114 protein-coding genes and 1 other annotated feature (2 of these 115 running past the window's edge) are annotated in these 109,530 nt (G+C 61.3%); of the genes, 63 read left to right on the forward strand and 51 right to left on the reverse strand.

Annotated features, from left to right (window positions below):
- Together C3Y91_RS29985 and C3Y91_RS29990 are read left to right on the forward strand one after the other, a co-directional pair.
- A protein-coding gene (locus tag C3Y91_RS29985) for a carbon-nitrogen hydrolase family protein (protein WP_024322422.1) crosses the window boundary here: on the forward strand, positions 1 to 426 show its 3' end. 579 nt of this gene lie to the left of the window's left edge; the window shows 426 of its 1,005 coding nt (coding positions 580-1,005); its start codon lies off the left edge, out of view; the stop codon is at positions 424 to 426.
- 264 nt (positions 427 to 690) lie between these two features.
- The gene (locus tag C3Y91_RS29990) at positions 691 to 1,164 is read left to right on the forward strand and encodes a VOC family protein (RefSeq protein WP_024322421.1); all 474 of its coding nucleotides are present in this window, start codon (positions 691 to 693) and stop codon (positions 1,162 to 1,164) included.
- Between the two features lie 80 nt (positions 1,165 to 1,244).
- Here the strand turns inward: C3Y91_RS29990 and C3Y91_RS29995 are convergent, their stop codons facing one another.
- Positions 1,245 to 1,646 carry a GFA family protein gene (locus C3Y91_RS29995; protein ID WP_024322420.1) on the reverse strand — a complete coding sequence of 134 codons (402 nt, stop codon included), beginning with the start codon at positions 1,644 to 1,646 and terminating at the stop codon, positions 1,245 to 1,247.
- Positions 1,647 to 1,886: 240 nt separating this feature from the next.
- On the opposite strand from C3Y91_RS29995, the gene C3Y91_RS30000 reads away from it, so the two are divergent.
- Complete coding sequence (locus C3Y91_RS30000; RefSeq protein WP_024322419.1) at positions 1,887 to 3,767, forward strand: ABC transporter ATP-binding protein; 1,881 nt, start codon at positions 1,887 to 1,889, stop codon at positions 3,765 to 3,767.
- A gap of 35 nt (positions 3,768 to 3,802) precedes the next feature.
- On the opposite strand, the gene C3Y91_RS30005 is transcribed toward C3Y91_RS30000, so the two are convergent.
- From C3Y91_RS30005 to ubiA, 3 genes are all read right to left on the reverse strand, one after another.
- Complete coding sequence (locus C3Y91_RS30005) at positions 3,803 to 4,417, reverse strand: LysE family translocator (RefSeq protein ID WP_024322418.1); 615 nt, start codon at positions 4,415 to 4,417, stop codon at positions 3,803 to 3,805.
- Between the two features lie 194 nt (positions 4,418 to 4,611).
- Positions 4,612 to 5,388, reverse strand: a complete 777-nt coding sequence (locus C3Y91_RS30010) for a phosphodiester glycosidase family protein (RefSeq protein WP_168576139.1) — start codon at positions 5,386 to 5,388, stop codon at positions 4,612 to 4,614.
- A gap of 37 nt (positions 5,389 to 5,425) precedes the next feature.
- Positions 5,426 to 6,340: a 4-hydroxybenzoate octaprenyltransferase gene (gene ubiA / locus C3Y91_RS30015; RefSeq protein WP_024322416.1), complete on the reverse strand. Its 915-nt coding sequence runs from the start codon at positions 6,338 to 6,340 to the stop codon at positions 5,426 to 5,428.
- A 214-nt stretch (positions 6,341 to 6,554) separates the two neighbouring features.
- On the opposite strand from ubiA, the gene C3Y91_RS30020 reads away from it, so the two are divergent.
- The gene (locus C3Y91_RS30020; RefSeq protein WP_246780239.1) at positions 6,555 to 6,878 is read left to right on the forward strand and encodes a VOC family protein; all 324 of its coding nucleotides are present in this window, start codon (positions 6,555 to 6,557) and stop codon (positions 6,876 to 6,878) included.
- A 41-nt stretch (positions 6,879 to 6,919) separates the two neighbouring features.
- On the opposite strand, the gene C3Y91_RS30025 is transcribed toward C3Y91_RS30020, so the two are convergent.
- Positions 6,920 to 7,750: a class I SAM-dependent methyltransferase gene (locus C3Y91_RS30025; protein WP_024322414.1), complete on the reverse strand. Its 831-nt coding sequence runs from the start codon at positions 7,748 to 7,750 to the stop codon at positions 6,920 to 6,922.
- A gap of 327 nt (positions 7,751 to 8,077) precedes the next feature.
- Here C3Y91_RS30025 and C3Y91_RS30030 point away from each other — a divergent pair, with 327 nt between their 5' ends.
- On the forward strand, positions 8,078 to 8,668 hold the full coding sequence (locus C3Y91_RS30030) for a TetR/AcrR family transcriptional regulator (RefSeq protein WP_018074430.1): 591 nt from the start codon (positions 8,078 to 8,080) through the stop codon (positions 8,666 to 8,668).
- Between the two features lie 95 nt (positions 8,669 to 8,763).
- Here the strand turns inward: C3Y91_RS30030 and C3Y91_RS30035 are convergent, their stop codons facing one another.
- Both C3Y91_RS30035 and C3Y91_RS30040 read right to left on the reverse strand, forming a co-directional pair.
- Positions 8,764 to 8,937 (reverse strand): hypothetical protein, encoded by a 174-nt coding sequence (locus C3Y91_RS30035; protein ID WP_164902023.1) that lies wholly within the window; start codon positions 8,935 to 8,937, stop codon positions 8,764 to 8,766.
- A 246-nt stretch (positions 8,938 to 9,183) separates the two neighbouring features.
- Positions 9,184 to 10,395, reverse strand: a complete 1,212-nt coding sequence (locus C3Y91_RS30040) for an argininosuccinate synthase (protein WP_168576140.1) — start codon at positions 10,393 to 10,395, stop codon at positions 9,184 to 9,186.
- Between the two features lie 124 nt (positions 10,396 to 10,519).
- Here C3Y91_RS30040 and C3Y91_RS30045 point away from each other — a divergent pair, with 124 nt between their 5' ends.
- A complete protein-coding gene (locus C3Y91_RS30045) occupies positions 10,520 to 10,987 on the forward strand; it encodes an Lrp/AsnC family transcriptional regulator (RefSeq protein ID WP_024322411.1) in 468 nt (155 codons plus the stop codon).
- A gap of 17 nt (positions 10,988 to 11,004) precedes the next feature.
- Here the strand turns inward: C3Y91_RS30045 and C3Y91_RS30050 are convergent, their stop codons facing one another.
- A complete protein-coding gene (locus C3Y91_RS30050) occupies positions 11,005 to 11,373 on the reverse strand; it encodes a hypothetical protein (RefSeq protein ID WP_075226071.1) in 369 nt (122 codons plus the stop codon).
- Positions 11,374 to 11,497: 124 nt separating this feature from the next.
- Here C3Y91_RS30050 and C3Y91_RS30055 point away from each other — a divergent pair, with 124 nt between their 5' ends.
- Positions 11,498 to 11,932, forward strand: coding sequence for a MarR family winged helix-turn-helix transcriptional regulator (locus C3Y91_RS30055; protein WP_024322409.1), 435 nt, complete (start codon positions 11,498 to 11,500; stop codon positions 11,930 to 11,932).
- Positions 11,933 to 12,019: 87 nt separating this feature from the next.
- On the opposite strand, the gene C3Y91_RS30060 is transcribed toward C3Y91_RS30055, so the two are convergent.
- A complete protein-coding gene (locus tag C3Y91_RS30060) occupies positions 12,020 to 12,832 on the reverse strand; it encodes a hypothetical protein (RefSeq protein ID WP_226306653.1) in 813 nt (270 codons plus the stop codon).
- Positions 12,833 to 12,977: 145 nt separating this feature from the next.
- Here C3Y91_RS30060 and C3Y91_RS30065 point away from each other — a divergent pair, with 145 nt between their 5' ends.
- Positions 12,978 to 13,853, forward strand: a complete 876-nt coding sequence (locus C3Y91_RS30065; RefSeq protein WP_024322407.1) for a bifunctional helix-turn-helix transcriptional regulator/GNAT family N-acetyltransferase — start codon at positions 12,978 to 12,980, stop codon at positions 13,851 to 13,853.
- Positions 13,854 to 14,033: 180 nt separating this feature from the next.
- On the opposite strand, the gene C3Y91_RS30070 is transcribed toward C3Y91_RS30065, so the two are convergent.
- Positions 14,034 to 15,065 (reverse strand): aldo/keto reductase, encoded by a 1,032-nt coding sequence (locus C3Y91_RS30070; protein ID WP_024322406.1) that lies wholly within the window; start codon positions 15,063 to 15,065, stop codon positions 14,034 to 14,036.
- A 138-nt stretch (positions 15,066 to 15,203) separates the two neighbouring features.
- Between C3Y91_RS30070 and C3Y91_RS30075 the strand changes: the two genes are divergently transcribed.
- Positions 15,204 to 15,821: a TetR/AcrR family transcriptional regulator gene (locus C3Y91_RS30075; RefSeq protein WP_130664765.1), complete on the forward strand. Its 618-nt coding sequence runs from the start codon at positions 15,204 to 15,206 to the stop codon at positions 15,819 to 15,821.
- Positions 15,822 to 15,890: 69 nt separating this feature from the next.
- Here C3Y91_RS30075 and C3Y91_RS30080 read toward each other — a convergent pair whose 3' ends face one another.
- Complete coding sequence (locus C3Y91_RS30080) at positions 15,891 to 16,544, reverse strand: O-methyltransferase (protein WP_024322404.1); 654 nt, start codon at positions 16,542 to 16,544, stop codon at positions 15,891 to 15,893.
- 88 nt (positions 16,545 to 16,632) lie between these two features.
- Between C3Y91_RS30080 and C3Y91_RS30085 the strand changes: the two genes are divergently transcribed.
- A complete protein-coding gene (locus tag C3Y91_RS30085; protein WP_018074440.1) occupies positions 16,633 to 17,277 on the forward strand; it encodes a TetR/AcrR family transcriptional regulator in 645 nt (214 codons plus the stop codon).
- A gap of 157 nt (positions 17,278 to 17,434) precedes the next feature.
- Here C3Y91_RS30085 and C3Y91_RS30090 read toward each other — a convergent pair whose 3' ends face one another.
- On the reverse strand, positions 17,435 to 17,638 hold the full coding sequence (locus C3Y91_RS30090; RefSeq protein WP_020397675.1) for a hypothetical protein: 204 nt from the start codon (positions 17,636 to 17,638) through the stop codon (positions 17,435 to 17,437).
- A 286-nt stretch (positions 17,639 to 17,924) separates the two neighbouring features.
- Positions 17,925 to 18,566, reverse strand: a complete 642-nt coding sequence (locus C3Y91_RS30100) for a dihydrofolate reductase family protein (RefSeq protein ID WP_168576141.1) — start codon at positions 18,564 to 18,566, stop codon at positions 17,925 to 17,927.
- An 88-nt stretch (positions 18,567 to 18,654) separates the two neighbouring features.
- Here C3Y91_RS30100 and C3Y91_RS30105 point away from each other — a divergent pair, with 88 nt between their 5' ends.
- On the forward strand, positions 18,655 to 19,176 hold the full coding sequence (locus C3Y91_RS30105) for a winged helix-turn-helix transcriptional regulator (protein ID WP_075226065.1): 522 nt from the start codon (positions 18,655 to 18,657) through the stop codon (positions 19,174 to 19,176).
- Between the two features lie 25 nt (positions 19,177 to 19,201).
- On the opposite strand, the gene C3Y91_RS30110 is transcribed toward C3Y91_RS30105, so the two are convergent.
- From C3Y91_RS30110 to C3Y91_RS30120, 3 genes are read right to left on the reverse strand one after another with little or no spacing between them, the layout of a single operon-like run.
- The gene (locus C3Y91_RS30110; RefSeq protein ID WP_024322402.1) at positions 19,202 to 20,005 is read right to left on the reverse strand and encodes an ABC transporter permease; all 804 of its coding nucleotides are present in this window, start codon (positions 20,003 to 20,005) and stop codon (positions 19,202 to 19,204) included.
- A 2-nt stretch (positions 20,006 to 20,007) separates the two neighbouring features.
- Positions 20,008 to 20,808, reverse strand: a complete 801-nt coding sequence (locus C3Y91_RS30115; protein ID WP_018074446.1) for an ABC transporter permease — start codon at positions 20,806 to 20,808, stop codon at positions 20,008 to 20,010.
- On the reverse strand, positions 20,805 to 21,824 hold the full coding sequence (locus C3Y91_RS30120; protein ID WP_018074447.1) for an ABC transporter ATP-binding protein: 1,020 nt from the start codon (positions 21,822 to 21,824) through the stop codon (positions 20,805 to 20,807). The genes C3Y91_RS30115 and C3Y91_RS30120 overlap by 4 nt, the downstream gene beginning before the upstream one ends.
- 157 nt (positions 21,825 to 21,981) lie before the next feature.
- On the opposite strand from C3Y91_RS30120, the gene C3Y91_RS30125 reads away from it, so the two are divergent.
- Positions 21,982 to 22,524: an NADPH-dependent FMN reductase gene (locus C3Y91_RS30125; protein WP_018074448.1), complete on the forward strand. Its 543-nt coding sequence runs from the start codon at positions 21,982 to 21,984 to the stop codon at positions 22,522 to 22,524.
- Between the two features lie 15 nt (positions 22,525 to 22,539).
- On the opposite strand, the gene C3Y91_RS30130 is transcribed toward C3Y91_RS30125, so the two are convergent.
- Entirely contained in the window at positions 22,540 to 22,686 is a 147-nt protein-coding gene (locus C3Y91_RS30130; RefSeq protein WP_018493128.1) for a hypothetical protein, read from the reverse strand.
- Positions 22,687 to 22,825: 139 nt separating this feature from the next.
- Between C3Y91_RS30130 and C3Y91_RS30135 the strand changes: the two genes are divergently transcribed.
- The 3 genes from C3Y91_RS30135 (at position 22,826) to C3Y91_RS30145 (ending at position 25,933) form a co-directional block, all read left to right on the forward strand.
- Positions 22,826 to 23,497 (forward strand): response regulator transcription factor, encoded by a 672-nt coding sequence (locus C3Y91_RS30135; protein ID WP_075226063.1) that lies wholly within the window; start codon positions 22,826 to 22,828, stop codon positions 23,495 to 23,497.
- Positions 23,494 to 24,849 (forward strand): sensor histidine kinase, encoded by a 1,356-nt coding sequence (locus C3Y91_RS30140; RefSeq protein WP_085994746.1) that lies wholly within the window; start codon positions 23,494 to 23,496, stop codon positions 24,847 to 24,849. The genes C3Y91_RS30135 and C3Y91_RS30140 overlap by 4 nt, the downstream gene beginning before the upstream one ends.
- 184 nt (positions 24,850 to 25,033) lie before the next feature.
- A complete protein-coding gene (locus tag C3Y91_RS30145) occupies positions 25,034 to 25,933 on the forward strand; it encodes a DUF3313 domain-containing protein (RefSeq protein WP_024322400.1) in 900 nt (299 codons plus the stop codon).
- Positions 25,934 to 26,063: 130 nt separating this feature from the next.
- Here the strand turns inward: C3Y91_RS30145 and C3Y91_RS30150 are convergent, their stop codons facing one another.
- The 5 genes from C3Y91_RS30150 to C3Y91_RS30170 all read right to left on the reverse strand — a co-directional run bounded on the left by C3Y91_RS30150 (position 26,064) and on the right by C3Y91_RS30170 (position 29,156).
- Complete coding sequence (locus C3Y91_RS30150) at positions 26,064 to 26,654, reverse strand: GNAT family N-acetyltransferase (RefSeq protein WP_018074453.1); 591 nt, start codon at positions 26,652 to 26,654, stop codon at positions 26,064 to 26,066.
- Positions 26,655 to 26,803: 149 nt separating this feature from the next.
- Entirely contained in the window at positions 26,804 to 27,280 is a 477-nt protein-coding gene (locus C3Y91_RS30155; RefSeq protein WP_018074454.1) for a BA14K family protein, read from the reverse strand.
- Between the two features lie 307 nt (positions 27,281 to 27,587).
- Positions 27,588 to 27,797: a hypothetical protein gene (locus C3Y91_RS30160; RefSeq protein WP_018074455.1), complete on the reverse strand. Its 210-nt coding sequence runs from the start codon at positions 27,795 to 27,797 to the stop codon at positions 27,588 to 27,590.
- 197 nt (positions 27,798 to 27,994) lie between these two features.
- On the reverse strand, positions 27,995 to 28,276 hold the full coding sequence (locus C3Y91_RS30165) for a hypothetical protein (RefSeq protein ID WP_075226062.1): 282 nt from the start codon (positions 28,274 to 28,276) through the stop codon (positions 27,995 to 27,997).
- Between the two features lie 43 nt (positions 28,277 to 28,319).
- Positions 28,320 to 29,156 carry an alpha/beta fold hydrolase gene (locus C3Y91_RS30170; RefSeq protein WP_027689170.1) on the reverse strand — a complete coding sequence of 279 codons (837 nt, stop codon included), beginning with the start codon at positions 29,154 to 29,156 and terminating at the stop codon, positions 28,320 to 28,322.
- 629 nt (positions 29,157 to 29,785) lie between these two features.
- Here C3Y91_RS30170 and C3Y91_RS30175 point away from each other — a divergent pair.
- Positions 29,786 to 30,742, forward strand: a complete 957-nt coding sequence (locus tag C3Y91_RS30175) for a S1C family serine protease (RefSeq protein ID WP_024322398.1) — start codon at positions 29,786 to 29,788, stop codon at positions 30,740 to 30,742.
- Positions 30,743 to 30,779: 37 nt separating this feature from the next.
- Here the strand turns inward: C3Y91_RS30175 and dusA are convergent, their stop codons facing one another.
- From dusA to C3Y91_RS30200, 5 genes are all read right to left on the reverse strand, one after another.
- Positions 30,780 to 31,781: a tRNA dihydrouridine(20/20a) synthase DusA gene (dusA, locus tag C3Y91_RS30180; protein WP_168576142.1), complete on the reverse strand. Its 1,002-nt coding sequence runs from the start codon at positions 31,779 to 31,781 to the stop codon at positions 30,780 to 30,782.
- A 186-nt stretch (positions 31,782 to 31,967) separates the two neighbouring features.
- Positions 31,968 to 32,180, reverse strand: a complete 213-nt coding sequence (locus C3Y91_RS30185) for a cold-shock protein (RefSeq protein ID WP_003540801.1) — start codon at positions 32,178 to 32,180, stop codon at positions 31,968 to 31,970.
- Between the two features lie 754 nt (positions 32,181 to 32,934).
- Positions 32,935 to 33,402: a DUF3828 domain-containing protein gene (locus C3Y91_RS30190; protein WP_130697735.1), complete on the reverse strand. Its 468-nt coding sequence runs from the start codon at positions 33,400 to 33,402 to the stop codon at positions 32,935 to 32,937.
- A 316-nt stretch (positions 33,403 to 33,718) separates the two neighbouring features.
- The gene (locus C3Y91_RS30195; RefSeq protein WP_130692072.1) at positions 33,719 to 37,003 is read right to left on the reverse strand and encodes a metal-binding protein; all 3,285 of its coding nucleotides are present in this window, start codon (positions 37,001 to 37,003) and stop codon (positions 33,719 to 33,721) included.
- A 380-nt stretch (positions 37,004 to 37,383) separates the two neighbouring features.
- Positions 37,384 to 37,770 (reverse strand): GNAT family N-acetyltransferase, encoded by a 387-nt coding sequence (locus C3Y91_RS30200; RefSeq protein ID WP_130692070.1) that lies wholly within the window; start codon positions 37,768 to 37,770, stop codon positions 37,384 to 37,386.
- Positions 37,771 to 38,031: 261 nt separating this feature from the next.
- On the opposite strand from C3Y91_RS30200, the gene C3Y91_RS30205 reads away from it, so the two are divergent.
- The gene (locus tag C3Y91_RS30205; RefSeq protein ID WP_165447869.1) at positions 38,032 to 39,012 is read left to right on the forward strand and encodes an HNH endonuclease; all 981 of its coding nucleotides are present in this window, start codon (positions 38,032 to 38,034) and stop codon (positions 39,010 to 39,012) included.
- A 228-nt stretch (positions 39,013 to 39,240) separates the two neighbouring features.
- On the opposite strand, the gene uvrB is transcribed toward C3Y91_RS30205, so the two are convergent.
- On the reverse strand, positions 39,241 to 42,237 hold the full coding sequence (uvrB, locus tag C3Y91_RS30210; protein ID WP_168576143.1) for an excinuclease ABC subunit UvrB: 2,997 nt from the start codon (positions 42,235 to 42,237) through the stop codon (positions 39,241 to 39,243).
- A gap of 425 nt (positions 42,238 to 42,662) precedes the next feature.
- On the opposite strand from uvrB, the gene C3Y91_RS30215 reads away from it, so the two are divergent.
- Together C3Y91_RS30215 and C3Y91_RS30220 are read left to right on the forward strand one after the other, a co-directional pair.
- Entirely contained in the window at positions 42,663 to 43,331 is a 669-nt protein-coding gene (locus C3Y91_RS30215; RefSeq protein WP_168576144.1) for a hypothetical protein, read from the forward strand.
- Positions 43,332 to 43,351: 20 nt separating this feature from the next.
- Positions 43,352 to 44,848: a transglycosylase SLT domain-containing protein gene (locus tag C3Y91_RS30220; protein ID WP_168576145.1), complete on the forward strand. Its 1,497-nt coding sequence runs from the start codon at positions 43,352 to 43,354 to the stop codon at positions 44,846 to 44,848.
- An 88-nt stretch (positions 44,849 to 44,936) separates the two neighbouring features.
- On the opposite strand, the gene C3Y91_RS30225 is transcribed toward C3Y91_RS30220, so the two are convergent.
- Positions 44,937 to 46,727 carry a glycoside hydrolase family 15 protein gene (locus tag C3Y91_RS30225; RefSeq protein WP_130791693.1) on the reverse strand — a complete coding sequence of 597 codons (1,791 nt, stop codon included), beginning with the start codon at positions 46,725 to 46,727 and terminating at the stop codon, positions 44,937 to 44,939.
- A gap of 247 nt (positions 46,728 to 46,974) precedes the next feature.
- Between C3Y91_RS30225 and C3Y91_RS30230 the strand changes: the two genes are divergently transcribed.
- The 4 genes from C3Y91_RS30230 to C3Y91_RS30245 all read left to right on the forward strand — a co-directional run bounded on the left by C3Y91_RS30230 (position 46,975) and on the right by C3Y91_RS30245 (position 48,964).
- On the forward strand, positions 46,975 to 47,316 hold the full coding sequence (locus C3Y91_RS30230) for a hypothetical protein (protein WP_018074466.1): 342 nt from the start codon (positions 46,975 to 46,977) through the stop codon (positions 47,314 to 47,316).
- Between the two features lie 281 nt (positions 47,317 to 47,597).
- Positions 47,598 to 47,828 (forward strand): DUF982 domain-containing protein, encoded by a 231-nt coding sequence (locus C3Y91_RS30235; protein WP_032989381.1) that lies wholly within the window; start codon positions 47,598 to 47,600, stop codon positions 47,826 to 47,828.
- 152 nt (positions 47,829 to 47,980) lie between these two features.
- Complete coding sequence (locus C3Y91_RS30240) at positions 47,981 to 48,370, forward strand: hypothetical protein (RefSeq protein ID WP_024322393.1); 390 nt, start codon at positions 47,981 to 47,983, stop codon at positions 48,368 to 48,370.
- A 216-nt stretch (positions 48,371 to 48,586) separates the two neighbouring features.
- A complete protein-coding gene (locus tag C3Y91_RS30245) occupies positions 48,587 to 48,964 on the forward strand; it encodes a hypothetical protein (protein ID WP_024322392.1) in 378 nt (125 codons plus the stop codon).
- Positions 48,965 to 49,061: 97 nt separating this feature from the next.
- On the opposite strand, the gene C3Y91_RS30250 is transcribed toward C3Y91_RS30245, so the two are convergent.
- Both C3Y91_RS30250 and C3Y91_RS30255 read right to left on the reverse strand, forming a co-directional pair.
- Positions 49,062 to 49,541, reverse strand: a complete 480-nt coding sequence (locus C3Y91_RS30250; protein WP_018074470.1) for a DUF805 domain-containing protein — start codon at positions 49,539 to 49,541, stop codon at positions 49,062 to 49,064.
- Between the two features lie 138 nt (positions 49,542 to 49,679).
- Positions 49,680 to 50,447, reverse strand: coding sequence for an adenylate/guanylate cyclase domain-containing protein (locus C3Y91_RS30255; protein WP_020397676.1), 768 nt, complete (start codon positions 50,445 to 50,447; stop codon positions 49,680 to 49,682).
- A gap of 231 nt (positions 50,448 to 50,678) precedes the next feature.
- Between C3Y91_RS30255 and C3Y91_RS30260 the strand changes: the two genes are divergently transcribed.
- Positions 50,679 to 52,895 carry an adenylate/guanylate cyclase domain-containing protein gene (locus C3Y91_RS30260; protein WP_018074472.1) on the forward strand — a complete coding sequence of 739 codons (2,217 nt, stop codon included), beginning with the start codon at positions 50,679 to 50,681 and terminating at the stop codon, positions 52,893 to 52,895.
- A 19-nt stretch (positions 52,896 to 52,914) separates the two neighbouring features.
- On the opposite strand, the gene C3Y91_RS30265 is transcribed toward C3Y91_RS30260, so the two are convergent.
- A complete protein-coding gene (locus tag C3Y91_RS30265; RefSeq protein WP_018074473.1) occupies positions 52,915 to 53,439 on the reverse strand; it encodes a YHS domain-containing (seleno)protein in 525 nt (174 codons plus the stop codon).
- Positions 53,440 to 53,484: 45 nt separating this feature from the next.
- A complete protein-coding gene (locus C3Y91_RS30270; protein WP_130791692.1) occupies positions 53,485 to 54,132 on the reverse strand; it encodes an ankyrin repeat domain-containing protein in 648 nt (215 codons plus the stop codon).
- Positions 54,133 to 54,341: 209 nt separating this feature from the next.
- Between C3Y91_RS30270 and C3Y91_RS30275 the strand changes: the two genes are divergently transcribed.
- From C3Y91_RS30275 to C3Y91_RS30295, 5 genes are all read left to right on the forward strand, one after another.
- Entirely contained in the window at positions 54,342 to 55,130 is a 789-nt protein-coding gene (locus tag C3Y91_RS30275; protein WP_024322388.1) for a DUF899 domain-containing protein, read from the forward strand.
- Between the two features lie 315 nt (positions 55,131 to 55,445).
- The gene (locus tag C3Y91_RS30280) at positions 55,446 to 57,203 is read left to right on the forward strand and encodes a phospholipase D-like domain-containing protein (RefSeq protein ID WP_018074477.1); all 1,758 of its coding nucleotides are present in this window, start codon (positions 55,446 to 55,448) and stop codon (positions 57,201 to 57,203) included.
- A gap of 310 nt (positions 57,204 to 57,513) precedes the next feature.
- Positions 57,514 to 57,891 carry a response regulator gene (locus tag C3Y91_RS30285; protein WP_018074478.1) on the forward strand — a complete coding sequence of 126 codons (378 nt, stop codon included), beginning with the start codon at positions 57,514 to 57,516 and terminating at the stop codon, positions 57,889 to 57,891.
- Between the two features lie 81 nt (positions 57,892 to 57,972).
- Positions 57,973 to 58,224, forward strand: coding sequence for a hypothetical protein (locus C3Y91_RS30290; RefSeq protein WP_018074479.1), 252 nt, complete (start codon positions 57,973 to 57,975; stop codon positions 58,222 to 58,224).
- A 174-nt stretch (positions 58,225 to 58,398) separates the two neighbouring features.
- Positions 58,399 to 58,454: a sequence feature (sul1 is cis-regulatory element that is thought to sense ions involved in sulfur or methionine metabolism; They are found in Alphaproteobacteria), on the forward strand.
- A gap of 70 nt (positions 58,455 to 58,524) precedes the next feature.
- Positions 58,525 to 59,991 carry a SulP family inorganic anion transporter gene (locus C3Y91_RS30295; protein WP_018074480.1) on the forward strand — a complete coding sequence of 489 codons (1,467 nt, stop codon included), beginning with the start codon at positions 58,525 to 58,527 and terminating at the stop codon, positions 59,989 to 59,991.
- 131 nt (positions 59,992 to 60,122) lie between these two features.
- Here the strand turns inward: C3Y91_RS30295 and C3Y91_RS30300 are convergent, their stop codons facing one another.
- A complete protein-coding gene (locus tag C3Y91_RS30300) occupies positions 60,123 to 61,043 on the reverse strand; it encodes a LysR family transcriptional regulator (RefSeq protein ID WP_018074481.1) in 921 nt (306 codons plus the stop codon).
- Positions 61,044 to 61,143: 100 nt separating this feature from the next.
- On the opposite strand from C3Y91_RS30300, the gene C3Y91_RS30305 reads away from it, so the two are divergent.
- Positions 61,144 to 62,025, forward strand: coding sequence for an NmrA/HSCARG family protein (locus C3Y91_RS30305; protein WP_075224871.1), 882 nt, complete (start codon positions 61,144 to 61,146; stop codon positions 62,023 to 62,025).
- A gap of 92 nt (positions 62,026 to 62,117) precedes the next feature.
- On the opposite strand, the gene C3Y91_RS30310 is transcribed toward C3Y91_RS30305, so the two are convergent.
- The gene (locus C3Y91_RS30310) at positions 62,118 to 62,855 is read right to left on the reverse strand and encodes an SDR family oxidoreductase (protein WP_018074482.1); all 738 of its coding nucleotides are present in this window, start codon (positions 62,853 to 62,855) and stop codon (positions 62,118 to 62,120) included.
- Between the two features lie 93 nt (positions 62,856 to 62,948).
- On the opposite strand from C3Y91_RS30310, the gene C3Y91_RS30315 reads away from it, so the two are divergent.
- The 6 genes from C3Y91_RS30315 (at position 62,949) to C3Y91_RS30340 (ending at position 70,110) form a co-directional block, all read left to right on the forward strand.
- The gene (locus tag C3Y91_RS30315) at positions 62,949 to 63,860 is read left to right on the forward strand and encodes an AraC family transcriptional regulator (protein WP_018074483.1); all 912 of its coding nucleotides are present in this window, start codon (positions 62,949 to 62,951) and stop codon (positions 63,858 to 63,860) included.
- A gap of 82 nt (positions 63,861 to 63,942) precedes the next feature.
- Positions 63,943 to 64,746, forward strand: a complete 804-nt coding sequence (locus C3Y91_RS30320; RefSeq protein ID WP_024322382.1) for a class I SAM-dependent methyltransferase — start codon at positions 63,943 to 63,945, stop codon at positions 64,744 to 64,746.
- 465 nt (positions 64,747 to 65,211) lie between these two features.
- On the forward strand, positions 65,212 to 66,462 hold the full coding sequence (locus tag C3Y91_RS30325) for an MFS transporter (RefSeq protein WP_024322172.1): 1,251 nt from the start codon (positions 65,212 to 65,214) through the stop codon (positions 66,460 to 66,462).
- A 269-nt stretch (positions 66,463 to 66,731) separates the two neighbouring features.
- On the forward strand, positions 66,732 to 67,079 hold the full coding sequence (locus C3Y91_RS30330) for a DMT family protein (RefSeq protein WP_018074486.1): 348 nt from the start codon (positions 66,732 to 66,734) through the stop codon (positions 67,077 to 67,079).
- A 219-nt stretch (positions 67,080 to 67,298) separates the two neighbouring features.
- Positions 67,299 to 68,810: a DUF1800 domain-containing protein gene (locus tag C3Y91_RS30335; protein WP_024322171.1), complete on the forward strand. Its 1,512-nt coding sequence runs from the start codon at positions 67,299 to 67,301 to the stop codon at positions 68,808 to 68,810.
- Between the two features lie 115 nt (positions 68,811 to 68,925).
- A complete protein-coding gene (locus C3Y91_RS30340) occupies positions 68,926 to 70,110 on the forward strand; it encodes a DUF1501 domain-containing protein (protein ID WP_018074489.1) in 1,185 nt (394 codons plus the stop codon).
- A gap of 101 nt (positions 70,111 to 70,211) precedes the next feature.
- Here the strand turns inward: C3Y91_RS30340 and C3Y91_RS30345 are convergent, their stop codons facing one another.
- Positions 70,212 to 71,201, reverse strand: a complete 990-nt coding sequence (locus C3Y91_RS30345; RefSeq protein WP_018074490.1) for an aldo/keto reductase — start codon at positions 71,199 to 71,201, stop codon at positions 70,212 to 70,214.
- 153 nt (positions 71,202 to 71,354) lie between these two features.
- On the opposite strand from C3Y91_RS30345, the gene C3Y91_RS30350 reads away from it, so the two are divergent.
- The 4 genes from C3Y91_RS30350 (at position 71,355) to C3Y91_RS30365 (ending at position 74,814) form a co-directional block, all read left to right on the forward strand.
- Positions 71,355 to 72,254: a LysR family transcriptional regulator gene (locus tag C3Y91_RS30350; RefSeq protein WP_018074491.1), complete on the forward strand. Its 900-nt coding sequence runs from the start codon at positions 71,355 to 71,357 to the stop codon at positions 72,252 to 72,254.
- Between the two features lie 141 nt (positions 72,255 to 72,395).
- Entirely contained in the window at positions 72,396 to 73,484 is a 1,089-nt protein-coding gene (locus C3Y91_RS30355; RefSeq protein ID WP_024322169.1) for an alpha/beta hydrolase, read from the forward strand.
- Positions 73,485 to 73,599: 115 nt separating this feature from the next.
- Positions 73,600 to 74,082, forward strand: a complete 483-nt coding sequence (locus C3Y91_RS30360; RefSeq protein WP_018493096.1) for a cytochrome P460 family protein — start codon at positions 73,600 to 73,602, stop codon at positions 74,080 to 74,082.
- 33 nt (positions 74,083 to 74,115) lie between these two features.
- On the forward strand, positions 74,116 to 74,814 hold the full coding sequence (locus C3Y91_RS30365) for a DUF4405 domain-containing protein (protein WP_168576146.1): 699 nt from the start codon (positions 74,116 to 74,118) through the stop codon (positions 74,812 to 74,814).
- A 126-nt stretch (positions 74,815 to 74,940) separates the two neighbouring features.
- Here C3Y91_RS30365 and C3Y91_RS30370 read toward each other — a convergent pair whose 3' ends face one another.
- Complete coding sequence (locus C3Y91_RS30370) at positions 74,941 to 75,528, reverse strand: hypothetical protein (RefSeq protein ID WP_168576147.1); 588 nt, start codon at positions 75,526 to 75,528, stop codon at positions 74,941 to 74,943.
- A 19-nt stretch (positions 75,529 to 75,547) separates the two neighbouring features.
- Positions 75,548 to 75,934 carry an acyl-CoA thioesterase gene (locus C3Y91_RS30375; RefSeq protein ID WP_012757923.1) on the reverse strand — a complete coding sequence of 129 codons (387 nt, stop codon included), beginning with the start codon at positions 75,932 to 75,934 and terminating at the stop codon, positions 75,548 to 75,550.
- Between the two features lie 290 nt (positions 75,935 to 76,224).
- Between C3Y91_RS30375 and C3Y91_RS30380 the strand changes: the two genes are divergently transcribed.
- From C3Y91_RS30380 to C3Y91_RS30405, 6 genes are all read left to right on the forward strand, one after another.
- A complete protein-coding gene (locus tag C3Y91_RS30380) occupies positions 76,225 to 78,045 on the forward strand; it encodes a methyl-accepting chemotaxis protein (protein ID WP_168576148.1) in 1,821 nt (606 codons plus the stop codon).
- A 667-nt stretch (positions 78,046 to 78,712) separates the two neighbouring features.
- Entirely contained in the window at positions 78,713 to 80,281 is a 1,569-nt protein-coding gene (locus C3Y91_RS30385; RefSeq protein WP_246780240.1) for a peroxidase family protein, read from the forward strand.
- Positions 80,282 to 80,467: 186 nt separating this feature from the next.
- Complete coding sequence (locus C3Y91_RS30390) at positions 80,468 to 81,775, forward strand: extensin-like domain-containing protein (RefSeq protein ID WP_018074499.1); 1,308 nt, start codon at positions 80,468 to 80,470, stop codon at positions 81,773 to 81,775.
- Between the two features lie 137 nt (positions 81,776 to 81,912).
- Positions 81,913 to 82,260: a CAP-Gly domain-containing protein gene (locus C3Y91_RS30395; RefSeq protein ID WP_012757920.1), complete on the forward strand. Its 348-nt coding sequence runs from the start codon at positions 81,913 to 81,915 to the stop codon at positions 82,258 to 82,260.
- 150 nt (positions 82,261 to 82,410) lie between these two features.
- The gene (locus C3Y91_RS30400; RefSeq protein ID WP_168576149.1) at positions 82,411 to 83,091 is read left to right on the forward strand and encodes a TetR/AcrR family transcriptional regulator; all 681 of its coding nucleotides are present in this window, start codon (positions 82,411 to 82,413) and stop codon (positions 83,089 to 83,091) included.
- Positions 83,088 to 84,218, forward strand: a complete 1,131-nt coding sequence (locus tag C3Y91_RS30405) for an FAD-dependent oxidoreductase (RefSeq protein ID WP_130692034.1) — start codon at positions 83,088 to 83,090, stop codon at positions 84,216 to 84,218. Before C3Y91_RS30400 ends, C3Y91_RS30405 begins: the two co-directional genes overlap by 4 nt.
- Before the next feature lie 14 nt (positions 84,219 to 84,232).
- Here C3Y91_RS30405 and C3Y91_RS30410 read toward each other — a convergent pair whose 3' ends face one another.
- Complete coding sequence (locus tag C3Y91_RS30410; protein WP_024322160.1) at positions 84,233 to 85,627, reverse strand: M20 family metallopeptidase; 1,395 nt, start codon at positions 85,625 to 85,627, stop codon at positions 84,233 to 84,235.
- Positions 85,628 to 85,796: 169 nt separating this feature from the next.
- Between C3Y91_RS30410 and C3Y91_RS30415 the strand changes: the two genes are divergently transcribed.
- Positions 85,797 to 86,414, forward strand: coding sequence for a hypothetical protein (locus C3Y91_RS30415; protein WP_168576150.1), 618 nt, complete (start codon positions 85,797 to 85,799; stop codon positions 86,412 to 86,414).
- Between the two features lie 26 nt (positions 86,415 to 86,440).
- Here C3Y91_RS30415 and C3Y91_RS30420 read toward each other — a convergent pair whose 3' ends face one another.
- Entirely contained in the window at positions 86,441 to 87,238 is a 798-nt protein-coding gene (locus C3Y91_RS30420) for a class I SAM-dependent methyltransferase (RefSeq protein WP_130760812.1), read from the reverse strand.
- Between the two features lie 272 nt (positions 87,239 to 87,510).
- Here C3Y91_RS30420 and C3Y91_RS30425 point away from each other — a divergent pair, with 272 nt between their 5' ends.
- Together C3Y91_RS30425 and C3Y91_RS30430 are read left to right on the forward strand one after the other, a co-directional pair.
- On the forward strand, positions 87,511 to 87,906 hold the full coding sequence (locus C3Y91_RS30425) for an Ohr family peroxiredoxin (protein ID WP_024322159.1): 396 nt from the start codon (positions 87,511 to 87,513) through the stop codon (positions 87,904 to 87,906).
- 116 nt (positions 87,907 to 88,022) lie between these two features.
- Positions 88,023 to 89,084 (forward strand): DUF3095 family protein, encoded by a 1,062-nt coding sequence (locus C3Y91_RS30430; protein ID WP_130692028.1) that lies wholly within the window; start codon positions 88,023 to 88,025, stop codon positions 89,082 to 89,084.
- 42 nt (positions 89,085 to 89,126) lie between these two features.
- Here the strand turns inward: C3Y91_RS30430 and C3Y91_RS30435 are convergent, their stop codons facing one another.
- Positions 89,127 to 89,543, reverse strand: a complete 417-nt coding sequence (locus tag C3Y91_RS30435; protein ID WP_168576151.1) for an NUDIX hydrolase — start codon at positions 89,541 to 89,543, stop codon at positions 89,127 to 89,129.
- A gap of 233 nt (positions 89,544 to 89,776) precedes the next feature.
- Here C3Y91_RS30435 and C3Y91_RS30440 point away from each other — a divergent pair, with 233 nt between their 5' ends.
- Positions 89,777 to 91,078 (forward strand): epoxide hydrolase family protein, encoded by a 1,302-nt coding sequence (locus tag C3Y91_RS30440; protein ID WP_018074509.1) that lies wholly within the window; start codon positions 89,777 to 89,779, stop codon positions 91,076 to 91,078.
- A 32-nt stretch (positions 91,079 to 91,110) separates the two neighbouring features.
- Here C3Y91_RS30440 and C3Y91_RS30445 read toward each other — a convergent pair whose 3' ends face one another.
- Positions 91,111 to 91,584: a MarR family winged helix-turn-helix transcriptional regulator gene (locus C3Y91_RS30445; RefSeq protein ID WP_018074510.1), complete on the reverse strand. Its 474-nt coding sequence runs from the start codon at positions 91,582 to 91,584 to the stop codon at positions 91,111 to 91,113.
- Positions 91,585 to 91,733: 149 nt separating this feature from the next.
- Positions 91,734 to 92,789, reverse strand: coding sequence for a GlxA family transcriptional regulator (locus C3Y91_RS30450; protein ID WP_130760811.1), 1,056 nt, complete (start codon positions 92,787 to 92,789; stop codon positions 91,734 to 91,736).
- A gap of 162 nt (positions 92,790 to 92,951) precedes the next feature.
- Here C3Y91_RS30450 and C3Y91_RS30455 point away from each other — a divergent pair, with 162 nt between their 5' ends.
- The 6 genes from C3Y91_RS30455 (at position 92,952) to C3Y91_RS30480 (ending at position 98,455) form a co-directional block, all read left to right on the forward strand.
- Complete coding sequence (locus C3Y91_RS30455) at positions 92,952 to 93,830, forward strand: ABC transporter substrate-binding protein (RefSeq protein WP_018074512.1); 879 nt, start codon at positions 92,952 to 92,954, stop codon at positions 93,828 to 93,830.
- Positions 93,831 to 93,910: 80 nt separating this feature from the next.
- Entirely contained in the window at positions 93,911 to 94,663 is a 753-nt protein-coding gene (locus C3Y91_RS30460) for an amino acid ABC transporter ATP-binding protein (RefSeq protein ID WP_168576152.1), read from the forward strand.
- 7 nt (positions 94,664 to 94,670) lie between these two features.
- A complete protein-coding gene (locus C3Y91_RS30465; protein WP_018074514.1) occupies positions 94,671 to 95,330 on the forward strand; it encodes an amino acid ABC transporter permease in 660 nt (219 codons plus the stop codon).
- Positions 95,327 to 95,989, forward strand: coding sequence for an amino acid ABC transporter permease (locus C3Y91_RS30470; protein ID WP_018074515.1), 663 nt, complete (start codon positions 95,327 to 95,329; stop codon positions 95,987 to 95,989). Before C3Y91_RS30465 ends, C3Y91_RS30470 begins: the two co-directional genes overlap by 4 nt.
- A gap of 23 nt (positions 95,990 to 96,012) precedes the next feature.
- Positions 96,013 to 97,242, forward strand: coding sequence for an Atu1372/SO_1960 family protein (locus tag C3Y91_RS30475; protein WP_130664744.1), 1,230 nt, complete (start codon positions 96,013 to 96,015; stop codon positions 97,240 to 97,242).
- A gap of 1 nt (position 97,243) precedes the next feature.
- Complete coding sequence (locus tag C3Y91_RS30480; protein WP_130655760.1) at positions 97,244 to 98,455, forward strand: FAD-dependent oxidoreductase; 1,212 nt, start codon at positions 97,244 to 97,246, stop codon at positions 98,453 to 98,455.
- A gap of 185 nt (positions 98,456 to 98,640) precedes the next feature.
- On the opposite strand, the gene C3Y91_RS30485 is transcribed toward C3Y91_RS30480, so the two are convergent.
- The gene (locus C3Y91_RS30485; RefSeq protein ID WP_168576153.1) at positions 98,641 to 99,411 is read right to left on the reverse strand and encodes a siderophore-interacting protein; all 771 of its coding nucleotides are present in this window, start codon (positions 99,409 to 99,411) and stop codon (positions 98,641 to 98,643) included.
- 270 nt (positions 99,412 to 99,681) lie between these two features.
- On the opposite strand from C3Y91_RS30485, the gene C3Y91_RS30490 reads away from it, so the two are divergent.
- On the forward strand, positions 99,682 to 100,293 hold the full coding sequence (locus C3Y91_RS30490; protein WP_130681939.1) for an O-methyltransferase: 612 nt from the start codon (positions 99,682 to 99,684) through the stop codon (positions 100,291 to 100,293).
- Positions 100,294 to 100,415: 122 nt separating this feature from the next.
- Complete coding sequence (locus tag C3Y91_RS30495; RefSeq protein ID WP_075224886.1) at positions 100,416 to 100,811, forward strand: hypothetical protein; 396 nt, start codon at positions 100,416 to 100,418, stop codon at positions 100,809 to 100,811.
- Positions 100,812 to 100,816: 5 nt separating this feature from the next.
- Here the strand turns inward: C3Y91_RS30495 and C3Y91_RS30500 are convergent, their stop codons facing one another.
- The gene (locus C3Y91_RS30500; protein WP_075224887.1) at positions 100,817 to 101,509 is read right to left on the reverse strand and encodes a GntR family transcriptional regulator; all 693 of its coding nucleotides are present in this window, start codon (positions 101,507 to 101,509) and stop codon (positions 100,817 to 100,819) included.
- Between the two features lie 370 nt (positions 101,510 to 101,879).
- On the opposite strand from C3Y91_RS30500, the gene C3Y91_RS30505 reads away from it, so the two are divergent.
- Together C3Y91_RS30505 and C3Y91_RS30510 are read left to right on the forward strand one after the other, a co-directional pair.
- Entirely contained in the window at positions 101,880 to 102,662 is a 783-nt protein-coding gene (locus C3Y91_RS30505; RefSeq protein ID WP_168576154.1) for an alpha/beta fold hydrolase, read from the forward strand.
- A gap of 185 nt (positions 102,663 to 102,847) precedes the next feature.
- On the forward strand, positions 102,848 to 103,240 hold the full coding sequence (locus C3Y91_RS30510; RefSeq protein ID WP_024322149.1) for a VOC family protein: 393 nt from the start codon (positions 102,848 to 102,850) through the stop codon (positions 103,238 to 103,240).
- Positions 103,241 to 103,326: 86 nt separating this feature from the next.
- Here the strand turns inward: C3Y91_RS30510 and C3Y91_RS30515 are convergent, their stop codons facing one another.
- From C3Y91_RS30515 to C3Y91_RS30525, 3 genes are all read right to left on the reverse strand, one after another.
- Complete coding sequence (locus C3Y91_RS30515; protein WP_024322148.1) at positions 103,327 to 104,673, reverse strand: epoxide hydrolase family protein; 1,347 nt, start codon at positions 104,671 to 104,673, stop codon at positions 103,327 to 103,329.
- 89 nt (positions 104,674 to 104,762) lie between these two features.
- Positions 104,763 to 104,831, reverse strand: coding sequence for a hypothetical protein (locus C3Y91_RS38790; RefSeq protein ID WP_075224926.1), 69 nt, complete (start codon positions 104,829 to 104,831; stop codon positions 104,763 to 104,765).
- 42 nt (positions 104,832 to 104,873) lie between these two features.
- Positions 104,874 to 105,545 (reverse strand): TetR/AcrR family transcriptional regulator, encoded by a 672-nt coding sequence (locus C3Y91_RS30525; RefSeq protein ID WP_024322147.1) that lies wholly within the window; start codon positions 105,543 to 105,545, stop codon positions 104,874 to 104,876.
- Between the two features lie 93 nt (positions 105,546 to 105,638).
- Between C3Y91_RS30525 and C3Y91_RS30530 the strand changes: the two genes are divergently transcribed.
- The 3 genes from C3Y91_RS30530 (at position 105,639) to C3Y91_RS30540 (ending at position 108,026) form a co-directional block, all read left to right on the forward strand.
- Positions 105,639 to 106,259 (forward strand): NAD(P)H-dependent oxidoreductase, encoded by a 621-nt coding sequence (locus C3Y91_RS30530; RefSeq protein ID WP_024322146.1) that lies wholly within the window; start codon positions 105,639 to 105,641, stop codon positions 106,257 to 106,259.
- Positions 106,260 to 106,341: 82 nt separating this feature from the next.
- A complete protein-coding gene (locus C3Y91_RS30535) occupies positions 106,342 to 107,301 on the forward strand; it encodes an acetylxylan esterase (RefSeq protein WP_024322145.1) in 960 nt (319 codons plus the stop codon).
- Positions 107,298 to 108,026 carry an esterase family protein gene (locus tag C3Y91_RS30540; protein ID WP_024322144.1) on the forward strand — a complete coding sequence of 243 codons (729 nt, stop codon included), beginning with the start codon at positions 107,298 to 107,300 and terminating at the stop codon, positions 108,024 to 108,026. The genes C3Y91_RS30535 and C3Y91_RS30540 overlap by 4 nt, the downstream gene beginning before the upstream one ends.
- Before the next feature lie 10 nt (positions 108,027 to 108,036).
- Here the strand turns inward: C3Y91_RS30540 and dhaK are convergent, their stop codons facing one another.
- The 3 genes in view from dhaK to C3Y91_RS30555 are tightly spaced (at most 51 nt apart) and all read right to left on the reverse strand, a layout consistent with a single transcriptional unit that may run on beyond the window.
- Complete coding sequence (dhaK, locus tag C3Y91_RS30545) at positions 108,037 to 109,029, reverse strand: dihydroxyacetone kinase subunit DhaK (RefSeq protein WP_024322143.1); 993 nt, start codon at positions 109,027 to 109,029, stop codon at positions 108,037 to 108,039.
- Between the two features lie 51 nt (positions 109,030 to 109,080).
- Complete coding sequence (locus tag C3Y91_RS30550) at positions 109,081 to 109,488, reverse strand: hypothetical protein (RefSeq protein ID WP_003540656.1); 408 nt, start codon at positions 109,486 to 109,488, stop codon at positions 109,081 to 109,083.
- Between the two features lies 1 nt (position 109,489).
- Positions 109,490 to 109,530, reverse strand: the 3' portion of a protein-coding gene (locus C3Y91_RS30555; protein ID WP_024322142.1) for a putative PEP-binding protein. It continues 1,537 nt past the right edge of the window; the window shows 41 of its 1,578 coding nt (coding positions 1,538-1,578); its start codon lies beyond the right edge, outside the window; its stop codon occupies positions 109,490 to 109,492.

A 109,530-nucleotide genomic window follows, 5' to 3' on the forward strand; every position in this document is an offset into this window, starting at 1 on the left:
GAGGTCGACGGCATCCGCTTCGGCTGCTCGCTCGGTATGGAGTGTAACTTTCCCGAAATTTTCTCCGAATACGAGCGACTCGATGTCCACTGCGTGCTGTTTTCGTCCACTGGGGGGACGCCGGCCAACGATACCTCCTTCGCCGCCGAGGTGCAGGGGTATGCGGCGAGCAACAGGTACTGGGTGAGTTTTTCCATACTCGCACATCCCGGATTAGCTGATCCGGTGTCTTCCGGGATCGTCGCTCCCGGTGGCCGGTGGGCGGCGCAATGCCCTGCGGATGGAACGGCGGCGATATCGCTCGCCGATATCGACGACAATCCCGGCGATATTGCTCGGCCGTGGCGACGCAAAGCGCGGAGCGGCCTCTACGAGCCGCACCGCGTGGCCGGCGATCCGCGTAGCGACGGGCGAGATAGGTTTTAGAGCTGCGTCGCGTTCGCGGTATGCCCTGCAAAGTGAATGCAGGTGGCGCTGAGAGCACTTGCGGAGCTGTAAGCCACGGTTCCGCAATTTCCTCATAGCTGATTGTCCGGAAGTCCAATGGTGTCAGCGGTCATCCCAGTGGCATCAACCATTTAGCAGCGCTCGGCAATCGTCCGCGTGAAATCGCTCGGACTGGGCTGGAGAAAGACAGTTTGCTTCTTATTTCACCGGGGAATGCGAAACGAAGTGCGAAAGGACCGCGCAATGGCAAAGAACACGATCTGCGTATGGTACGACAAAGACGCTGAGGCCGCCGCCCGCTTCTATGCCGCGACTTTTCCCGACAGCGCCGTCGGCGCCGTCGTTCGTGCACCGGGAGATTATCCTGACGGCAAGCAGGGAGACGTCCTGGTCGTGGAATTCACCGTTGCGAGCATTCCTTGCATCGGCCTGAACGGCGGTCCTGCGTTCAAACACAATGAAGCCTTCTCCTTTCAGATCGCAACCGACACTCAGGAAGAAACCGATCGCTATTGGAACGCGATCGTCGGCAATGGCGGCCAGGAAAGTGAGTGCGGCTGGTGCAAGGACAAGTGGGGCGTGTCCTGGCAGATTACGCCGCGCGTTCTCTCTGAAGCCCTTTCGGCAGGCGGTGGCCAGGCAAAGCGTGCTTTTGACGCGATGATGACCATGAGGAAGATCGACATTGCGGCGATCGAGGCGGCCCGGCGTGGCTGAGGTGGCCTTTGCGCAAGACGATCTTTTGCCAGGGCTCGCATCTGGGCCGGTCCGGTCGCGTGTCGATCCTCGCAGTCGGCTCAGAACCAGAGATCGCGCACGCAGCGCTCCTTGGATGGAAGGTCTTCAAACGTGTCCAGGCCGTCGAAATGATCGATAGGCAGATCCTGAACGAGATCCGGCGGCGCAAGCCGGATGTTGACGGCCATGCGCCGGCGGCCATCCTTTCCAAGCCGCAGGCCGCGCCAGCTCAAGACACAGGCGCAGGATGGGCAGAACAAGATTTCGAGAGACGGCTCGTCCCTGTCGGCGCGGGTGTAGGAGGCGGTCTCACCGGTGAGAGCGATGCGCTCTCCTTCGTAATCATAAGCCCACAGCGTGCCGTAGCGTCGGCAGAGCGTGCAGTTGCAGGCGGTGATCGAGCCCGGATCACCTTCAAGTGTCCAGCTCGCCTTGCCGCAATGACATGAGCCCGTCAGCATGAGCGTCGATTCAATCCTGTTCCCCGTTCAAGTCCGGCATCCTGCCCCAGTCGCGCGATGACCGCAATTGGCGTTTTCCGGCGCCGCTTGCTTCTCTGGCTTCCTAACCAGCGTTCGCGATACGTCAGGCTTCGTAAGGCTTTCTGAAATTTCTAATTGAGATTGCAGCATGAAGATGATTTTCTGCGACCCAGCGTAGCTGAGTCCACGCCTCCTCCCGATTTTTGATCCGAGTGGCCCATGTCGATTTCAGATGCGATTTACCGTCCCTTCGAAACCTTGATCCGGCCGCTCGACATCCCCTACCGGCCGATGCCCACCAAGGGACCTGTGGCAGTTCTCGTGCATTTCATCGCGATGTTTCGGGGCGTCATCGTTACCATGGCGCTGACCTCGATGGCCATCGAAGCCATCAACCTTACGATCATCTGGGGTCTTTCGGTCATTGTCGACGGAGTGACGACACACGGCGTGGAACTCTTCGTCGACAGCAATTTCCGGCTGCTGGCGGTCCTCGCCTTTCTGCTTTTTCCCGTAATGCCCGTTCTTTTCTACGTCACCAATATTCTCAACTCGCATACGATCGGCATCAGCCTGCCCGTTGCGATTCAATGGCAGGGGCACAAGGCCGTCGAGCGGCAGGACCTCGCCTTCTTCCATGATCTTTTCGCCGGCCAGGTCGCATCCCGGCTCGGTCAGGTCGCCAATGCCGTTCAGCAACAGATCCTGATCGCGTTCCAGACGGCACCGCGCTTTCTGCTTCAGATCATCGGCTCCGTTGTTCTTCTGCTCACGCTCTCCTGGCAGCTTGCGCTGCCAGTCATCGTCTGGGTTGCCTTCAACGTGCTCTTTGCGATCAAGGTCGTTCCGGATTTTACGGAGCGCGCCCGCCGCTCGGCAAAGCAGAACAGCCTCATCTCCGGTGCCCTGACCGACATCTACGGCAACATCCAGATGGTCAAGCAGTTCGCAGCAGAAGACAGCGAGGCGGGTGCGCTAAGAACGATCATGTCCAACGGGGTCGATACGCTTCACCACGAACAGCGCATCTACCGGACAACCGAACTCGTCGTCATCAGCCTCAACATGGTGCTCTGGCTCGTCATGCTCGGCATTGGTTTCTGGGGGCTGTTTGACCGATTCCTGACTGTGGGCGATTTCGCCGCAACGGTTTACATCCTCCAACGCCTCTCGGCAGGGTCCTTCACCTTCCTGCAGATGGGACAGCAGATCTTCCGCGCACTCGGGACGATCAAGGATGCCATGCCGGTCATGACAACGCCGCCCACCATCACCGACCGGCCGGATGCGACCGAACTGACGGTCAGCCGTGGGGGGATCCGTTTCGAAAATGTCCGCTTCGCCTACAAGTCCGGCAAGCCTGTTATCGATGACCTGTCGCTGACGGTTCGGCCCGGCGAAAAGGTAGGGCTCGTTGGCCTCTCCGGTGCCGGCAAGACGACGCTAGTGAGCCTGCTGCTGCGTTTTTACGACATAGAGGATGGTGCGATCTTCATCGACGGGCAGGAGATCCGCGCCGTCACCCAGGCGAGCCTGCGCCGCTCCATCGGGGTCATCGCGCAGGACGTCGCGCTGCTGCACCGTTCGGTCGGCGACAATATCCGTTATGGCCGGCCGGAGGCGACGAAGGACGAGATCGAAGCGGTGGCGAAGATGGCGAGTGCCGATGTCTTCATCGCCGATCTTTCCGACGGCGAAGGCCGCAGGGGCTACGACGCCTTCGTCGGCGACCGCGGCATCAAACTGTCAGGCGGCCAGCGCCAGCGCGTAGCCATCGCCCGCGTTCTCCTGAAGGACGCGCCGATCCTGGTGCTCGACGAGGCGACCTCCGCCCTCGACAGCGAATCCGAAGCCGCCATCCAGGAAAGGCTCAACCTCGTCATGGAGGGAAAGACGGTGATCGCCATCGCCCACCGCCTGTCGACCATTGCCAGAATGGACCGGATCGTCGTGCTCGATCACGGGCGCATCGTGGAAGAGGGCAGGCCGGATGAGCTGGTCGAACAAGACGGCCTATTTGCCCGCTTGTGGAAACGCCAGACCGGCGGCTTCATTCCCGAAGACATCGACGAACCCTTGCCGGCCTCGCCTGCGACCTGACCGAGTGGCTGGCCCTCCCGTAAACCGGGATAACATCAGCGAGCCCAGAGCAGGCGACCGCCGATGAGGATCAGGGCGGCGCCCATCACGCGCTCGATACCGGCCTTGAACCGCAGGAAGCTGGCGGAAACGCGCGGGTTCGAAAAGAAAAAGGCCAGGCCGCAATACCAGAGGGCCGAAAGAAGGAAGCAGGTCAGGGCGATGACGCAATAGAGCCCGACCGGCGCATGTGCCGGGATGACAAGCGCAAAGATACTTCCGAAGAAAGCCACTGATTTCGGATTGGTCATGCTGACGACGTAGGCGCGACGCATCGCGGAGCGCCACGTGACTTCGGTCGGCCCCGTCGTCTTCAACGGCTTGGCCGCGCCGCGGATCATCTTCAGGCCCAGCCAGATCAGATACAGTGCGCCGACCACCTGCAATGTTATATGCAGCCAATCGAAATGCGTCAGCAGAAAGCCAAGCCCCGCCATCGCCATGATGGCCCAGGTCAGGGATGCGATGGCAAGTCCGAGACCCGCAAAGAGCCCGGCTGCGCGTGATACCGTCATGCTTGTGTTGGTGACGATGATGAAATTCGGGCCGGGGCTGACGAGGGAGACGATGTAGACGCTGACGAGCAATGCGAGTGAATCGATATATTCCATCCGGCCTTCCTACTTTGCAGTCCGGGAGCCTATGCGAAGCAGGCGGTTTTTGAAAGGCTCGTTCTCCCAGGCGTGATGCATCCGCGTACGGGATCGGCACCTTATCCGTCGCCGCACCTCTTGACGATCGGCGGCGACCGTCCTGCCTATGCCGGCAAGGGAACCGGGGCAGGGTGCCTTTAAATGCGAGTGCGCTATTCGACGAGCCCGAAGATAGGGCCGTAGCCGCCGTGCCAAGACCGGTCGTTGCGGCCCATTTCGGGATTGTAAAGTCCGACACCCCGTCCGCCATCGAGAAACAAGGCGTCGGGGCATTTCAGATGGTCGCGGAAGAGCCCTGCGAAATCGTGGAAATTCACTCCGTCTTCGCTGATCGCGAAACGAACCGCGCCACCCTCGCAGACGCCGACACCGTTGCGGCGGGTTCGGTCTGTCGAGCCAACGATGAAGATCGGGTTCAGCTTGTTGGCGATGACAAGCATCGGGCCGGATTGCGTGGCGAACAGCACCTTGGGCCGGCGCTTCAGAAATTCATCGGTCGGGAGTATCCCGGCGCCTGCTTCACCCAGAAAGAACACGCCGTTCGGCTTCTTATAAAAATTCGGCACCTGACCCGAGGAGCTTTCGGCCTCCGTCGTATTGGCGGGCTGCAATTCCCTGGCGTTCTCGACGTAAAGTCCCATCGGCGAAAAATCAGCCCGGTACATCCCGGCGTTGACGGCGAAAGCCAGCGTTCGCCCTTCGGCGCGAACGGCTTCGGTCAGGCTTGAAAAAGCGCGGTATGGCGCGCCATTAGCGTTCTTCCAGAACAATCGCAGGTCGGCTTTGCCCGGTTCCAGTGTGCAGACGACGTATTTCGCCTCTTCGAAGCTCTCCTGCTCGCATGGTTGCGCATGCGCCGGATGCAGGGATGTCATCGTTGCTGCCAGCACGATGGCCGCGGCGAGCACACTGTGTTTGGGATAGCTCATCGGTGCCGCGTCCAATCTTTCAAATCCATCAAGCCGCTTACCATGTTCCAGCGAATGCCGTGCAGGCGAGCAGCACCCCCGTCAGGATATTCGCCGGGAACAGGCGATAATTTATGTCCGGGCGGGCAAGATCGATCCGCCGGGTCTGCCAGGCAAGATGGACGGCGATCACCAGTATTCCGATCGCATAAGGCGGCGACATTTCCAATAGCCAGCCCCCGAGTGACCACGCGCCGACCGCCAGAGCATAGAACAGGCCGATCAAGGTCTTGCCGTGCCGGCCGAACAGAATTGCCGTCGATTTCAGGCCAAGACGGGTGTCGTCCTTCAGATCGACATAGGCATAGACCGTATCATAGCCGATCTGCCAGGTGATGGCCCCGGCCCACATCAGCACGGCGCCAACCGGGATATGTCCTGCAGCCTCGGCCCATGCCATCAGCATCCCCCAGTTGAACGCCGCGCCCAGGACGGCCTGGGGCCAGTGGGTGAAACGCTTGCAGAGCGGATAGACGAAGACAAGCGGCAGGACACATATCGCGATGAGGCGCGTGTAGGGCGTCAGGAAAAACAGAAGCGAAGCCGCCAGTGCGAGTTCAACGGTCAGGAAGATAAAGGCCTGTAGCGTGACGATCTCTCCACTTGCCAGAGGTCGAAAGCGGGTCCGCTCGACATGGCCATCAAACTTCCGATCGACGATGTCGTTGACCGTGGAGCCGGCACTTCTCATCAGAAGAGCGCCGAGAGAGAAGATCGCCAATCGCCTGAGGTCCGGGAGACCGTGTGATGCCTGGATAAGGGCGGCCCAGCACGGGAAGAGCGTCAGCCATATTCCGACCGGGCGATCCAGCCGCGCCAACCGCGTATATGGCCGCCATGCGGCCGGCAACCGGCGATCCACCCAGTCGCCACGGTGGATGTCGCTGAGATCAGGGCGGCTCAGAGTCGTCATGATGTGATCCAAATTTCCTGTCGCAAATAGCCATGAAGCCTCAGGTTTTGTCGCCATCGGCGCTGCCCAGAATAGGAATTTTTGCAGACACGGCAATAACCGTCCGTTGCGATTGGTCGCTGACCTTCTGCGGAAAATGCGGCCAACTGTTCTTGTTGCGTTCGCATGTTTGCGATATGAATTCTTCCGATCTTGGAGATCGAAAGGGAGGATCATGACTCTGGCAACGATCGGTTGGAGCAAACATCGGGAATTTCCCGGATGGAGCGCTTATTCCGAAGGCGGGAAGGGTGAAGGTTTCGTTCTATGGGTTTGCGAACCGTTCAACGGCGAACCGGCGAGCGCCGGAAATGGCTCGATGGTCGCTTTCATGGCCAAGTCCCGCGCCGAGGTGGATGCTTTTTACGATGCTGCCATGACCAACGGTGGAACGGACGAAGGCACACCTGGTTTACGTCCGCACTACGGGCCGAACTGGTATTCCGCTTACGTGCGTGACCCCGCCGGAAACAAGATTGCTGTCGTCTACGATAGCTGAGGCCAGCTCGATTGCCCCAACTCGACGTCTCGGGGATTTCCCTATTTCCCGGCGAGTATCACGTGGGGACCGGCGCCGCGGTCCGGCGCATCCCGGGGAAGGCCGAAGAAGCGTCTTGCCATTTCGGTCGGGCCGATATCCTCCAGAGATGTGAAGCCCAGGCTCAGCAATCGCTCCGCAATTTCCTTCGGATCGAAGTGCGTCAGCCATGGCTCGCCGGCCGCGGCCGTGCGCGCGCCCATTTCCGCGGCGCGGGCACGGCGTTCGGGCGAATAGTTTTCGAGGGGTTCACTGTAGTCGAAGACGATGGATGCGCTCGGCAGGCCGGCGACGAAGCGCAACAGCGTAAAGACCGACGCCTCCGTGAGATATGGCACGACGCCAAGCCAGATGAAGAAGGACGGTGCCTCGGGCTCGAAGCCGGAATCGACGAGACGCGTTTTCAAATCCTCATGTTCGAAATCGACAGGAACGAATGTCGGCAGGCTTTGTGTCAGTCCGGTCTCGCTGAGCCGCATCTGCTTCCAGCTCTGCGTCGCAGGATGATCGACTTCGAAGACCTTCAGGCCGGCATGGGGATTGCGCAGTGCAAAGGTGTCGAGCCCGGCGCCGAGGATGACGGCTTGCCTGACGCCCCTTGCGACGGAGAGGTCAAGGCATTCTTCGGCATATCGGCTTCGCGCCGCCATGAACAGGCGAAAGGATCGCGTGGCGGGGTCCTGGGCTTTCAGATCGGCCTCGGCGCAGGCCGCCTCGCCGAGGATGCGGCGGGCATAGGGGTCTAAGAAGATGGCGCCGCCATCCGCGCTCTGATGTGCTGCTCGATAGGCTGCCGCGCCCATCGCGGTGCGGCTTGGTTCGGATGCACGCATGAAGGCCTCTTTCTCTGTAAACGTTGGTCTGTAAACCTTGTCAGTGCCGGGAACGCGGCGCTCAAGAGAGCCTCACCTTGAGGTGACCGCAGTGCCTCGAAGAGCGAGGCGGCGTCGGATGCATTCAAGGAGCCGTGTTGAGCGTGTCCTTCGAGGCTTCGCCTTGCGGGCTGCACACCTCAGGATGGGGTGGGTTGGAGGATGCCGCGCCCTCAAAAAAACAGGCGTTGGGGATACAGCCCCCAATCGCGATCTCTTCTCATCATGCCCTTGTCATTGGAGGCAGACTAGAGCATGATTTTAACACTGTAAAGATTAGATCGAGACATGGCCACGCACGACGGATCGCCCCGCTATCATCACGGCAATTTGCGCCCCACACTGCTGTCTATGGCGCGGGCGCTGCTGGAGGAGGGGGGGCCGGCGGCGCTGAGCATGCGGGAGATCGGCCGCCGCGCCGGCGTCTCGGCTCCGGCGGCATACCATTATTTCAACAGCCTGGACGCCATCGCGGCGGCACTTGCCGAACAAGGGTTTGCCGAGTTGAGCGAAGGCATCGATGCGGCGCTAGCCGGTCCTCGGCGTCATCTGCTCGCCGGCGGCATCGCCTATGTCGCCTTTGCCCGTGCGAATCCCGGTCTCTATCGGCTGATGTTCGGGGAGGGATTTCAGGCCTATTCCAAGGGAAACGAGGCGATACGCGGCTTGCGGATAGGGGTCTACCGGCAGATGAAGGACGACCTGGAAAAGCGGCTGACGCCCGGAGACGTGCCGAACGCCGCGCTCTTTCTCTGGTCGCTGACGCATGGCCTTGCCTTGCTGATGATCGACGGCCAGGTCGAACCCGGCGCCGATCCGGACGCAAAGCTCGAGGATATCCTGAAGCTCGCCGGCATGGGGTTGCCTGCCGCGAGATAAGCTGTCGACGCGCTCGGCTTCATCGATCTCCGCGTGGGCGATCCAGCCGAGATTGCTCGATCCTATAGTGGACGGCGATGCCGCGACATTAATCCCTACCAGGCGGTGCGGGCGGTGCCGAGCGCGGTCGTATGAGAGGATGAGACCTGGGCGACGTGCGTCTTGAGCGACACGACGCAGTTTCCCGGAAAGCTGAGATTGTGCAACGTCAAGTGCTTCAGCAATGTCTCCGCATCGCGCTTTTCGGTTAGCGGAAATGTCACAGTCATGCGAGTTCTCCAACGAATAAACTGAGCATCTGCAAAAATTAATGTCTAAATTCTTTTGCGTCGCAACAAGAAAATTTTAACGATAAAATTAAAATCGATTAACTTGTCGAGTTGCGATTTTAAAATCGTTTGAAATTGGATTCGCACTTCTCCGTGGATGCCAGGACTGCTTCGGTTCAGCCACGAAGGAAGGTGCCGTCAATGTGGGCATTAGTCGTGAGCGTTCGTGCGCTGAAGATCGAGCGGTCATCTGCCGTTGCGGGCCGCCCAGCTCCTGAGCCGCAAGCCGTTGAGCCTGATGAAGCCTTCGGCATCATGATGATCGTAGGCGATGGCGCTTTCCTCGAAGGTGACGAGGTCGGCGGAGTAGAGTGAGCAGGGGGAGGTGCGGGAGATAACTGAGGCGCTTCCCTTGTAGAGCCTGAGCGTCACTTCGCCGCTGACGAAGGCTTGGCTTTGGTCGATCAAGGCTTGCAGCATTTCCCGCTCGGGCGCGAACCAGAAGCCGTTATAGATCAGCTCGGCGTAGCGGGGCATGATCTCGTCCTTCAGATGCGCCGCGGCGCGATCGAGCGTGATCGATTCAATGCCGCGGTGTGCCGCGAGCAGGATCGTCCCTCCCGGCGTTTCGTAAATTCCCCGCGACTTCATGCCGATGAAGCGGTTTTCAACCAGATCGAGCCGCCCGACGCCGTGCTGGCCGCCCAGTCCATTGAGCTCGGTCAGCAATGCGGCCGGTGTCATGGACTTGCCGTTCACCGAAACGGGATCGCCCCTCTCGAAACCGATGGTGATGATCTCGGGCGTGTCGGGAGCGTCGACGGGATCGACCGTGCGCTGATAGACATGATCGGGCGCGACCTCCGCCGGATTTTCGAGAATCTTGCCTTCGGTCGAGGTGTGCAGCAGGTTGGCGTCGATCGAGAACGGCGCCTCGCCGCGCTTGTCGCTCGGCACCGGGATATGATGCTTCTCGGCATATTCCAGAAGCTGCATGCGGGAGCGGATGTTCCATTGGCGCCAGGGGGCAATGACCTTAAGCGACGGGTCGAGTGCATTGACGGCCAGCTCGAACCGGACCTGATCATTGCCTTTGCCTGTCGCACCGTGGGCAACGGCATCCGCGCCAACCTCTCGGGCTATGGCGACCAGATGCTTGGCGATCAGCGGCCGTGCGATGGAACTCCCCAGCAGATACTGCCCCTCATAGAGCGCGTTCGCCCGCAGCATTGGAAAGACGAAATCGCGGACGAACTCCTCACGCAGATCGACGATGCGGATGTCCTTGACCCCTGACATCTTCGCCTTTCTTCGTGCCGGCTCGAGCTCCTCGCCCTGGCCGAGATCGGCGGTGAAAGTCACCACCTCGCATCCGTAGGTTTCCTGCAACCATTTGATGATGATCGAGGTATCCAGCCCGCCCGAATAAGAAAGCACAATTTTCTCTATCTTCGTCATTAGCCCATCTCCATCTCGATGCTGGAACGATAGGCCAAGTCCTGCGCAATGAGCTTGCAAAGCTTCTTCAAAATTACAAAAATTTGGCATATTCTGCCATTCAAAGAATGCTTGGAGCTATGAAATGCTAATCACGTTGGACCCAATCGATCGCCATATCCTGCGCGTGCTTCAGCGCGATGGGCGTATTTCGAACGTCGATCTGGCGAAGGAGGTAGGCCTGTCGCCGTCACCGTGCCTGCGTCGCGTCCGGCTGCTGGAAGAGGCCGGGATCATCGATCGCTACGTCGCCGTGCTGGACCCTGCAAAGGTCGGCGCGGGGCTGACGGTTTTTGCCCGCGTGTGGTTCAAGACCCAGGACGCCGAGGTCACGCTTCAGTTCGCCGAAGCCGTCAGGCGGTTTCCCGAGGTGATGGAATGCTACCTGACGACAGGGGAATGTGATGCCGTGCTTCGGATCGTGACCGCCGATCTGCATAGCTACTGGCGTTTTCAGGCCGATCACCTGACACGCATTCCGAGCGTCCTCAGCGTCAAGACCGACGTGCCGATGGAAACGCTGAAGCGAAGCTTCGAACTGCCGTTGAGATAGGCGTCGTGGCACGATCCCTATCTTAGGGGAGAGGCGTTCCGGTTCCTTGCCAGCCAGACGAGGCCTGTGACCAGGAGCAGGATCATCACGGCATGGGTGATGTAATCGAGCCTGGTTTGCGGACCGACGCCGACGGCGATGGTGAAGGCACCGACGAGGGTGCCGAGGAGGGCAAAGGACTGGGCGGAGATCGCAGCCGTGCGGCTCCACGGTCGGTCAAGGCCGAGCGAGATCAGTCCAAGAAGGAGGACGGCCGATATCACCGCTTCGGCAATCATCGCCTGCCGGTGTTCATGGCCTTCGAGGACGAGCCCGGCATGGGTGAGCGAGGCAACGGCATAAAGACAGGTTTCGACCAGGAAGAGGATCGCGATAGCTGGACGCATGGCATGGCTCCTTGGCAAGGTGGAAGCGCAACGGGCTTTCCGGGGGAAGTCGCCAATAAGATTTGATTGATACGATAATTTGAGCAATAAAACTATTTTTCAAGTGTGCTTGCGAGGATATTTGATGCCTTCCGCCTCCGACCGTCATGCCAGAGCCGCCGCCTCGGTGTGGCGGACGATGTTCGATCTCTTGATGAAATCGGCGCCGCAGCGGCTGGAAAGCCTTCAGGCGAGGGGGCTGACGCCAAACGATTCCAGGGCTCTGTTCACCTTGCACGACGAGGGGGAGCCGATCAGCATGCTTGCCCGCCAATGGGGGTGCGACGCCTCGACCGCGACATGGCTGGTCGACCGGCTGGAGCGTGCGGGTCTTGCCGAACGCGTAACGCCGGAACGTGACCGCCGCGTCAAGCTGGTACGGCTGACCGGCAAGGGCGCAGCCACCAAGGACGAGCTTTTGACGGAGCATTATCGCCCGCCGGCGGAACTCCGGCACCTTTCGACCGGAGAGCTCGAAGAACTGGCCAGGCTGCTTGCCAAGACCGAAGGAGAGGGGTGACGGGGTTCGGGACCGATTGCCGTTTACCGCGCCCCCTGGACGATCGGGCCGGGCGATGCGGCCTGGCCATTCCTCAGAGGCGGGCCATTAGTCGACCTGGATATGAATATGGTCGTCGTGGCGGGCGGCGCGGCAGCCTTGAAAGCGGATATGGCTGTCGGTGATGCCGAGCGCGTTCTTCAGATGCGGCTCGATGAAGATCTTCTGCAGGCCGAACTTCGCAACGCCTTCGCTCGTCAGCCAGCCGATCGCCGCCGATGTGCGCTGCTCCTCGATCCGATAGGCCGGAAACAGAGACTGCAGCGCATCGAAGTTCCAGCGGGTGGTGAGCCAGTCGTTGCGCCCTTCGCATGGTAGTTCGTCGCCGGGGACGGGTTGCTCGAAGCCGAAATAGCCGATTGGGGAGCGGGTGGCGCCATTCAGGAAGGCACCGTCCACATCCTTGTAATAATAGGCGAAGTCGAGCTTTTTCCCGTCGGCATGCGACAGATGCGGCAGCAGCGGAAAGCCTCTCACGAAGGGGAAATTCGCATCTAGCGCGACCGTGACGGTTCCCGGAAACTCCTTGTCCATGTGGGCGGCAAGCGCCTTTGCGAGATCGCGCACGCCTGGGGTGACGTAGTTGCGGTTCAGCAGACAATAGATCGGGGAGCGGACCACGAGCCGGTCTGCGGCACTGGCGATACAGGAGAGGGGAACCCGTCCGAACATCGGCGCGGCGAGGTTCGCGGCAAAGGTGGCGCCGGCATAGAAAACGAGGAAGATCGCAAGCTTCGCCGGAAATCGCCGCATGCCGAAAATGCGAGATGCGGCGAGGGCGATGAGATAGGCGATGCCGCCGATCTGCGTCAGCAGCGTCAGGATGAGAACGATCAGGGCGTGGAGAGCGTAACGGAACACGGGAGGGGCCTTGGGAGTGCTGCCATTCCCATAGGCGAGGGGATGGTGGCGCGCAAGGCGGATGGCGGGAGTGCGTGGCTCATTCGCGCGCCCCCTGGAATGCTTTGAATTGACAGGATCAATTATCTGACTAAAGTCAGACAATATGACCTACGATCCTGTCTCTCGTGTCCGTCGCTTCAATCGTGCCGTCACCTCCGAAGTCGGCGCTCTCGATACGTCTTTCCTCGGACGGGGCCGTCCGCTGGGTGCTGCCCGCGTCCTCAATTCGATCGGCCGGGGGCAATCGGATGTTGCGGTGATCCGCGATTATCTCGGTCTCGACTCCGGCTTGATGAGCCGCCTGCTGCGCAGTCTGGAAGAGGAAGGTCTCATCGAGACGGTGCCGAACCCTCAGGACGCGCGTCGCCGCGTTGCCAGGCTGACCGAAACCGGCCGTTCCGAGTTTCAATCTTATGAAGCGCTTTCCAATGCGCAGGCGAAATCGTTTCTGGCGCGCCATCGTCGCCCGGACGAACTGCTGCGCGCCATGGATATCGTCGCTTCCTCGCTGAGACGTGAGCAGATCGTGCTTGAGGAGAAAGATCCTCGACACGAGGACGCCGGCTATTGTCTGAACGAATATTACGGCGAACTCGCACGCCGCTTCGAGAAGGGTTTCGATGTAGCGCTTTCTCGCGATCCCGACGCCGAGGATATGATCCGTCCGCACGGTGCGTTCCTGGTGGCCATGTCGGATGGTCTCCCGATCGGCTGTGTCGGGCTGAAGGGCAATGGCGGCGAGGTCGCGGAGATCAAAAGGCTCTGGGTTGCCCCATCCGCGCGTGGCCTTGGGCTCGCAACGCGCCTTATGACAGCCGCCGAGAACATCGCCCGCGAGCTATCCATCAAGCTCCTGCGCCTGGATACGAATAGCGCGCTGCCCGAGGCAACACAGCTTTATCGTGGAACCGGCTGGAGTGAGATCGAGCGTTTCAATGACGACCCATACCCGGACATGTTCTTTGAAAAACGCCTTTAAGTGAAGGTCGCTTTGAGCTGCCACCTCTCCTCCGTCATTCCTGTGACGAGCACAGGAATGAGGGAGGGTGAGGCGCCGCCGCTGCCCGGCCCTTCGCATGGCTCAGGGCGTTCGGCCTTGCGATCGATTCACTGGATCGATCGCTCCTGCTTTGCAGGACGGGGCCTCACCCCCTGCCGGTCAGGCGGCGAAGCGCTCCGTTATCGGGCGGCGGCGCAGGTTCGGCTGCGTTACCGCAGGCGGATTATAGGCCGCCTCCAACGGGCCGGTGTCGGTGCCGGGCGGGACGATCGTGTCGATCCGGTCGAGGATTTCGTCCGTCAAGCTCACCCCGGCGCCGGCAAGCAGATCATCGAAGTGCCCCATCGTGCGCGGGCCGATGATCGCCGAGGTGACGGCGGGATGGGCGATGGTGAAGGCCATCGCCATGTGCGCCAGCGAAAGCCCTGCCTGCTGGGCGAGCGGGATGAGCCGTTCGACCGCGTCCAGCCGGCGCTCGTCGTTCATCTGCCTGGGGAAGCGTTTGGCGCGGGCGCTGTCGGGTTGCGGCGCGCCCTTGCGGTATTTGCCGGTGAGCATGCCCATCGCCAGCGGGCTCCACACCATCGCACCCATTCCGTAACGCTCGCAGGCGGGTAGAACCTCGCGTTCGATACCGCGGTTGAGGATCGAATAGGGCGGCTGCTCGGCGCGGAAACGTGCCAACCCGCGGCGCTCGGAAACCCATTGCGCCTCGATAATTTCCGAGACGGGGAAGGTCGACGATCCCACGGCGCGCACCTTGCCCGCCCGTATCAGGTCGGTGAGGGCCGATAGCGTCTCCTCGATGTCGGTATCGGGTGCCGGCCGGTGGATCAGGTAGAGATCGACATGGTCGGTCTGCAGGCGGCGGAGCGAATCCTCGACCGCCCGCGTCAACCAGCGGCGCGAATTGCCCTGCCGGTTTGGGTCGTCGCCCATCGGCAGATGTGCCTTGGTGGCAAGCACGACGTCGTCGCGCCGGCCCTTGAGTGCCCTGCCGACGATCTCCTCGGATTCGCCGCGGCTGTAGATATCGGCGGTGTCGATGAAGTTGATGCCGGCATCGAGAGCCTTGTGGATGATCCGGATCGAATCCTCGTGGTCGGGATTGCCGGCAGAGCCAAACATCATCGCGCCGAGGCAATAGGGGCTGACCTTGATTCCGGTTCTTCCAAACGTGCGGTATTGCATGGTCTGTTCCTTTTATTGGGGAGGCGGACTTCGTGCGCATCGATGTGGCCAACACCATCGCGCTGTGTTAACTTGCATAAACGGAACCGTATTCCGTTTATATACGGAACAATGTTCCGTTTTGCAAGTGAGTGAGTGATGAGTGACGAGAGAAAAGAGCAGGAGGACGGCCTGAAGCCCGGGGAAAGGGCGGACAGGCGCGTGCGCGCCGACGCCAAGCGCAATCTCGACGGGCTGCTTCAGGCGGCATTGACGGTGTTTGCGACCTCCGGCGTCGATGCCCCGGTGCGTGAGATCGCGGAGAAGGCCGGCGTCGGCATCGGCACCGTTTACCGGCATTTTCCCGAGCGTTCCGACCTCGTCGTCGCCGTCTTCCGCCGCGAAATCGATGCCTGCGCTGACGCCGCGCCGATCCTTGCCGCCGAACACGCGCCGGGCGAGGCGCTGGCCAGATGGATGCAACGTTTCGTGGATTTTATCGCGGCCAAGCGTGGGCTTGCGGCGGCCCTGCACTCCGGCAACCCGGCCTTCGATGCCTTGCCCGCCTACTTCCAGCAGCGGCTGCAGCCGGCCCTTCGCTCGCTTCTCGACGCCGCCGCTGCCGCCGGCGAGGTCCGCACCGATATCGCGGCCGAAGATCTTTTGAATGCGGCCGCAAGCCTCAGCATGCACGCCTACGCCCAAGGGTCCGAACATGCCCGGCGTATGGTTTCCCTGCTGGTCGACGGGCTGCGCTACGGCGCTGTACAGCGGTGAAGATGTGCCGATGAAACAGGCCGTCGCCCGGCCGGCACGCGCGCTCGGCCGGGCAACGGCCTGGCGTCATCAGGTCCGCATCGACAGCTCGATATCCTCTTCGAATGGTGTCGAGAGGTAGCCGGCCGCGGGCGAGCGTACGCGGGCGAGATATTCCGGGCAGAGGTCGGCATTGTCGGCAATGATGAGGGCGCCGGGCCTCAGGCGGTCTTCCACCAGTTCCAGGATATCGCGATAGAGCGCCTTGGCGCCATCGAGGAACAGCAGGTCGATCGTTTCCGGGAGATCCGTGCTCAGGGTCTCAAGGGCATCGCCTTCGCGGATCTCGACGAGATCGATGAGGCCGCCGGCCGTCAGGTTGGCGCGGGCGCGGGCCAGCTTCGACGGCTCGAACTCGCTGGTGATCAGCCGGCCGCCGCCATTGTCGCGCAGCGCGGCCGCGAGATGGAGGGTCGAGATGCCGAAGGATGTGCCGAATTCGACGATCGTTCGTGCGCGGCTGCTTCGCGCCAGCATGTAGAGCAGGGCGCCGGCCTCCCTGGAGACGGGAAGCCAAAGATCCCTGAGGCGCCCGTAAAGGTCGAGATATTCGGTCTTGCTGCCGATCAGGCGCATTCGCTCATCACCTGATAGGCCTGACATTGCCGGGCTCGTCGCCGTGGCGGCTTCTTCGAATAGACCGTTGAGCAGGGGTGCCAGCGGGGCGGTGGTCAGCGTCGTCATGTCAAATCTCCTTGATGACAGGTTCTTGTGTGGGACGAAAAATACGAGTAATTCGTCGCATCTGCTATTCGCATTGCGGAGCGCTGCCATGACCGATCGTCCAAGAGCCCGGATTTCCTCACGAAAACAGCCCAAGCAGGCCCGATCGAGCGAGCTCGTGGCGGCGATCTTGGATGCCGCTGCTCAGGTTTTGGCGCGGGAAGGCGCCCAGCGCTTCACGACGGCACGGGTGGCCGAAAGGGCGGGCGTCAGCATCGGATCGCTCTACCAATATTTCCCCAACAAGGCAGCGATCCTCTTCCGGCTGCAGAGTGACGAATGGCGGCAGACGACGGACATGCTCGGCGGGATCCTCGCCGATGCGCAGAGGCCGCCGCTCGAACGGCTGCGCCGTCTCGTCCATGCCTTTCTCCGCTCGGAGTGCGAGGAGGCGGCGATGCGCGTGGCGCTCCATGACGCCGCGCCCCTTTATCGCGATGCACCGGAGGCGCAGGCGGCGAGGGCATCAGGAGACCACATCGTCGAACTGTTCATGCAGGAAGTGCTGCCTTGCGCGCCGGAGGTGACCAGGGCGCTCGCCGGCGAATTGATCACCACGACGCTCGGCACGGTGGGCAAGCAGTTCTCGGAGGCTCCGCGGAACCTTGCCGAGATCGACGCTTATGCCGACGCCATGGCCGATATGTTCTGTGCCTACCTAGAACAGCTTGGGGCTGGCCGGGACGGGGCATGATGTTCCGGCTGCGCTCCGTTAGGCCCGGTGCTCCCTGCACGCTAGTACTCCGGGGCGCTGGCGCGAGGTGGTGGTGTGAGGGGAGGCAAGCGAAAGCGCTGCATCCCAGCGCCTGTCATCGCAGAATGCTGTGGTGGTTCGGTGGATGGAGTAGGTTCTACTGGTGGTCCAGTTGCTTCGACAGCTCGGCAAAAAGCCTGTCGCAGTCGGTGTTCATCTGGACGAGATCGACGGCGACGGTGATGGCGTGGCGTCCTTCGATGCTGTCGATGTCGAGCTTCCTCTCGCAGCACCATTGCCGAACGGCATCGGTGACGATGGTTATGTCATCATCATTGAGCGAGATGAGCGACAGGAGCACCTTTGTACCCTCCATGAAACGGCAAGAGCACCTATAGTCTCGCAAGCGGTCGCGTCGATGATCCGATGAGCGATGGCGTTTACTCTACGCTCATTCCGCAGCAATACCACGGCCATTTTGACACGGCTTGGTGACAGCCGAACGATCCCGACAGGCGCTCGTCAGAGCGGTATCTGCCAGGATTGCTTGATCTTCTCCATCGGGATTTCCGTCTTGATGTTGCGGACGCCTTCGATGCGGCCGAGGTGTTCCATCTGGAAGCGCCTAGAATACCGACCGGGCTCGTTTATTTCGCCAGCACGATATGCGTGGCGTGTTCGGTTGCGACATGCTCGCCGACGCGGAAGCCGAGGGCCGGCAGGTCGATGCCCGTGAACATCGCTTCGCCCTTGCCGAGGACGACCGGCGAGATGGCGAAATGCAATTCGTCGATCAGGCCAGCCTGCAGATATTGGCGGACGGTGCTGACGCCGCCACCGATTTTCACGTCCTTGTCGCCGGCCGCAGCCACCGCCTTGTCAAGCGCTTCCTCGATGCCGCCGGTGACGAAGTGAAACGTCGTGCCGCCCTCCATGACGATCGGTTCGCGGGGATAATGCGTCAGGATATAGGTCGGCGCGTGATAGGGCGGGTTTGGCCCCCACCAGCCTTTCCATACGTCATCCGGCCACTCGCCGCGGATGGGGCCGAACATGTTGCGCCCGAGAATGAAGGCGCCGAAATTGGCCATGCCGCGAGCCGCATAATCCTCATCAACGCCTTCAGAACCGCCATCCTTTCCGATCATCGCGCGGAAGGTGCGGGTGCGGAAAAACCATTCGAACATCTCCGTTCCCCGCTTGCCCAGCGGATCGGTCATGCTTTGCTCCGGCCCGGCGCCGAAACCATCTACGGAAAGGGAAACTGCTGCGACACGCACCTTGGGCATGCTCTCCTCCATCTGATTGCGTATTGAAACTAGTTGCGTTGTCGCATAAGTGATCCTATATTGCAACCAGTTTTAAGGAGAGAATATCGTGGATATTGAACTGCGGTCGGGCTGCCCGATCAACCTGACGATGGAAGTGCTGGGCGATCGGTGGAGCCTCATCATCATCAGGGACATCATGTTCGGCAACCGCCGCCATTTCCGCGATCTTCTGACCCATTCGGAGGAGGGGATTGCCTCCAACATCCTGGCCGCCAGGCTGAAGCGCCTGCTCTCGCTCGGATTCATCAGCAAGCGGGACGACCCGAGCCACAGCCAGAAAGCGATCTACAGCCTGGCGGAGCCGGCGATCCAGCTCGTGCCCGTCTTTGCCATGATCGGCGCCTGGGGGCGGCGCCATTTGCCTGTGAGCGAGGAGCTGAGCATCCGCGCGCAGCTTCTCGAAGAAGGCGGGCAGCCGCTTTGGGACGAATTCATGGAGGATCTCCGGCAGATCCACATCGCCGATCCGATCGGCGGCGCCAACGGCACATGCACCTCGCCTGTACTGGCGAAGCTGATGGCGGCGTTCCTAGAGGTTCGCGCGAGATCGTTGTCGCAGGCATCCTGATTACGAGGGAGGTCGGTCGGCTCGATCAGCCTCCGGCACCCTGGTATTTGCCGGTGGCATACCGCCAGTGAGCGATTGATATCAACACCCAGATCGGGCCGGCCACGAGAGCCACAGGCCCGGCCCAGTCCCCGAGGATCGGGATGGGTTTGCCGAGCAAGGCGCCGACGGGGACCGAACTGGTGAGGGCCAACGGGACCGCGGTGATGAGGATGGTCTGGATGCCGCCCGGAAAAATATTGAGCGGGTAGCGCGTCAATTCCCAAAAGCCGAAGAAGATCGAGAACAGATGGTTGGACCGCACCCAGATCAATGCCGTGGCGCCGATCATGGTGATGAGCGCACCCGTCAGTAGCGTCGCGCTGATAAGCGCAGCAATGAAGAATGACGCGGACCAGATCGACCAGGTGAAGTCGATGGACAGAACGGCCCAAGCCATCAGCGCCACTGCGAGGATGACGTGGCCGGCATAGCCGATATTAAGGCCGGAAAAGACCAGATAGGTCCAAGGGCTGAAAGGTTTGACCAACAGCGTGTCGTAAGTTCCGAGCCGCACCAGTTCTTCGAGCTCGCGCAACTGCACGAAGCTCATCGCGGCGCCGAGCGAATAAGCCAGCAGTTGGAAGCTGAACAGCAGCGCAAGCTCCGGCCAGGTCCAGCCGCCGAGCGTGTCGAAGCGGGCAAGCAGGATTCCGATGGTGGCGAAGACGCTGCCATAGGAAAGGATCTGCGCAAGACGGTCGAGCCAGAAAGCGCCGCGATATTCCATCTTGGAGCGGACATGCATCCGGACCAGCAGCGGAAGGACGCGCAGGTGATGCATGAGCATGATCAACCTCCCTGCACGGTGATGCGGCCGGAGGCGCAGCGCCATAGCCAAAGGACGCCGGCAAGGAACAACGCGGCCCAGCCGAGACCAAGGCCGAGATGGAGCCAGACATCGGCAGTGGAAAGCCTGCCGAGATAGACGGCATTGGGATAATAGACCACCCAGGCGAAGGGCAGGTGGCGGGCAACCGTGGCGAGAGGTTCGGGGAAGAACCAGAAGGGCACCAGCAGGCCCGAGAACAATTGCAGCAGAGCGCCCAGGATCCAGTCAAGCGAGAAGCTCGTCATCAGCCAGAAGGCGATGAGGCCGAAGAGCGCCGACATCAGGAACAGCAGCGTAAAGGACAGCGCCCAGAAGGCGACGAACATCAAGCCATCGAACAGGCTCGCCGGCGGCAGCATGCCGTAAAACAATGCGGTGAAGGTCACCGTCGGAATGACCTGGGTCATCAGGCGATAACCGAAGCTGCCGCATTCGTTGGCGAAGAGATAGAGCGGATAGGACAAGGGCTTGAGCAGCCAAACGGCGATATCGCCTGTCTTGAGCGACCGGCCTATCTCGCCGATGATCCTTTCAGGGCGGGTCGCTCCCATCACCGCGCCGCCGAGCAGCGCATAGGTCACCATCTGCTGCAGGGAGACGCCGTCGACGACGATGCCACCGATGCCGGCATAGGCCGCCTGCCAGATGGCGACACGCGCGAAAACCTGCACGAGTTTGCCGAAGATATTGGCCCATACTTCGTTGCGGTAGGCGAGCTGCGAATGGAAGGAACTGCGCGCGAAGGCGAAATAGGCGCTCATGATGCCCGGGCCTTGGCATTGCTACGCTGGTCGGCGTTGCGGCGCTGGTAGAAGGTGCGGATGACCTCTTCGATGTCGGGCTCGTGCAGTGCCACGTCCTTGAGGTCGCGCCCGCTGCCGACCTCCGACAGGATCGCGACCAGCGAGATGTCTTCACGCTCGATGAGATAATTCTTACGCAAGCCCTCGTCGCTGACGAGAGCCGCGGTGCGCAATGGCAGCGGTCCGGGGTCACTGGCAAATTCGAGTGTCAGCCGCCGGGCCGAGCCCAATGCCGCGCGCAGGCTCTTCAACTCGCCGTCGAAGATGAGCCTGCTATGATCGACCATGATAAGTCGCGGGCAGATGGTCTCGATGTCCTGCAGGTCATGGGTGGTGAGAATGATGGTGACGCCGCGCTCGCGGTTGATCTCGGCGAGAAAGCGCCGAACCGCATCCTTGGCGACCACATCAAGACCTATGGTCGGTTCGTCCAGAAAGAGGATCTTGGGGTCGTGCAGCAGTGACATCACGATCTCGGCGCGCATGCGCTGACCGAGGCTGAGTTGGCGCACTGCGCGGTCGAGAAAGGGCGTCAAGTCGAGCAGTTCGCTGAAGCGCCGGAGATTATCCGCATAACGGGCGACGGGGATGTCGTAGATGCGCTGGTGAAGGGTGAAACTGTCAACCAGCGGCAGGTCCCACCACAACTGGCTGCGCTGGCCGAAAACGACGCCGATCTCGCGCGCATTGTCCATCCGCTTCAGATGCGGCGTCCGGCCGAGCACCGAGAGCGTGCCGGCACTCGGCACCAGAATGCCGGTCATCATCTTGATCATCGTGGATTTGCCGGCGCCATTGGGGCCGAGATAGCCCACGGCTTCGCCCGCCGCGATATCGAAACCGATGTCGGAAACGGCCAGAACTTCCGTATATTCGTTGGTCACCAGCGTCTTCAAAGCGCCCAGCAGGCCCGGAAATCGCTTGTGCTGCCGGAAGCGTTTGCCGACGCCCCGCGCCTCGATCAAAGCCGACATGTGTATTTCCTCGAGGGTAATTCCAGCCGATTCGGCAGCAGCATCCAGGCTAACGCGGGGCTCGGCCAGTTCAAGCAAAAGTCGCTTCTTTGGCGTTACTCAATCGAACCTAACCTTTTGCGTTGACAGCCATGATCAATCGATTCCTGTTAGAGTCATGAGGATTCTCGCAATATCCGGCAGCGCCCGGCGCAATTCCACCAACACGGCTATGCTGCGGGCGATCCGTGCCATAGCGCCCAGCGATATCGAAGTTTCGATCTTCGACGGCGTCGGACGGTTGCCGGTATTTTCGCCTGACCTCGAGGGAGAATGGCTACCGGAGGTCGTGCGGGATTTCATCGATGTGATCGCTCAGAGCGACGGGGTGATCATTGCCAGCCCGGAATATGTGCGATCCATTCCCGGCGGCCTCAAGAATGCGATCGACTGGCTCGTATCGGGAGATGAGATCGTCCATAAGCCGATCGCCCTGCTGCATGCATCGCATCGAGGCGATGACATGCTGGCGGGCCTTCGCACTGTTCTTGCGACCATCACCGACCGGTTCGCGGGCGATATTTTCCTCAGGCTTCCTCTCATGAAACTGGAGCCGGCCGAGGTATTCAAGGCCGTCGAGGCAGCGGAGAACCATTCCAGGGTGCAGGCTTATCTTCAGGCATTCTCGGCCTATTGCATGGCAGACAGCAAGACCGCCTGAGGTCCGCTCGCTGCATCATCGCACCTCCATCAGCAGGCCGTTCTCGAATGCCGTCTTTTCGTGAAGCGTGTGCAGAATGACGAGCGGGGCTGCGAGCAGTACGGCGAGGATGAAGGCGGAGAGGAAGTGTCTCGTCAGGAGACGGAGGATAGGTCGGATCATCTTGATCTCCAGCTGCTGCGGATATTCTTTGTGCTGGACCTCAACAATTGCGGCAGCATGACCGGCTGCCTTGCAAGCTCCGCAATGCTGCTGCAACCCTTGTGGCGGACAGAGGGGAGAGCGAGACAATGGACGGGCGATGCGAATACTGCTGATAGAGGATGAGAGGGAGCTGGCCGAGGCGCTGTCGGCCGCACTCGGCAAACATGGGATCGTCACCGACCACACAATGCACTTGGCCGATGCCGTCGAACTGACGCGGCAGAACCTCTACGATGCGATCCTGCTCGACCGGCGCCTGCCGGACGGAGAGGGGCTGAGCTTCATTCCGGAGCTCAGGCGGACGGGCAAGGATACGCCGATCATCGTGCTGACGGCGCTGAATGAGCCGAGGCAGCGGGTGGAAGGGCTCGATCTCGGGGCCGACGACTATCTCGGTAAGCCGTTCCTGGTTGAGGAACTGATGGCGCGGCTCAGGGCCGTGCTGCGGCGATCGCCTGAAGTGGCCGAACTCAAGATCACGGCCGGGCGGATGGTGATCGACCCGCTGCATCTCAGCGTCACCGTCGATGGCGTGCCGCTCGATCTGCCGCGGCGCGAACTTCTGGTGCTTGCGGCACTTGCAAGGCGGAAGGAGAAGACCGTGCTGCGTTCGACCCTGGAGGCGGCGGTTTATAACTATGAGGAGGAAATCCAGTCGAATGCGCTCGACGCGCATATTTCGCGGTTGCGCAAGCGGCTGATCGATGCCGGCGCCGGCGTCGCGATCCATAATATCCGCGGCGTCGGCTATCTCATGAAGGAAGAATGATGGCCAAGACGCAATACGCCAATCCATCGCTTTGGTGGCGGCTCAGCTGGCAGCTCAGCATTGTCTTCGTTGCCGTGGTGGCGGCGGTGATCTTCGGCCTTTGCGTTTATGGCGCCACGATCCTCTCTCCTAATGTCGCGCTGGAGGATCATATCACCGCGGTACTGGCCCGGTCCGTCACGCTCGATGCACAGGGCCAGCTTGAAATACGCGATACGCCAGAGCTGGCGTCGCTCAAGGAGCAGTATGACGGGCTTTGGTATGTCGCCGCCACGACGAACGGTTCTTCGGTGTCTTATGGCGCCATCCCTGCAGCCTATAGTGAACTTGCGCATCTCACCCATTTGTTCCAGGGTGCAGACATCAGGGGATCGGTCGGCACCAACGAGATCGCGTCCGTTGAAAACGTGGAGACTGCCATAGGCGAGCTCCGAGTTCTGTTTGGCGGCGTCGCTGACAAGGGTTGGCCCGTTCTTGTCCTGATGGGCGCCGTCTATCCGATCTATGTCTCGCTGCTCACCGTTGCCTTGCCGGCGGTTTTCCTTGCCGTCCCGCGAATTGTCAGGCGCGCACTGGCCCGTGTCAGCGACGTCGCCCGCAAGGCATCGGAGATCGAACCGCGCCGCTACGATGCACGTCTGCCTCTGGACGGCATCCCCAAGGAGGTCGCCCCGCTGGTGATTGCCTTCAACGGCGCTCTCGACCGGCTCGAAAACGAATTCCGCAAACGGCAACACTTCCTGATCGATGCCGCGCATGAACTCAGGACGCCGATCGCCATCATGCAGACGCGGATAGACGGAACACCCGAGGGCCAGGACCGAAGGCGGTTGCTCGATGACGTCGCACGCCTCGCCGAAACTGCCGAACAACTGCTCGATTTCGAGCGTAACAATCAGGCGATCGATCTGCACGAAACGATCGATCTCGTCGAAGTCGCCCGAACGGTCGTTGCCGATCTCGCACCGCTGGCGATTGCCGACGGCTATCAAATCTCGTTTCTAAACGAGGCGGAGAGCCTTGAACGCCGTGGCAGCCCTTCCGCGCTGCCGCGGGCAGTGAGCAACTTGGTGCGCAACGCCATCGACCACGGCGGCAACAGGGGGATGATCACGGTTTCGGTATCGCGCGCACCTTCCGGCGGTGGCCGGATCAGTGTCGCCGACGAAGGGCCGGGTATTCCGGCCGAACATCGGGAGCTGGTTTTCGAGCCCTTTTATCGCGTCACCCCGAAGAGCAGGGGCGCCGGTCTCGGCCTCAGCCTTGTCAAGCAGGTCGCCGCAAACCATGGCGGCGAGGTCAGTATCGAGAGCAGTGCTGCCGGGACGCGGGTGACAATCGAACTCGCATAGGTCCGGCCTGCTTGAGCAGCATCCGCCCCTCCGAAGCGAACTGTAATGTTGCGGCAATTGTCGAGCGCCACTTTCGCCCGACACTAGAGCGCCGCGCGTCCGACAAACACGCCAAGGACGTTCTAGCGCTTTAAACCTGCGCATAATCCTTTCCGAAAATCGATTACGATTTTCGGAAAGGATTATGCGCTATCGGCGACGGAGGCCAGACAGCGTGCGCAGCAATCCAATCCCATTTTCCTTCCCGCAGGCGTCGAGAGGCTTGTCGCTCGCTCTTTTGCTGGGGCTCGCCATTGCCGCGGCCGGTTGCAGCTCGGTGCCGCTGAAGGAGGCCGGCACGCTTTCTTCCTACGGCAATCTCGGTGCGCCGAAGGGCAAGCTGTCGAAATCGCGCGTCTATGTCGATGGGACGCGCCTTGGGCCGGCAAAGACGGTGAGCATCGTGCCGACGACCTTCGCCTTCAGTGCCGCGACCCGCGTCAAATCGGATGCAGACCGCGTGATGGTGGCGAACGCGCTGGACCGGGCGCTCTGCATTTCGCTCAGCGACAAATTTCAGCTGGTCTCTGCCGGCCAGCCGGCGGACCTGACAATCCGCTCGGTCGTCACCGACATCGTGCCGACCAACAAGGCGATGGCGGGTGTTTCGACCGTCGTGACCGTTGGCACCGGTTTCGTGCTGCCCGTCGGCGTGCCGCGGCTGCCGGCCGGCCTTGGCGGATTGGCGGTCGAGGCGGAAGCCGTCGACAGCGGTGGCGTGCAGCGGGCGGCGATCGTCTGGTCGCGCGGGGCAAACTCGCTGCAGAACACCCCCCGCGTTTCCGAAGTCGGCGACGCCTATAGCCTGGCTTCGAAATTCAGCAGCGAGTTTTCCCGCATGCTGATCAAAGGCAAGGAACCGAAAGGACTGGATATCTCGTTGCCCTCAGGGCAGCGGATGAAATCCTGGTTTGGCGGAAAACCGAAATACGCCGCCTGCGACGCCTTCGGCCGGCCGCCCGGACTGATGGGGGCGGTAGCCGCCAAATACGGCGCGCCGCCGCAATGGACCGAGAAGAAGCCGAAACCAGCGGCGACCTATTGAGAGACGATGCGCGGCGGCGCCGACTGCCGCCGCGACCAGCACTCAGCCCGCCCAGGCTGACGGGACGGACGGAGCAAAGGCAGGCAAGGCTTATGCTCCGTCCGCCTGAAAATGCGCCGCGCATTTCACGTCAGTCGGCGGCTCCGGGCTTCAGCCAGAAATACAGTTTGATCTGATCGGGCCTGTCGGAGGGATGCGGGCCGCGCATGAACAATTCGCCGCCATTGCGCTCGATCACGCCCCGCGAGGCGTCATTGTCCTCGTTGCAGAGGATGATGAGGCGGTCGAGGCCTTCCTTCGCCGCGACACCCAGCAGAAGGCTCAGGGCGGCCGTCGCGTGGCCATTGCGTTGTTTCCACGGCACGACGGAATATCCCACATGGCCCGAGACTTCCGGCGGCAACTCTTCAGTGCCAGCTTGAAAACGCAGGCTGATGCTGCCGCAGAATTCGCCGTCCCAGATCCAGAACAGACGGGTGGTCAGAGGTGGCCATCCGGATCCGGCGTGCCGTCTGCCATCAGGAATGAGATCGTCGAGGAACTTCGCCCGGTCCTGGCGCAGCCGCTGAAGCTCACCGCGAACATAGTTTTCGTCGCCCGCGCGGCGTGGATCGGGAGACCAGCCGGCGGCGAGCGCCGCTTCGAAGCCCGACAAGTTTTCCAGATCCGGCGGAAGCAGGACGACACTGCCGGCAGGCTTTGCTGGATCTCCAGATGTCATGTCGCACCCAGTTTCGTGTCGCTTACCGACCAATCTTGGCCGCGCAGACAAGCACGACCAACCGGCGATTGGAAGCCGTGCAACGGGCTTTCGGCCATCAAAAAAGCCCCGCATCTTCATGCGAGGCTTGCTCCGATGGACGGGCCGGATTACTGGCACTGACGGCGCGGGCCGTAATTCGGCTGGTAGGTATTGTCATAGGCGCGGTATGACCGGTAGCGGCTATAGCAATAGTCGGCGTGCGAGCTATAGGCACTCGTGCGCGGCTGCGAAGCGATAATGCCGCCGATGAGCGCGCCGGCCGCCAAACCGCCGATGATAGCGCCGGTGTTGTCGTGGTCGTGATACCGGTGGTTATAGCGCCGATCCCAGCCATAGCGGTCGTCGCGGTAGTAGTCCCGGTCGCGATAGTGGTGGCGGTTGCGATACCACCTGCGATTATTGCCGAACTGACCCGGGCAGTTGGTGAAGTTATTGCAGCCAACGGTCATGATGCGGGCATCGGTGCTTTGAGGCGCCGGCTGCGCCGATTGCACCGGGCTCGGCACGAACGCCGGACCCGCCGAGGCCGGCATTCCGGAGAAGGCCGTCGCTATCGACAGGGCAATAATGGCGAATCTGTTCATTTCACTCACCTTAGGTAAACGGATGTATCGAGGGGATAACGCGGGGGAAGGGAATAGGTTTCATTTTGGGATGGAATGAGGCGGTGTATGTGCGCTTTCGCTAACATAGGAGTGCTGCACACCGCTGCCGGACGGTAGGAACCGACCGGTCCTAAAGCGCTTCAAGAGCGCGATCCGAGCGATCGATTGACGCCGTTTCCATCCGCGCTGACAAGATGTGGCCGATCGAGCACTGTCGTGAAGCCTCAGAATAATACGCCGGATATTTTCGAGGGTTGGTCCGAATCTGGCTCGCGCTCTATCAGGCTCACCTTCCGCCGGCCAGCAATCGGAGTTGGCTTTCGTCATGCACACCCTGGCGGTAAAGCTCGATGATGAGGGCGCCTAAACGGTCGGCCTCCTTGCCTGATCTTTCGATCTTTAGCTCGCTACAGAGAGCTTCGTGGACACGCCTGCACACATCGAGGTCCTCGGAGGCGAGCGGTTCGTCACGCGTGCTGAACAGCTTGTCTGACATCGCAATCTGCCCTTTTTGGATGCCGTGAATCGCTTTCGTAAAAAAAAGATAATTTCGCGGTCTTTGCTCTGCAAGACGGGCGAAGGTCCGAAATTCAAAAACAATTCAGGGGCACGCACGGGAAGATGCGGGCGATGGCTTCAGAGCATGGATATGAGACCGATCCGTGTATCGGCCTGATGGATAGCGTGCACGTGCTACTTGATTGCGGGGTCCTTGGCGCCTTGCTGCGACAGGCGCAGCTCTTTCAGCCGCTTGGTTTTTTCCCGGCGGGCCCGCTGCTCCGCCTCGATGGTTTCCTTGGCGGCTCGCTCGGTGTTTTCGAAACGATCCTGCCGGTAAGCCTTTGATGAGGGTTCACGTTCTCTTTTCATGGCCGCTAAACGCAAATCGGCGAAAACGGTTTCATGGGAAAATGAGTCTCTGGCCGTCAATCGATCGACGTGGCCAGAATGCCGGCGTGTGAGGTGGCAAGCCATCGTGGCAACCGGGCGCCTGAACGGCGCCCGGCAACATCACGGATCAGCCTTTGATGAAGGCGAGGATGTCGGGGTTTATGATGTCGGCATGAGTGGTGCACATGCCATGCGGGAATTTCTCGTAGACCTTCAGCGTGGCGTTCTGCAGGAGCTTGGACGAGAGCAGGGCAGAGTCGGCGATCGGCACGATCTGGTCGTCATCGCCGTGCATGACGAAGGTCGGCACGGTGATGATCTTCAGATCTTCTGTGAAGTCGGTTTCCGAAAAGGCCTTGATGCCGTCGTAATGCGCCTTGGCGCCGCCGATCATGCCTTGGCGCCACCAATTGTTGATGACCGGCTCCAGGACCTTCGCGCCCGGCCGGTTGAAGCTGTAGAACGGACCGGCCGGCAGGTCGTGATAGAACTGTGCGCGATTGTCGGCGAGCTGCTTGCGCAGGCCATCGAAGACTTCGATCGGCAGGCCACCGGGATTGGCTTCCGTCTTCACCATGATCGGCGGCACGGCGCCGATGATGACCAGTTTGGCGACACGGCCCTGCGGCTGGCCATGGCGGGCGACATAATGGGTCGCTTCGCCGCCGCCGGTGGAGTGGCCGACATGGACGGTATTCCTGAGATCGAGATGCTCGACGACGGCTGCGGCATCGGCGGCGTAATGGTCCATATCATGACCGTCACCCACTTGGGTGGAGCGGCCGTGGCCGCGCCGATCATGGGCGACGACGCGGTAGCCCTTCTCAAGGAAGAACAGCATCTGGGCGTCCCAGTCGTCTGAGCATAGCGGCCAGCCGTGATGGAACATGATCGGCTGGGCAGTCTTCGGCCCCCAATCCTTGTAGAAGATCTCGACGCCGTCCTTGGTTGTGACTGTGCTCATCTTTTGGCTCCGTTGGTTTGGATTGGATTCATGCGGTCAGAAGTTTGCGCCGTTGCCGGCAGAATTGGCAAGGCCACGAGCGCCGTTGCGCCGGAGGCTTGGGGCAAGAGGTCGCGCCTGAGGGATAAGTCGGCTCTGAATATGCTGATGTGCTTATTGAATAGCTCTTTCTATTCTATTGATATGACAGACGTTTGCATGTCTCCGCGAGATGGGCGCGCAACGCCCGTCCATCTCGCATGACGGGACGGGAGATTTGGCCATCCTCGCCCGGCTGCTTCGTGCTGCGAACATTCTTTTGATCCCCGCTATATCGGCCTGTTGGTCACCTCAGGCAGGTTCGTCATGGCGTGGCAAAGGCAGCTGGTTTGACGGACGAATGTCTGCAATGAGCCAATTTTTTGCCGTTCGTTCAAGATATCTGTCCGGGTAGTTCAATATATCTGTCCGGGTAGGTGTGTTGGCGTAGTCTGCGTTGCGCGCATTGCAGACCGCCGCCGGGGCTCACTTGAACGCGGGTCTATGCCCAACCATCTAATCCTCACACAACAGCACAATGGCGAACGGTCGCAATCGCGACCGCTTTGCCGGCGGCGGGACGGCCGTTCTTGCCGTCTGAGGATCAAATCATGGGTTATATGGATAAGGACATAGTGCCTCAGAATGACGGGGCGCTGATCGATGCCTATTCGCAATCGATCGCAGCAGCAGTCGACATCGTCGGGCCGGCAGTCAGCCGGATCGAGAGGGTGGGCGGCCGGCAAGGGCACGGGTCGGGCTTCGCCGTCTCGCCTGACGGTCTGATCATCACCAACAATCACGTCGTCGACGACGCCAAGGTCGTTCGCATCACCACGCCCGATGGCTTCGTCACCGAGGGCCGGGTGCTCGGCCGCGATGTGGATACCGATATCGCTGTCATTCGCGCCAATACAAGCACCGGCGCCTGGGCGAAGCTCGGAGATTCCCAGCGCCTGCGCAGGGGCCATATCGCGATCGCGATCGGAAACCCGCTCGGCTTCGAATGGACGGTTACCGCCGGTATCGTCTCGGCGCTCGGCCGGTCGATGCGGGCGGCAAGCGGCCGGCTGATGGAAGATGTGATCCAGACCGATGCGGCGCTCAATCCCGGCAACTCGGGCGGGCCGCTGGTGTCGTCAGGCGGAGAGGTCATCGGCGTCAACACTGCCGTCATCCAGGGCGCGCAGAGCATCGCCTTTGCCGTGGCGTCGAATACGGCCAATTTCGTGGTTTCGGAAATTCTCCGCTATGGCCAGGTCAGGCGTGCCTTCATCGGCATAGCAGGCGATACGATCGTGCTGCCGCGCCGGGTGGCACTCGCCGCTGGCACGGTACAAACGACCTCCGTTCGCATCCGCCGTGTCGAGCCGGAGGGGCCGGCGGCGAAGGGCGGGCTGCAGGAGGGCGATTATATCCTCGCCATCGACGGCAGTCCGGTCGGCGGCGTCGACGATATCGTCCGATTGATGGATGGCAGCAGGATCGGCAGGGATACGGAGATCCTGGTGTTTTCGGTGGCGGGTCGGATCGAGAAGAAGATCTTGCTGCCGATGGCGCGGTCTTGACGCCGCACTTCGGCGCCATGACGAGACGTCACCTACGTCAGGCGCTGACCGCCTCCTGCTCCGTTCCCGAAAAATCCACCGCCGCAAACGCTGCCGCCAGCACCTCCGGCCCGGCGCCGGTTTTCGCGGCATCGGTGGAGAGGATCTGGCGGTAGCGCCTTGCGCCGGGCTGGCCGGTGAAGAGGCCGACCATGTGGCGGGCCACGTGCTGTAGCCGACCGCCGCTGGCGATGTGGCGTTCGGCATAGGCCATCATCCGGTCACGCAGCGTCTCCCAGTCCGGCTCGCTCGCCGGCGCACCAAAGAAGCGCTGGTCGATGTCGGCAAGGATCGCGGCATTCTGATAGGCGGCGCGGCCGAGCATGACGCCGTCGACATGGGCAAGGTGGGCTGCGGCTTCGTCGAGCGTGCGGATACCGCCATTGATGCCGATGAAGACATCGGGCCAGCGTTGTTTCATTCGATAGACGATCTCATAGTCGAGCGGCGGTATCTCGCGATTTTCCTTGGGGCTCAGGCCCTTCAGCCAGGCCTTGCGGGCATGGATCCAGATCGCGTCGGCGCCGGCATCGAGAACGCGGGTGATCAGCTCGGGCAGCGCCTGTTCCGGTTCCTGCTCGTCGACGCCGATCCGGCATTTCACCGTCACCGGCACGGTCGCAACCCTTTTCATCGCCGCGATGCATTCGGCCACCGTCTCCGGCGTCAGCATCAGGCAGGCGCCGAAGGTGCCCGACTGCACACGGTCGGAGGGGCAGCCGACATTGAGGTTGATCTCGTCATAGAAGTAGGGTTCGGCAATCTTCACCGCCTCGGCAAGCTTTGCCGGGTCCGATCCGCCGAGCTGCAGCGCCAGCGGATGCTCGGCGGCGTCATGACCGAGCAGCCGGTCGCGTGGGCCGTGGATGATCGCATCGGCCACCACCATCTCGGTATAGAGCAGCGCCTCGTGGCTGATCTGCCGGTGGAAATAGCGGCAATGCCGATCCGTCCAGTCGATCATCGGGGCCACGGCGAAAATCGGCCTCTTCTCAGTCATCGACGTTCCATTGTTCCTTGTTCCCGCGGTACCGTCTCACGGCGCCGTCGCAGCCGCATGGGGCGGGATCATCCATAAAACGCGCATATAACACTTGCCGATGCGATCGACAAACCAGTGGCGCGCACAAACAGAAACAGCGCCCCTTGCGGAGCGCCGTTCATGCCGCGTGAGCGGAAGTCTGACTTACGAAGCCGAGATGTTGACAGCCTTCGGGCCCTTGCCCATGCGGTCCGGCTCGGTGTCGAAGGTAACCTGCTGGCCCTCGCGCAGCGACTGAATGCCAGAAGCCTGCAGCGCAGAGATATGGACGAAAACGTCCTTTGCGCCGCCATCCGGCGTGATGAAACCAAAACCCTTGTCCTGGTTGAAGAATTTTACGGTGCCCTTGGTGGCCATTGGGATCGTCCTTTTCCCTTAGTCTGTGTAGTATCCGCGCCCCCGAGAGGAAGCGGACGGCTTTAGCTTTCGCCCCGATCGATTGGGACGAAGGGTCAGTCGGAGAAGTCACGTACGGGGAAAGAACGTCTACGTAGGCGGGTATTCCCGCGCCGCCTTCCAAACGGAAGGGATTACCACATCAGTCCAGTCACCGGCATGCAAATGCCCGAGTAAGTCAATTCGTGCCAGCATTTCGGGCAAAAAGCAAGCGGGATTATTGTGGCATGCCCGCATCGATGTCGGGAAATGCCGAAGATTCAGATACTTGACTAAGGGTTACCAGATCCTTGCACGGCTGTGCCATAGCGGGATTCCGTGCCGAAACGGGATGGCGGGCGGATTCGATAGCCGGGCAGGGATTTCGTGGGCGGTCGGGGCGGCGGTCACACCGATCAGTCTTCATGGTGAAGAGGATCGCAGAGTCTGCTCTCCAGTGTTCCTCGCGCCGTCTTTGCTCCGCCCTCATCCTGAGGTGCGTAGCCCGCAGGGGCGAAGCCTCGAAGGACGGGGGCGGCCACCGGCGCCATTGCCTTCATAGGGGGCTTTGTGGAATGCAGTGGGAGGAGCTTCCACGCCCGCCCTCGTGGTTCGAGACGGCCCCTTGGGCCTCCTCACCATGAGGGCTCTCTTTGGCGCCTGCGGCTTTTATTCTACCGCTAGTGCAATTGTCCGCTCCATCCTCGTCGTAGGCTAGACCCCAACGGCTTCCCACCTACTGTGCATCCCCCAGCAACCCGCTCAGGCTCCAGGGTTTATCACCCTTCTGGTTGGCGATGTCGTCGACCTTCCAGCCGCCGTGTTCGCGGACCAGGGTGTAGAAGAGCGTCACTTCTTCGCCGTTTTCGAACTCCACCTCCACCTCGGCCTTGTCATCCAGCAGGATCGGTTGGCCGATCCTGACGTCGCTGGCCGCGCCATCCTGACCCGCGATGACGGGATCGAAGTCGATTGCGCCGACATCGCCCTCCGGCGTGTTGTCGAGATCGGTCTGAAGGAGCTCGTTCAGGTGGTCGGAGAAAAACGTCGAATAGGGCGAGGGTGCCTCGGCGTCGCTGTTGTCGGTGTCGTAGCTGTAGAGCGCCTTGAGCAGCGCCTTCGGCGTCTTGTAAGTCTGCGCCGATGCAGGCAGGGCTGCGAGCGCCGAGACGGCGAGGGCGAGGATGAATGTGGGCAGGCGCATGCGAACTCTCCTCGGATGAGCGGTGAATCATAGCGGAATCGGGCGCGGAGGTGGAGCGGCATTTTTGGAGGGGGGGCTTGGCCCGAACTCCCTCTTCTCCCCAGTGGGGAGAAGGTGGCCCGAAGGGGCGGATGAGGGGGCCGCACGGCACACCCTGATTGTTGATCTATTGCTCTTCGCCTATGCTCAGGGCATTCGCGGCTTTGCCACTCACCCCCTCATCCGGCTGCCGCCACCTTCTCCCCGCTGGGGAGAAGAGATTCGTGGCGGCGCCTTGTTCCGAGCAACTCTGCGTCGCAGGCAATCCAGCCGTGGCCTAGATCAATGCCTCATGCGACAGCGCAAACGACGGCTCGAAGACGTCCTTCACGGCCAGCGTGAAATCGTGGCTGGTGACGTTTCCGGCCGCGTCATAGGCTTCCGCGGTGAAGGTCAGGCTGTGGGTGCTTTCGTAGTCGATCGCCGCCTTCGTCTGGATCTTGTTGCCGACGAGCTTGAAGATGCCGTCAGCATCGTCCGTCAGCCGCCATTTCACCGTGTCGCCTTCAGGATCGACGGCCGTGAGAAGGCCGACCGAGGTGCCGTTCGCGATATTCTCGGAGACCGAGCTGCGCGAGAAGGTGAGGTTGGTCGGGGCCTTGTTGACCGGCGTCTCGTTGACGTCGAGGACGTTGATCGTGATGTCCTTTTCGACCGTGACCTTGCCGTCGGAAACAGCGATCTTGATCGTGTGCGACTTGTCCGTCTCGTAGTCCAGCGCCTTCGAGGTGACGATGCGATTGCCATTGAGCCGGAAGTGATCGTCCGCGCCGTTGATCAGCGTGTAGGTGAGGGCATCGCCGTCGGCGTCCTTGGCGCTGAGCAGGCCGACCGTGGTCCAGATCGGGGTGCTCTCCAACAGGGAGGTTTTCGAAAGCTGGATATTGGTGGGAGCGCTGTTGCTACCGTCGGGCGTGAACTTTCCCTTGGCGAAATCGTAGACGCCGTCGGCAAAGCGGGCGAATTCAACGTCGGTCAGCGTATCCTTGCCCTCCAGGGCGCTCGTCAGGATGTGGCTGCCATTGTTCAACGCGAAGGAGTATTTGGCGAAATTGCCTGAGAAGACCGCCGTATCGATGCCCGCACCGCCCAAAAGCACGTCGTTGCCGGCGCCGCCTTCGAATTTGTCATTGCCGCCGGTTCCGTAGAAATAGTCGTCGCCGCCGCCGGTCTTGACGTCGATGCCGAAGGCGGTGCCGAAGATGTCGACGTGGCGGTTTGCCAGTTCGTCGGAGAGGTCGGCATGGGCGCTGTCGGTTAAAGTCAGTGCGAGGACGTCGTTCTCATAGCCCGGCATTTCGTATTTGACGATCTTGTCGAAGCTTTCGAACTGCGCGGCCGAAGCAAGAACCTCGGCTCCCGCCGTTTCAAGTATTTCGACGTTCTTAATCGTCAGGCCGGCAAGCCCGATATATTCCATGCCGGTGCCTAACGTCGGCTCGATGACACGCAGCGTGTCAATGCCGGCGCCACCGTCGATCACTCCGGAAATCGAGGAAGAGTGTGTCCGCAAGGTGATGGCATCATTGCCGTCGCCGGCGTCGATATTGAAGGTCTCGGGGGTGGTGGAAACATTGTCGCCGTCGAAGATCGCGTCGTTGCCCGCGCCGCCGGTCAGCTTGTCATTGCCGCCATTACCATAGATCGTGTCGTTGCCAATGCCGCCGTCTAGAATGTCATTGCCAGCGGCACCGTATAGATGGTCGTTGCCGCCGCCGGTCTTGACGTCGATACCGGAGCCGGTGCTGCCGATGGTGACCGAATTGTTTGCCAGTTCGTCGGAAAGATCGAGATGGCCACCGTCCGTCAATCTCAAGGAGATGGGAAACTGCTCGGTCGCACCGGTCGAGCTGATGATCTTGTCGAAGCTTTCGAACTGAGCGGACGATCCTCTAGTCTCGCCCACCGACACGTCGAGGATTTCAAAGTTCTTGATCGTCAGGCCCGTCATATCAGTTGCTCTTAGCGTGTCGATGCCGTCGCCGCCGTCGACTGTTCCTGACATCTGGCTGAAGAGGCCCGAACCCAAACCCACGGTATCGTTGCCACTTCCGGCATCGATATTGAAGATTTCCCCACTATCGCCAATACTGTCGTCACCTGCGCCACCCTTGATGATGTCATTGCCGAGACCGCCGGATAGCGAGTCATTGCCGTCTCCGCCGTCTAAAGTGTCGTTGCCAGCGGTACCGCCCAGACGGTCGTCGCCGCCACCCGTCGTCACGTCCATGCTGGAGCCAATGCCGATGATTTGGACCTTACGGCTTCCCAGCTCGTCGGAAAGATCGAGATGGGCGCTGTCCGTCAATTGCATGAGGATGATATTGGCCGGATTGTCCGTGTTTGTGATCTTGTCGAAGCTTTCGAACTGCGCCGCCGAGCCGATAGCCCATGTTCCCGTATCAAGGATTTCGAAGTTCTTGATCGTCAGGCCAGTCAGAAGACCGGCTTGCAGCTTGTCGGTGCCGGCACCGCCATCGACGGTTCCGGAATCGGCGATGCTGTCATAGCTCTGCAAGATCACGGTGTCATTGCCATCGCCGGCATCGATGTCGAAGGCTTCGGAGCTAATGCCATTGGAAATTTGGCCATCCATGATCTTGTCGTTGCCGACGCCGCCCCTGATCACGTCGTTTCCGTTGCCGCCGTCGATGGTGTCGTTGCCAGCTCCGCCGGTCAACCGGTCATTTCCTGCATTGCCGTCGATGACGTCGTCGCCGGCGCCTCCGTCCAGGATGTCATTTCCGCTGAGCCCGGTGAGGTGGTCCCTGGTACCGCCGGTGGTGACGTCGATACTGGTGGTGTCCTTGTCAGGAGAGATGTAGACCACGCTGGGTCCGATCTCCTGCGAGAGATCGACATGAGCGCTGTCCGTCAATCGCAAGGTGATCGTAGGAGTGAAGCCGGGACCGAGGTTGGGGGTGATAATCTTCTCGAAGCTTTCGAACTGCGCGGACGATCCGGTAACTTCCAATCCTTGCGTGTCGAGGATTTCGAAGCTTTTGATCGTCAGGCCGGTCAAATTGGTGGCTTGCAGCGTGTCGACACCGATACCGCCATCGACTTTACCGGAGGGCGTGCTGCCAGGCATCTGTGACAATAACACGGTGTCCTTGCCCTCACCGGCATCGATATTGAAGACGCCGGTCGTAGAACCTTCATCGACAATCAAATCGTCGCCGGCACCACCCTTGATGACGTCATTGCCGGCGCCGCCGAAGAGCTTGTCGTTGCCGTCGCCGCCATTCAGCACGTCGTCGCCAGCTTCGCCTTTGATCAGATCGTCGCCAACGCCACCGCTTAGCGTGTCTGCACCGTCACCACCCGAGATGGTGTCATTGCCTGCGCCCGTCGTGATCGTGTTGTCACCGCTCGAGCCCGTCACGTTTGCGGAAACCGAGCCCAGTTCGTCGGCCAGATCTGCCACGCCGGAATCGGAGACGACCAGAGTGACGGCGGCGAGGGGAGTGGCTTCAGAGTGGCGGATAACGTCGTACGCTTCGAACTCAGCGCCGGTCCTGGTAAGCGTGGCGCCGTTCGTGTCCAGAATATTCAAGGCCATATATATCTTTCCCCAAAAGATGCGTTGTACTCGGCAATATGAGACATCCCCGAAAGAACTGTTTTATTGCTCGGCGGACGACAACCCCTCGGTGATCTATGCCAATCTCCGATTAAGTTTTCAATGCAAAATTGTGTCTTTTGATTGCTTTTTTAATGAAAAACTAAGGATGAAATACTGGGGAAACGAGTTTTAATTTGAGAACTCAATGCGATATTTTGGTCTCCTAAATAGTATTACCTTTCATTTTTGAGTGAGATGCTCTCGCGAAAATTGTGTTTTCAGTGGGTTCTTCGGTGGTGCCGCGCCGCGCGACCATCCCCGTTGCTATCGTAGGTTGGTGCTAGCTTCGACTTGTCCGGCTTTCCGCGCGGGAGGTGTCACACGAGCTTGATGAGGCCTGCTTCCGTGGGTCTGAAGCCGCAGGCGCGGTAGAGGCCGGTCAGATGCGGCTCGAAATCGACATGCAGCCACTCTGCACCCCGCTCCCGCGCAACCCGCGTCGCTTCCCTGACCAGCCGCGTCGCGATCCCCTGCCGGCGCATGTCAGGGTGAACTGACGTGTCGAGGATGAAGGCATGAATGCCGCCATCCCAGGCGACGTTGACGAAGCCGGTAAGCTGGTTGTCGTGGTAGGCGCCGATATGGGTGAGGCTGCGGGAGAGGATGGCGGCGAAGTCACGCGGGGCGGGGGCGCCCCAGGCGGCGGACCAGAGGGCGTTGAATTCGGCGGCGGAGGGGAAGGGGTCGATGCGGAGTTCTGGCATTGGTGACGGCTCCTTCCCTCACGCTCGCGGTGTTTTGGATGACGTGACGGGCCCTGGCGCGTGTCCTGATATAACCTAAACCTGCCCCCATATTTTTTGCAGTGGCGTTCCAAGGTATTCAGCCATTGCAAGTGCCGTTCATCGAACTGCATATCCCCATGGGTGGAATTGAGTTCAGAAGGTCAAGGAGACTTCGCGGCTTCCACTATAGCGGGAAATATGCCAGTCATTGAATCATTTCAATTAGTCGGGGAGCAATCTGTGGCTGCACGAAAGAGCGTAGTAATTCATCCAACTATAAAGGAGGCGCTTGGTTACGACGTCAACGATAGTGATGGCAATGTCATCAAGGACTGGAAATCTAGGACGCGCAGGGTATGTAAGCCATGCTGGGAGCTTAAATATTGTCCGTATGGTCCCTTCGTTGAGCAATCCCCATTGTTGCCAGTTGTGCGATCTGATTCAGAGGAGCAGATCCGCTATTTCAAGGAATGTATTGAGACTGGCCTTGTCGGTTCCATAAGCGAGCTAGATGACGATGACGTGGCTGAATACAAGGCATGGTTAAACGACGAAGACCTCTTGGTTGCTCAAGCGATAAACAGGTTGCAGCGGGATGCTGCATTGGAGACGGCTTCCCAACTTGATAGTGACGAGGCCAAAATAGCAAATTGGCTAGGCGGACCGTTGCCATCCATTCAAGAATACAGAGTTTCATTTGAGCAAGAGCATCCCTCTACGAATGAACGTGACCACACCCCAGAATTTTGGGCCAAGATTAAAAAGGAGGTATCCAGAATTCGGAGCGAATACCGAAATGCAATCAAGGATAGAAAATACGATTATAGACAGCCACTGGAGCCGGCGCGTTTGGCTTGGTTTAAGAAGGTAATTGCAGAATACGATTCTGCTTCTCACCCAGAGACGATTCCAGAAATTTTTGAAGATTCAAGATGTAATATATTTGGCCATATCTGTCCTGTTTTCTTTGTTGCCGAAGCAATAACCGAGACCAACGAACAAAGAAAGTTTGGAAGGCACAGCATCCCTTTCGCCACGCGTATAAGAATAGTTAGGCGAGACAACTATACGTGCCAGCATTGCGGCAAGCACCTTAGGGATGACGAAGTCGAGTTCGATCACATCATCCCGGTCTCGAAAGGAGGTAGCTCTGAGGAGCACAATATTCGTCTCACTTGCTTCGATTGCAATCGAGATAAGAGCGATAAATATGTCCCGTAATCTGTCAACCTAGCCAACTGACCTGAGTTCTTTTTTTGGTTCAGATAGCTGCATGTGTGATTGACACGGGGGAGTTTCTTGAATGCCAATCGCAGATTGATTGCCTTTAAGCCAACGCAACAGTGTCGTTCATTCCGGAGCATCGGAGCGAGTTGTTTCCAAATGAGCCATTTTAGGAGATGGCGTCTTGCGCCAGATTTTGGATCAGTTCCGCTACGAGGGGCAACCTCACCGCCCCGGCCGCCCAGTCTTCCCCTTCGTCCGGCCCTTGCGCTTCTGCTCGCCCGGGTCCTCATAACTCCCCACACCCGTCTTCCCGCGCACGACCGGCCGCACGTCGTCGCGCTCCGGCTGCCCTTCAAGCAGCGGTGAAAACCGCTTCGTGCTCTTGGCGGCTTCCGGCTTTTCCGGCAGTGCGCCGATGACCGGTTTTTCCGTTCGGCCGACGGTCATTTCGTCGAGGTCGTTCTTGCGGAAGAGGGTTTTCTTGGCGGGTTCGGCGATGTCGCGGCCCATGTCGTCGAGATGGGGTTTGCGGAAGAGGGGGGTGGTGGCATCGGTGCCTGGGCCCATGTCGTCGAGGCTGGGTCTTGAGAAGTAGGAGGGTGTGGCCCCCTCATCCGCCCTGCCGGGCACCGACCGGGGTCGAGCCGCTTGTCTCGACCCGTCCTCCGGACCCCCGGCGGGGAGAAGGGACTCGCGGGTCGCTTTGGCGCTCCGTATGACGCCTTCCATCGCCTTTGCTTCCTCGCGCGCCATCGGGTCGTCCATGGCGGCGAGTTCCACGGCTTTGAGGCGTTTGATTTCGTCGCGGAGGCGGGCGGCTTTTTCGAAGTCGAGGTCGGCGGCGGCGTCGCGCATGCTTTTTTCGAGGGCGTTGAGATGGGTCTGCAGGTTGTTACCGACAAGGTTGCCGCCATCGGCGAAGCCCTTGCCCGAGGCGCCCGAGATATCGGCGCGGACGTGGTCGCGTTCGTAGACGGAGTCGAGGATGTCGTTGATCCTGGCCTTGACCGATTCCGGGGTGATGCCGTGTTCCTGGTTATAGATCATCTGCTTTTCGCGGCGGCGGCTGGTTTCCTCCATCGCCCGCTTCATCGAGCCGGTGACCTGGTCGGCATAGAGGATGACCTTGCCGTCGACGTTACGCGCGGCGCGGCCGATCGTCTGGATCAGCGAGGTTTCCGAACGCAGGAAGCCTTCCTTGTCGGCGTCGAGGATGGCGACGAAGCCGCATTCGGGAATGTCGAGGCCCTCGCGCAAAAGGTTGATGCCGACGAGCACATCGAAGGCGCCGAGGCGGAGATCGCGCAGGATCTCGATACGCTCCAGCGTGTCGATGTCGGAGTGCATGTAGCGGACGCGGACGCCCTGCTCATGCAGATATTCGGTCAGGTCCTCGGCCATGCGCTTGGTCAGTACGGTGCAGAGGGTGCGGTAGCCCTTGGCCGCGGTCTCGCGGATCTCGCCGAGCACGTCGTCGACCTGGCTGCGGGCCGAGCGGACCTCGACCGGCGGGTCGATCAGGCCGGTCGGGCGGATCACCTGTTCGGCGAAGACGCCGCCCGATTGCTCCATCTCCCAGCCGCCGGGGGTGGCCGAAACAGCGATGGTGTCGGGGCGCATGGCGTCCCATTCCTCGAAGCGCAGCGGCCGGTTGTCCATGCAGGAGGGCAGGCGGAAGCCGTATTCGGCCAGCGTCGCCTTGCGCCTGAAGTCGCCCCGGTACATGCCGCCGATCTGCGGCACGGTGACATGGCTTTCGTCGATGAAGACGAGGGCGTTGTCGGGGATGTATTCGAACAGCGTCGGCGGCGGGTCGCCGGGGTCGCGGCCGGTGAGGTAACGCGAATAGTTCTCGATGCCCTGGCAGGAGCCTGTGGCCTCGAGCATTTCGATATCATAGCGGGTGCGCTGCTCCAGGCGCTGGGCCTCCAGCAGGCGGCCGGCCTTCTCCAACTCGGCGAGGCGAAGCCTGAGCTCCTCCTTGATCGACTTGATGGCGCCGTTCAGCGTCGGGCGCGGGGTGACATAGTGCGAATTGGCGTAGATCTTCACCGATTTCAGGTCGCCGACCTTCTGGCCGGTGAGCGGGTCGAACTCGGTGATCGCGTCGATCTCGTCGCCGAACATCGAGATGCGCCAGGCGGCATCTTCCAAGTGGGCGGGGAAGAGTTCGATCGTGTCGCCGCGCACGCGGAAGGAACCGCGGGTGAAATCCATGTCGCGGCGCTTGTATTGCTGGGCGACGAGGTCGGCGAGCAGCTGACGCTGATCGAGCCGGTCGCCGACCGACATCTGGAAGGTCATCGCCGTATAGGTTTCGACCGAGCCGATACCATAGATGCAGGAAACCGAGGCGACGATGATGCAGTCGTCGCGTTCGAGCAGCGAGCGCGTTGCCGAGTGGCGCATGCGGTCGATCTGCTCGTTGATCGAGGATTCTTTCTCGATATAGGTGTCGGAACGCGGCACATAGGCTTCCGGCTGGTAATAATCATAGTAGGAAACGAAATATTCCACCGCATTGTCGGGGAAGAAATTCTTGAATTCGGAATAGAGCTGGGCGGCCAGCGTCTTGTTCGGCGCCAGGATGACGGCCGGGCGCTGCGTCGCCTCGATCACCTTGGCCATGGTGAAGGTCTTGCCGGAGCCGGTGACGCCGAGCAGCACCTGGCTGCGGTCGCCATTCTCCAGCCCCTCGACGAGATCGCGGATCGCGGTCGGCTGGTCGCCGGCCGGCTCGTAATCCGACTGCATGCGAATGGCGATGCCGCCTTCGGATTTGTCGGGCCGGGCAGGGCGGTGCGGCGTCCAGATCTTGCCGTTCTTGTGCAGCGGATTGCCGCTCTCGATCAGCGCCGACAGCGCCTCGACCGTGGCGGTGACGGCCGTGCCGGCCTGCAGCGACGAGGCCTCCTCCAGCGTCGTATCCATGCCGGAGACGGGATTGAGGCCGGCGGCCGCGCGCGTCTTCGGATCGGTCGAGCCGCCCATGGAGGTGCCGCGCGCCGATTTCGAGGCGGCGATCTCCACCTTCTTGCGGTGTTTGCCGGCCTTGGAGGCGATCTGGCGCTGGGTCTCGACGCCCGAGGCCTCGGCATCGGCCTCCAGCTGCTTCACCCAATCGGCGACGGAGCCGGAGAGCGGTGCGCCCTCGAAGGACGATTGAGGGGCTTCCTCGAAGCCATTCGGGGCGGGGGATTTCTTCGGAGATCTGGCCATGGCGGGAATATGGAGAGAGTCAGCGCGAAAGGGAAGAGGGAAAGAGTACAAAAGGGAAACGAATGAATCGTTCGGGATTTCGAATAGTGGGGCGCGCGCAATTCGTCTGCACACGGCATGTACCTGTTTATCCGACGGAATTCAGGCGCGTCTATATTTTGAATCAGGCGGTGTCCGACAGTAAATAGTTCGGCTTCTCACCGTTACGCCCGAGCAGAAGCGACACGTTGTTCTGCCAGGATGAATATTGCATCGGAAAAATTCCTCCGTGAATGCGTAGACACCCTCTGATGTTGTATATTTGTTGCTCACTAGCGCACCGATGGAAGATATGATAGGAATATCACAAGGCAATCCCAGATCAGAAAATCCTATAGCTAGCGAAATTGTATCGTCTTACCTCCTTTCAGAAAGGCTGTTTGCACATGTCTCCGCTTCTCCTTCTGGCGCTTAAGCTTTTCCCGACCATTCTCGAAAGTATTTCCGGTGCACGCTCGTCAAACGTTACAGCAACCGTCGAGAAGGTTGTAACCGATATAGTCGGCACGTCTGATCCGCAGGTGGCGGAGCAGAAGCTTCAGGCGGATCCTGCTCTCGTGCTCAAAGTGCAGATCGCGCTGGCAGAGATCGCGCGCGATGAAAAGAAGCTGGAGCTGGATGCCGCGCTGGCGTCATTGAATGCCCGGCTGGCCGCCGAAGCCGATGCCCGAAAAGTCGCTCTGGACGCTGTCATCGAGGGTTACAAGGCGCAGCTTGCACTGGCGACGGCCGATCAGAAAGCGGAGCTCGACCAGCGCGCCCAGGATCGGGTGGAAACGGCAGGGGCCCAGGGGTTGCTGACCGCTCTTGTGGACAGGGGATCACCGATCTCCTATCTGCCAGCCATTCTTTCGATTATCGTCACGGTCGGCTTTTTTGCATTCCTCACTCTTTTTATCCTCATGAAGAATAGGCTGGAAGCTCCAAGCTTCGGCGTGCGCCCAAGGAGGTGCTCGACCAGATCCCCACTCTCAACCGGGACCAGATTGCCGGTCTGTTCGCACCGCGGTCCGACTTTGTCACACAGATCATCAACATATGCGTCGGCTCGCTGACCGCTGCTTTTGCGACGGTCATGAGTTATTGGCTCGGTTCATCCCAGGGTTCCCGCAACAAGGATGCTCTTGTCGCGGGCATGCAGGAGCGCAACGCCCAGAGCCAGGCAACCCAGGCAAAAGAGAGCGCCGAGGTCGCCAAGGATGCCATGGCGAAGGTGAGTGCTTCTCAATCCGCGGCCGCGGAGCGAGCGGGTCCTGTTGCGGATGTCAAAACGCCCGAAGCTGCTGTCGACGCACCATCGGCTTCAATTGGCACGAAGGCTGGCGAGACGGTGAAACCCGCGGCGCCGAATGTTGTCACCGAGGCGCTGCCGGAGCTGACGCAACTGCATCGGCATTTCCCCGGCAGCGTCACCTGGTCGCTCACGGCAGCCGGAATTTCGATCGAGGGTGCCAGCGCGCAGGGCACGATGGGCGAGCCCAAGACAGTCCGGAAGATATGGTCCGAATTCGGAACTCTCTGTGCGGATGCGTCGAAGCGCTATGGCGTGCCGGTGGAATTGATCGTGGCAACCATCGCGACGGAAAGCAGCGGCGATCCGAATGCCCGACGGCAGGAGCCGCAGATCAACGACGAAAGCGTGGGGCTGATGCAGACACTCGTGGCAACGGCGCGTTCGGCAACCGGACGCCCGAGCTTGCGCGGCGACGACCTGCTTGATCCCCGGACCTCGATCGAGGCGGGCACGGCCTATATCGCCTCGCAGCGTGGATCGACCCATTTCGATCCGCCATTGGTCGCCGCGGCCTATAATGCAGGCTCTCTGAGGCTTGACTCGGGAAGCGCCAATCGCTGGAAGCTGCGTTGCTTCCCCATCGGAACGGGAACGCATATAGACCGGTATGTCAGCTGGTTCGGCGACGCCATGCGCGTTTCCGGCGATGACGACTGGAGCCGCACAAGCGGATGTCCCACATTTGCGGCCATCCTTGGATCGACGGGCGTCGCCGCGGCGGCAAATCTCGACGTGTCCTCACCGGATTTCCCACCGCGTCCGGCATTTCGTCCGCTGCTCACCCTGGAAGACAAGCAGGCGCTGTTCGGGAAATTCGATTTCGATCCTGAACCCGCGCCGGGAAATCCCGAAAACATCAAGATCCTTGGCGGCTGGGAAGCGAAGAACATCGTTTCCGTGAAGATCCCGATAAAGAGTTTTTTAGGGAAGCCCGGCCCGTTGACGATGCAGTTTCACAAACTTGCAAAGGACCAACTGGTCGCGATGTGGCTTGAATGGGAGAGCGCGGGATTGCTCGATCGCATTCTGACCTACGATGGCTCCTTCGTGCCGCGGTTTCAGCGCGGAAGCACGACCAAGCTCAGTAATCATGCCTTCGGCACGGCCTTCGATATCAACGCTTCCTTCAATCCGCTCGGTGCGGAGCCTGCTCTGATGGGCGAAAAGGGATGCGTGCGGGAACTGGTTCCGATTGCAAACAAGCACGGCTTTTACTGGGGCGGACATTTTCTGTCACGGCAGGACGGCATGCATTTCGAAGTCGCGAAACTGGTCTGAGTTTCCGGCGCAGGTTGCCTGCCAACCAGCCACCAGGGATGTCGGGGAATGGGGGGCGGGGAGGCAGGCATTGAGCGATATCCCGCCATCACGCGGAGCGCTGGTCCGCCGGCCCCTCCAGCCGCGCGAGGTTCAACGCACTGTTGATCAACCCGACATGGCTGAAGGCCTGCGGGAAGTTGCCGAGCATGCGGCGGGCGGCGGGATCATATTCTTCCGCCAGAAGCCCGACATCGTTGCAGATACAAAGCAGCCGCTCGAACAGGCGCAGCGCATCGTCGCGGCGGCCGATCATGCCGAGGGCGTCGACGAGCCAGAAGCTGCAGGCGAGGAACGCGCCTTCGCCTGGCGGCAGGCCGTCGTCCACCTCCTGCGTCTCGTAGCGCAGCAGCAGGCCATCGCGCAGCAGCTTGCGCTCGATCGCCTCGACTGTCGCGACATAGCGCGGATCATCAGGCGGGATGAAGCCGACCATGCCGAGATGCAGCAGGCTGGCATCAAGCGCCTTGGAGCCGTAGGCCTGCACGAAACAGCCGAGTTCGGGATCGAAAGCCTTCTCGCAAACCTCGGCATGGATGTGATCTGCGAGCGTGCGCCAACGTGCGGCGGCCTCGGGCTCGCCGTCCGCCTCGGCAATCTGGACGGCGCGGTCGAAGGCCACCCAGGCCATGACCTTCGAATAGGTGAAATGCTGGCGCTGGCCGCGCACCTCCCAGATGCCTTCATCGGGCTCCACCCAGATTTTTTCGAGAAAGGGCAGAATGGCCGCCGCCAGTTCGCGTTCGCGGTGATGCGGCGGAAGCCCGCCCTTGCGGGCCTGCAGCATGGCGTCGGCCACCTCGCCATAGACGTCGAGCTGCACCTGTTCGGCAGCGGCATTGCCGATGCGTACGGGTGTCGAGCCCTCGTAGCCACTCAGCCAGGGAACCTGCCATTCCAGCAGATTGCGCTCGCCCGCGACGCCATACATGATCTGCATCTGCGCCGGGGCGCCGGCGACCGCGCGCAACAGCCAGCGGCGCCAGGCACTGGCTTCCTCGTAATAGCCGAGTTTCATCAGGGCGAGCAGGGTCAGCGTCGCGTCGCGCAGCCAGCAATAGCGGTAGTCCCAGTTGCGCGGCCCGCCGATCTTTTCCGGCAGGGAGGTTGTCGCCGCGGCGACGATGCCGCCCGTCGGCATGTAGGTCAGTGCCTTGAGCGTGATGAGCGAGCGTTTGACCTGTTCCGTCCACCGGCCCACTTTCGGGCAGGTCGCGGCAAAGGATTGCCAGAATTCCTCCGTGTCCGGCAGCGCATATTCCACCTGCCGCTGAGCCGGCTGCGGCATATGCGAGGGGGACCAGGTCAGGATGAAGATCTGGCTCTCGCCAGCCGCAACCTGGAAGGAGCCGACCGTGCTCAGGCCGCGGCCTTCGAGCGGGACGGCGCAATTCAGGGTTAGCCTGTCCGGGCCGGCAATGGCGGTGATGCCGCCATCCTCGCCATGCGTGACCCAGGGAACGGTTCGGCCGTAATCGAAGCGAAGGTTGAGCTCCATATCGAAGGCGACAGTGCCGCTCCTGCCCTCGACGATGCGCATCAGATCGCTCGTGCCATCGCGAAGCGGCATGAAGTCGATGAGAACGGCGGTGCCGGTCTCGGTCTGAAACTCGGTTTCGAGAATGAGCGTGTCGTTGCGGTAGCGGCGCGTGACGCGGACATTTTCACCTGACGGTGACAGCGACCAGAAGCCGTTATCCTCGGCGCCGAGCAGGGCGGCAAAACAGGCGGGAGAATCGAAGCGCGGAAAACAGAGCCAGTCGATCGAGCCGTTCTTCGAGACGAGTGCGGCGGTTTCGCAATCGCCGATGAGCGCGTAGTCCTCAATGGGTACCGACACCGGAGCCTCCTTTGCATAGCAGTCGGGCTTTTAGGTAGAGGCCGTGCGCGGAGGTCAAGCGCGGAAACTAACGGGGCGGTAGGCGTGCCGGCTATCATGCAAACTCCGGATATCAATGGGGGCATCGCCAGCAATGCCAAGCCGAAATGGAAAGTGTCGATAAATAAAAGTCTGTGGTTGAAGGCTCTGCCGCCTCCCGCATTGCGCGCGCCGATGTTACAGCTGCTGCGGGAATTGGGGACCATTCATGAACAAAATAATCATTGCATTCGCGGCCGCCGCGGCAGTGGCCAGCTGCGCCAAACGTCCTGACGCCATCGTCCAGGTCGATATTCCGATGGCCGCCTATACGAACCTCAGTTGCGAGGCGCTCGCAGTGGAACATAAGAAAGAGAAGGCCAAACTCGACGACCTGTCCAAGCAGCAGATCAGCGCAGCGAACGGCGATGCTTTCGGTGTTTTCCTCGTCGGCGTCCCCATCGGAAGCGTCGCCGGGGGAGACAAGGAAGGGGAAATTGCCGCGTCCAAAGGCAAGGTTTCTGCCATGCAATCCGCTGGACTGAGCAAGGGCTGCAAGCTGCCCAGCTGACAGCCGGGGGCGGTAACCATCGAGATCGGCCCGGCCAAAAGTGAGGCGTTGGCCGGCGATCCCGCTTTCAATATCCATTCGCCACCCGTCGTTTCTTCGCCCAAAGACCGACGACATTCGTGAAATGCCGCGCAGCGATCGTCCGCACCCTCGTATCGGAACCGAAATCGGCCTTCCGCAGTTAGTTTCCTGTGACTTAAGCTTCAGGTACAACTGCCATTAGCGATCATTCTGCCTTTTGGGAAAACCCCATCTCGATCGACCTTGATTCCGGCGAACGGCTGGTTCTTCGCTCACCGCAGGATGCGCTTTATGCACTCGTCTCCGACTGGCCGGTCAATGGCGGCGTCCACCAGCAAAGGGCGATCGATTTCTGCCGCGCCTGGCTTGCCGGGCGGATGCCGGCCGAGACGGTGCGGCAGGCTTTCATCCTGGCCGCGCTGGAAGCCGGCGTGTCGATCAATGATGATGAAGACGGGGCAGAAGCCGCGGTTGTGAATCCTCCAGCATAGAAGGAGCGACGCCGGCTACATCCAGGCTTCACGCGGCCCGGTATTCCGCAGCACCAACAATATTCCTTTCATGTATTGCAAATATTATTCCCGCTGTGTTTGTAGGAAATACGCAGCGTCGCCGCGTTCCGATTCTTTGGGGATTCAACTGAATGAGAATAACAGTCCTTGCTTGTGCCGCTCTGCTGATGCTGGCCGGCTGCAACGCCCCCGTGTCGCAATCCGTTGCAGATTCCCAGCATCCTCCCTCGAATGACGTCCGGCAGAACTTCATCAATATCGTGTTCAAGAGAAGTTATCGGCACGAAGCAGGAGAAGTCGTATGGGCCCGCATTTCCAGCGTGGTGGTGCTTGAACCTGAGAAAAAGATCTATGCTTACTGCGTCCGTTTGGTGCCCAAGCGCGGCTGGGGAGACTGGGCCTACCTCGGCGTCTCCTTTACGGATGGCAAAATATTAGGCGCGACGGTGAATGACGATCGCTGCCGCGACAAGCGGCTGCGCTACTACCCGTTTCCTGAGCTGACCGGCATGAAGACCTGACGCAGGGGCGAGGGCTCCGGCCGCGTCGTCGTTCAAGGCTTTGTTGAACGGCGGCGCGACGGCGTCGTTGAGGCGCGGCATCCTCCAACCTTCCTCATGCTGAGGTGCGCAGCCCGCAGGGCGGAGCCTCGAAGCACAGGCCGCGACATTGCTGCTTTCAGCCATCGCCTTCAGGAAACCCGTTTCATCAACTTTGGTAGAGGGAGATCCAACTGAATGAAAATTAAACTCCTTGTTTGCGCTGTCCCGCTGGCACTGTCTGGCTGCCAGACTCCGGCGCCCCAGTCCGTTGTAGATTCCCAGCGGCCGCCTTCCAGCGCGGTTCGACGCGAATACGTCGACGCTTTGCGGGGAACCATTAAACCGGGGAACTTCGTGAAGGCCGAGATTTCCAGCGTGGTTCTGCTTAATCCGGAAAAGCAGATATATGCATATTGCACGCGCACGACGGAACGTGCCTACCCAAACTGGTCCTATATCGGCCTGGGCTTGCAACACAACATGATACTGTACCTGAAAAAGAACGACTATCGCTGCCACGACGAACGGCTGCGTTACTATGATTTTCCCGAAATGCGTAACATGAAATACTGAGAGAGAGGCGAGGCGCTTGGCAGCCTCGCGATCACCTTCCGGCCGCCGTCCTGCTCAAACCGTGAGAAACATCCCCACGCTCGCCGGCGCACCATCCTCAGAAAACGGACGCCCTGGAGTCATCCACGGACGGCGCTCTGCAATACCATACAAGGACGGCAATCGTTCCAATGGGAAACAGAATCCCAAGAAGCTGGTGCCATCCGCTTTTGTTGATGTCGTGAAAACGCCGCGCGGCCATTGCGATTGAGGGAAGAAACGTCGCCAGCGACCAGATCCCGTTCAATGTTGCGGTTCGATCAACAAGGTACAAAACGATGCTGACGAGAGCGACAAAGAGCGCCGAAAACCAGAATTCCGATCGGCTCGCTCTACCGCTGAAATCCACATATTTCTTGAAGTAGCTGCTGATCGCCTGGCCGAAACCCATTCCCGGCGGCAGGCCGCCGAAGCGGTTCGGCCCGGCGGCCGGTTTTCTGAAAATGAAGAACAACGGCACTGCTAGCGGGATCAAGACGACCAGCCAGTGAAAGAGAGAAAAACCACCCATGAGATACCCCAACGATTTGAATGGCATAGAGATAAGCTATGTTCGTTTGCGGAAGATTAATTGGCGTGCAATGTGACGCGTTCGGCAATCACAACGCGAGAAACGGCGGCTGCCACGTTGAGGACAGTATAGACGCTTGGAGGAGTTGGCGGCGCGGTTGGCAGCTCAGGGCTTGACCAGAACTCGTGCCTGCACCGGCTGCTCGATGCCCTTGAGCACAAGCATGCGGGTTTCGGCGCCTGCGGCGAGATCAGCGGCCTTCGCCGCCGTTTCGGCCGAGATCAGGATCTCGCCGGCGGCAGCCTGGGATTCGAGCCTTGCGGCCTGATTGACGACGCCGCCGATCGCGGTGAAATCGCTGCGAAAGCTTGAAAATTCGCCGATCTGGACCTCACCGGAATGGATGCCGACGCCGACGCCGAGGGTGCGGCCGGGCAATGCCTCAAGCGTCAGACCGTTCAGTGCGGTTGCGCAGTTTCGCTGGATCTCCTGCGCGGCCAGGATCGCCGCGCCGGCGTGATCCTTTCTGACAATAGGGAAATTGAAGATCGCCATCAGGCCGTCGCCCATCTGCTTGTTGACGATGCCGTCATGCGCCCAGATTGCCTGCGCGCAGCGATCCTGGAACAGGCTGACGATCTCGCTCAGCTGCACCGCCTCGATGCGCTCCGAAAGATCCGTGAAACCCCTGATATCGGCAAACAGGATCGTGGCGTCGACGGTGATCTGGCGCTGCTTCTTGACATATTGGAAGGAGCGCTCGCAGATCGTGCAGATATCGGGGTTCATCTTGCTGCGGGTGATGCCGAAGGCGCGGAAGGGTAAGGCAAAAGGGCCGCCGATCGGGATCGGCATGTGCATCTGATCCCAGCAGCCGCGGCAGATCCTGGCGCTGCCGTGTCTGGCCGGCTCCGTTGATGAGGCTGTCGTCATATCCAGCAATCCGTCGGCTGATAGCGAAAAAATGAGCTTCCGACACTCGCCTGCTTTTGGCAACTCTGCTGATGGTTGGGGTGACGATGGATTGAAGTATTTCGTCCGGCCCCATCCTTATCGGACATGTCGCAACTAAGTTGAATATCGCCCGGCCCGACGATAGCATCGCGCTGGGACATACTGTAGGATATTGTTAGTAATACATTCGCTCTCCAGGAAAGACCGGGGATGGAGCGCCGTCTTGCAGCAATCCTGATCGCTGATGTCGTCGGTTACAGTCGATTGAGCCAGATCGACGAAGAGGGCACCCGCGCGCGTTTTCAGGCAGACCAGAATGACGTCTTCGAGCCGGCGCTCGAGCGTCATCACGGCCGGCTGGTCAAAACCATGGGCGATGGTCTGCTGGTCGAATTTCAGAGTGTCGTCGATGCCTTGCGCTGCGCGGTGGAGATTCAGCAATTGAAAGCCACGCAGAGTGCCGCGGCGCTGCCGGAGCATCGGCTCGAGTTCCGGATCGGCATCAATCTCGGCGATATCATCGTCGAGGGCGAAGACATCCAGGGCGACGGCGTCAATATCGCCGATCGAATGCAGGCGCTGGCGGAACCGGGCGGCATCGCCATATCGGGCACGACATACGACCAGGTGAAATCGAAAGTCCCGGTCGGTTTTGCTTCGCTCGGCGAACAGCGGTTGAAGAGCATCGCCGAACCGACCCGGGTCTACCGCGTCCTGCTTGAGCCGACCGCCGCCGGCAAAACCCTCAAGACCCGCAGGCGCCTGCCGAGACGCCGCCTCGTTGCCGGCATAGCAGCGGCCGTCGTCCTTGCTTTTGCGGGCGCAGCACTCTGGTGGCAGCCGTGGATGGCGGCAAAACCGCCGGGTCCTGGCGAACGTTTCGCCTATCCGCTGCCGGACAGGCCTTCGGTCGCGGTTCTGCCCTTCATCAATGTCAGTGGCGACACCGAGCACGACCATCTCGCAGAGGGTCTGACCGACGACCTGATCACCGAATTGTCCAAAGTATCGGGCCTTTTCGTCATCGCCCGCCATTCGGTCTTCGCCATCCAGGACTCCGTCGGCAAAATCCAGGATGTGGCCGCCGAACTCGGCGTTCAGTATGTGCTCGAAGGGACCTTGCAGCGCGCCGGGCCGCGGCTGCGGATCAATGTCAAACTGATCGACGCGGGCACCGGCCTGTCGCTCTGGGCCGAGCGCTACGACCGCCAATATGCCGACCTCTTCGCCGTTCAGGACGATGTGATCGGCAAGATCATCTCGGCCCTGTCGGTCAAGCTCAGCGCGCGCGAGCGCGACCAACTGGCCCGGATCCCGACCGAAAATCTCGAAGCCTACGATTATTACATGAGGGCAGAGCAGGAGGGTTTCATCTTCAGGGATGTCGATACCTATCGCCGGACCCTGTCCTTTTACCAGAAGGCGATCGATCTCGATCCGGGCTTTGCTAATGCCCATGCGGGAATCGCCCGCGTGGCCGTCGATGTCTGGCGCAACGACTATAATTACCTCTGGTCGGCCGCCGTCGCCCGCAAGATCGCCTATGACGCAGCCGGGCAGGCGCTCAAGCTCGATCCAAACAACGCCAGGGCGCACACCGTGCTTGCCCTGCTGCAATGGGTGGACGGGCGCGAGACGGAGGCAGGGAATTCCGCAAAAATGGCTGTCGCGATGCAGCCGAACGATGCGGAGGCCGCCGCCAACCTCGCTCTCATCCTGGTCCACACCGGCAGCAGCGGGCAGGCGGTCACTGAGATGGAAAAGGCTTTGCGGCTCGACCCATCACCGGCGTCGAGCTTTCAGCTGCTGGCGGGGATCGTCTTTTATACTGCGGGTGATGATCAGCGGGCGATTTCCCTGATAGAGCCGACGCTCGACAGCCTGCCGAAGGTCGAGCCCGCGCGCGAATATCTGGCGGCGGCCTATGCGGATCAGGGCAATGAAACCAAGGCCGCGGCGGAGACGGCAAAGCTGCTGGAGCTGTTCCCGGAAAGCAATCTCACCTATTACAGCTATCTCTATGATTACTGGCGGGACAGCGACCTTCAGCGTCATCTGGCCGGATTGCGAAAGGCCGGCATTCCCGAATGGCCCTTCGGTTTTGCAGGCAAGCAAACCGACCGGCTCGGCGAGGCAGAGCTGCGCAATCTCGTCGACGGCAAGACGTGGACCGGCAAGCACAAGAACGGCACGGATTTCATCCAGTATTTCGACAAGACTGGAAACACCGCCTATCGCAGCGCGAATACCAACATCACCGGCGTCGTCGAGGTGCGGGGCGACAGAATCTGCGAAAAATTCGACGGCTATTTCCTCGACCGGATGGTGTGCGGATATATTTACCGCAACACCTCCGACGAGCAGCGTGACCGGCCATACATACACGTCACGCCGCGCGCCTTGACGTTCTTTGCACCCGCACCCTGAGGAGCCAGGCGTTGCGGCCTCATTTCGTAGCCGGTTGCTGCCAGACGGTGTGCATCTTTTCCGAAATCAGTGTCTGCTGAACTTCGGACCAATGTTTCTTCGAGTCGGTCACCTTGGTCGGATTCTTCTCCATGCCTTCCGCCGCGCCGGGGTCATAGCTCAAATACAGTTTGCCATCGATGATCCGCCAGGCTTTCGGATCGATATTGGTGGTCACTGTCCCGAAAGACACGCCGTCGGCGCAATAGCCGCCATATTGCGGCGCATATTTGGACGGATCGCCCTTGAAGAGATCGCGATTTCTAGCGCTGGAGAAATACCAGGTCGCGCCAAGCCAGTGGTGGGAATATGTCTCGGATCCTTCGACGGCCTGGTTTTCAGTGAAGTAGGCGACCGGGTCATAACCCTTGATCGCGATATCGCCGAAATAGCCGGTATTGACGAATTCCTCGGCCCCCGCAGGCTGAAGGAAGGAAAGCAGCATCACCGTAGCGCCAACAGCCACGCCCAGCCGGCTTCCGCATTTTTGCACATGATAAAACATAACAAGCTCCGTTCCCGGACGCGGTCTGTTACTTCAAGCGAAATGCTATTGCCGTTTGGTGCATTCCTTGTAGAGCGGTTCGCCCACAAGCTCGGCTTTCTGGCAAACAGCACCGGCTTCCATGAGTAATTTGGCCGTATCCCAATGCGCCCGCCACCCGGCTTGAGTGAGAGGCGTGTACCCGTTTCTTTCCGTCGCTTCGACATCCGCATTTGCAGTCAGCAGAAAAGCCACCACCTCGGTATGGCCCTCTTCGGCGGCGCCGTGCAGCGGCGACATCTGATAGAAATTCTTCCTGTCGTTGACATCAGCTCCCTCGGCGACAAGCCGTTTCACCACCTCCAGATTTCCTGCATAGGCTGCCGCATGCAGTGCCGTCAGCCCGCCCTTGTTGCGGATTTCGATGTCGGCGCCGCGATCCAGAAAAAGAGCGACGACATCGGCATGGCCGGCCAATGACGCGATAATCAGCGCCGGCTCGCCCGCCTCATCGAGCTCCGACAGATCGGAGCCCTGGTCCAGCAACCGTGTGACGCGGGCGATATCGCCGTCCTTGGCCGCCTGATGCAAAGGACCTGCCCATGCCGGCAGGACGCCAATGACAAGCGTAGCAACAGTCGCGATAAAAATATTCACGGGCACGATCTCGGTTTGATCAGGGTTCGTATGCGCCGTTTTGTGGCGTTGTAGCACGTGTGCAATTCGTAAACAAGATTACGCTAATGGACGCGCTCCCGGCCAACACCACTCGCGCGCCAAGGCTGCGACCGACGGTTTCAGGGAATACGGTCACACTTGTTACTCCCCCTGTTCGATTTCCGATGCGAAACTATCTCAGACCAATGCGCGATGAACCGAGCTTCCAAGCCTGGGAAATCGCCCCAATGAGGAGATTGAAAGCCATGACTGCTTCAGCCGAGAATGGAAAAAGCGGACAAGCCATGCACAAGCCACCGGTCGTGTCGCCGCAGGCCTGGGAGGCGGCCCGCGCGCAACTGCTCGTCAAGGAAAAGGCTGAGACCCGCGCCCGCGACGCACTCGCCGCCGAGCGCCGACGCATGCCGTGGATGGCGGTCGAGAAGGCCTATGCGTTCGAAGGTCCTCAGGGCAAAGTCAGCCTGCTCGACCTGTTCGACAACAGACACCAGCTCATCCTCTATCGCGCCTTCTACGAGCCCGGCGTGTTCGGCTGGCCCGAACATGCCTGCCGCGGCTGCTCGATGGTCGCCGATCAGGTCGCCCATGTCGCCCATCTCAACGCCCGCGACACGACGTTGGTCTTCGCCTCGCGCGCGCCACAGGCCGACATTGCACGGCTGAAGGCGCGGATGGGCTGGACGATGCCGTGGGTCACCATCACCGATAGTTTCGACACGGACTTCGGCGTCGACGAGTGGCACGGCACCAACGTGTTCTACCGCGACGGCGAGCGCATCTTCCGCACCTATTTCATCAACAACCGCGGCGACGAGCAGATGGGCGGCACCTGGAACTACCTCGACATCACGCCGCTCGGCCGCCAGGAAGTCTGGGAGGAATCGCCCGATGGCTATCCCCAGACCCCGACCTACAAGTGGTGGAATTGGCACGACAGCTATGTGCCGGACGCCGAGCCCGACAAGAAATGGGTCGAGGTCTCCGATGCCGGCGAGGCGGCGTTCCGGGCCGAGAGCGCAAACGAGAAACCGTAGGGTCGGTCCGGCCGTATCCACCGTCCCGTCCCGGCAGGAGGATACGGCGGTCCGTCTGAAAGTCCGGCGAACCGCAAATGACGACGCATCAGCAGGGCAGGTCGTGGCGCCGCACGTCCGCAAAGCCCGGCACCGCGTCGGCGGTCGTCGACAATCGGGTCAACGATTGACGACTGGGCGACGGGGGCGGTGTCCCAGAACGCGCTTGCGCCATACCGTCGCCTCTGCACCTTCTGCGCGCAAAATTTCACCGACATATCTCCTTACTGTCACGGAACCATGCTAGATTTCGCGGGATTTCCAGGGGAGGCGGGCATGGATACGGATTTTCGTGTGACCGGCAGGAATGCCGCTTCGCTTTTTGCGCTGACCATCCATCGCGGCGACGGCATGGTGCTGCTCGGCATGGACTGGAAGAATGGCCGGCCGCCGATCGATTTCGTCGGTTTCGCCATCCAGTATCGTGAGCCGGATACTGATTTCTTCAAGACGGTGCATAACCGCATCGGCTTTCCCGGCCAGCCGGTTCCCGAAGATGGCATCCGCACCACCGAAGCGCCGATCCAGAAGTTCCGCTGGGTGCATTTTCCCTTCAATGCCGATCTGCCCGGCAAGTTCACCTACCGCGTCACCCCAAAGTTCATGGATGCCGCGGGCGCACTGACATCAGGCGAGGCGCAGGAGGCGGAACTGGCGCTGATGCGCGAAACCATCCCCGGCAAGCTCAACGTCGCCTTCACCCGCGGCTTCGTCTCGTCGCAGGCCTTCGTGCGCAATTTTGCCGCCGGCGGACCCATCATCACGCTGGTGCCACCGGATGGCGACCAGGGACTGGACTTCGTGCCGACCCATGCCGATGCCGAGCGGGCACTCGCCTGGATGGGCTTCGAGGCGCGAGCCGAAACGCTTGATCTGCTCGACAGGGCGCACGCTGCCGGCGCCGAGGTGTGCGCCATCGCCTATGACCTCAACCTGCCCGAGGTGGTCACCCGGCTGGAAGCGCTGGGGCCGAAGCTCAAGATCATCATCGACGACAGCGCCAGCACCAAGGGCCATGGCCGCCCGAATTCGCCGGAGACGAGGGCGGCGGAGCGGCTGATCGCCTCGGCGGGTGCTGCCAACGTCAAGCGCCAGCATATGGCTAACCTGCAGCATCAGAAATCGATCGCGGTCCGCGGTGGCGGCATTTCGACCGTGCTCTACGGTTCGACCAATCTCAGCTGGCGCGGGCTCTATGTACAGTCGAACAACAGCCTCGCCGTCCACAGCGACAAGGCGATCGAGGATTATTTCACCGCCTTCGAGAGCTATTTCACCGCCAAGCGCGCCGACCATTTCCGCGCCTCGCCGAGTTCTGCCGGCTGGATCGATCTTGGCCTTGACGGCGTCGACGCCAAGGTCGCTTTCTCTCCGCACAGCGACGCCAATGGCCGGCTGGACGAGATCGGCGCCGATATCGATACCGCGCAGTCCAGCGTGTTCTTCTCGCTCGCCTTTCTCGGCCAGATGACCAAGGGGGCGATCGGCCCGGCATTGGGGCGCGCCCTGGAGCGCCCCAATATGCATGTGATGGGCATTGCCGATGCCGAGGTGCGGGCCGGCAATCTGGGCCTGACCGTGCTCACTCCCGACAACCGTCGGCGGGTGGTACGGTCGGCGGCGTTGACGGGCAACGTGCCGCCGCCCTTCGTAACCGAGCCCTCGGGCCTGTCAGGCGTCGACGGCAAACAGCGCGGCACGAGGATGCACCACAAGTTCGTCGTGCTCGACTTCGACAAGCCGACGGCGCGGGTCTATCTCGGCTCCTACAATTTCTCCGAACCCGCCGATGACGAGAACGGCGAGAACCTCGTCGTCGTCCGTGACCGCACGGTGGCGACCAGCTACATGATCGAGGCGCTGCGGATGTACGACCACTACATCTTCCGCGTCGCCTCCGAAGCAAACGACGGCGCCGCCCGCCCGCTTGAGCTCAAGCGCCCGCCCCAGCCCGGCGGCACACCGTGGTTCGAGCGCGACTGGACCGACCCCATCCGCGCCCGCGACCGGGAGCTGTTTTCGCGGGCGGAGTAATGTTGCCGGTCACGACGGCCCTTAAACCTCAACCATTCCACGCGGGCGATATCGAAAGGCGCAACAGGCATTCGACGGACGGCTGCGGTGAGACGGTCCTTCGCATTCGGGACGATTGCCTTGTCCGTCGAAGAGTATGCATAGTGGCTGACCGCATGACCGACGCGCCGGGACCTGGCGTCCCGAAGTCAAATTAATACCTTGCCGGTTGCCAACATATTCTTCTCAAGGTGGAAACATTCCGGGGACGGTTGCGTTGTACCCGCTACCGGTAGTGCGCCTGACAGCACGCTAAAGAGGAGGCTTATTCATGAAGGTCATGATTGTTGAAGACGAGAATTTTATTGCTCTGGAGCTCGAACGCATCGCGCAGGAGGCTGGACACCAGACTATTGGGCCGGTTTCGACGGTGGAGCAGGCTCTCGCCCACGCTCAAAGAAGCGATGTCGCGCTCGTCGATCTCAGTCTCTCCGATGGGCTGAGCGGCGCTCAGCTCGCGCGCCGGCTGATCGACCGCCATCGGGTTGACGTCATCTTCGTGACCGGCAGTCCCGAAAATGTCGGGCACGGTATCGAAGGCGCGCTTGATGTGATCTCCAAGCCCTTCACCGACGAGAGGATCGCCAGCGCGCTCTCGCGGGCGGAGGAGCGACGTAAAAACTTCGACAGCAGCAAGGCTGCTTTGTGAACAGCAGCAAAGCTGCGTTGTGATAAGAAGGAGATCGACGTCATTCAGGCTGCTGGTGCCCAGCCCGAGGAGATAGTCCGGATGAAACACGCACTCATTGCCGTTCTCTTCGCTCTTTCGGGCTGCGCCAGCGCAGGGGATCCGCAGCCTCTTCCCGGCAGCCTGACCTATGGCGGAAAGGTCCTCCATTCCCCCTATCGTCCGGGAACGGTGGTCAAGAATACCTTTCTTGGCGATTTCGGTTACCGTGTGTTCGAGACCTATGTCGTCCAGCCGGATGGGACGCTCAAGCTCACATCCCAGAGCACGGGACCGGACTTCCTCTGGCAGTGAGGAGGTGCCGGTTCCTCAGTGCCCAAGAGAAGGAATGAGTTTCAAGATGCCGTCCAATGAGAGGCTGACGGCTCGTGCGCTTATCCCAATGGGTGCTCGTCTGCTTTCGCCTTCGTCCTTGGCAATTGAATGTTGCACTGCGGTAGAGATCTCGTCTATACCGCAGGCATTCACCACGGACCCGGTGAGATCCCGGGTGGCTCTTCTGGCCGCCGATCCGCCAGACAACGCAAAACCTGCATGCCATCACGCGACCGCTCGAAAGAGTGGGTTCGGCCATGCTTTGCGAGAATCCTTCCTATGCTGCTTTCCTCCATCCGTCGTGATTGGTCCGCCAATCCCATGCGCGAAATGCTTGCCGGAGCGGTGGCGACCTTCGCCCTCATCCCCGAGGTGATCGCCTTTTCCTTCGTGGCGGGGGTCGATCCCGAGGTTGGTCTGTTCGCCTCTTTCGTGATCAGCATCGTCATTGCCTTTACCGGTGGACGCCCGGCGATGATTTCGGCGGCGGCCGGGTCGGTGGCACTCGTCGCGGCACCGCTGGTGCATGCCCACGGTTTGCCCTATCTCTTTGCGGCCGGGCTGCTGGCGGGGCTGATGCAGATCGTGTTCGGCCTGCTGCGGCTTGGCGTGTTGATGCGCTTCGTGTCGAAGTCCGTGCGCACCGGCTTCGTCAATGCACTCGCCATCCTGATCTTTGCCGCGCAGATGCCACACTTCATTGGCGCCGGCTGGATGGAATATGCCGTGCTGGTTGCAGGGCTCGTCATCATTTATGCAACGCCCCGCGTTACGACGGCGATCCCGTCGCCGCTGATCTGCATCCTGATCCTGACCGTCGCCTCGATGGCGCTCGGGCTTCCTATTCTCACCGTTGCCGACCTCGGCAAGCTCCCGGATTCGCTACCCGTCTTCGGCTGGCCGGCGGTGCCGCTGACGCTGGAAACGCTTCGGATCATTGCAGCACCCGCGCTTGCCATTGCCATGGTCGGACTGCTGGAATCGATGATGACGGCGAGCGTCGTCGACGATCTCACGGATACGCCGAGTTCGAAGAACCGCGAATGCACCGGTCTCGGCCTCGCCAACGCCGCCGCCAGCCTTTTCGGCGGCATCGCCGGCTGCGGCATGATCGGCCAGACGGTGAGCAACGTGAAATATGGCGGGCGCGGCCGGCTCTCCACCCTGTTTGCCGGCGCGTTTTTGCTGATCCTGATGGTGCTGTTGAAGCCGTGGGTGTCTGAGGTTCCCGTCGCCGCGCTGGTGGCGATTATGGTCATGGTGTCGATCGATACGTTCGACTGGTCGTCGCTGAGAGCGGTTATCGTGCACCCCCGGATGTCGAGCGCCGTCATGGTGGCAACCGTCCTCGTCACCGTCTTCACCGCCAATCTGGCGCTTGGGGTAACGGTCGGCGTTCTCCTCAGCGGCGTGTTCTTCACCTTCAAGGTCGCCAGCCTGCTGCGCGTCGACGTGGCGCCCGACCAAGCCGCCGGGCGGCTGATCTATGGCGTGTCCGGCCAGGTGTTCTTTGCCTCCGCCGACGTCTTCGTCGAAGCCTTCGACGTTCAGGACGCAATCGGCAAGACCGTGCTGATCGACGTGTCCGAGGCGCATTTCTGGGACATCACCGCCGTTGCTGCACTCGACAAGGTCGTGCAGCGCTTCGGGGCGCACGGCATTGCGGTGGAGGTCGTGGGCCTCAACCAGACGAGCGCAACCTTGATCGGAAGCCTCGACGGCAAGGTGGTGCTGAAGGAGGTGTGACCAAGGCCGGGCGGATTTCCTAGAGCATGATGCCGAAAAGTGTGAGCGGTTTTCGGACGACATCATGCTCCAACTAATAATTTAGAACAGGATTCAGATTTTAGGCCGACCCGGCCTAAAATCATCCTGTTCTACCGCGAGACGATCACGTAATCGTCGCTGTTGCCGGTTATCGCGTTCAGCCGTCTGACGGCCAGTTCGATGAACGCCTTGACCAAAGGCGGCAAGTGCCGACTGCTGGGATAGACGACATGCAGGCCGCCGGTCGGGGTGGTGTAGCCGTCGAGAACCCGGCGCAACCGCCCGTCCTTGATGCAGGCCTCGGCGACGCCGTGCGGCAATTGCGCAATGCCGTAGCCGGCGATCGCGGCGGCCATCACCGCCTGCATCTCGTTAGCGGCGAAGCGCCCCGAAACCGCGATCGTTTCCTGACCGTGCGGACCTTCCAGCAGCCATTGCGCCTGGGCGGATTGGCCGGCGATGACGCAGTCATGGCGGGCGAGATCTTCAGGCACATCAGGTGTGCTGCAACGGGCGAGATAATCCGGGCTTGCGCAGAGAAGGCGGTGAGTCGAGCCGAGCTTGCGGGCGATCAAGGTGGAATCCTCGAGGACGCCGGTGCGGAAGGCGAGATCTATGCCGCTTTCAACGAGGTTCAGCCTGTCGTCGGTCAGGCGCAGCTCGACGCTCGTCTTCGGGTAAGTCGAAAGAAATTCGAAGATCGCATCCTGGAGGAAGTGGCCGCCGAAGCCGACCGGCGCCGATATACGGATCGTGCCGGCAGGTTCAGCACGCGCTTCCGCAAGCCGCAGGTTGGCACCTTCGATGGTGCGCAGCGCCTGGCTGCTTTCTTCGTAGTAGAGACGCCCTGAAGCCGTCAGGTTGAGGCTGCGGGTCGTGCGCTGCAGCAGCCGCACGCCGAGTTCGCGCTCGAGCGCCGCGATACGGCGGCTGACCGTCGTCTTCGGCATTCCGAGCAAGCGCGCAGCGGCGGTGAAGCTGCCCGCTTCGGTGACGCGGGCGAAGATCATGATATCGTTGAGATCGATCATTGTAGCCTGTGATGGTACGATGTTTCCCAACTATATGCCATTATGGTTCAATACGACAGGCCTTACCTTTGTTGCATCAGTCACAGCAAGGAGCAGACAGATGAGCAATACACGAAGCGTTCTGGTCACCGGCGCCACAGGCCAGCAAGGCGGCGCAGTCGTGCGCGCCCTGATCGCGCGGGGACATCGCGTCAAGGCGATATCACGCAAGCCGGATAGCGACGGCGCAAAGCGGCTGGCCGCGGCAGGAGTCGAGGTCGTCGCCGGCGATCTCGATGACGGCGCATCCGTGGCGAAGGCCGCAAGCGGCGTCGACACGATTTTCCTGATGGGCAGCAGTTATGAGGCCGGGACGGAAGCGGAAACCCGCCAGGGCATCACGGTCGCGAATGCGGCGAAGGCCGCCGGCGTCGGCCACCTGATCTATTCCTCCGTCGCCGATGCCGACAAGAAGACCGGCATTCCGCATTTTGACAGCAAGTATCTCGTCGAGAAGCACCTGGCGGGCCTCGGCATGCCCTACACGATCAGCTCGCCCGTCGCCTTCATGGAGAACACCGTGGCGCCCTGGGCGATCGACGGGCTGCGCCAGGGTGTTTATGCCGCCGCGCTGCCGCCCGCCCGCGTGCTGCAGCAGATCACGATCGACGACATCGGGGCTTTCGTCGCGGCACTGGCCGAGCGGCGCGAACAGGTGTTCGGCAAGCGTTTCGATATAGCCGGTGATGAATTGTCCGGCGAGCAGCAGGTGAAGATCCTGTCCGAGGCGCTCGGCCGCCCGATCCGCTACCAGGAATTGCCGATCGCGGCGATACGGCAGCAGAGCGAGGATACGGCGCTGATGTTCGAATGGTTCGACCTTACCGGCTACGACGCCGATATCGCCGCCCTGCGCCGCGACTTCGCCGATGTCGGCTGGCACAGCTACGCCGACTGGGCACGCGGTTTTGACTGGAGTGTTCTCGACAAGGCGGCTGGGTGAGTTCGCTGTGACACCGGTGATCTGACCGGTGTCACCGACAGGTGATGGCTTGATGGCCTTAGCCACATTCTCCGGCCGCTGCCAACGATACCTCACGCCTGAGCGGTTGGCCTAACAACGATGTCGCTGATATCGACATCGGCGGGTTGCTCGATGGCGAAGGCGATGGCGCGGGCGATGGCATCGGGTGAAATTGCCATCTCGTCCATGCGCTTTGCCATCTCGGCCTTGATCTCTGGGTTGGTCATCGAGTCGGCGAAATCGGTCCTGATCATTCCCGGGGAGATGTTGGTGACGCGCAGATGTTCGCCGGCCTCCAGCCGCAGGCCTTCGGCGATGGTGCGCATGGCGTTTTTCGTGCCGGCATAGACGGCCATGGTCGGCTTGATGATGAGGCCGGCGGTCGAGAGCGTGTTGACGAAGTGGCCGGAACCCTGGCGGCGGAACACCGGCAGTGCGGCGGCGATGCCATAGAGCGGACCCTTGATGTTGACGTCGATCATCTCCTCCCAATCCTCGATCCGCAATTCATCGAGAGGCGAGATTGGCCCGATGCCGGCATTGTTGATCATCACATCGATCCTGCCATAGGTGTCGCAGGCAAGGGCGACGAGGGCTGTGAGATCCTCGCGCTTTTTCACGTCCACGGTGAGGCAGACGGCCTCGCCGCCTTTTTCGGCGATGCGTCGCGCCAGGGCCTGCAGCCGGTCGGCTCGGCGGGCTCCAAGCACGAGCTTTGCGCCGCGCTCGGCCAGCAACAGCGCCGTGGCTTCGCCGATGCCGCTGCTTGCTCCGGTGATGGCGACAACCTTATCCTTGATATCAGACATGTTCGTTCTCCTTTGTGCCTTTGAGGATTGCAGGTGCTGCCTGGAGAATCTATGCTATTGGCTCCATGATTTCGTCGAGATCGTCCAGAACCCATGATCGATCCCTTGTCCGATGTCTTTTCGCTGCTCGACATAGAGAGTGCGCGCTGCACGCGTTTCGAGGTCGGCGGGCAATGGGCGTTTCGCTTTCCGGCCAAGCCCGCGCTCAAGTTCGTTGCTGTCCTCCGCGGCGCGTGCTCGATCGTTCTGCCTGAGGAGCCGCCGTTTGCGCTTGTCGCGGGCGACACCTTCCTGCTTGCCAATGCGCCCGCCTATGTGATCGCCAACGATCTCGATAGGGAGCCGGAGGACGGGATCGCCTTCTTCGACTGGCAGCATTCCAACATCGCCCTGCACGGCGGTGACGAGACTGCGCTGATCGGCGGCAGCTTTGTCATCGGCGGCGGCAACGCCCGGCTGCTGCTCGACGCGCTGCCGCCGTTCATTCATATCCCGGCCAGCGACCGTGCGGCCGCGATCCTCAGCGCCACGCTCGCAACTCTCGACGACGAACTCGGGGCGGGCCAGATGGGCTCGACGCTGATGACGCGGCGCATGGGCGACATCCTGCTCGTGCAGGCGCTGCGGGCCTATGTCGGCCGAAAGGGTGCTGCCGAAACGGGATGGATCGGCGCGCTGACAAATCCGCAGATCGGCGCGGCGATCAGCCTGATCCACAACAGCCCCGGCCACCGCTGGACGGTCGAGGCGCTGGCGACCCGGATCGGCATGTCGCGCTCCGCCTTTGCGCAACGCTTCAAGGAACTGGTCGGCGTTGCACCCCTCGACTATGTCACGCGCTGGCGCATGCATCGCGCCCGCGAAGCCCTGCGCCGGGAGGACGTCTCGGTCGCCGGCCTTGCCGCCGTACTCGGATATTCCTCCGAAAGCGCCTTCGGAAACGCGTTCAAGCGTGTCTTCGGGCGTGCTCCGAAGCGCTACTGGTCGGACGCGAAGGTCGGGTGAGAACGGCTGTTCCGCTTGCGAGGGTTGCTGGGGAATCCTATTGTCCGGCGGCGGACCATCGTCCTTGAAGGGGGAGACTTCAATGCCGTCGAGTTTCAATGTCGAAAGTGCAGATGGTTACGAACGGCTGATGGGGCGCTGGAGCAGGAAGCTGGCGCCGATGCTGGTCGATTTCGCCGGCCTCGCGGATGGTGATCGCGTGCTTGATGTCGGCTGCGGCACCGGCAGCCTCGCATTCACGCTGGCGGAAACGCCGGGTCTGCAGGAGATCGTCGCCGTCGACTATTCGCCGGTTTTCGTCGAGGCCGCAACGCGACGCAACACCGATCCGCGCGTATCGATCCGGCAGGCCGATGCCTGCGCGCTTCCCTTCGAGGATAACCGCTTCGACCGGGCGATGTCGCTGCTCGTGCTGCATTTCGTGCCTGAGGCGGGAAAGGCGGTCTCCGAGATGCGCCGTGTGGTGCGCCCGGGCGGCGTGGTCGCGGCCGCCGTCTGGGACCATTATGGCGGCATGTCCGGCATGCGGATGATGTGGGATACGGTGGCGATGCTCGACGAGAACGCGCTGGCGATGCGCCGCAGATATTGTTTCCAGCCGATGATGCGGCCGGGGGAAATGAAGGAGAGCTTCATCGCGCAGGGCCTAGCCGATGTCGAGGAGACCTCGCTGTTGATCCGGATGGAATATCTTTCCTTCGAGGATTACTGGGATCCGATCGCCGCCGGCGAGGGACCGCTCGGCAAATATGTTGCCGGTCTGGATCCGGCGAAGCGAAAGGCCGTCGATGCCGCCGTCAGGGCCGCTTACGAGGCTGGCGAGCCGAATGGGCCGCGATCGTTCGCATCGGTGGCGTGGGCATGCCGGGGCAGGGTGGCGGACTGATTAGCGGGAGGGCCACCTCCTCTAAAGGGAGAATCGTGCTGCTCCCTCTTCTCCCCAACGGGGAGAAGGTGGCCCGAAGGGTCGGATGAGGGGGCCTACGGCACACCACTCAATATTGCCCTTCGCTTACGCTCCGTGCATTCGCGGCTTTGCCGCTCACCCCCTCATCGCCTCGCTATCGCTCCGGCACTTCTCCCCGCCGGGGAGAAGAGGCAGGCAGCGGCCCGCATGCGCCAACGTGAAAGCCAGGGTGCGGGAAGGTCTACGCCTTCAATGGTGGCGCTGGACGCGCCCGGCCGATCACGGCAATCGTGATGGAACACGGGCAGCATTGCTGACGTTATTGCCCGCTGTCTCCGACTGCAAACGCTGCCGCAACAGCATCACCCGCCCGGTTCGGGCACCCCTTCCGACGGCATCCGGAATTGCCCGCCTCGCCGCCGCTTTCGGACGGAGGAATATCAGATGTCCGCTTTGGAAAGCCTGCGCCGGCTGACGCCGCAGCAGCGCAACACCGTCATCGCCAGCTATCTCGGCTGGACACTCGACGCTTTCGATTTCTTCATTCTCGTCTTCGTTCTCAAATATATCGCCGAGGAATTCCACACCGACGTTCCCGCCGTCTCGGTGGCGATCTTCCTGACGCTTGCCATGCGGGCGCTCGGCGCGCTGGTCTTCGGGCTGGCGGCCGACCGTTACGGACGGCGCATCACGCTGATGGCCGACGTGCTGCTCTATTCGCTGTTCGAATTCCTGACCGGCTTTTCCACCGGGCTCACCATGTTCCTTGTGCTCAGGGCGCTCTACGGCATCGCCATGGGCGGTGAATGGGGCGTCGGCGCCTCGCTGGTCATGGAGACGGTGCCGGAGGAAAGCCGCGGCATCGTTTCCGGCATCCTGCAGGCCGGGTATCCCTCGGGCTATTTGATCGCCTCGATCGTGTTCTTCCTGCTCTTCCCGGTCATCGGCTGGCGTGGCATGTTTTTTGTCGGCGCGGTGCCGGCGCTGCTGGTGCTCTACATCAGGCGCAATGTCGAGGAGAGCCCGGCCTTCCTGAAGCGGCAGGCCGAGGGGCGCCGGCCTTTCCTGACGGTGCTGCGCGAGAATATTCCGCTGTTCATCTGGGCGGTGCTTTTGATGACGGCGTTCAACTTCTTCAGCCACGGCACGCAGGATATCTACCCGACCTTCCTTGAGACGCAGCGCAACTATTCGAGCTACACGGTCGGCGCCATCGCTATCGTCTACAATATCGGGGCGATCTGCGGCGGGCTGTTCTTCGGGGCGCTGTCGCAGCGGATCGGCCGCAGACGGGCGATCGTCATCGCCGCGCTGATCGCCGTGCCCGTGGCGCCGCTCTGGGCGTATGCGCCCGGGTCGGTGCTGCTCGCCATCGGCGCTTTCCTGATGCAGTTCTTCGTCCAGGGCGCCTGGGGCATCGTGCCGGTGCACCTGAACGAGCTGTCGCCGGATGAGGTGCGCGGCACCTTCCCCGGCTTTGCCTACCAGCTCGGCAACCTGCTGGCGTCAGGCAATGCGACGCTGCAGGCGGGGCTCGCTGCCCGCTGGGACGGAGACTATGCCTATGCGCTCTTGATCGTCGCGGCGGTGGTGGCACTCATCGTCGCGGCCCTTGCCGGCTTCGGCTACGAGAAGAAGGATGTCCGCTTTGGCACGGAGGAGGCCGAGGAACCGCATGGCGCGATGCGAATCTAGCGCTGCCTGCGGTTATGAAGGCCGGCGGCGGTGTCGCCGGCCTTTCAGCTCTTGCGCACTTCGCAACCGCAGATGCGATCGTAAAACGCCGACCGCAACAGGGTGATTATGGAAGGCAAGCCGCTGGGCGAGCTGCCGGTGATCCCCATCGGTCGCGTGAGACGATTGGTCCGAGTCTTGAGGGCTTGCCGTCGAATGGCGGCGTGCTAGGTAAGGCCCGCCGGCACCTTGCCGGATCGATCCTTCTCTCCACCGCGCCGAGTTATCCCATGCCGTTTTCTCCCGCCGCCGTCTGGCCCATCGTCATGCTGTTTGCCTCCAACATCTTCATGACCTTTGCCTGGTACGGGCATCTCAAGCACAAGAGCAGCGCCATCTTCCTCGCCATCATCGTCAGCTGGGGCATCGCCTTCTTCGAATATTGCTTGGCGGTGCCGGCGAACCGCATCGGGTCGGCGGTCTATACGACGGCGCAGCTGAAGACGATGCAGGAGGTGATCACGCTGATCGTCTTTTCCGGCTTCTCGATTTTTTGGCTCGGCGAGAACCTGACCTGGAACCATGCGATCGGCTTCGCCCTGATCGCAATTGGTGCATCTTTCATCTTCCGTGCATAAACTTTAGCCTTTTCAATAGATTACAAATCGTCCATGTCTAGATATCGCCACATTTCCTACAGATTGGCGTCGCAATCGGCTGGCAGCCTGTCACCTCAAGCATTTCCGTTTTTTCCGAGTCACTGAAATGCTCTGACTTTTTGTTTGCGCAATTCCGGACGCAAAACCGCTGCGCACTTTTGCTGGAATTGCTTAGCAGTGATCAGGAGGTGATCTGCCATGAGCCTGTCTTTCCCGACGATGGCGGCGATCCGGTTCGGCTATGGCTTCCGGCCGGGCGAGGCGCCGCCGGACAGCAAGGACGAGCTCATCGGCCAGCTGCGCAAGGGGGCGGCGGCGACGCCGGACTTTCCGCTCGGTGGCCCCGACATGCGCCACCAGGCGATTCTCAGCCTGCAGGCGCAGTTGCAGCAGATCCGGCAAGACGCCAAGACGGTGACCGACGATACGACACAGCGCGAGATGCGCAAAGGGGTCCAGCGCCAGGCGCAGCAGCAGTTTCAACATGATGCGAACCTGCGGCTGATGCAGGCGGTGCTGTCGCCGTACGGCTTCTACGAGCGGCTGGCGACCTTCTGGACAGACCATTTCTCCACCAGCGCCGACAAGAGCCTGCCGATGCGCCTGATCGTGCCGCTCTACGAGGCGGAGGCGATCCGGCCGTTCATATCAGGCAAGTTCGGGGATCTCTTGCGCAGTGCCACCGCCCATCCGGCCATGCTGATCTATCTCGACCAGGCGGATTCGCTCGGTCCGGATTCGGCCGGCGGCATCAAACGCAACAAGGGGCTGAACGAAAATCTCGGCCGTGAACTGCTGGAATTGCACACGCTCGGCGCCGGCAGCGGCTATACCCAGGCGGATGTGACCGCGGCAGCCATGGTGCTGACAGGCCTCACCATCGACCGCAAGGAGATGGACATCGCTTTCCGACCGAATATTTCGGAGCCCGGCGCGCATGAGGTGCTCGGCGTCAGCTATGGCGGGCGCAGGCGCTCGCGCGACGATTATCTCGACATGCTCGACGATCTCGCGCTCCATCCGAAGACGGCGGCGCACATCAGCCGGAAGCTCGCGGTGCATTTCATCTCCGACCAGCCCGACGAGGGGATGGTGTCCGATATGGCCGAAGCCTGGAAGAAGACGGATGGCGACCTGACCGCCGTCTACACTGCGATGCTCGACCATCCCGCCGCCTGGCGCGACGAGGGCGCCAAGGCGCGCCAGCCTTTCGACTATGTCGTCACCGGCCTGAGGGCATTGAATGCGGGACCGGTCAACGGCGTCGTAGGCAGTTTCCTGGCGGCCAACCAGCAAGGTACGGACGAGGGCGACATGGCGGCGAACACGCCTGGCATGGCAGGATCGCCGGTGCCGACGGATCCCGCCGGCGAGGCGAGGGAGAAACGCCTCAAAGCCTTCCAGACGGCGCGGGCGCTGGGGCAGGGCGCACTCAGGCGCATGGGCCAGCCGATCTGGCTGCCGCCGAGCCCGGCCGGTTACGAGGAAGGCTTCTCCGCCTGGATCACCGGCAGCCAGCTCGCCGAGCGGCTGGCCTGGGCGAGGCGGGCCGCGGCGCAGTTCGGTCGGGACGAAGATCCGCGCGAATTCCTGAAGTCGACGCTTGCTGATGCCGCCCGCGACGAGACGATCCGCGTGGTGTCGCAGGCGCCGAACAAGATCAGCGGGCTGACGCTGGTGTTGGCATCGCCCGAATTCAATCGCCGCTAAGCAGACTTTCGTTGGCAAGCCAACGCTTCGTCTGCTTAGCTTCTTTGTTTTATCGCAGGTTCTGGCCGGAAAACCGTTGGACACTTTTCCGGAACCTGCTTAGGAGGCCCCGCCCATGACGCTGCCCACGAACCGGATTTCGCTGTCCCGCCGCGGCTTTCTGGCCTCTGCCTGCTGTCTTGCCGCCGCCCCCGTCTTCACACCGGTCACTTTCGCGGCAATGCCGGGGGATAACCGCTTCGTCACCATCGTGCTGCGCGGCGCGATGGACGGGCTGGATCTGGTGCAGCCCTATGGCGATGCCGGTTTTGCAGCGCTCAGGCCGACCCTGGCGCTGACGCCCGAGACCGGGCTTCTCGACCTCGATGGGCATTTCGGCCTCAATCCAGCGGCGGCCGAGCTGATGCCGCTCTGGAAGAGCCGGGAGCTCGCCTTCGTGCATGCGGTGTCGACGCCCTACCGCGACCAGCGCAGCCATTTCGACGGGCAGGACATGCTGGAATCCGGCGGCGAGCATGTCGCCGAGGAAAAGACCGGCTGGCTGAACCGGGCGCTCGCCGTGATCCCGCGCTCGGACGCGCGCAAGGCGATCGACATCAACACCTCGACGGAACTGATCCTCTCTGGGCCGAACAATGTCGACGTCTGGGCGTCGGATTCCAATCTGGCGCCGGCGCGCGACGAGATGCAGTTCCTGGCACGGCTCTATGCCGGCGATCCGCCGTTCGCCGAAGCACTTGCCGAGGCGACGCGGGCCGACACCGCCTCGATGATGGTCGAGCCAGAGGGCCAGCACGGCGCAAAGATCGCCGACGTGGCGGCGCTCGCCGGCAACATGCTGAAGGGCGATTATCGCATTGCCAGCTTCTCGATCACCGGCTGGGATACGCATATCGGCCAGGCCGGCCAGTTCAAGCGGCCAGTGCAGGACCTCGCCCAGGCGATCAATACGCTGAAGGCGACACTCGGGCCCGAGATCTGGTCGAAGACCGTGGTGCTTGCCATGACCGAATTCGGCCGCACCGTGCGCCAGAACGGCTCAGCCGGCACCGACCACGGCACCGGCGGCTGCGCGCTGCTTGCCGGCGGCGGCGTCAACGGCGGCCGCATCCTCGGCCGTTGGCCGGGCATCGGCGACGGCCAGTTGCTCGACGACCGCGACCTGATGCCGACCGCCGACCTACGCGAACTCGCGGCGGCAATGCTCTACCGGCAGTTCGATGTCAGCGCCGATGATTTGACGGGGAAGATCTTCCCGGGGCTGGGGTTCGACAAAGGGTCGCAGTTTCTGCGTGGGTGAGGCCCGGTCTCGCAAAGCGGGAGCGATCGATCCAGTGAATCGATCGCAGGGCCGAACGCCCTGAGCCCAAGTGAAGGGCCGGGCGGCATCGACGACAGGCCTTAGCGGCCGGTCATCTTGAGCGCTGCCTCGGGTAGCCGTTCGCCTTGGACCTCGATGCCGGAGAGGGCTGCGTCGATTTCGGCGAGGTCGTCGGCGAGCAGGTCGACGTCTACTGCCCCGAGGTTCTCTTCCAGCCGATGTTGCTTCGTCGTTCCCGGGATCGGTACGATCCACGGCTTTTGGGCCAGCAGCCAGGAAAGGGCTATCTGCGCGGGTGTGGCGCCCTTGCGGTCGCCGATCCGCCTGATCAGGTCGACGAGCGCAAAATTGGCCTTGCGCGCCTCAGGTGAAAAACGCGGCACGCTGTTGCGGAAATCGCTTGGATCGAACTTGGTGTTCTCATCGATCTTGCCGGTCAAAAAGCCTGCGCCGAGTGGGCTGAAGGGTACGAAGCCGATGCCGAGTTCCTCAAGGGCGGGCAGCAGTTCCGCCTCGGGGCCGCGCCAGAAGAGCGAATATTCGCTCTGGACAGCGGTCACCTTTTGAACGGCATGAGCGCGGCGGATTGTCTGGACGCCGGCTTCGGATAGGCCGAAATGCTTGACCTTACCGGCTGCGATCAGCTCCTTGACAGCGCCGGCCACGTCTTCGATCGGAACGTCGGGATCGACGCGGTGCTGGTAGAACAGGTCGATGCTGTCCGTCTTCAGGCGGCGCAGGCAAGCATCGGCAACCGCCTTGACATGTTCGGGGCGGCTGTTGGTGCCGCCGCGGCGTTCACCAGTTTGCTGGTCGATATCGAAGCCGAATTTTGTGGCGATGACCACCTGGTCGCGGATCGGTGCGAGCGCCTTGCCAACAAGCTCTTCATTGGCGAATGGGCCATAGGCTTCGGCCGTGTCGAACAAGGTGACGCCCTGCTGATGGGCGGTGCGCATCAATCTGATCATGTCGCCTTCGTCGGCGGGCGGGCCGTAAGCGGCGCTCATGCTCATGCAGCCGAGACCGAGCGCTGAGACTTCGAGATCGCCGATAATGCGTGTTTTCATGGTCGTGTCCGTTCGTGGCTTTGTAGGGGCTTGAGGGTGAAGGCGCCGGCCCGGTGTCGCCGGTCTCGCAGTTGAGTTGACGGGAACTTAGTCCTCGTGTCAGCTTTCGATTAGATGCTGTAATGCGCATGGACCTATAAGGCGGACTAATGAATGCCCCAGGACAACAATTTCAACGAACTCGTGGCCTTTCTGACGGTCGCCCGGGAACGGAGTTTTACCAGGGCGGCCGCGAAGCTCGGCGTGTCGCAATCGGCGTTGAGCCAGACGGTGCGCGGTCTCGAAGAAAAGCTCGGGCTTCGTCTTTTGACCCGCACGACCAGAAGCGTGTCGCCGACACAGGCAGGAGAACGCCTGGTGGAACGGGTGGGACCCAGATTTGAAGAGATCCAGTTCGAGATCGCCGCCCTGAGCGAAATGCGCGAGCGACCGGCCGGCACCATTCGCATCACGGCAGGCGAGCACTCCGCGATTTCCATTCTCGCGCCGGCACTGACGCGCTTTCTTCCAGATCATCCCGATATCAACGTCGAGGTGATCGTCGACTATGGCCTGACCGACATCGTCACCGAGCGTTACGACGCCGGCATCCGGCTCGGCGAGCAATTGGCGAAGGACATGATCGCGGTCCGGATCGGTCCGGAGATGTGCATGGCGGTCGTCGGAGCGCCCTCCTACTTCGAGCGCCATCCGCGCCCGGATATCCCGCAGGATCTCACGGCTCACAACTGCATCAACATGCGGCTGCCGACACACGGGACGATATATCCATGGGAGTTCGAGAAGGACGGCCGCGAACTGCGCGTCCGTGTCGAGGGCCAGATGGTGTTCAACAACATCGCCATGAGGATCGGCGCCGTGCTGGACGGGCTGGGACTGGCCTACATGCCCGAGGATCAGGTTCATTCCTACATCGAAGACGGGCGGCTGATCCGGGTTCTGGAGCACTGGTGCCAGCCTTTTCCAGGATACCATCTCTACTATCCGAACAGGCGGCATGCATCTCCCGCCTTCACCCTGTTCGTCGATGCGCTCCGCTATAGAGGAAAGTAATTCCGATTTTATTCCATCACGGCTTATCAACAGCTTGTGATTAATTAGTCTTGCTAATAGACCCTAGCTGTCCGAGCCGTCTAATCCTTTCCCTCCCATGCCGCTAGCTTCTCGCCACCTGAAACGAAGCGAGAAGCCGACATGCGATATGGATTGTCCAACACCTTGGCCGCATTGGTGCTTGCCTCAGCGCAGCTTGCCGCGCCATTGGCGACGGCTGCCGATGCGGTAAAGCCCGAGCCATTGGTCATCCAGGAGCAGGGTAGTTTTGCCGTGGGGGGAACCACTACGGCAGCGCCTGGCACTTTCGATCCGCTGAAACCTCTCGATCCCGCAGGCCAGACCTATCACGGCGATCATGCCTTTGCCTTCTATCAAGTGCCGGTGAACCCGCGTCAGTACCCGATCGTGATGTGGCACGGTGCCGGACAATTCTCCAAGACCTGGGAGACGACACCCGACGGCCGCGAAGGCTTCCAGAACATCTTCCTGCGTCGAGGCTTCTCCACCTATCTCGTCGACCAGCCGCGCCGGGGCGGGGCCGGGCGGAGCATGGCCGAGACAACAGTGAAGCCGACGGCAGACGAGCAGCTCTGGTTCAACCAGTTTCGCGTCGGCATCTGGCCGAACTATTTCGACAGCGTGCAATTCTCCCGTGATCCGGAAGCGCTGAACCAGTACTTCCGCGCGATGACGCCGAACACCGGGCCGTTCGACATGGACGTCGTGTCGAACGCGGTGGCAAAGCTGTTCGAGAAAATCGGTCCCGGCATTCTTTTCACTCACTCGCAGGGCGGCGGACCCGGCTGGCTGACGGCCATCAAGAGCGACAAGGTCAAGGCCATCGTCGCCTTCGAACCCGGCAGCAGCTTCGTATTCCCGGCAGGCGAAGTTCCTGCCGATATGCCGAGCGCCTTCGACACGCTGAAGGGTGTGCCGGTGCCGATGGACGACTTTCTCAAACTGACGAAGATCCCGATCGTCATCTATTATGGCGACAACATCCCCGACCAGCCGACGACGATGCCGGCGCAGGACAGCTGGCGGGTGCGCCTGGCAATGGCCCGCCTGTGGCGCGATACGGTGAACAAGCATGGCGGCGATGTCACCGTCGTGCACCTTCCAGAGATCGGCATCCGCGGCAACACCCACTTCCCGTTCTCCGACCTGAACAACGTAGAGATCGCCGACCTGGTCTCGACCTTCCTCCGCGAGAAGAAGCTCGACTGATCCGCCTCAGACGCTGTGCGGCGCTGCTCTGGCCCAAAGGCCGGTGTGCAGGCAGCGATCCCGTTTGTATCCTGCTCAGAGGCCATACGAACTGCAGACTAAGGGAAACATATCCATGCGTGATCTCTTCAAACGTGTTCCCATCCTTCTTGCCTTGGCCAGCGCTGTCGTTCTCGTTGGTTGGCAAGTCGACGCGGAGCCGAACCGGACGACGCTGCCCGAATTGGCGGGCCTCGTTCATTACACGACCGTCAGGCGCGGCAACGTGACCGAGCACATCATGACGACGAACGAAGCCATCCAGGCCGTGAAGAACGGGCAGCCTGTTCCCGCGGGCACGCACTTCGTGCTGGTCGATTACCGCGACGGGGAAATCTATCGCACCTTCGTCATGGAAAAGGGTTCGGGCTGGGGCGGCGACTATGATGAAGACCGTCGCACCGGCGACTGGCAGTTCCAATGGTTCAAGCCGGACGGCAGCGTCAACATGGCCGAGAACACGGCGCGATGCCAGTCCTGTCATTCGTCCAGGGCCGACGAAGACTTCCTCTACACGCTCGATGCTCTCAAGGAATTTAACGGAGCCGTCATTGACTAGGCCGGATAAAATCCCCGGCGAGGGCGTCGCATCGTGAGTCCTTTTTTCGTGATCCGCCTCGTGCTCGATTTCACCGCCGCCGGGCTGCTTCTGGCCGCGCTCGCCTACTGGTGGCTCGACAACACCTCGCATGAGCTGATCGGCACGGGCATGTTCATTCTTCTCCTATCGCACAACGTCTTCAACAGACGATGGTGGGCGAAGCTTCCGAAGGCGGCGCGCGGCAGGCCGAGCTTTCTGACAATGGCTTCGAATATCTCGATCGCCCTGACGATATCAGCTTTGCTGGTGACCAGCGTGCTGATTTCCCGCACGGTGTTCGGCTTCCTTCCCCTGAACGGCGGGCCGAGTGCGCGCGAAATTCATGTCCTTGCGGCCTATTGGGTGTTCATCCTCGCAGCCGTCCATCTCGGCCTCCACTGGTCGATGATCATGGCGGTCATAGGCAGACTGCTGCGGGTCGGTGCCCCAAACCCGATCAGGACCGCCTCCCTTCGCGCTGCCACGGGCGCAATAGTGGCGTGGGGCATCCACAGCCTGTTCGTCATGGGAATCGGAGACCGGCTGATTGCCCGGCCATCGATCGATTTCTGGGACTTCCAGGAGTCCACGATCGGGTTCTTCCTGCATCACATCGCGATCCTGGGGACGTGTGCGTGTGCCGCGCATTATGCGGCAGGATGGCTTCGTTGGGCGGGCGGGGGAACGCGGAAGATGGATGCGAGCGTGTGATGTGTGCTACGGCTTTTGGGGTGCAGTCTGTGGTTGCGGCTCTCCCGGCCCTTCGCTTGGGCTCAGGGCGTTCGAAGCTGCAATCGATTCACTGGATCGATTGCTCCCGCTTTGCGGGACCGCTTCTCACCCCAACACATCATAAAGACGGAAGATGAAGCTGATTTGGTAGATCAGGTTGGCGATGACGAAGGTGGCGTGGAAGCGGCGGTTGGGGGTCCAGGCGGCGATGGCGCAGAGGAGGATGTAGACGATGTTGCGAGCGGGATATTCCCAGCCGAGCGAGAGGATACGCTCATGGCCCTTGATCGCCGTGTCGAGGATATCGACGGCATAGGTGAGGCCGAGGATGGCGAAGAACCATTTGCGCCGGGAAATGAAATATTCCTCGTAGCCGCCATATTCGTCGAGCGATGCCGGGAAGAGCAGGGCGCAGAGCAGGAAAAACAGACTGCAGAAGCAGATCAGGAAGAGATAGATGCCGAAGCCGATCGCAGGCACGGCCTGCAGGCGATATTCCCACCACCAGATATGGATGATGAAGAGGAACATCGATAGCGCCCAGCCGAGATGGATGGGATAGACCTTGGCCTTGGCGGGATGCTGGACGATGCCGGCAAGGCCGGTGAGCACTCTGGCGAGCGAAAGGCTGATGACCATGCCCATCACCACCTTGATGTGAAGGAAGACCTCCGGCGAGCTGACCGTTTCCATGCGTTCGATCCTTGGCTTGTCACTCCTCGGGGACTTGCTTCGGTTTGCCCTCTTCGTCGAGCGCCACCATGATGAAGGTGCCGGCGGTGACCTTTTCCTGCTGGTTGTAGCGCGAACGATGCGCCCAGGCTTCGACGATCAGCGTGATCGAGGTGCGGCCGACACGGTCGATATCAGTATAGACGGAAAGCGTGTCGCCGATCTTGACCGGCAGCTCGAAGGCCATCTCTTTGACGGCGGCGGTTACGACGCGGCCCTTGGCGCGCTCGGCCGCACGGATGCCTGAGGCAAGGTCCATCTGCGCCATGACCCAGCCACCGAAGATATCGCCGGCCGGATTGGCGTCGCCCGGCATGGCAAGCGTCCTGAGCGTCAGTTCGCCTCTCGGCTTGGCGGCATCGGTCATCAAGTCTTCTCCATCTGGTGCGGGCCACGGGCCGGCGATTCACTGGGAAGCACCCTAGTGCAAAGGCTGTGGGGTGTAAAAGACGGCAAGGCCAAGCGCTACGGACGGCCGACGGGAAAAATGTTGCTGCCGTTTCCGATTGAAATTTCATTCGATTTCAAATGGTTGAATTTTGCAGCTTTCACCTGACCTTACGTTATTTAATATTTTTCTAATTAAGCTTTACGCTCCAGTAATTCCGGCAATTCAGAATGCGATCGATCTCAAATACAAGAATCGCCGGGAACCTCATGCGCAACGTCAAGATTTCCACCCGCCTTTACTGCCTCGTCGGATTCACGCTTGCCGTGCTCGCTGCGACGATGGTCTTCTTTCTGAACTATTCCTATTCTGAGCTGGAAGCGGAACGGAAGGCGGGGCTGGCGCAAATGGAGGCGACGGCGCTCGGCATCTTCGACAAATATTACAAGATGGAACAGGCGGGCACGATGACCCGCGAACAGGCGCAGGCGGCCGCCAAGGACGTGATCGGCGCGATGCGCTACGGCGCCGACGGTTATTTCTGGATCAACGACATGCACCCCACCATGGTGATGCACCCGATCAAGCCGCAGCTGAACGGCACCGATATCTCGCAGATGAAGGATCCGACCGGCAAGTTCCTGTTCGTCGAGTTCGTCAACAAGGTGAAGAAGGACGGCAAGGGCTTCGTCGATTATCTTTGGCCGAAGCCGGGCGCCGACCAGCCAGTGCTGAAATATTCCTATGTCGCCGGTTTCGAGCCCTGGGGCTGGATCGTCGGCACCGGTGTCTATGCGGATGACCTTGCCGCGCTCTATCGCCAGAACGCGATGTGGGCCGCGCTGCTCTGCCTGCTCGGGGCCGCCGCGACGATCGCCATCGCCTATGCCATCGTGCGCAGCGTGACGGCGCCGATCGCTCGGTTGAAGGCGGCGATGAACGCGATTGCGGCCGAAGAGGCATCGGTGGAGATCGCCGGCAGCGACCGTCGCGACGAGATCGGCCAGATGGCCAAGGTGCTGCTGGTGCTGCGCGACTCCGTCGACGAGCGTAGTGCGCTACGCGGGCGGGAGGACGAAAGGCAGCGCCAGATCGAAGAAGAGCGCCGCGGCAACGAGGCAAGCCTGCGTTCGGTGTCCGAGCGGCAAACCCAAGCGATGCAGGCGCTCGGCGTCGGCCTTGAGAAGCTCGCGGGCGGCGACCTGACGGTTGCGATCGGCGATATCGGCGAGGATTACGCCAAGCTGAGGGGCGATTTCAACGCCGCCGTCGACGCGCTGAACGGCGTGATCCATGCGATCGCCGAATCGAGCCATGTCGTCAACGAAAGTGCTTCCGACATCAGCGAGGCGACCGGCAACCTGTCGAAGCGTACGGAACAGCAGGCGGCCGCACTCGAAGAGACCGCGGCAGCGCTCGACGAGATCACCGCGACCGTCAAGACCGCATCCGAGCGCGCAAACGAGGCCCGCGAGATGGTCACTGAGACCAAGGCGAGCGCCGGAAAATCCGGCGAGATCGTTCGCAATGCGGTCACCGCGATGGGCCGGATCGAAGAATCCTCCAACCGCATCAGCCAGATCATCTCCGTCATCGACGAGATCGCTTTCCAGACCAACCTGCTGGCGCTGAATGCCGGTGTCGAGGCCGCACGTGCCGGCGAGGCGGGCCGCGGCTTTGCCGTCGTCGCCCAGGAGGTGCGCGAACTCGCCCAGCGTTCCGCCAATGCGGCCAAGGAGATCAAGGCGCTGATCAGCCGCTCGGCGGCCGAAGTCGAGGGCGGCGTGGCGCTGGTGCGCTCGACCGGTGACGCGCTGTTGGAGATCGAGGCGCTGGTCAACCGCGTCAACGATCACGTCGTGTCGATCGCCACGGCGGCGCGCGAGCAGTCGACCGGGCTGAACGAGATCAATAGCTCCGTCAACCATATGGACCAGATGACACAGCAGAACGCCGCCATGGTCGAGGAAACGACGGCGGCAAGCCGCACGCTTGCCGACGAAAGCACCCAGCTGAAAACGCTACTCGCGAATTTCCGCCTGCGCGGCGCCGGGCAACAGGCCGAGGCGAGGTACACCCGGGCCGCGTGAGGAACCGAAAGAAGAGCCGTCCGATGTAACGGCCTCTCACCAAAGTCGGACGGCCCGCGCTTCAGACACTTAGGAAAAAGAGCCGTCGTCACGGCTCTTTTTTATTGACAAGTCTCGTTCTTTAATCGGCCTCGTGCCGAGGACCTGCTGCACTGGCTGTAGATGCTCGAGACAATCCCGAGGATGATGAAAGAGGAGTTGGCCTATTTTGTCAGCAGTCAGAGCTGTTGCAGATCGTCCCCATGCTCCCCCTCGACTATTGACGATCTTCGATTGGCGCAATTCTAAGCTTTTCAGGGAACTATACGTTACGGCAGTTCTTGTTAAAAAGCAGCGGATTCAATCAGTAAGCGAATACCATTGCAATTACTCTGCAAATATGCTTCATTCAGGTTGTGCTTGAGGGACGGGGCATTTCGAAGCTAGCGATAGCTACCGTAACGGAAGCCAACACAATTCTCCAATTTCTCCAAATATCCGAGACCACAGTCCCGGCGGCTTTGGCGTGGCCGCTGCCTGTTCCCCTGCATTGGGGATCGATGAAACCGACCTTTTGCCGCCTGCAGTCGTCCGCATCGAATGCCGCTGCCCTCAATCACTCCGCTGCCGGAAACCTCAAGGGGTTTCCGTCACCGCATTCCAGCTTTGCAACCGAGGGAGGCCCGAAATGGCTCAGAGCAAGCATGGTTCGCCTGTGAGAGGTATGGATAACGTCGCGCAATCGAGTGTTCGCGATCAGAGATTCGGGAGGATGTTCCGCAACCTGCCGTCCGCCGCATTTACCGAAGCGGCGCTCGTCGATCTCGCGAAAACGATGTTCCAGGGGGAGTTCGCGGAGAAGATCAAGGATCACGAGCCCGTCGATGTTGCGCTCAACGAGAGAGAGCCTGAAGACGAAAACCCGGCGATTCCTGCCGGCTTCACCTATTTCGGGCAGTTTCTCGATCATGACATCACCTTCGATCCAGCCTCGTCGCTTGATCGATTCAACGATCCCAATGCCCTGCAGGATTTCCGCACGCCACGTCTCGACCTGGATTCGGTCTATGGCTCAGGCCCGGCCGACCAGCCTTTCCTTTATGACGACGACGAGCTTCACATGCTTCTCGGGACGGACAAGGATTTCGACAAGGCGCGAAACAAGCGCCCCGATCTGCCGAGGAACAACGCCTCGATCCGGCGCGCGCTGCTTGGCGATAAGCGCAATGATGAAAACCTGATCGTCTCGCAACTTCACACCACCTTCCTCAGATTTCACAACAGGGTGGTGGATACACTGGGTACCCGCGATTTCGAGCTCTGTCAGCAGACGGTGCGCTGGCACTACCAGTGGATCGTCCTGCATGATTTCCTGCCCAGGATAATCGGTCAGGAGACTTATGAGCGCGTCATCGTCGGACGAGGCGAAAAGCCTGTCATTCGTTTCTACAATCCGCAGGGCCGGTATGCCTTTATCCCGGTCGAATTCTCGGTCGCAGCTTACCGATATGGCCATACGATGGTGAGGCCGAGCTATTCCCTCAACAGGATCGTGACGAAGGCCAGGCCCGACGAGCAGCCATTCAATGGAAAAATGGCAAAGTTCAACCGCATCCCGATATTCTCCTTGACCGACGTGGCGCAGGAGCCGCTGGCGAATTTGAACGGGTTCCGCGAGCTTCCCGACTTCTGGTCGATCGATTGGGCCTTCTTCTTCGACGGGGTCGCTCCGGATGGAGCGCCGCCCCCGGGCGCCATTCTGCCGCAACCCTCCTACAAGCTCGATACGCTGCTGGTCGATCCGTTGACCAGCCTGCCTGATCATCAGAGGGAGCCGATCAAGATCCGCAGGGCGCTCGCCGCCTTGAACCTTTTGCGCGGCTGGCGCCTCGGACTGCCTTCTGGCCAGGCGGTCGCCCGGCACATGGAAATGGAGGCGCTGTCGGACGAACAGCTGTTCGACAGCGAGGATGCCGACAGGAAGGAGGGGCGTGGCAAATTGCTGACCGATCATCCCGGCAGCTTCAACGGCAACGCGCCGCTCTGGTTCTACATCCTGCGTGAGGCGGAGATAGTAGGGAACAGCCAGCATCTCGGACCGGTCGGCGGCACGATCATTGCCGAGGTCATCGCCGGCCTCATCCGCGAGGATCGCCACTCGTTCCTGGCGCAATGGCCGAAGTGGCGGCCGACATTGCCGAGCGCTGTGGCGGGTCATTTCACCATCGCCGATCTGATCAACTTCACGAACGGGTAGCCGATCTCGCGCAGCGCGAGACTGCGCTGGGCCTCGTGACTCAACCTTGAAAAGGCCGCGAGAGCGGCCTTTTTCGCGTTCATCGCCTTCAGATTGCGCGGGTAAGCTTTCGTTCACCGTTTTTTATTAAATTTGGAGTGAGTTTTTTCGGTCACTGCCCAGCCAGCCTGCGGAAGCGATAAGAGTATGGCGTTTGTTTCCTTTCCTCGGCGAACCCTTTTGCCCGTTATCCTCTCGGCGGCGCTGACGACCTGTTCGATCAGCGACGGACTGGTGCCGCCGGCCAATGTCGACAACGGCACCAGGGTCAGCTCGATCTCGCCGTCGCGGGGGGCAGCGCGCATGGCGCCTGCCGTGCGCATGGCGCCAGTGGAGAGCCAGGCCTCCTATCCGGTTTCCAGCGCGCCCGTCGGCAATAGCCAGGGCTCGGTCGATTATCTCGACACGCCAAACCTTGCCGGCACCGGCCATGCCGCCCAAGCCGCGCCACAGGCGCGGCGGGGCAAGCTGCCGATGATCGACAGCGACGAGGCGTTAGCGCAGCAGAACCAGAACTGGGGCGGCACGCAGGCGCTTGCGATCCCGTCCGGCGGCGTCAACATGGATGACGATCTCGGGGCCGAGCCGGTTGTCGGGCTGGCGCAGGAACAACAGCAACAGATCGCCGAGGGCAATGCCACCGAGCCGGTTGTCGACGGCATCGGTACCGACAATCCGACGCAGCTCAACCAGCCCATGCGCCAGCCCCCACAGCAGCCAATGCCGCAGCCGGCGGCCGAGGCACAGATGAGCCGGGCGCCCGCCTGGAACGACGGCAGCCCTGTGGTGGCGCCGACCCGTGTTCCCGAAGAGGACGAGAGCGAAGAGGTCGCGATGCTGCGGCCGAACAATCCGATGATGAGCGAACCGGCGGCACCCGTCGATCCCAGCGTCATGCCGTCCTCCGAGCTTGCCTGCCGGCGCGAGTTGAAGCGCATGGGCGTCCTCTTCGATGACAAGCCGCCGATTTCGAACGGGCCGGCCTGCCAGGTGCCTTATCCGGTGTCGCTGAAGGGGCTTTCCGGCAATATCGGCGTGCGCCCGGCTGTGACGCTGAACTGCCAGGTGACGCTCGCCTTCGCCAAATGGGTGAAGAACGAACTGGCACCGTCCGCCCGCTATCGCTACTGGAGCGGCATCAAGACGATCCAGCCGCTCGGCGGCTATTCCTGCCGGCGCATGAACAACAGCCGGCAGAAATACAATCCTATGTCGGAACACGCCCGCGGCAACGCCATCGACGTCGGCAAGTTCGTGCTGAAGAACGGCCACGAGATCGACGTGCGCAAGAAGGGCCTGTTCTCGCTGCGCGAGGGGCGGCTGCTGAAGGCGGTGCGCAGCGACAGCTGCCGTTATTTCAACACCGTACTCGGGCCGGGCAGCAACCCGGAGCACTGGAACCACTTCCACTTCGATCTTCGCTCCCGCAAGAGCGGCAAGGCCTATTGCGACTGATGCATGCCACCTAAACCATGCGGCGGATGCTGATGTTGCGGCCGCAATTGGGCCTGGCTGGCAGAAAACGGTTCATCCTCGCCGCAGGGCACGCTATAGATCGGCCAGGCGGATTGCCATTTCGAGAGTTTGATCCCATGAGCTATGATTTCCATGTCGGCCAGAAGGTCGTCTGCATCAACGATACCTTCAAACATGTCAGCATCGACCAGCTCATCCGTAAAGGCGAGATCTATACGATCCGCTGGGTGGGCGAATATACCCATTATATCGACGGCACGTTCATCGGGGTGAAGCTCGCGGAGATCAACCGCGGCAATGATGACGGGCCGGAAGGTTATGGGGCGGCCGACATGCCCTATCGCGCCACGCGTTTCCGGCCGCTGGTGAAGGATAAGATCTCGTCACTGCGCAAGCTGTTGGCGCCGACGCCTGATGCACCTGTCGAGCCGAAAGAAAAAATCAGGAAGAAAGAAAAGGTCTGAGCGCTGGCGCGCCGTATTCTCCTGGTGATCCGCCATTGCTGACCGATACATCCGAAGCAGCGGCTGCACGGCGGCTTCGGGACCACCTATCTTGACATCCAATAGCGAACGTGTTCGTTAGAAACATGTTCGTTATTGGGGTTTGGATATATGGCAAGACAATCCAGGAGCCGGCGGGAGCGGCCGAGCAAACCGGCTTTGAGCCGTGAAGGGGTCATCGCGGCGGCGCTCTCACTCTTCCATGAGGAGGGGCTCGCCAAGGTTACCATGCGGCGCGTGGCTGCCGTGCTCGATACCGGACCGGCCTCGCTTTACGTCTATATCAGCGACACCGAGGACCTTCATGCCGAGATCCTCGATGCGTTGCTCGCGGATGTTGCCGAACCGTCTTCGCCGGCGGACTGGCGCGGTCGGCTGAAGGGCACGCTTCGCGGCTATATCGCGGTGCTTTTCGAGCATCCGGAACTGGCGCGCATGGCGATGTCGACCATGCCCAGCGGGGCGAACTACCTCGCGCTTGTCGAGAAGATCCTGGCGCTGCTGAAAGAGGGTGGGGTACCGGACGGCCAGGCGGCCTGGGCGGTCGATCTGCTTTTGCTTTCTGCGACGGCGCAGGCGGCTGAGAAAGCCGCCTGGAAGGCATCGGCCCGTCCTCCGTCCAACTTTTCCGCGCTGGCGGCGATCATCGAGACTGCTGATGTCGAGACCCTACCGAATATCGTCCGGCACGGTACGGACCTGCTGTCGGGCAGGGGCGACCGGCTGGACTGGGGATTCGATGTCCTGATCAACGGCGTCCTTAAAACGCGGCGCATGGAGACAAAATCATGATCACCATTCTCGGGGCCGGCCTCGGTGGGCTCATTCTCTCGCGCATCCTGCATATTCATGGAGTGGATGTGCGCATCTTCGAAAGCGACACTTCCGCATCGGCGCGGCATCAGGGCGGCATGCTCGACATGCATGTCGAGTCCGGCCAGGCGGCGCTCAGGGCCGCCGGACTTTATGACGCGTTCCGCGCGATCGTGCTTGAGGAGGGGGATGCGTCCCGCGTTCTCGACAAGACGGGCAGGGTGCATTTTTCGGAGGCGGGCAACGGTCTGCGCCCCGAGGTCGATCGCGGCGCATTGCGCGCCATGCTTATCGCATCGCTGCCGGAGGGAATCATCCATTGGGGGCATCGCGCCACCGGCGTCAGCGCCAGTGCCAGTGCAGACGACAGTTACGTCATCGCCTTCGCCAATGATCGCTTGGTCAAGGCGGATGTGCTGATCGGCGCTGACGGCGCATGGTCTAAGGTGAGGCCGCTGCTTGCCGATGTCGAGCCTGTTTATGCCGGACTGTCATTTGTGGAAGCCCGCCTGACCGAGGCGTCTTTCCGGTTTCCTGCCCAGGCGGAAGCTGTCGGGAAGGGGATGATGGCCGCGCTCTCGGATCGCAAGGGCATTCTGGCCCATCGCGAGCCGGGTGACGTGCTCTGCAGCTATGCCGCCTTCGAGGCGCCGATCGAGTGGTCGACAGGCGACTGGTCGAATGGCGGGCGTCTGCGCGAGGACGTGCTGGCGCGTTTCAACGACTGGCATCCCTCGCTCGTCGACCTCATCGCCAGAAGCGAGGCGCCGTTGATTGCAAGGCCGCTTTATGCCTTGCCAGTCGGCCACCGCTGGGAGCGCCGGCCAGGCCTCACGCTGATCGGCGATGCCGCGCATCTGATGTCGCCCTTTGCCGGTGAAGGAGCCAATCTGGCGATGCTCGACGGCGCGGAACTGGCGCAGGCGATCATCGCTCACGGGGAAGATGTCGAGGCAGCACTGGCCTCCTACGAGGCGGCGATGCTTCCCCGCAGCGAAGATGCAGCCGCACAATCGGCTGCGGGCCTCGACATGTGCTTCAACGACCAGGCGCCGCGGCCGCTCGTTGATTTCTTCCAGAGCATGCGTTCGGGCATGGAGGCATGAATGGATGGTGGCGTCTAGGTTGTCTGCCGGCCGACTGGCACGCCGGGCTCGCCGAGATCCCAATAGAGGCCTGCCATCAATGCGAGGCCCTCGCGGGCGATGGAGAGGGGAAGATGCTCGTTCGGCGCATGCTGGGAGCATCCCGGATAAGAATGCGGGACCCAGATCGTCGGCAGGTCCAGGGTCTCGGAGAAGGTGTCGTTCGGCAGCGATGCGCCGAGGTTCGGCAGGATGGCCGGCGTCTTGCCGCTGGTGCGCCTGATCGAGTCGACCGCCCAACCGACCCAGGGATGCTTGGGATCGAGACGCGTCGCGTAGAAAATCTCGTCGCTTGCCTGGGCAATCTGCGCCTGCGGAAAACCATGGCTGTCGAAGTGCCGTCGCAGCGCCGGCAGTATATCCTTCACATCGACTCCGACGACGAAGCGTAGCTGGCAACGCGCCCAGGCGCGCGGCGGGATCGCGCCGACGGGTGTCTTGGGGTTGCCGGCTTCGAAAGCCAGGATCGCGAAGGAGCTCCATGCAAACAGCTTTTCGGCTGGCGTCAGCCCGGGTTCGCCCCAGTTCGGATCGATTTTCGCATCGCCGTCGCCATCCTCTGGGACGCAGTCGGCAAGCACATGCCGGACATTGTCGGGGATCTCTTTCGGACACCATTCCGGGATGCGAATTTCGCCTGACGGGCCGGTGATGCTGGCAAGCGCATGGGCGAGTTGGATTGCAGGATCGGAGAGTAGGCCGCCCCAGTTCCCGGAGTGGTGCCCGCCCTTGCGCGCGTCGATCAATATATCGAAGCTGACGGCGCCGCGGGAACCCAAGAAGATAGTCGGCCGTTCGGCGGTGAGCCGCGGGCCGTCTGAGGCGATCAGAACGTCGGCGCGGAACAATTCCCTGTGCGTGACGGCGAGTTCACGCAGGCCGGGCGATATCCGCTCCTCACCCATCTCGATCAGATATTTGGCGTTGAACCCGAGCTTACCGCGCGTTTCCAGCACGGCCTGGATGGCGCCGATGTTGACGGTGTGCTGCCCCTTGTTGTCGGCGACGCCGCGCCCGTACCATCTGCCGTCACGTTCGATCATCCGCCAGGGCGACAGGCCGTCGTCCCAGGCATCGTCAAGTCCGCGGATCACGTCGCCATGGCCATAACCAAGCACGGTCGGCAGCTTCGGATCCTCGATACGCTCGGCGAAGAGAAAGGGCCAGCCGCCCTCCGTCAACGTGTGGCAGGTAAAGCCGAGCGCCTCGAAAGTCGGCCTGATCTCGGTCTCGATATAATCGAGCAACACCTGCCGGCGATCTGGGTTCTGGCTTTCCGTCGGCATGGCGACTCGGCGCGCCAGATCCGTCCGGAACGATCCGGAATCGAAATAGGTCTCTGCTCTCGCAATGGCGGCGTCGCGGGTCATGCGGAAACATACCATCAAGCCGGATGCATCGAAACGGCCATCTGACCATCGCCCCGGCGACACTGGTCTCTGCCTGAGTTCATCACCGCGACATCAACACCTCCACGACACAATTGTGCGGCTGGATCGCCTGTGCAACAGTTGGTGCGTGAGTTGCCAAGGAGTGGCTGTGAGACCGATTTCGAAAATCCTGGCGCTCTGCGCCATCGTCATCACCATCATGGCAACAGGCGCGGCAGCGGCCGATCCGCTGGTTTTCAGCTATCACGGATGGCAGGTCGATCTCACCAACGCCAAGGGCGCGGAGCCCGACAACGAGATGGTCGCGGCGGTCAAGCGGCAGCTCGATATCGTCGAGCATGTCGACCTGAAACCCGATGTGCTCACCTTCATGCGGATGATCCCGATCTGGGCCAATCCCGCCGCCGCAAAGGCCGGGCCTGGCCATTACAGCAGCAAGACCGGCATCGACCTGCGCGTGAAGGCCCTCGCGTCTGACAAGCCGGTCATCCTGCATGAACTTCTGCATGCCTATCACGACCGAATGCTTCCGGGCGGATTCGGCAATACCGATGTTGCGCAATTCTTCGATATCGGCAAGCGGGTCTGGCCGGGCGATTCCTACATGATGAGCAATGGTCACGAATTCTTCGCGGTCACGGCCAGCGTCTACCTGTTCGGTGACATCGATCGGCCGCCTTATTCGCGCAGCCAGTTGCGGGAGAAGCAGCCACGATACTACCAGTGGCTTGCCACGCTGTTCGACGACGGCCGGCCGCGGTCGTAAGGCCGCAGCCGACACCGCGATACGGATCAGTCCGTCTTCCTGCTCAGAAACAGCGCGGTCTCCCTGCGGACTTCAAGCACGCCGTTGCGTTGGCTGAAGGCATCGGCAACGGCTTGACGGAACTTGGTGAGCTGAAGCTGGCTGGCGCCATCGCCGGGCGGGTAGGAGGTGAGCGCCAGGAATACATCCTCGGGCTCAGTGATCCTCAGGCTTGCCGGATGCTGCGACATGTTCACGTTTCCAAACTGTGACCGCATCAATCGTTCGGCAGCGTCATATCCGAAGGCTTCGGCAGCCGGATCGGATGGGGCATTGCCGAATACGGTCGTCAGCGCGTAGATCTCGCGCATATTGCCGGCGCCGTTGGTTGTGACCGCGAGTAAGCCACCCGGCCTCAGCACTCTTGACATGTCAGCGATGCCCGCGGCCGGGTCGGGCAGGTGATAGAGCATATGCATCGCGACCACGGCATCGAAGGCGCCATCTTCGAAGGGGAGCGCGGCTGCGTCGGCTTGGCAACCCCGGACGGAGCCGAATGGCAGGGTGCTGCAACGCGCCACCGCCTCGTCGACCATGCCTTGCGAAAGGTCGGCGAGCGTCAGGTCAAGATTCTCCGGCAGCAGACCTGCCGTTGCTGCCCGGAACCAGGCCGGTCCGCAGCCGACGTCGAGGACACGATCGCCTGGCTTCAGGGACAACTGCGTTGCAACCCATGGAAACCAGGCCGTCTCGGCGATGGTGTATTGGCTACGCAGTCGAGCCCGCGCGGCGAGCTTCCGGCTGTCGCCATACTGTCCCGCATTGTCTGCTGTTATGGAGGACATGGCATCTCTCCGGGCTTTTTCACGGGCGCCACCTCGCGCTTCCCGGCAGAGCCTATAGAGGGCTCTGTTCCCGGGCAAGACGTGACTTTGCGCAGCGGGTCGGCTGCTCGCACAGCTGCCGTTGAGGATTATCTTGATGTGATGAGTTTGGCCGGAGAAATAAATCGCATCCGATTAAATCGGAATAGTGTTGACATCGGTTATGGTGCGGCGTATTAGAGCGCATCCGATTTAATCGGACGCGTAGCAAATCAAACCGAAAGGATATCACCATGACCGAGAAGCTTCTCTTTACGGGCAAAACCCACATCTCCGGCGGCCGCAACGGCTCCGCACGCAGCAGCGACGGCACGATCGACATCAAACTGCCGCAACCGCATCCGGCTGCCGAAAACCTGTTCGGCATCGCCTGGTCGGCCTGCTATATCGGCGCCATCGAGTTTGCCGCTTCGCAGCGGAAGATCACGCTGCCGGCCGGTCCCGAGGTCGATGCGGAGATCGATCTCAACGTCGATAACGGCTCCTTCTTCCTCAGGGCGCGCCTCAATGTCAGCCTGCCCGGCATTGATCGCGACGTTGCGCAGGAATTGATCGAGGCAGCCCATGGCATCTGCCCTTATTCCAAGGCGACACACGGCAATATCGACGTCGAGACCACACTTGTCTGAGCGGGGAAGGGCGGACCTCACCGCCAGAGGATTTGATGCGGAGGGCCTGCCGATCGGCCGGCAGACCCTTCCTGAGGTAGCAGGCACCGGAACCTTGCCGATCTGGAGAACATGCCATGAACAATAGCCACGCCCAGCCACACCAGGCCTATGACGAGTTTTCGCTCGTGCTCGACCCAGCCGTCTATGAGCCGCTGCCCGAGGATTGGCTGATCGGCATCACCGACGTCGTCAGCTCGACGCTGGCGATCAAGTCGGGACGCTATGAAGATGTCAACTTCGCAGGCGCATCGATCATCGCCGCTCTCGGTAATGCCTGGGGTTCGTTCGATTTCCCCTTCGTGTTTCGTGGAGACGGGGCGGCATTCGCCTTGCCGCCGCACGGCATCATGGCCGCGACCTCGGCGTTGCGGCAGGTCGCGAGCTTTGCAAGAAGCGATCTCGATCTCACCCTTCGTATCGGGCTGCTCACCGTGCGCGAAATCCGCAATAGTGGGCGCGACGTAAGGGTTGCGCGCTATGCGGCTTCGGAAAACGCGACCTATGCGATGTTTGCAGGAGGAGGGCTCAAATGGGCGGAGCAGCAGATCAAGAGCGGCCGGTATCTGGTCAAGCCGGGCCGCTACGCGACGAAGCCGGATCTGACCGGACTGAGCTGCGACTGGACGCCGTTCCCGAGCCAGCGGGGCGAGATCCTGTCGCTGCTGGTCGAGCCGGATGACCATACGAGCCCGGAGGTCTTTGCGGCGCTGGCGAAGCGCGTGCTTGCCGTCTTCGATGCGCCGTCGCACCGGTCTCATCCGGTTCCCGTGGAAATGGCTATCCCCAGGGATATTGCCATGCCCAAAGGCAGCGGGAAGCGTGTCGATGCGAAACGCTGGTCGGAGGTCGCCTCCCATTCGGATTTCCGCAAATTCGATGACGGTTTGCGCCTGACGCTGGACTGCACGCGCGAACAGATTGATAGGGTCGAAACCATGCTTCTTCTGGCAAGGGCGCGCGGTGAGGTGAACTTCGGACTGCACCGCCAATCGCATGCGCTGATGACCTGCCTCGTGCCATCAGGCAGCCCGGATTCGCACCTGCATTTCCTCGACGGAATTGGCGGCGGTTATGCAAGGGCCGCCGAGATGATGGAGGCCGGTGCGCTTGGCGACGTCCAGCATCATGTTCTCTGAGGACCCGTTCAGCTGGCGAGACCGCCTTGACCGCCAAGGGACCTAAGTGGGCGTGCCTGTTTCCCGCATGGCGAGGTTTGCGAGAATTTCAGTGAGCTGAGGCGGCGCCAATTCGGCTTCTTTTTCTATCGCGGTGGCGGTGAACCATCTGAGCTCGGTGTGTTCGTCACCGATCAGTCGCGGACAGCCGTGCCATTTAAGGACGTGATAGACATGGAATGTCGCGGATGCTTCGGGCGGGTCTTCCGAGGTGAACCGTCCTGCAAACTGCCAGAGCTCCGGCGTCACGCCTATTTCTTCGATCAATTCCCGGCACATCGCCGTCTCGGCGTCTTCGCCCTCTTCGATATGGCCGCCCGGGAGGCTCCAGCGATCCGGGTGCACCGTGCGCTCGGAACTGCGCCTGGCCAGGAGAACGGTTCCGTTCTGGCTCAAGACGCCCATCGCGATGTCGGGCATGCATTCTCCTCTGCCTCCTCGATCTCGCGCCGATGCTGCCCGCAGCCACGGCTTTTTGCAATGGCCAGTCGTCCATCGAGACAGTCGAGGCATAGCCTGACCGGGTAGGTTGACCCCCGACGTTGCCCGGGAGCATAGTCCCCGGACAGACGCGAATGACCTGCTGATGCGAACGAGGTCGGTCAGTCGATCTTCGTCCGTTTCCGAACAGATCAAACGGAGAGGAGAGCGTCATGCCACCCACATCCCTATCAACGCCCACGCGGCGCGAGCTGCTTGCCGCCACGGCCGCCGCCGGAGCCATGAGCATGCTTGCCGGGACGCGCAGCGCTGAGGCAAACGGCGACGGGGTGAGCCCCTTCAGCGTCAATTTCCCCGAGGATCAGCTTGACGATCTGCGCCGGCGCGTCGCGGCCACCCGTTGGCCTGACAGGGAGACTGTTGCGGACGATACGCAGGGCGTGCAGCTCGCAACGATCCAGAAACTCGCGAAGCATTGGGCGACGGATTACGACTGGCGCAAGATGGAGGCGCGGCTCAATGCGCTGCCGCAGTTCATCACAGAGATCGACGGGCTGGATATCCACTTCATTCACGTGCGCTCCCAGCATAAAAATGCGCTGCCGTTGATCGTCACACATGGATGGCCTGGTTCGATCATCGAGCAGTTGAAGATCATCGAACCGCTCACCGATCCGACAGCGCATGGCGGGAGCGAAGAGGACGCATTTGACGTGGTGATCCCGTCTTTGCCGGGCTACGGCTTTTCCGGGAAACCGACGGGGTCGGGGAACTGGAACCCGCCGCGTATCGCGCACGCCTGGGTGACGCTGATGCAACGTCTCGGCTACACGAAGTTCGTGGCGCAGGGTGGCGACTGGGGCAACGCGGTGACCGAATTGATGGCGGTGCAGGAGCCGCCGGGATTGCTCGGCATCCATACGAACATGGCGGCCACGGTTCCGGCTGACATCGCCAAGGCTCTTGCCGCCGGCGGCATGCCGCCAGCCGACCTGTCACCGGACGAAAGGCGCGCCTTCGATCAGCTCGACGATTTCTACAAGAATGGGCTGGGCTATGCGATCGAGATGAACAACCGGCCGCAGACGCTCTACGGGATTGTCGACTCGCCGGTCGGGCTTGCGTCGTGGATGCTCGATCACGACATCCGCAGTTACCGGATGATTGCCCGCGTTTTCGACGGAGAGCCCGAGGGGCTGACGAAGGACGATATCCTCGACAACGTCACGCTCTACTGGCTGACGAACACCGCAATCTCCTCGGCACGCCTCTATTGGGACAACGCGCACCATCCGTCGGGCGGGTTCTTCGACCCCAGGGGCATCAAGATCCCAGTGGCGGTCAGTGCTTTTCCCGATGAGATCTACCAGGCGCCGCAGAGCTGGGCGGAGAAGGCCTATCCGAAGCTCATCCACTACAACCGGCTGCCGAAGGGCGGCCACTTCGCCGCCTGGGAACAGCCGATGGCTTTCACTGCCGAGCTCCGGACTGCGTTCCGGCCGCTACGGCAGTAGACCCAGGCGGGATCAGGCGACTGAGGCCGCGATCACGATTTCTCCGGTTCGCCCTGAGTTGACCGCAGCAGGTTGTCGCGCAGCGTCGTCACCGATTTCTGCACGACGGGAAAGTCGTCGCCGAGGCCGATGGCGCCAAGCAGCGCGTTGCCGGGATCGGTTTCAACGAGTTGGCGTCCTGCCGGCGTCAGGCTGACCCGCACCTGCCGTTCGTCGGCAGGATCGCGGTGACGGGTGATAAAACCATTCGACTCCAGCTTCTTGAGGATGGGCGTCAGCGTGTTGGATTCGAGGAACATCTTTTCCCCCAACACCCCGACGGTCTGGTCGTCCTCTTCGGAGAGAGCCACCATGGCGATGTATTGGGTATAGGTCAGGCCAAGCTCGTCCAGGATCGGCTTATAGGCGCGGCCGAAGGCGAGATTTGCCGAATAGACCGCGAAGCACAGGAAATTCGAAAGTTTCCTGCCTTCCTTGCCCGCTGGCGGGGAGGCGGGCGCAGGCATATCCGGCCCCTTAGCTGCTTTAGATGTCGGCATCGGTCCATCCTGTCCAAGCTTTCTGACGATGACATCTATATATATCGCATCCGATTAAATCGCAATAGTGTCGAAGTCGGTTTTCGATCCTGCCGTTTGTGGTGACTCGACAAAGATCAGCGGAAACTCCTGGGAGGCTTCCCATACTTCTTGCGAAAAGCGGTCGCGAAATGGGCGGAGTCGGAGAATCCGATTTCAAAGGCGATCGCCGTCATGGGCAGTGTGCTGTTTTCGACTAGAAACCGGCCATAGCGCAATCTCGTCTCGACGATAAAACGCTTCGGGGTCATGCCGATATTGTCCTGGAACAGACGCGCGAACTGGCGTGGTGACAGGCCGACCAGAGAGGCCACCTGTTCCGGTGAGACATCGCGGCCTTTCCGACTCTCGACGAGAACGACGGCTCGCTGAATACGCGAATCTTCTGCGCGGCGAAATGTTGTGGCGCGGCCGTGATCGAAGGCGCTCATGTGCTTCTGCTCCGAGAGCGAAAGCTGGTGCACGGCCTTGGCCGCCCGATCCGGTCCGCAATGCGTGCGGATGAGCTCCGTCATCAGCGACAGGATCGATACGCCGCCAGGCACGGTAATGCGGCCGTTTTCGATCAGGAAGTCATCGCGCGTGGAGAAGGCAAGACGCGGGAAGGCAATCCGGAAATCCTCCGCGTGAAAGGGATGAACGCACGCCTTGCGCCCCGCGAGCAGTCCCTCCTGCGCCATTACGAAGGCGCCCGTACACACACCAATGACCGGAACACCCGCCGATGCCGCCACCCTGAGATAGTCGCGATGCTTGCTAGGTGCGGCGCGCAGATGTGGCAGGAGGCCACCGATAACCACGACGTAGTCGAAGTCGGTCGGGTTAATGTAGGGCGCATCGGCGTGGACCCGGATGCCGCAGCTGGCGACCGCTGCCTGGCCCGGAGCCCCCATGATCGACCAGCGACAATGTAGTGGACGGGAATTGTCGGCAAAGTCCGCCGCATGCCTGAGAGGCTCGACGATACCCGTCAGCGACATCATCGGGAATGTCGGCCAGAGGAGAATGCCGACCGAGAGATCGGCCTTTCGGTCGCGTGCGACCAGAAGCCGCTCGGCCCAAAGATCGTCGAGCCAGCGCACATAGTCCGGCTCGTTGGCAGATATTTCGGAAGGTTCCTCGGATGTGATCATGGCGCATGGCAATGATAGAACAACCATGTCCTTTTTTCAAAGAAAATGTCCGATTTATAAAATTCAGCGGCAGTCTTCAGTGTCAAGTTTCCTCTCGTCGAACGCGACATCCGGGGACAGAAACCACCGGACCGGGGAACCAACAAATCAAGGATCAGAACAATGGCACTTTCTCTTTCGAGAAGGATGGTGACGTGCGCTCTGCTGGCAGGCAGCTTCATGTCCCTTTCATCTATCGCCAATGCTTTCGAACTTGCCGAGCAGGGCAAGCTGACGGTTGCCTTCACCGGCGACATGCCCGGCTCCGGCTGGCAGGACGGGAAGCTGGTAGGCTATGACGGTGAAATCATGCAGCGCATTGCCGACAAGCTCGGCCTCAAGATTCAGCCTGCGCTCATGGAATGGTCGGGTACGATCGCCTCCGTTCAGTCAGGCCGCGTCGACGTCATGCTCGGCACCATGGGCTGGACCGAAAAGCGTACCAAGATCATGACGCTCTCCGAGCCGATCCACTACTTCAAGAACGGCATCATGCAATCGACGAAGACGAACTGGGACAAGCTCTCTGATCTGGAAGGCAAGAAGATCGGCACGATCACCGGCTTTTCGTTCGTCTCGGAATTGAAGAGCATCAAAGATCTCCAACTCTCGCTCTACGACACTTCCGATGCGGCCGTGCGCGATCTTATCGCCGGGCGCATCGACGCTGTCATCGGCGATCCGCCGGTGATCTCCTACGCCATCAAGCAGAACCCCGATTGGAATATGCACTTCCTCGCCTTCACCGATAACAGTCCGGATTTTCCGCTGCTGACCGGTCTCGGCCAGGTCGTCTATGGCCTCAACCAGAAGAACGACGATTTGCGCCAGAAGATGGACGCCATCATCGCCGACATGTGGAAGACTTGCGAGATGAAGGAAATCGGCGCCCGCTACGGATTGTCGTCGGATGTCTGGTTCAAGCCTGTGGGTCAAAACTTCCGCGCCGGCGTCGATCGCCCCGCAGATTACAAGCTGCCGTCCTGCGCAGCTGGCGGCTGAACGAGCGTGCGGACGGAAGCTGCAATCGGCGGCTTTCGTCCACCCTCTTCGCCAAGATATAATCGCATAAGGAAACGGCGATGAATGCGCTTCTGAGCGTTGCGGGCCTGCGCAAGAGCTATGGTCCTATCGAAGTTCTCAAGGGCATCGATTTCGATGTCGCACCAGGTGAGAAGATTGCCCTGATCGGCCCATCCGGGTCTGGGAAATCCACCTGTCTGCGCTGCATGAATTTTCTGGAAAAGCCCAGTGCCGGCGAGATCCGCCTCGACGGCGAGCGGATCGGCGTGCGCAACGGCCAGGTCATGAGCGACCGGCAACTTGCACCGCAGCGCGCCGAGATGGGCATGGTCTTCCAGCTCTTCAATCTCTGGCCGCATCTGTCGGTGACGGAAAACGTGGCGATTGCGGCGCGCAAGGTCCGCGGCCTGGCTGCTGCCGAGGCACGCGAACTGGCTTTGGAGATGCTGGCCAAAGTCCATATGACGCACCGCGCTGAAGCCTCACCACTCGAGCTGTCCGGCGGCCAGCGACAGCGCGTCGCGATTGCGCGGGCGCTTGCCCAGAAGCCAAAGCTCATGCTGTTCGACGAGCCGACATCGGCACTCGATCCCGAACTGGTTCAGGAGGTTCTGAAAGTGATGGAGGAGCTGGCAGACGAAGGACGCACGATGCTGATCGTCACGCACGAGATCGCGTTTGCGCGCGACATTGCCGACCGCGTTCTGTTTCTTGACGGCGGCACCATCGTCGAAGCCGGCCCGGCCCGCCAGGTCATAACCGCTCCCCGCGAGGCGCGCACGCAAGCGTTTCTCAACAAGATTCGGCACTAGGCGCGTCATGATTGGATTTTCCGTATTCTTCTCGGTCGTCCAAGGGCTCGTCGCCGGACTTGGCGTAACCGTTTTCGTCACGATCGCCTCGCTGGCGCTCGCAGCCACTTTGGGGTTCTTTCTCGCTCTGCTCAGGCAATTTGCAGGGATCAAGTTCATCAATCTCGCGATCGATGCCTGCTGCGAAATCCTCTGCAATGTGCCGGCCTTGACGCATCTCTTTATCCTCTACTTCGGGCTTGCCAGCCTCGGCGTGAAATTGACGTCGATCACGGCGGCCGTCCTGGGCCTCGGGCTGATCGGTGCAGCGATCACCTGCGCAATCTTTCGCGCCGGTTTCGCCGCGCTGCCTGGCGGGCAGGCGGAGGCGGCGCTTGCCGCAGGGCTGACCCCGCTCCAGACGATCTTTGAGATCCTGACGCCACAGGCCATGCGGATAGCGCTTCCGGGGCTCGGGAACTACGCGGTGCAGCTTCTCAAGGATACATCCGTCGTCTCGGCCATTGCGGCGCCGGAAATCATGTTCTTTGCCCGTTCAATGGTGACGTCGTCCTTCCAGACAACAATGATCTACGCGACGGCGGCGGCACTCTATCTGTTGCTGAGCTTGCCATTGATGCAGGCAACGCAGTTCCTCGAAAGACGTTACGGGAGATTGAAAGGATGAGTGCTTTCCTGGCGCCCTATGGCGATTATGGTGCCGAATGGCTGCCTCTGCTGCTGCGGGCGATGATGAATACGGCGCTGCTTTCCGTTTGTGCCTTTGCCCTGGCCTTCGTTTTCGGCCTGCTGCTTTCGCTCTGCCAGAAATCCAGTTTCGCAGCGCTGCGGTATTTTGCGGCTCTTTATGTGACGATCGTGCGGGGCGTGCCGTTATTGGCGGTTCTGTTTCTGCTTTATTTCGGCTTGCCGGGCATCGGGGTCGTCTTCGATGCTTTCGGTGCGGCGATCGCCGGCCTGGCGTTGTGTTTCGCGGCCCAGGTCGCAGAGCTTTTCCGCGCCGGTCTGAAGGCTATACCGGCCGGGCAGAGCGAGGCAGCGCTGGCCGCGGGCTTCACCCCGGCCCAGAGCTTCGTCTGGATCATCCTGCCGCAGGTCGCGCGTGTCATCCTGGCGCCGATGATCATCACCTTCGTCTCGCTGCTCAAGGATTCTTCGCTCGCTTCGCTGATTACCGTCGACGAACTTGTGCTCACGGGGCGGTCAATGGCGACGGAGTATTTCCTTCCCTTGCAAATCTACGTTGCCGTCGGGCTCTGCTATTTCGCGATAGCCTGGCCGTTCTCGGTCCTCTCGCGCCGGCTAGCCCTTCCGGCCGCCCGCTAACTCGTCATCACAAGGCCAAGATCATGACCACTGAAACGACCGTTGCCACGGGCAACGCACGTCGGCATGCAACGCAATCGCATGAACCTCGCTGGCCGGTGATCCTCATGACGCCCGATGTCAGCGAGGCGCCCGATGTTCCGACCGAGACGGAGTATGTGGTGCGCGCCAACTATGCGGATGCCATAGCCGAGGCAGGGGGATTTCCTTTGATCTTGCCTTACAACACCCGGAACCTGGTATCGGCGTTGGCACTCGCCGATGGAATTGTCCTTACCGGTGCGCGGCCAGGGACCGAGGTGACAGGCGCGCGCAGGCAGTTCGAGATTCAGCTGGTCGAGCAGGCCTTGAAAACGGGCAAGCCGCTTCTCGGCATATGCCACGGCATGCAACTGATCGGTGAATGCCTTGGGGGCGAATTTCAAACCGAGCTGCCGGCCGCCGCCGTATCCCACATCCCGCAAGATATCCCCGACGTTTTGGCGCACGAGATCATCGTCGAGCAAGGCAGCGTGCTGACCGATTGGGTAGGGAGGGGGCCGGCGCGCGTCAACAGCCTGCACCGGCATGCTTTGGCCGGCCAAGGACGCTTCCGTGTCGCCGCGCGGGCGCCGGACGGAACCATCGAAGCATTCGAAGGGGACACGGACGGCTTTTGCCTCGGCATCCAGTGGCACCCCGAATACCGGCTGACGGAACTCGACAAGAATATCATGAGGGCCTTCGTCGACCGCAGCGCAGAAGCAGCAGTCCGCAAGGCACGCGATGCTTCATCGGCTGGAAGCAATCGTGTGCGCGAACGGCTGGCACAGCTTGAGCTTGCTCTGCCGGAAGCATCCTTGCCGCCAGGCGCATTTTCCGGGGCTGTGCGGACCGGCAATATCATCACCGTTTCAGGTCAGGTGCCGCTGAAGGATGGTGTGGTGCTGCGGACAGGACATCTCGGAGCATGCGTCTCCATCGAAGAGGGGCGAGAATGCGCCCGCTGGGCGCTTCTCAATGCGCTTGCGCAGCTGGAGGGGGCTGCGGGCGGCTTTGACAACATCCTGGGCTTCGTCCGGCTTGCGGGCTATGTCGCGGCGGATGCCGCTTTCGAGCGCCACGGCGCCGTCATAGATGGCGCTTCGGAACTACTCCGAGAGCTTTTCCCGGATCGATGGGCGCATGCCCGCATCGCGATCGGCGTAACATCTCTGCCGCGCGGGGTTCCCGTTGAGGTCGAGTTGACGGCCGTTGTCGGCGACGAGGCTTGAGATGGCGCGTGTTGCGGTGATCGGCGCCGGCGTCATCGGCGTATCGTCGGCCTATCTTCTGGCCCGGGCGGGGCATGATGTGACACTTATCGATGCGGCAAGCGAGCCGGGCATGGGGGCGAGCGCCGGCAATGCCGCGCAGCTGTCTTGGGCCTACGGTGACGCAATGGCATCACCAGCCCTGCTGAAACATCTGCCAGCCATTGCGATGGGCCGCGATCCAGCCTTCCGGATCCACTGGCAACTCGATCGGGACTTTCTGTGCTGGGGGCTGAAATTCCTTGCCAATACCCCGTTCAGATGTTGGTGGAACAATACAGAGGAGATCCTGCGCCTTGCCGAGCAATCCCGTCACGAGCTCGCGATCCTGCTTAAGGAAACCGATATCGAATTCGACTATCGTGTCGCCGGAAAACTGCACCTCTATGCCGACCGGCAAAGTTTTGCTGCCGCCGATTCCAGTGTCGCGCGCAAGAATGCTCTCGGCTTCGAACAGCGCCTGCTGACGCGGGGGGAGGCGGAAGACGTCGAGCCTGCGCTCGCCGTATATCAGGGAGAGATTGCCGGCGCCGTTTATACACCCAGTGATGCCCTCGGCGATGCGGCCGGATTTTGCCGCCAGCTCACCACCTGGATGATCGAGCGTCGGCAGGTGTCGGTGCTTTTCGGCGGGAGGGTCTCGAGCTTCCTCCAAACGGAAGGCGTGCTGACAGGGCTGAGGTTCGAGGACCGCGACGAGCTTCGCGTCGACGCAGCCATCGTCGCCGCAGGACCGGAGATCCGTTCCCTCATATCCGATTTACCTGAAGTCCGGGACATACGCCCCGTCAGAGGCTACTCGCTCACCGTTCGAAGAACTGGACTTGCACCAAGTATCAGCCTGACAGACGTCAAGCGAAAGCTTGCCTTTGCGGCCATCGGCGACCGTTTTCGTGTCGCCGGACTGGCAGACATCGAGCGTCCCGGGGCCGGTTTTGATGCCAGACGTTTCGACACACTCAAGCTGGCCGCGTCCGCGGTGCTGCCCGACCTTTTCGAGCGATCGGACGAACTGATGAGATGGTCGGGCGAGAGGCCGATGACTCCGACCTCCAAGCCCGTTATCGCCGCCTCCCGACGTATCAAAGGTCTCTACATCAATGCCGGTCACGGCATGCTGGGTTGGACACTCGCATTGGGCTCTGCCCGCTGCGTGGTCGATCTCTTTCAATAAGTCGGTGGCTGGCGCCCGGGCTTACAGTTGCTGATGCTCTTCAATCCGCCGCAGCGTTCCGGCAGAGGCTGCCGGGACTTCGCTCAATTCATACCTCTTCACATCCATCTGATCGTTCCGGATCAAATCCGGAACGAAGTGAGTCAGAACTCATCACCAAATGGAATCCGGAATGCGGGTTGGTCCTAGCCGAATTTCTCGGTCGTATCGGCTTTGCCGAACACCCAGTAGCCGGATGCCTTGATCCAGCCGAGCGGGCAACCTCGTTCCAGCAGGTAGGCGCGGATATCGCGCGTTGCCGAGGCTTCCGCCGCGACCCAGATGAAGGTCTCCGGCTGGATATCGACTGTGCTCAACGGTTTCAGCAGGGCTGCGGCATCGGTTGCCTGCGAAAGAGGCCGGTGCGCCCAGTGGGCGTACAGTTCGGCTGATGTCTCGAAGACTTGCTCTTCCAACGGGCCGGTGACGGCTGCGATTGTGGTGATGACGGTTCCGGCGCCGCTCTCCTCGATCCGGCGGCCGATCGCCGGCAGCGCGGTTTCGTCGCCGATCAGCAGCCACCGTTTGACTGTCGCGGAAACTACGGCGGAGCCCCTTGGTCCGCCGATCTCGAGCCTGTCGCCGGCGCGCGCGTCGATCGCCCATTGGGTCACTGGACCTGCCTCATGCAAGGCGAAGTCGATGGTTAGTTTTCGTTCGGTGTTATCGTAGCGGCGCGGCGTGTAGTCACGGCGTTCTTCGCCGCCATCGGCGGCCGGTACGAAAATCTTGATGTGGTCGTCGGGCGCAAGGCTGATGAAATCGCCAAGATCATCGCCGGTCAACGTGATGCGGCGCATGCCGGGGGTGATGTCGACGACGCTCTCGACCGAGAGGGTGCGCCGTCGCGTGTCGTGGCGGACCCGTTCGATGCCGGGGGCCGATGAAATCTGATCTTTGAGTTGATTGTTGTCCATGTGTCCTCAGGAGCTTTTTTGAGCTCGATCCGCAGGACATAGTCGCGCAGATCGAAGCCGCAGGGCCGTTCGATCATACGCGTTGAGTGACGTTAACGCTTACGTGGCCGGGTGACCCGGCCATTGACGGCATGATGTAGCCGACGACGGCGGCATGTGCAACCGCAAGGGAACCAGCAAGGGCGATGATTGCCAAAGTTTAACTTTCCGGCGCTGGTTCGGTCGGGCAATGATCGGCTGATCAACGCGCAGGCGGTCATGGAGAAGACAATGGACAGCAGAATCCGGGACGTGCTCGACATCTATCACGCGATGATCGAGACGGAGCATAACAGTCCGCGCGAACTGCCTCCTGGCGGGCGCGACGGAGGACAGGATCAGCGGCTGCGGGCGGTCGGACCTGCAACCGGACAGTTCATCAATATCCTCGCCAAGAGCCTCAAGAGCCCGACCATTCTCGAACTCGGCACCTCCTTCGGTTATTCCGGGATCTGGCTGGCGGAAGCCGCGCGCGCTTCCGGCGGGCAGCTGATCACCATGGAAATGCACGACTACAAGTCGACCTACGCACGCGACATGGCCGTCAAGGCGGGGCTCGCAGAGCATGTGGAATTCAAGGTTGGGGATGCGGTCCAGATGATCGGCGAACTTTCCCAGGGCATCGACTTCGTGCTGGTGGATCTCTGGAAGGATCTTTACGTTCCATGCCTCGAGGCTTTCTATCCCAAGCTCAATCCGGGCGCGATCATCGTCGCCGACAACATGCTGCGCCCGGGAGGCGACGATCTCAAACGCTATGGTGAGGCTGTCCGTGCCAAGCCCGGGATATCAAGCGTGCTGCTGCCGGTCGGCAGCGGGCTTGAGGTCAGTCGGTTCGATTGAGGCTGAGGTGAGATTAGCGGCCATTTTGTTTTTAGTTGCAGCAAAAAAGAAGACACGTTTTAAGCTAATTTCCGACACGGTCCCGATCAAAGCTCTGCGTTATTGCGAGCTTTGGAGATGTGATGTCGGGCATTCTTATCGCCACCCTTTTGGCAACGGTTTCTGCAAAGATTCCCGCCGGATTTTCCAGCGGTGATCTCCTTCATTCTGATTGCGGCGGCTCACGGCAGTTTGTCGTCGGATATGTCGCGGGTTGGTTGGACAAGTGGAACCGGGACGAGTATCTGGCCCGCCGAATTTTCACCGAAGTCGTTCCTGCGCCGAAAGCAATGGTGAACTCGGCGTATTTTGCTAACTCCGTTGGGGTAAACGTCTGTGTGCCGATTGGAACGACCGCGGAAGCAATCGGCAATACATTGTGTACATTCCTGGAAGAGAATCCCGGCATTCGCGAGGCCACCGGCGACGAACTGATGACGACGTTGATCGCCTATAAATACCGCTGCCCCGTGCCGTAAGAACGTCAAACTCCTCCCGGCTTGTTGGTTTCGATGAAACGGCTGAGCGAGGTGGCGGCGTTCAGCATGTGGGCGCGCATGCGCCGGGATGCCATCTCACCGTCGCCTTCGGCGATCGCCTGCATGATTGCCTCGTGTTCGTCCCGGGATCGGCGCAGCCGTTCGCCCTGGCGCAGCTGCGTGCGCCGAAAGGCGTTCAGGCGGTTGCGCACGGCGATCGCCTGTTCGGCAAGGAAGCCATTGTGGGTAGCGTGATAGATGGCTTCATGGAATTGGCGGTTGAAGCTGTCATAGGCATCGAAGTCCCCGGCTTCGACGATCGGCTGGGAGAGATCGTGCAGTTCGATCAGATGGCTCCGCTCCAGCGGTGTCATGCGGTAGGTGGCGAGCCTGACGCATACCGCCTCGATCTCGGCCACCGTTTCGAACATCTCCATGATGCGCTCCGGCGTCATACGGGCGACGACGCCGCCGCGTCGGGCGCGAAGCTCGACGAGGCCGCCCGCCGCCAGCTGACGCAGCGCTTCGCGAACCGGCGTGCGGGAGGCGCCGAAACGATCGGCAAGCTGCTGTTCGTCTAACGCTGCGCCCGCCGCCATTGTGCCGGTGGCGATCTCGTCCGTCAGGGCGTTGCGAATGCGGTCGGAGAGCAATCCGCGATCATCGCCGTCATCCTCGGTTTCGAAACCACTCGCCATTCCGTTTTCTCCGATCTGTTTCAAACATCGACGGCTCGGTCGATTGTGTATGCAAATGCGATTGGCGTGCCGCTAGGCGCATACACTGATTGCATCACGAAGGTGTTACGTATTCAATAATTGACTTTATATCGGATGGGAATACATAAATTTCCAGCAAGCAGGCTTCTGTATACACGAAGCCGCTTTAAATACCGAATATGACGACCGGAGCTCGCAACGCGACGAAGGCCAGTTCCTCGCGCCGGGCAAAGCGAACCGTTCCGACACGGCATCACAGACCAACCGATACTGACTTGGCTTCGGTTATTCGGTCCCGAGCCGACATGCTTTCGATCCTTCAATTCCTGGACGCACAAGGAACCAGATCATGATGATAAACAGACGGACTTTCTCGGCTGCCCTTGTTGCCGGCGCCGCCGCTTCTCTGCTTGCCACCCGCGGCATGGCTGCGACATCCGCTCCCGTAAAGGCGCGCAACGTCGTGCTGGCGCATGGGCTGTTTGCCGACGGCTCGTGCTGGACCGAGGTCATCGCCCGCCTGCAGGCGGCCGGGCTCAATGCCACGGCGGTGCAGAACCCGCTGACGACGTTGCCGGAGGCCGTCGCTGCCGTGAAGCGGGTGCTCGACCGACAGGACGGCCCAACGGTTCTGGTTGGGCATTCGTTTTCCGGCATGATCGTCACCGAGGCCGGCGTGCACCCGAATGTTTCGGCGCTCGTCTATGTCGCGGCGCGGGCGCCGGATGCGGGTGAGGATTATACCGCCCTCGCCAAGACCTACCCGACGCCGCCGGCTTCTGCCGGCATCGTCTTCGACGGCGACGAGGGACGCCTCAGCGAGGAAGCCTTCCTGCGTGACTTCGCCGGCGACCTGCCGGAGGCGAAGGCGAAAGTTCTTTACGCCGTGCAGCAGCCGTTTCAAAAGGCGCTGTTGACCGGCAAGACCACGCAGGCCGCCTGGCGTTCGAAGCCGAGCTGGTATGCCGTCTCGACCGAGGACCGGACGATCAATCCCGATCTCGAACGCTTCATGGCCAAACGCATGGGAGCAAAGACCATTGAAATCCAGGCCAGCCATCTGTCGTTGATCTCCCACCCGGACGAGATCACAAAGCTGATCCTCACGGCGGCATGGCAGAATACGGACTGATGCCGAGGCCGGGAAGCGGCAGGGCCGTTCGCCGGCTGGTCACCGGCTTACTTTGGTGATGGGCCATGATGCCGCGACGGTCGCGTCAAGTTTGGCCGAGGTTCGGAACAAGAGGCGGCCGAGGGGTGTTAACCGAGCTAAGCCTCCATCGAGGTTGCAGTTCACCTCGTTTGCGAGAGACCGCTATGGCCATCCACTTCAACCATACAATCCTCTTGGCTCGCGACAGCAAGGCCTCGGCAGATTTTCTGGCCGACATGTTGGGGCTGCCGGCGCCGCGGCGCTGGGGGCCGTTCTACATGGTCACGACCGACAACGACGCCAATCTCGACTATATGGATACCGAAGGCGAGATCGTCCGCCAACACTACGCCTTCCTGGTCGGAGACGGTGAATTCGAGGCGATATTCAATCGAATTCGCGAGCGGGACCTGCGCTACTGGGCTGACCCCGGCCAGCGGAAGCCGAGCGAGACCAATGACCACGACAGCGGGCGCGGGGTCTATTTCGAAGATCCGAACGGCCATCTGGTTGAAATCATCACGCGCCCCTATGGCAGCGGCGGCTGGAATCCGTGAGCTTGGCGCCAAGGGAGGCGAGCCCGGTGCCGATTATGGACAACCAGGCGGCAACATCCCTGAGCGGCGAGGGGCCGCCGCTCCTCTCATATCGGTCGGCGCAGCGGCCTGAACGCTGCTCGAAGCTCGGCGGAGAAGAGCTCGGGCTGCTCCCAGGCGGCGAAGTGGCCGCCCTTGTCGACCTTGTGGAAATAGATAAGGTTGCGATAGGCGCGACGGGCCCATGTCTCCGGGGCCTGATAGCTCTCCCCAGGAAAGACGGTGATGGCGACCGGAAGCGCGATCTTGGAGGTCTTCTCGCCGGCCGCAAGGACGGGACTGCGCCCGCCGCCATATTCCCAGTAGATCCGGGCCGAGGAAGCGGCGCTGTTGGTCAACCAGTAAAGCGTGATGTCGTCGAGCACCTCGTCGGGAGACTTTTCGGGATCGCTGCTGTCGTAGGTCCAGTGCGTAAAGCCTGGATGACCGAGCGTCCATGCCGCAAGGCCGGCCGGGGAATCCGATATGGCGTAGCCGATCGTCTGCGGCCTCGTGCCCATCATCGTGGCATAGGACCTGTTCCCCATCTTGGCTGCGGCGCTGAGGGCATCGAACGCCGCGCGTTCCTCGGTGGAGAGTCGCTGCGGCGCCGGCCCGCCCGCGGCGAGCACCGCGGCAACTTCGGGCGGCACGACAGCCGGCAGGTTGATGTGGATGCCGAGCAGACCTTGTGGCGCGAGCCGTGCCATCGCGCCGGAGACCGGCGAGCCCCAGTCGCCGCCCTGGGCGACGTAGCTGCTGTAAGCGAGGCGCTTCATCAGTTCCGCCCAGGCCCGCGCGATGCGGTCCGGCCCCCAGCCGGTGCCGGTCGGCTTGCCGGAGAAGCCGTAGCCCGGCATCGACGGAATGACCACGTCGAACGCATCTTCGGCGCCTCCGCCATGAGCGGTCGGATCGGTGAGCGGGCCGATGATCTTGAGGTTCTCGAATACCGATCCCGGCCAGCCATGGGTGATGATGACGGGCAGGGCATTCGGATGTTTCGAGTGCACGTGAATGAAGTGGATGTCTAGGCCGTCGATCTCGGTGATGAATTGCGGCAGCGCGTTCAGCTTCGCTTCCGCCTTTCGCCAGTCGTAGCCGGTGCCCCAATAATCGACGAGCGGCTTGATCTTTTCGAGCTGTATGCCTTGCGACTGGTCGTCGACCGTCTCGCGTTCGGGCCAGCGTGTTGCCAGCACGCGTCGGCGAAGATCGAGGAGGTCCGCCTCGGGAGTGTCGACGCGAAACGGGCGGATCGCATCTCCCGTGGCAGCCGATGCCAGATAGGACGGAAACAGGCTGGTCGCGCCCGCGGCGGCGATCCCGATCGCCGCGGTGGTCAGGAACCTGCGCCGGTCGCGGTTCGGGGATTCCGGGCCGGCACTTGTGGGCATTTTGAAGAGCATGGTCATGGCATTGTTTCCTTTGAAGCAGACGCCTTGGGCAAGACTTCGATGAGTTCGGCCGTCGTCAGAATAGCATGGGGCCTAGGTCGGGCCGTTCAACTCATTAGGTGCGAGAAGGCGGCCGTCGCGTCGCTCACCAGGGTCGTGAAATAACCGAGTTCCATGGCGAAGCGGGCGGCGGATTCGATACAGGTATTCCCGCCGGATCATCTCGATGCGAGGCTGGCCGTATTGCGCAGGTGATCGGGATGCGTGCCGCCGCCCATACTTCTCGCCACCATCGCGACGATGGTTTCGAAGAGTTCGTTCTTTGCCTCGACGGCGGTGATGTCGCCTGACGCGGCGGCATAGGAGAGGGCTTCGGCGGCGCCGAGCATGGCCCAGAGGCCGGCTCCGGCGATCGTGCCGGCATCGGTAAAGGGCGAAAGCGCGATGCGGCATTTCTCGATGAAGGCCGCTTCGTATTCGCGCTTGATCCTTTCGAGTTCCGGCGAACCGGCAAGTGCTGCGATCACACCGGCGATTTCGCGGCCCTGAAGAAGCACGCAGTCGACATAGGAGGTGGCGATGACTGTGGCCCGGTCGGCGAGCGACGGCTGGCTTGCCGCAAGGGCTGCGTCCATCACAACCGTCTGGCGGGCGTCGAATTCGCGGTAGAGCGCTGCGAGCAGGCCGGGGCGGGTTTCGAAATGATCATAGACTACGGGTTTCGTTACGCCCGCCAGCTCGGAAAGCCGGCCGAGGGTCAGCGCTTCCGTTCCCTCATCACGGGCGATCTGCCAAGCGACGTCGAGCAACTGGCGATGCCGATCCTGCCGCGATAGGCGGCGGCGCGGTTGCGGATCGGTCGGCTGACCTGTTGTTTCGGCGCTTGACATCACTATATACCAAAAGTAACTTACTGAAAGTAGCTTACCAAAGGTATACAGCCCGCGACTTCCGTCCGCAATCATTCAACAGGAGTTTTCTGTATGCACGCGCTCATCGTCGTCGCGCATCCCGATCCCCAATCGCTCACCCACGGCGTCGCCGCCCATCTTGCCGAAGGTGTCACACTTTCCGATGCCGGCCATTCCGTCGAGTTTGCCGATCTCGCGGCCGAGGGCTTCGATCCCCGGTTCACCGCGGCCGATATCGCTGTGCATCTGCGGAAAGGGGTGCTGCCCGCCGACGTTGCCGCCGAGCAGGCAAGGATCGACCGCGCCGATGCGCTGGTGCTCGTCTATCCCGTCTACTGGTGGTCGATGCCGGGGCTTATCAAGGGATGGATCGACCGGGTGTTCAGCAATGGCTGGGCTTACGACGATCGCCCGGATACCGGGCTGGTGAAGCTGCTTGGCCGCCTGCCGGTGCATCTGGTCGGCCTCGGCGGCGCCGATGCCGGGACCTATATGCGGCACGGCTATTTCGGCGCCATGAAGACGCAGATCGATCACGGGATCTTCGACTATTGCGGCGCCCGCGTCGTGACATCGGAGCTGTTGCTCGAAGCCGGACCGGACCATGCGGCCGCCCATCTGGAGACTGCGCGCGCCGTTGGCCGCAGGCTCTTCGTCACATCCGGGCGATACGAGGCGACTGACGCGGCGTAAAGATGTCCGAGTGCTGGTAAGGTTTATCGGCTGGTTAAGGCAGAGTCTTGCGCCGCCGGCCTTTTCACGAGACAAGCCTTGGATGAGCATTCCGACGACACATCCCTTCGCCTTCGATCCAACCTACGGCATGAAGCTTGACGAGCTTCTTGCAATCGAACCGCCGGATGAGCCCGACGGTTTCGACGATTTCTGGGAGGCGCGTTATTTCGAGGCGCTGACGGTCGATCCGAAGCCGGTGCTTTCCCACAGTCGGATCACCCATCCCGACTGGCATGTGCTTGATCTCGTCTATATCTCGACCGGCGAGTTTCGGATCGGCGGCTGGCTGCTTCTGCCGCGTGAAGGGCAGGTGCGGCGCGGCCTCGTCGTCGGGCATGGTTATGGCGGGCGGGATCGGCCTGAATTCGATCTGCCGGTCAAGGAAACGGCAGTGCTTTTTCCCTGCTGCCGCGGGCTGTCGCTTAGCGCTCGTCCGCCGATCTCGCAGAATCCCTCCTGGCATGTGCTCCACGATATCGACAAGCCGAAATCCTATATCATCGGCGGCTGCGTCGAAGATCTGTGGCTTGCGGTCTCAACGCTTGCCGTGCTCTACCCCTGGCTTTCAGGGCATATCGGCTATAGCGGCATCAGCTTCGGCGGCGGTGTTGGGGCAATGGCGATCGCCTATGACGAGCGCATCGATCGCGGCCATCTGGCGCTGCCGAGTTTCGGGGATCAGCCGCTGCGGCTGACCTTGCCGACCGTCGGCAGCGCGCAATCGGTGCAGGACTATCATAAGAAACACGCAGATGTGCTGGAGACGCTTCGGCTCTACGATGCGGCAACGGCCGCTTCGCGGATCAAGGTGCCGATGCTGGTTGCCGTCGCCCTTTTCGATCCTTCTGTCGCGCCACCCTGCCAGTTCGCTGTCGCAAATGCGCTGCCAAAATTTAATGAAATCTTCATCCTGGATGCGGGGCATTTCGACTATCCTGGCAGCGCTGAGCAAGAGGCGGTTCTCCGCGACAAGATCGGTCAGTTTTTCAGGGTGCCATGAACCGCGAATATCTCAGCTGGTACAGTCAGCGGCTGCATCGAGACATGGAGATGCTGGTGTTCGGCCATGCCGGCGCCAAGGTTCTGGTTTTTCCGACGCGGGAAGGGCGCTTCTTCGAATATGAGCAGCTCGGCCTAGTCGGAAGCCTTGCCGACAAGCTCGAGGCGGGCCATCTCCAGCTCTGTTGCATCGAGGGAATGGCGGCCGAGACCTTCTATGCCTTCCACCATCACCCCGCCGAGCGCATCCGCCGGCATGGCGCCTTCGAGGATTATATCCTGCACGAAGTGTTGCCGTTGATGGCGGCGAAGAATTCGCACGACTGCACCATCGTGCACGGCTGCAGCCTCGGGGCCTTCCAGGCGGCGAGCCTGTTCTTTCGTCATCCGCATCTCTTCCGCAAGCTCGTCGCCTTTTCCGGCCGCTACGACCTGACGATGAAGGTGGAATCCTTCGCCGACCTGTTCGACGGCTATTACGATGACAGCGTCTATTTCCACACGCCGGCGCATTTTCTTCCAGGGCTCGGCAGCGACTGGCGGCTCGACAGGCTGCGTGAGCGCGACATCGTTCTCACCATTGGCGACGCCGACCCTTTTCTCGACAACAACCGCTATCTCAGCCACCTGCTCGGCGAAAAGAATATCGGCCATCAGCTGCATGTCTGGGATGGACGCGCCCACCGCGCCGGCGCCTGGCGGAAGATGGCAGCGCTTTATATTTGACGGGGCGCCGTTATGGCCAATGCAATGCCGCCGTCGCAACCGGAGCGTCCCAGAGCGCGATCTCCTCGTCGGTCAGCAAGGCAAGGGTGACCGACAGTCCCTGCATGTCGAGCGAGGTGACGTAGGTTCCCACAAGCGAGCGCTCGATCGGGATACCTCTCTCCTCGATAAAGCGGCGGGCGCCGTTATAGGCGAGGTAGAGTTCGGCCGGCGGCGTGCCGCCGAGGCCGTTGACGAAGAGCAGTGCGCGGGTACCCGGCGCCACTGCGATATCGCCGGCGATGGTTTCGCAGAGATGGCCGATGATGGCGTCGGAGGCGGCGAAGGGCTGCCTGGCATGGCCGGGTTCTCCATGGATGCCGATGCCCATTTCCATCTCGCCGGGCCCAAGCGAAAATGTGGTGCGCTCGGTCTGCGGCACCGTCACGCCGTTCAGCGCGACACCCATCGAGCGGATGCGTGTGTTCAATCCCTCGCCAAGCTGCTTCAATTCGGCAAGCGACATGCCGCGTTCGGCCGCAGCACCCAGGAGCTTTTCTACGATCAGCGTTCCGGCAACACCGCGCCGGCCATTACCTTCGCCGGACCTTGATGTCTCGATATCGTCGCTGACGACGACCATGTCGAGGTTGTGGCGGTCGCCGGCCATCTCGATCGCCATTTCGAAATTCATCAGATCGCCGTCATAGTTCTTGACCACGAGCAGGCAGCCGGCGCCGGTATCGGCCTCTTCGATCGCGGCGATGATCTGGCTCGGTGTCGGAGAGGTGAAGATATGGCCGACGCAGGCGGCATCCAGCATGCCGTGGCCGACGAAGCCGATATGCATCGGCTCATGGCCGGCGCCGCCGCCTGATATAAGCGCCACCTTGCCAGCAGTGAGATGGCGGCGGTGGATGCATCTGCGCTCAGGCCCGAACACCACCAAGGCCTCATGGGCGCGCACGAAGCCTTCGACGCTTTCGGCGACCATGGTTTCCGCAGTGTTCATGAACTTCTTCATCAAGCCCCTCCCAAGGCCAAAAGTATTACGCTACGTCAACCAGCGCACTCGTCATTCCGCACCCGATATCGCGACGATCTTCTGCACCAGATCGGAGATCGCCTCTTCCAACAGGCGGTTTTTCCTGTCGTCGCCGAAGTCGGGCACCATCAGTGAAAGGTGCCGCAATTTCTCGGAATGGCCGAGGTCCGGCAGCTTGCCGGGATGGGCGGCCTGATAGGCTTCGAGAAAGCGCTCCTGTTCGGCGGCGCTAAAATGGCAGACGCGGACAATTGTGGCGAGATGGCGCGCCGGCAGCGGCGTTGCATAGGTCGGGCTGGTGATCTGGGTGACGAAGCTGCGATGTTTTCCAAGCGCCGTCGCCAGGCGCTGGCGCGTGCCGGATGGCCTGTTGTCGATGATCTGCGCCAGAATGGACTTGTAGGCGATAATGGCGTCTTCGGTGTCTTCGCGCGCCATTCTACTCTCCGGCTGCCTTTGTGCCATCGGCGTTGAGGCCGA

This window comes from Rhizobium ruizarguesonis (assembly GCF_012349115.1).
In the GTDB taxonomy this organism is placed as follows: domain Bacteria; phylum Pseudomonadota; class Alphaproteobacteria; order Rhizobiales; family Rhizobiaceae; genus Rhizobium; species Rhizobium ruizarguesonis.

Excerpts from the sequence above, each read along its gene's own strand:
- C3Y91_RS29990 (WP_024322421.1), top strand. The coding sequence starts at position 691 with ATGGCAAAGAACACGATCTGCGTATGGTACGACAAAGACGCTGAGGCC.
- C3Y91_RS29995 (WP_024322420.1), bottom strand. The coding sequence starts at position 1,646 with ATGCTGACGGGCTCATGTCATTGCGGCAAGGCGAGCTGGACACTTGAA.
- C3Y91_RS30000 (WP_024322419.1), top strand. The coding sequence starts at position 1,887 with ATGTCGATTTCAGATGCGATTTACCGTCCCTTCGAAACCTTGATCCGG.
- C3Y91_RS30005 (WP_024322418.1), bottom strand. The coding sequence starts at position 4,417 with ATGGAATATATCGATTCACTCGCATTGCTCGTCAGCGTCTACATCGTC.
- C3Y91_RS30010 (WP_168576139.1), bottom strand. The coding sequence starts at position 5,388 with ATGAGCTATCCCAAACACAGTGTGCTCGCCGCGGCCATCGTGCTGGCA.
- ubiA (WP_024322416.1), bottom strand. The coding sequence starts at position 6,340 with ATGACGACTCTGAGCCGCCCTGATCTCAGCGACATCCACCGTGGCGAC.
- C3Y91_RS30020 (WP_246780239.1), top strand. The coding sequence starts at position 6,555 with ATGACTCTGGCAACGATCGGTTGGAGCAAACATCGGGAATTTCCCGGA.
- C3Y91_RS30025 (WP_024322414.1), bottom strand. The coding sequence starts at position 7,750 with ATGCGTGCATCCGAACCAAGCCGCACCGCGATGGGCGCGGCAGCCTAT.
- C3Y91_RS30030 (WP_018074430.1), top strand. The coding sequence starts at position 8,078 with ATGGCCACGCACGACGGATCGCCCCGCTATCATCACGGCAATTTGCGC.
- C3Y91_RS30035 (WP_164902023.1), bottom strand. The coding sequence starts at position 8,937 with ATGACTGTGACATTTCCGCTAACCGAAAAGCGCGATGCGGAGACATTG.
- C3Y91_RS30040 (WP_168576140.1), bottom strand. The coding sequence starts at position 10,395 with ATGACGAAGATAGAGAAAATTGTGCTTTCTTATTCGGGCGGGCTGGAT.
- C3Y91_RS30045 (WP_024322411.1), top strand. The coding sequence starts at position 10,520 with ATGCTAATCACGTTGGACCCAATCGATCGCCATATCCTGCGCGTGCTT.
- C3Y91_RS30050 (WP_075226071.1), bottom strand. The coding sequence starts at position 11,373 with ATGCGTCCAGCTATCGCGATCCTCTTCCTGGTCGAAACCTGTCTTTAT.
- C3Y91_RS30055 (WP_024322409.1), top strand. The coding sequence starts at position 11,498 with ATGCCTTCCGCCTCCGACCGTCATGCCAGAGCCGCCGCCTCGGTGTGG.
- C3Y91_RS30065 (WP_024322407.1), top strand. The coding sequence starts at position 12,978 with ATGACCTACGATCCTGTCTCTCGTGTCCGTCGCTTCAATCGTGCCGTC.
- C3Y91_RS30070 (WP_024322406.1), bottom strand. The coding sequence starts at position 15,065 with ATGCAATACCGCACGTTTGGAAGAACCGGAATCAAGGTCAGCCCCTAT.
- C3Y91_RS30075 (WP_130664765.1), top strand. The coding sequence starts at position 15,204 with ATGAGTGACGAGAGAAAAGAGCAGGAGGACGGCCTGAAGCCCGGGGAA.
- C3Y91_RS30080 (WP_024322404.1), bottom strand. The coding sequence starts at position 16,544 with ATGACGACGCTGACCACCGCCCCGCTGGCACCCCTGCTCAACGGTCTA.
- C3Y91_RS30085 (WP_018074440.1), top strand. The coding sequence starts at position 16,633 with ATGACCGATCGTCCAAGAGCCCGGATTTCCTCACGAAAACAGCCCAAG.
- C3Y91_RS30100 (WP_168576141.1), bottom strand. The coding sequence starts at position 18,566 with ATGCCCAAGGTGCGTGTCGCAGCAGTTTCCCTTTCCGTAGATGGTTTC.
- C3Y91_RS30110 (WP_024322402.1), bottom strand. The coding sequence starts at position 20,005 with ATGCTCATGCATCACCTGCGCGTCCTTCCGCTGCTGGTCCGGATGCAT.
- C3Y91_RS30115 (WP_018074446.1), bottom strand. The coding sequence starts at position 20,808 with ATGAGCGCCTATTTCGCCTTCGCGCGCAGTTCCTTCCATTCGCAGCTC.
- C3Y91_RS30120 (WP_018074447.1), bottom strand. The coding sequence starts at position 21,824 with ATGTCGGCTTTGATCGAGGCGCGGGGCGTCGGCAAACGCTTCCGGCAG.
- C3Y91_RS30125 (WP_018074448.1), top strand. The coding sequence starts at position 21,982 with ATGAGGATTCTCGCAATATCCGGCAGCGCCCGGCGCAATTCCACCAAC.
- C3Y91_RS30130 (WP_018493128.1), bottom strand. The coding sequence starts at position 22,686 with ATGATCCGACCTATCCTCCGTCTCCTGACGAGACACTTCCTCTCCGCC.
- C3Y91_RS30135 (WP_075226063.1), top strand. The coding sequence starts at position 22,826 with ATGCGAATACTGCTGATAGAGGATGAGAGGGAGCTGGCCGAGGCGCTG.
- C3Y91_RS30140 (WP_085994746.1), top strand. The coding sequence starts at position 23,494 with ATGATGGCCAAGACGCAATACGCCAATCCATCGCTTTGGTGGCGGCTC.
- C3Y91_RS30145 (WP_024322400.1), top strand. The coding sequence starts at position 25,034 with ATGCGCTATCGGCGACGGAGGCCAGACAGCGTGCGCAGCAATCCAATC.
- C3Y91_RS30150 (WP_018074453.1), bottom strand. The coding sequence starts at position 26,654 with ATGACATCTGGAGATCCAGCAAAGCCTGCCGGCAGTGTCGTCCTGCTT.
- C3Y91_RS30155 (WP_018074454.1), bottom strand. The coding sequence starts at position 27,280 with ATGAACAGATTCGCCATTATTGCCCTGTCGATAGCGACGGCCTTCTCC.
- C3Y91_RS30160 (WP_018074455.1), bottom strand. The coding sequence starts at position 27,797 with ATGTCAGACAAGCTGTTCAGCACGCGTGACGAACCGCTCGCCTCCGAG.
- C3Y91_RS30165 (WP_075226062.1), bottom strand. The coding sequence starts at position 28,276 with ATGGCTTGCCACCTCACACGCCGGCATTCTGGCCACGTCGATCGATTG.
- C3Y91_RS30170 (WP_027689170.1), bottom strand. The coding sequence starts at position 29,156 with ATGAGCACAGTCACAACCAAGGACGGCGTCGAGATCTTCTACAAGGAT.
- C3Y91_RS30175 (WP_024322398.1), top strand. The coding sequence starts at position 29,786 with ATGGGTTATATGGATAAGGACATAGTGCCTCAGAATGACGGGGCGCTG.
- dusA (WP_168576142.1), bottom strand. The coding sequence starts at position 31,781 with ATGACTGAGAAGAGGCCGATTTTCGCCGTGGCCCCGATGATCGACTGG.
- C3Y91_RS30185 (WP_003540801.1), bottom strand. The coding sequence starts at position 32,180 with ATGGCCACCAAGGGCACCGTAAAATTCTTCAACCAGGACAAGGGTTTT.
- C3Y91_RS30190 (WP_130697735.1), bottom strand. The coding sequence starts at position 33,402 with ATGCGCCTGCCCACATTCATCCTCGCCCTCGCCGTCTCGGCGCTCGCA.
- C3Y91_RS30195 (WP_130692072.1), bottom strand. The coding sequence starts at position 37,003 with ATGGCCTTGAATATTCTGGACACGAACGGCGCCACGCTTACCAGGACC.
- C3Y91_RS30200 (WP_130692070.1), bottom strand. The coding sequence starts at position 37,770 with ATGCCAGAACTCCGCATCGACCCCTTCCCCTCCGCCGCCGAATTCAAC.
- uvrB (WP_168576143.1), bottom strand. The coding sequence starts at position 42,237 with ATGGCCAGATCTCCGAAGAAATCCCCCGCCCCGAATGGCTTCGAGGAA.
- C3Y91_RS30215 (WP_168576144.1), top strand. The coding sequence starts at position 42,663 with ATGTCTCCGCTTCTCCTTCTGGCGCTTAAGCTTTTCCCGACCATTCTC.
- C3Y91_RS30220 (WP_168576145.1), top strand. The coding sequence starts at position 43,352 with ATGAGTTATTGGCTCGGTTCATCCCAGGGTTCCCGCAACAAGGATGCT.
- C3Y91_RS30230 (WP_018074466.1), top strand. The coding sequence starts at position 46,975 with ATGAACAAAATAATCATTGCATTCGCGGCCGCCGCGGCAGTGGCCAGC.
- C3Y91_RS30240 (WP_024322393.1), top strand. The coding sequence starts at position 47,981 with ATGAGAATAACAGTCCTTGCTTGTGCCGCTCTGCTGATGCTGGCCGGC.
- C3Y91_RS30245 (WP_024322392.1), top strand. The coding sequence starts at position 48,587 with ATGAAAATTAAACTCCTTGTTTGCGCTGTCCCGCTGGCACTGTCTGGC.
- C3Y91_RS30250 (WP_018074470.1), bottom strand. The coding sequence starts at position 49,541 with ATGCCATTCAAATCGTTGGGGTATCTCATGGGTGGTTTTTCTCTCTTT.
- C3Y91_RS30255 (WP_020397676.1), bottom strand. The coding sequence starts at position 50,447 with ATGACGACAGCCTCATCAACGGAGCCGGCCAGACACGGCAGCGCCAGG.
- C3Y91_RS30260 (WP_018074472.1), top strand. The coding sequence starts at position 50,679 with ATGGAGCGCCGTCTTGCAGCAATCCTGATCGCTGATGTCGTCGGTTAC.
- C3Y91_RS30265 (WP_018074473.1), bottom strand. The coding sequence starts at position 53,439 with ATGTTTTATCATGTGCAAAAATGCGGAAGCCGGCTGGGCGTGGCTGTT.
- C3Y91_RS30275 (WP_024322388.1), top strand. The coding sequence starts at position 54,342 with ATGACTGCTTCAGCCGAGAATGGAAAAAGCGGACAAGCCATGCACAAG.
- C3Y91_RS30280 (WP_018074477.1), top strand. The coding sequence starts at position 55,446 with ATGGATACGGATTTTCGTGTGACCGGCAGGAATGCCGCTTCGCTTTTT.
- C3Y91_RS30285 (WP_018074478.1), top strand. The coding sequence starts at position 57,514 with ATGAAGGTCATGATTGTTGAAGACGAGAATTTTATTGCTCTGGAGCTC.
- C3Y91_RS30290 (WP_018074479.1), top strand. The coding sequence starts at position 57,973 with ATGAAACACGCACTCATTGCCGTTCTCTTCGCTCTTTCGGGCTGCGCC.
- C3Y91_RS30295 (WP_018074480.1), top strand. The coding sequence starts at position 58,525 with ATGCTGCTTTCCTCCATCCGTCGTGATTGGTCCGCCAATCCCATGCGC.
- C3Y91_RS30300 (WP_018074481.1), bottom strand. The coding sequence starts at position 61,043 with ATGATCGATCTCAACGATATCATGATCTTCGCCCGCGTCACCGAAGCG.
- C3Y91_RS30305 (WP_075224871.1), top strand. The coding sequence starts at position 61,144 with ATGAGCAATACACGAAGCGTTCTGGTCACCGGCGCCACAGGCCAGCAA.
- C3Y91_RS30310 (WP_018074482.1), bottom strand. The coding sequence starts at position 62,855 with ATGTCTGATATCAAGGATAAGGTTGTCGCCATCACCGGAGCAAGCAGC.
- C3Y91_RS30315 (WP_018074483.1), top strand. The coding sequence starts at position 62,949 with ATGATCGATCCCTTGTCCGATGTCTTTTCGCTGCTCGACATAGAGAGT.
- C3Y91_RS30320 (WP_024322382.1), top strand. The coding sequence starts at position 63,943 with ATGCCGTCGAGTTTCAATGTCGAAAGTGCAGATGGTTACGAACGGCTG.
- C3Y91_RS30325 (WP_024322172.1), top strand. The coding sequence starts at position 65,212 with ATGTCCGCTTTGGAAAGCCTGCGCCGGCTGACGCCGCAGCAGCGCAAC.
- C3Y91_RS30330 (WP_018074486.1), top strand. The coding sequence starts at position 66,732 with ATGCCGTTTTCTCCCGCCGCCGTCTGGCCCATCGTCATGCTGTTTGCC.
- C3Y91_RS30335 (WP_024322171.1), top strand. The coding sequence starts at position 67,299 with ATGAGCCTGTCTTTCCCGACGATGGCGGCGATCCGGTTCGGCTATGGC.
- C3Y91_RS30340 (WP_018074489.1), top strand. The coding sequence starts at position 68,926 with ATGACGCTGCCCACGAACCGGATTTCGCTGTCCCGCCGCGGCTTTCTG.
- C3Y91_RS30345 (WP_018074490.1), bottom strand. The coding sequence starts at position 71,201 with ATGAAAACACGCATTATCGGCGATCTCGAAGTCTCAGCGCTCGGTCTC.
- C3Y91_RS30350 (WP_018074491.1), top strand. The coding sequence starts at position 71,355 with ATGCCCCAGGACAACAATTTCAACGAACTCGTGGCCTTTCTGACGGTC.
- C3Y91_RS30355 (WP_024322169.1), top strand. The coding sequence starts at position 72,396 with ATGCGATATGGATTGTCCAACACCTTGGCCGCATTGGTGCTTGCCTCA.
- C3Y91_RS30360 (WP_018493096.1), top strand. The coding sequence starts at position 73,600 with ATGCGTGATCTCTTCAAACGTGTTCCCATCCTTCTTGCCTTGGCCAGC.
- C3Y91_RS30370 (WP_168576147.1), bottom strand. The coding sequence starts at position 75,528 with ATGGAAACGGTCAGCTCGCCGGAGGTCTTCCTTCACATCAAGGTGGTG.
- C3Y91_RS30375 (WP_012757923.1), bottom strand. The coding sequence starts at position 75,934 with ATGACCGATGCCGCCAAGCCGAGAGGCGAACTGACGCTCAGGACGCTT.
- C3Y91_RS30380 (WP_168576148.1), top strand. The coding sequence starts at position 76,225 with ATGCGCAACGTCAAGATTTCCACCCGCCTTTACTGCCTCGTCGGATTC.
- C3Y91_RS30385 (WP_246780240.1), top strand. The coding sequence starts at position 78,713 with ATGGCTCAGAGCAAGCATGGTTCGCCTGTGAGAGGTATGGATAACGTC.
- C3Y91_RS30390 (WP_018074499.1), top strand. The coding sequence starts at position 80,468 with ATGGCGTTTGTTTCCTTTCCTCGGCGAACCCTTTTGCCCGTTATCCTC.
- C3Y91_RS30395 (WP_012757920.1), top strand. The coding sequence starts at position 81,913 with ATGAGCTATGATTTCCATGTCGGCCAGAAGGTCGTCTGCATCAACGAT.
- C3Y91_RS30400 (WP_168576149.1), top strand. The coding sequence starts at position 82,411 with ATGGCAAGACAATCCAGGAGCCGGCGGGAGCGGCCGAGCAAACCGGCT.
- C3Y91_RS30405 (WP_130692034.1), top strand. The coding sequence starts at position 83,088 with ATGATCACCATTCTCGGGGCCGGCCTCGGTGGGCTCATTCTCTCGCGC.
- C3Y91_RS30410 (WP_024322160.1), bottom strand. The coding sequence starts at position 85,627 with ATGACCCGCGACGCCGCCATTGCGAGAGCAGAGACCTATTTCGATTCC.
- C3Y91_RS30420 (WP_130760812.1), bottom strand. The coding sequence starts at position 87,238 with ATGTCCTCCATAACAGCAGACAATGCGGGACAGTATGGCGACAGCCGG.
- C3Y91_RS30425 (WP_024322159.1), top strand. The coding sequence starts at position 87,511 with ATGACCGAGAAGCTTCTCTTTACGGGCAAAACCCACATCTCCGGCGGC.
- C3Y91_RS30430 (WP_130692028.1), top strand. The coding sequence starts at position 88,023 with ATGAACAATAGCCACGCCCAGCCACACCAGGCCTATGACGAGTTTTCG.
- C3Y91_RS30435 (WP_168576151.1), bottom strand. The coding sequence starts at position 89,543 with ATGCCCGACATCGCGATGGGCGTCTTGAGCCAGAACGGAACCGTTCTC.
- C3Y91_RS30440 (WP_018074509.1), top strand. The coding sequence starts at position 89,777 with ATGCCACCCACATCCCTATCAACGCCCACGCGGCGCGAGCTGCTTGCC.
- C3Y91_RS30445 (WP_018074510.1), bottom strand. The coding sequence starts at position 91,584 with ATGCCTGCGCCCGCCTCCCCGCCAGCGGGCAAGGAAGGCAGGAAACTT.
- C3Y91_RS30450 (WP_130760811.1), bottom strand. The coding sequence starts at position 92,789 with ATGATCACATCCGAGGAACCTTCCGAAATATCTGCCAACGAGCCGGAC.
- C3Y91_RS30455 (WP_018074512.1), top strand. The coding sequence starts at position 92,952 with ATGGCACTTTCTCTTTCGAGAAGGATGGTGACGTGCGCTCTGCTGGCA.
- C3Y91_RS30460 (WP_168576152.1), top strand. The coding sequence starts at position 93,911 with ATGAATGCGCTTCTGAGCGTTGCGGGCCTGCGCAAGAGCTATGGTCCT.
- C3Y91_RS30465 (WP_018074514.1), top strand. The coding sequence starts at position 94,671 with ATGATTGGATTTTCCGTATTCTTCTCGGTCGTCCAAGGGCTCGTCGCC.
- C3Y91_RS30470 (WP_018074515.1), top strand. The coding sequence starts at position 95,327 with ATGAGTGCTTTCCTGGCGCCCTATGGCGATTATGGTGCCGAATGGCTG.
- C3Y91_RS30475 (WP_130664744.1), top strand. The coding sequence starts at position 96,013 with ATGACCACTGAAACGACCGTTGCCACGGGCAACGCACGTCGGCATGCA.
- C3Y91_RS30480 (WP_130655760.1), top strand. The coding sequence starts at position 97,244 with ATGGCGCGTGTTGCGGTGATCGGCGCCGGCGTCATCGGCGTATCGTCG.
- C3Y91_RS30485 (WP_168576153.1), bottom strand. The coding sequence starts at position 99,411 with ATGGACAACAATCAACTCAAAGATCAGATTTCATCGGCCCCCGGCATC.
- C3Y91_RS30490 (WP_130681939.1), top strand. The coding sequence starts at position 99,682 with ATGGACAGCAGAATCCGGGACGTGCTCGACATCTATCACGCGATGATC.
- C3Y91_RS30495 (WP_075224886.1), top strand. The coding sequence starts at position 100,416 with ATGTCGGGCATTCTTATCGCCACCCTTTTGGCAACGGTTTCTGCAAAG.
- C3Y91_RS30500 (WP_075224887.1), bottom strand. The coding sequence starts at position 101,509 with ATGGCGAGTGGTTTCGAAACCGAGGATGACGGCGATGATCGCGGATTG.
- C3Y91_RS30505 (WP_168576154.1), top strand. The coding sequence starts at position 101,880 with ATGATGATAAACAGACGGACTTTCTCGGCTGCCCTTGTTGCCGGCGCC.
- C3Y91_RS30510 (WP_024322149.1), top strand. The coding sequence starts at position 102,848 with ATGGCCATCCACTTCAACCATACAATCCTCTTGGCTCGCGACAGCAAG.
- C3Y91_RS30515 (WP_024322148.1), bottom strand. The coding sequence starts at position 104,673 with ATGACCATGCTCTTCAAAATGCCCACAAGTGCCGGCCCGGAATCCCCG.
- C3Y91_RS30525 (WP_024322147.1), bottom strand. The coding sequence starts at position 105,545 with ATGTCAAGCGCCGAAACAACAGGTCAGCCGACCGATCCGCAACCGCGC.
- C3Y91_RS30530 (WP_024322146.1), top strand. The coding sequence starts at position 105,639 with ATGCACGCGCTCATCGTCGTCGCGCATCCCGATCCCCAATCGCTCACC.
- C3Y91_RS30535 (WP_024322145.1), top strand. The coding sequence starts at position 106,342 with ATGAGCATTCCGACGACACATCCCTTCGCCTTCGATCCAACCTACGGC.
- C3Y91_RS30540 (WP_024322144.1), top strand. The coding sequence starts at position 107,298 with ATGAACCGCGAATATCTCAGCTGGTACAGTCAGCGGCTGCATCGAGAC.
- dhaK (WP_024322143.1), bottom strand. The coding sequence starts at position 109,029 with ATGAAGAAGTTCATGAACACTGCGGAAACCATGGTCGCCGAAAGCGTC.
- C3Y91_RS30550 (WP_003540656.1), bottom strand. The coding sequence starts at position 109,488 with ATGGCGCGCGAAGACACCGAAGACGCCATTATCGCCTACAAGTCCATT.